The following is a 113317-nucleotide window of genomic DNA, read 5'->3' as shown; positions in this document are numbered from 1 at the left end:
TCTGCCTGGCCGCCGGCCTCGCCTTCGGCCTGGCCGGCCTGTGGTGGATCGAGGCCCTGGCCCGCGGCGTGGACCGCGCCCCGTGACCGGCGTCCTGCTCTCGGCCGGGCTCGCCGCGGCGGCGGCCGCGGTCCGCTGGGCCGTGCCCGCCGCGGCGTCCGTCGCCCCGCTCGTGTCGACCGGGCGGCCGCTGCCGCCGCCGCCGAGCGTGCCGGTTGCCGCCGACGTCCGCCGCTCCGCTCGTGTCGACCGGGCGGCCGCTGCCGCCACCGCCGCGCGTGCCGGTCGTCGCCGCCCTCGGTGTGGACCGCGCCCCGTGACCGGCGTCCTGCTCTCGGCCGTGCTCGCTGCGGCGGCGGCCGCGGTCCGCTGGGCCGTGCCCGCCGCGGAGTCCGTCGCCCCGCGCGTGTCGACCGGGCGGCGGTTGCCGCCACCGCCGCGCGTGCCGGCCGTCGCCAAGCCCGGCGTGGACCGCACCCCGTGACCGGCGTCGTGCTCTCGGCCGTGCTCGCCGCGGCGACCGCCGCCCTGCTCGTGCCGGCCAGGCTCCGGCTGCCGTCACCTCCACCAGTGGCCGTCGTCGCCGCTCCCGAGCCGGAGCGCGACTGGCTGCGTCGGTGGCGGGTGCTGTGGTCCGCCCTCGCGGCGCTGGCCGCCGCGGTGTTCCTGGGCAGCGCCCTCGGCCTGGTCGCCGCTCCGGTGGCGGCGATCGCGGTCTGGGTCGTCGTCGAGCGCTCCGAGCCCGCGGCGGTGCGCCGCGACCGCGAGCTGGCCCGCCGCGACCTGCCCCACGTGGTGGGCCTCCTGGCCGACGCGCTGCGCTCGGGTCAGGCGCCGGTCGACGCGCTGACGGTCGTGGCCGGCGCGCTGCCCGGGCCGGCCGCGCGGCGCCTCGCCGAGGTCGTCCCCCGCCTCCGGCTGGGCGTCGACCCGCAGCAGGTGTGGACCGACCTCACCGCCGATGCGGCCCTGGCCCCACTCGGTCGTGCGCTCGGCCGGGCCCACCGCACCGGGTCGCCCGTCGTCGCCGCGGTCGAGCGTCTCGCCGAGGAGCTCGCCCGCACCGCCCGCGCCGAGATCGAGGACCGCGCCCGCGCCGTGGGCGTGAAGGCCGCCGTCCCCCTCGGCCTCTGCCTCCTGCCCGCGTTCGTCCTCATCGGCATCGTCCCCGTCGTCGCCGGCCTGCTCACCAGCCTCGGCCTCTGACCGCCACCTGCCCTCCACAACCACCCGCCCCGGCCCACCTCTCCACAGCGGCCGCTCACCCCGCCCCACGCACCGCCCGTTCCCGGCAGCGTCGGCCGTACCCCGGCCGCACCCGCGGCCACCTCACGAAGGAGTCCCATGCACCGTCCGCACACCCTCCTGCCCACTCGGGTGGCCGCCCGCTCCGCCGACGAGCGCGGCATCACCACCGCGGAGTACGCCGTCGGCACCGCCGCCGGCGCCGGCTTGGCCGGGCTGCTCTACAAGATGCTCACCGGCGGCTTCGGCGACAAGCTGCTCAAGCTGCTCTACGACCACGTGCTCGGCCTGCTCGGGATCGGCTGACCGTGGCCTCGTCACCGCGGGCCCGGGTCGTCCGCACCCGGTGCACCGAGCGGGGCGCCGCCACGGCCGAGCTGGCCATGGTGCTCCCGCTCCTCGTGGCCGTCGCGATCGCGCTGGTCTGGCTGCTGTCCGTCGGCACCGCCCAGGTCCGCGCCGTCGACGCCGCCCGCGAGACCGCCCGCGCCCTCGCCCGCGGTGACGACGAGGCCGAGGCCGTCGGCCGCGGCCGCACCGTCGCCCCCGACGGCAGCACCATCGCCGTCACCCGCTCCGACGGCGAGGTCCACGTGACCGTCACCGGCCGCGTCCGCGGCCCCGGCGGCCTCCTGGCCCACGTGCCCTCGCCCCGCCTGCGCGCCGAGGCGGTCGCCGCCGAGGAGGACACCGGCCTGCCCCTCCCCTTCACCACCGGCGACGCCCCGTGACCGCGCCCCGCCCCGCCGACCAGCGCGACCGCGGCTCCGCCACCCTCTTCGCCCTCGCGGTCATCGGCCTGCTCGCCCTCGTCGGCGGTGCCCTCGGCGTGGTCGCCGCCATGGTCCACGCCCACCGCGTCGCCCAGTCCGCGGCCGACCTCGCCGCGCTCGCCGGCGCCCAGGCCCTGGTCCGCGGCGCCGATCCCTGCTCGGCCGCCGCCACCATCGCCACCGCCAACGGCGCCACCCTGGACACCTGCGCCACCACCGCCGCCGACGTCACCGTCCAGGTGAGCGTCCGAGGCCCACACTGGCTGGCCCAGCGCCACGACCTCTCCGCCCAGGCCAGGGCCGGCCCCGCCTGAGGGAGGGGAGGCGCTGCCGGCGCCCGCCGGCCGCGACTTCGCCGCGTGGGCGGTGGCCCCCACCCGGACACGGCCCCCGGCCGGCGCGGGTGGTGCGTCCCTAGAGCGTCGGGCGGTTGCGGTCCTCGTGCTCGTCGACGTCCATGCGGCGCTGGGCGTCGACGGAGTCGAGCTTCTCGGAGAGCTCCTCGAGGCGCTTCTGCTCGCGACGGCGGGCCCACGAGCGCTTGGAGCCGGACTTGAGGAGCCAGAGCCCCCACCAGACGGCGACGGCGGCGGCGACGCCGACCAGGAAGAGGGCGACCGGGCTGAGCTCGATGCCGGCCAGCTTGAGGGTGGTCCCGTCGAGGTCGACGGTGAACAGGCCGAGGACGATCGCCAGCGCGCCCAGCGCGATGAGGACCAAGCCGAGGATGACCATGCCCGGACAGTAGCGGCCGGGGCCGCTGCCGTCACGGACCCAGCAGTACGTCGAGCAGTCGGACCGCACCGGCCTTGTCGAGCGGGTTGTTGCCGTTGCCGCACTTGGGCGACTGCACGCAGGAGGGGCAGCCCTCGAAGCACTCGCAGGCCTCGATGGTCTCGCGGGTGGCGGTGAGCCACGCCCGGGCGGCGGCGTAGCCGCGCTCGGCGAAGCCGGCGCCGCCCGGGTGGCCGTCGTAGACGAACACGGTCAGCTGGCCGGTGTCGGGGTGGTGGGCGGTGGAGACGCCGCCGATGTCCCAGCGGTCGCAGGTGGCGAACAGCGGCAGCAGTCCGATCGAGCAGTGCTCGGCGGCGTGGGCCGCGCCGGGCAGGTCGGCGGCGGCCAGGCCGGCCGCGTCCAGGGCCGGAGCGGGCACCGTCCACCAGACCGCGGTGGTCCGCAGGGTGCGGGGCGGCAGGTCGAGCGGCTCCTCGCCGATGACCTCGCCGGACGGCTGACGACGCAGGAGGAAGGAGACGACCTGGTGGGTCACGTCGACCGACCCCACGGACAGCCGACACGAGCCCCACGCGGACGACGACGTCTCCGACACGATCGCGATGTCGGTGGTCTCACGCGCGGTGGTGGAGTACGCCGGCTCGGCGCGCGCCAGGACCGCGACGTGCTCGTCGAGCGAGAGCGAGGAGACGAGGTAGGTCTCGCCGCGGTGGACGTACACCGCGCCGGCGTGCGCGGTGGAGTGCGCCGAGCCGGCGTCGACGGTGCCGACGACGCGTCCGGTGTCGGCCTCGACCAGCGAGACCGGCGGCCCGCCGGCCGAGCGGATGTCGGCCAGGTCGGAGGCGCGGCGGCCGTCGGTCCAGAACCAGCCCGCACGCCGCGCGCGCAGCAGCCCGGCCCGCACCAGCTGGTCGACGACGCCGCGGGCGGTCGGCCCGAACAGCGGCAGGTCCTCCTCGGTGAGGGGCTGCTCGGCCGCGGCCGCGCACAGGTGCGGGCCGAGGACGTAGGGGTTGGCGGGGTCGAACACCGTCTCCTCGACGGGCTGGCCGAGCAGCGCCTCCGGGTGCGTGACGAGGTAGGTGTCCAGCGGGTCGTCGCGGGCGACGAAGACGCCGAGCGCGGCGCCGCCGGTGCGGCCGGCCCGGCCGACCTGCTGCCAGAACGCCGCGCGCGTGCCCGGGAAGCCGGCCAGCAGCACGGCGTCGAGGCCGGAGACGTCGATGCCCAGCTCGAGGGCGTTGGTGGCGGCGAGGCCGACCAGCTCGCCCGAGCGGAGCGCCCGCTCGAGCTCGCGGCGCTCCTCGGGCAGGTAGCCGCCGCGGTACGCCGCGACGCGGGACGCGAGCGAGGGGTCGACCTCGGAGACCAGCGAGGCCGCGGTGAGGGCCACCTGCTCGGCGCCACGCCGCGAGCGGATGAAGGCGAGCGTGCGGACGTCGGCGCAGACCAGGTCGGCCAGCAGGTCGGCGGCCTCGGAGGAGGCGGCCCGGCGGAGCGGGGCGCCGTTCTCGCCGGCGAAGGAGGTGAGCGCCGGCTGCCACAGGCCGAGCGACACCTCGCCGCGGGGCGAGCCGTCGCCGGTGACCGGGAGGACGTCGAGGCCGGTGAGCCGGGAGGCGTGGTCGGCGGGCGCGGCGACGGTGGCCGAGGCGAGGACGAAGGTGGGTGAGGCTCCGTAGAGCGCGCAGACGCGCCGCAGCCGCCGCAGCACCTGGGCGACGTGCGCGCCGAAGACGCCGCGGTAGTGGTGGCACTCGTCGACCACGACGTAGGCGAGCGAGGCGAAGAACGAGCGCCAGCGCTCGTGGCCGGGCAGCAGCGAGTGGTGGAGCATGTCGGGGTTGGTGAGGACGTACTCCGCGTGCTCGCGCGCCCACTGCCGCTGGTCGCGTCCGCTGTCGCCGTCGTGGGTGGTCACGCGCAGGTCGAGGCCGAGCGCGGCGAGCCCGGCGAGCTGGTCCTGGGCCAGCGCCTTGGTGGGCGCCAGGTAGAGCACGGTGGCGCCCCGAGCACCCCGCGCGGACCGCGAGGACAGGCACCGGGTCAGGGCGGGCAGCTGGTAGGCCAGCGACTTGCCGGAGGCGGTCCCGGTGGCGACGACGACGTGCTGCCCGGCGTGCGCGGCGTCGGCGGCGACGGCCTGGTGCTGCCAGAGGGAGGCGACGCCCCGGGCGGAGTGCGCCGCCACGACGGCCGGGTCGGCCCACCCCGGCCAGGGCGCGGTGACGGCCGGCCGCTCCGGTCGCACCTCGAGGTGGACGAGGCGCCCCTCGCGCCCGGGGACCGCGGCCAGCCGCTCGAGGACCGAGGTCATCGAGTCGGTTCCGGCGGGAGGCGCGGTCATCGCCTGCAGCATGACCCACGGCACCGACGGCGGCCGCAGGCGGACGGGGGAGTGGTCGACCCGGGGGGTCGGGAACCAGCCCGGAACTGGTCGCGTCCTTGTTGTGCGACCTTTGTACGAGTCTCGGGTCGGCGTGGTTTCATTGGACACGCTGAGGTGGCGGGGTCACGTCTCCCCGTCGTGCTCGGCGCCAGAACACAGGGGAGTGGACGTGGACCTGACGCTTGCGACCAACGACGTCGACGGGGCGACGATCATCGCCGTCGGCGGTGAGATCGACGTCTACACCGCCCCCAAGCTGCGCGACAAGATCACCGAGCTCGTCTCCGACGGCGTGTACGACATCATCGTCGACATGGAGGCGGTCGAGTTCCTCGACTCCACCGGCCTCGGCGTCCTGGTCGGCGGCCTGAAGAAGGTGCGCGCCCACGAGGGCTCGCTGCAGCTGATCTGCACCCAGGACCGCCTGCTCAAGATCTTCCGCATCACCGGCCTGGCCAAGGTCTTCGTCATCCACGACTCGGCCGACGGCGCGCTGGCCGCTCGCTGAGCCGAGGCGGACCGCGGAGCCGGGCTGGAGCCCGGCCCGACACGCCCGAGTGCTCCGGGTCACACCCGGTGCTGTGATGGGCGACACCATGCGTAGACTCCCGGACGTTCCGCGCCTCGGGGGCGGGCCCTCGTCCGCGTGCACTGCTGTGCCCGCGCAGGCGGCGCCGCGCCCGCAGACGCAGGCTTTCGACACCTGAGTCTCAGGAAGGACAACGCATGACCGGGTTCAACCCCGCGGTCACGGCGATGGCGGACGTGGAGGTCACCGGGGGCAACCTCGTGCTCGTCGTCATCGTCGCGCTGATCGCCATCGGCGCTCTGGCCATGGCCGTGATGTTCCGCAAGGAGGTGCTCTCCGCCGGTGAGGGCACCGACAACATGAAGAACATCGCGCTCGCCGTCCAGGAGGGCGCCGACGCCTACCTCCAGCGCCAGTTCCGCACGCTGGCCATCTTCGCGGCCATCGCGTTCGTCGCCCTGTTGGCCCTGCCCGTCGGCGACATCGACAGCGCCTGGGTGGTCCGGATCTTCCGGTCGGTCTTCTTCCTGGTCGGCGCCGGGTTCTCGGCGGCGGTCGGCTACCTCGGCATGTCGCTGGCCGTGCGCGCGAACCTCCGGGTCGCCGCGGCCGCCAACACCCAGGGCCGCGAGGTCGCGATGAACATCGGCCTGCGCACCGGCGCCATGGTCGGCATGCTCACCGTCGGCCTGGGCCTGCTGGGCGCCAGCGTCGTGGTCATCATCTTCCAGGACAACGCCCCCAAGGTGCTCGAGGGCTTCGGCTTCGGCGCCGCGCTGCTCGCCATGTTCATGCGCGTCGGCGGCGGCATCTTCACCAAGGCCGCCGACGTCGGCGCGGACCTGGTCGGCAAGGTCGAGCAGAACATCCCCGAGGACGACCCGCGCAACGCGGCGACGATCGCCGACAACGTGGGCGACAACGTCGGCGACTGCGCCGGCATGGCGGCCGACCTGTTCGAGTCGTACGCCGTGACGCTGGTCGCGGCGCTGATCCTCGGCTCGCAGGCCTTCGGCGACAAGGGCCTGGTCTACCCGCTGCTCATCCCCGCCATCGGTGCGCTCACCGCGGTCGGCGGCGTCTACCTGACCCGGCCGCGCCCCGGCGTCAACGGCCTCACCACGATCAACACGGCGTTCTACATCTCCGCGGCCATCGGCGCCGTGGTCAGCGTCATCGTCTCCTTCGTCTACCTGCCGACCTCGTTCGACGACTTCGGCCGGCTCGGCAGCGCGCTGGACGCGATCTCCACCGAGGCCCCCGACGGCAACCCGGCGCTGATCGCCTCGATCGCCGTGGTCATCGGCATCGTCCTGGCCGCGGCCATCCTCAGCCTCACCGGCTACTTCACCGGCACCGAGTACAAGCCGGTCAAGGACGTCGGCAAGACCTCGCTGACCGGTGCCGCGACCGTGATCCTGTCCGGCCTCTCGGTCGGCTTCGAGTCGGCGGTCTACACGACCATCGTCATCGGCGCCGCGGTGTTCGGGGCGTTCCTGCTCGGCACCGGCTCGCTGGCCATCTCGCTGTTCGCGGTGGCCCTGGCCGGCTGCGGGCTGCTGACCACGGTCGGCTCGATCGTGGCCATGGACACCTTCGGCCCGGTCTCGGACAACGCCCAGGGTGTGGCCGAGATGTCCGGTGACGTGAGCCCCGAGGGCGCGCAGATCCTCACCGACCTCGACGCCGTCGGCAACACGACCAAGGCCATCACCAAGGGCATCGCCATCGCCACCGCGGTGCTGGCGGCCACGGCTCTCTTCGGCTCCTACGCGACCACGGTCCTCGAGGAGCTCGGCACCGAGAACGCCGACGAGCTGCTGCACGCGTTCGTCTTCGACCCGTCGGTGCTCGTCGGCGTGCTGCTCGGCTCGGCCGTGGTGTTCCTCTTCTCCGGCCTGGCCATCAACGCCGTCGCCCGCGCCGCCGGCGCGGTCGTCTACGAGGTCCGTCGCCAGTTCCGCGAGATCCCCGGGATCATGGAGGGCACCGGCCGTCCGGAGTACGGCAAGGTCGTCGACATCGTCACCAAGGACTCGCTGCGCGAGCTGATCACGCCCGGCGTGCTCGCGGTCCTCGCGCCGATCGCCGTCGGCTTCGGCCTGGGCTTCACCGCGCTGGCCGGCTTCCTGGCCGGTGCGATCGGCACCGGCACGCTGATGGCGGTCTTCCTGGCCAACGCCGGTGGCGCCTGGGACAACGCGAAGAAGCTCGTCGAGGACGGCAACCACGGCGGCAAGGGCTCGGAGGCCCACGCGGCCACGGTCATCGGCGACACCGTCGGCGACCCGTTCAAGGACACCGCCGGCCCGGCCATCAACCCGCTGCTCAAGGTGATGAACCTGGTCTCGCTGCTGATCGCGAGCGCGGTCGTCTCCATGAGCGTCGGCGACGACCAGCACGACGTGCTGCGCATCCTCATCGCGCTGGTCGCGGCGGCGATCATCGTGGCCGTCATCTACATCTCCAAGCAGCGCGAGACGACGATGGGCGACGACGCCGCCCCGCCCGCCGCCTCCGCACCGACGACCGACCCGGCCGTCACCGCCTGACCCGCTCCACCCGACGACCCGCCCGTGCTCGGCACGGGCGGGTCGTCGGCGTCGTGGGCCATGACCTGCGAGGTCATCGACAGCCCTACCCGCCGCTGCCAGCCTGAGGGCATGGACACCGCACCCAGGCGGTACGACGCCACGCTCCGCGTGGTGATGTGGCTCGACGCGTTCTGGTCGGCGGTCGCCACCCTCGTGGCGATCGGGGGGCTCGCTGCTGGTCGGCCTCCTCGGCCTCCCGCACGCCGCGCACCTGGCCGTGGGCATCAGCGCGCTCGTCGCCGCGGTGTTCCTGGGCGCGTGCGGCGCGGTGACCGGCGTCCTGCTCATGCTGCGGATGAACGCCGGGCACTACACGATGCCGCCGGACCTCCGCGTCCCGCTGCCGCGCGCGATGGTCCCGCCCATCGGCCCGGACGCGTGAGCGGGGCCCCGGCCCCGGCGGTCGGACCGCTGCTGCGGCAGTGGCGCGAGCGCCGCCGGCTGAGCCAGCTCGAGCTGTCGAACCGCGCCGAGGTGAGCACACGTCACCTGAGCTTCGTGGAGACCGGCCGGTCCCGGCCCACGCCGGAGATGATCGAGCGGCTGGCCGGCCACCTCGACGTACCGCTGCGCGAGCGCAACCGCCTGCTGCTCGCGGGCGGGTACGCCCCCGCCCACCCGCAGCACGGCCTCGACGAGCCCGCGCTGGCCGAGGTCCGCGCATCGCTGCGCCAGGTCCTCGCGGCCCACGAGCCGCACCCGGCCCTGCTGCTCGACCGCTGGTGGGAGCTGGTCGACGCCAACACCGCGGTGGCGCCGCTCCTGGAGGGCGTGGACCCGCGCCTGCTGGAGCCGCCGGTCAACGTGCTGCGCCTGTCCCTGCACCCGGACGGCCTCGCGCCACGGATCGTGAACCTCGCCCAGTGGCGCGGCCACCTGCTCCACCAGCTCCACCAGCGCATCGAGCGCACGGCCGACCCGGACCTGGTCGCGCTGGCCGAGGAGCTGGCCGGCTACCCGGGCGGTGTGGCGCCCGCCGGACCGCACGACGTGGTCCTCCCGCTGCGGCTGCGCGCGCCGGACGGCGAGGCGGCGTACGTCACCATCACCGCCCACGTCGGCACCGCCGCCGACGTGACCCTGGAGGAACTCACCGTCGAGGCCTTCTACCGGCTTGCCTAGGGTGGGCGGGTGCGCGAGACCAGCCCCGAGGTGCCGGCCCGGCTGCGGGAGGCGCTGGTGTCCGCGGACTTCACCGTCGACGCGGTGCGCGCGCTCCTGGGCGAGGTGGCCGACGGCGGCCTGCTGCGCAACGAGACCACGCCCGCGCTGCGCCGCACCGCCACCGACGACGGCCCGCTGGCCACGCTGACCCGGCTGTTCCTCCTGCAGACCAAGGTGAGCGCGGACGCGGCCGAGCGGGCGCTGCCCGGTCTCGTCGACCGGCTGGCCGCCGAGGGCGTGCTGGACCGCTCGGTGAGCGAGGTCGCGGCGCGCCTCGACGTCCGTCCGTACGACGCCGACGGCCAGCCGCTCTGGGTGGTCAGCGACCTCACGCCGGGGCTGGACGGGATGCCGCAGCGGGTCGGCGCCGACCACGTCCTCGGCATCAGCCCGGCGTCGACCAGCCTGGCCCAGCTCACCCTGCGCCACGACGTCGGCCGCAGCCTGGACCTCGGCACCGGCTGCGGCGTCCAGGCCCTGCACCTGGCCGCGCACAGCCGCAGGGTCGTGGCCACCGACGTCAACCCGCGTGCGCTCGGCGTCGCGCGCTTCAACGCCGCGCTCAACCAGGTGGCCGACCGCGTCGAGGTCCGCGACGGCTCGTTCTTCGAGCCGGTGGCCGGGGAGCGCTTCGACCTGATCGCCACCAACCCCCCGTTCGTCATCTCGCCCGCGACCGGCGAGCGCCTGGTCTACCGCGACTCCGGCCTGCCGGGTGACCGCGTCGTCGAGGACATCGTCCGCGCCGCGCCCGACCACCTGACCGAGCGCGGCTGGTGCCAGGTCCTGGCCAACTGGGTCGTGGAGCGCGACCGCCCGTGGGACGAGCGGCTGGCCGGCTGGCTGGCCCCCGAGGTCGACGCCCTCGTCGTGCAGCGCGAGACGCTCGACCCGGCGGCGTACGTCGAGCTGTGGCTCAAGGACTCCGGCCACCACCCGAGTACGGGCGGCGACCCGGCGGAGTACCACCGCCGCTACGACACCTGGCTCTCCTGGCTGGAGGAGCACGGCGTCGAGGCCATCGGCTTCGGCTGGGTGAACCTGCGCAACGGCGGCACCGGTCGCCACGACCTCTGGGACTGGCCGTACGACGTGGAGCAGCCCATCGCCCCGGCCATCGGCGCGTGGCACGACGCGGTGGTCACCGAGGTCGGGCCCGAGGCCGTGCTGACGCTCCGCCCCGACGTGCGCCAGGAGACCGTCGGCCCGGCGGGCGCCGAGGACCCCGAGACCCTCGTGCTGCGCCAGCAGCGCGGCTTCCGCCGCGCCCGCCAGGTCGACACCGTCACCGCCGCCCTGGTCGGAGCCTGCGACGGCGAGCTCCCGGTCGGTGCCCTCCTGGACGCCGTCGCCCAGCTCCTCGACGAGGAGCCCGCCGCCCTGCGCGAGGACACGCTGCCGGTGGTGCGCGAGCTGGTGGACGAGGGGTTCCTGGTCGCCGGTCAGCCGTAGCGGCCCCGGGCTGCGAGGTCCGCCCCGACGCCGTCGTGACGGTGGCCACGGGCCGGACGTCGACGCCCGCCGCGAGCCCTTCGGGAATGCGGAGTCGCCTGCACGCGCTACCGTGGCCGACCGTGACCCCGCTGGACAGTGGGGTCGCGGCACGCAAGAGACGAGGAAGTACTACTCAGTGGCACACAAGTTGGTGATCGTCGAGAGCCCGGCGAAGGCCCGCACCATCGGCGGGTACCTCGGCCAGGGCTACGTCGTCGAGTCCTCCATCGGCCACATCCGCGACCTGCCGCAGAGCGCGGCCGAGACTCCGGCCAAGATCAAGGACAAGCCGTGGGGCCGGCTGGCCGTGGACGTCGACAACGGCTTCGAGCCGTACTACGTCGTCCCGCGCGACAAGAAGGCGCACATCTCCAAGCTCAAGACCCTGCTCAAGGACGCCGACGAGCTCTACCTCGCCACCGACGAGGACCGCGAGGGCGAGGCGATCGCCTGGCACCTGCTCGACGAGCTCAAGCCCAAGGGCATCCCGGTGCACCGGATGGTCTTCCACGAGATCACCAAGCAGGCCATCCTCGCCGCGGTCGCGAGCCCGCGTCAGATCAACGACGACCTCGTCGAGGCCCAGGAGGCGCGCCGCATCCTGGACCGCCTCTACGGCTACGAGGTCAGCCCGGTGCTGTGGAAGAAGGTCATGTCCGGCCTCTCCGCGGGCCGCGTGCAGTCCGTCGCCACGCGCCTCGTGGTGGACCGCGAGCGCGAGCGGATGGCCTTCAGGGTCGCCTCCTACTGGGACCTCGAGGGCACCTTCGACGCGGGCGCCCAGAAGGACCCGCGGATGTTCCCGGGCCGGCTCTACGCCATCGACGACGTGCGCGTCGCGGGCGGCTCGGACTTCGCCGACGACGGGACGCTGAAGGACAAGAAGGGCGGGCGCGTCCACCTCGACCGCGCCGGCGCCGAGGGGCTGGTCTCCGCACTCGCGGACACGACGTTCTCGGTGCGCTCGGTCGAGGCCAAGCCCTACCGCCGCCAGCCGTACGCGCCGTTCCGCACCACCACGCTGCAGCAGGAGGCCAGCCGCAAGCTCGGCATGTCCGCCAGCGTGACCATGTCGGTGGCGCAGCGGCTCTACGAGAACGGCTTCATCACCTACATGCGCACCGACTCGACCACGCTGTCGAGCTCGGCGATCGGTGCGGCCCGGACCCAGGTGCGCGACCTGTACGGCGAGGAGTACCTCCCCGACGCGCCGCGCGAGTACGCCTCCAAGGTCAAGAACGCCCAGGAGGCGCACGAGGCGATCCGCCCGGCCGGCGAGTCCTTCCGCACGCCGGCGCAGACCGGGCTGACCGGCGAGCAGTTCCGGCTCTACGAGCTCATCTGGATGCGCACGGTCGCCTCGCAGATGAAGGACGCGGTCGGCCAGTCGGTCTCGGTCCGCCTCGGCGGCGCCGCCTCCGACGGTCGCGACGTGGTGTTCTCCGCCTCCGGTCGCGTCATCACCTTCCACGGCTTCCTCAAGGCCTACGTCGAGGGCACCGAGGGCGGCAAGCGCTCCGACGACGACCAGGTCCCGCTGCCCGAGCTGGCCGAGGGCGACGGGGTCAGCGCCGCGGCCCTCAACGCGCTGGGCCACGAGACCAAGCCGCCGGCCCGCTACACCGAGGCCACCCTGATCAAGGAGCTCGAGGACCGCGAGATCGGCCGGCCCTCGACGTACGCCTCGATCATCGGCACGATCATCAACCGCGGCTACGTCTACAAGAAGGGCACCGCGCTGGTGCCCGCGTGGATCGCGTTCTCGACGATCCGGCTGCTCGAGGAGCACTTCCCGCGGCAGATCTCCTACGAGTTCACCGCCCGCATGGAGGACGTGCTCGACGAGATCGCCAACGGCCAGAAGGACCGGCAGAGCGAGCTCGCGGAGTTCTACTTCGGCTCCGGCGACGTCGAGGGCCTCAAGAAGCTCGTCGACGAGCTGGGCGACATCGACGCGCGCGAGCTGGCGACCTTCCCCATCGGCGGTCCGGACTCGGACATCCACCTGCGCGTGGGTCGCTACGGGCCCTACCTCGAGGGCCCGGACGACGAGGGCAACCCGATCGGCAAGCGGGCCAACGTCCCCGACGACCTCCCGCCCGACGAGCTGACGCTCGAGAAGGCCAAGGAGCTGTTCGCCAACCCCGCCGGCGAGGAGATCCAGCTCGGCGTGCACCCGGACACCGGTCTCGAGGTGGTGGCCAAGAACGGCCGCTACGGGCCCTACGTGACCGAGCTGCTACCTGAGGACTCGCCCAAGAACGCCAAGCCGCGCACCGGCTCGCTGTTCAAGTCGATGTCGCTGGACACGGTCACCCTCGAGGACGCCGTCAAGCTGCTCTCCCTGCCGCGCGTGGTCGGTGAGGACCCGGAGTCCGGCGAGGAGATCACCGCGCAGAACGGCCGCTACGGGCCCTACCTCAAGAAGGGCACCGACTCCCGGTCGCTGACCTCCGAGGACCAGCTGCTCACCATCGGGCTCGACGAGGCGCTCAAGATCTACGCCCAGCCCAAGCAGCGCGGCCGGGCCGCCGCCGCCCCGCCGCTCAAGGAGCTCGGCAACGACCCGGTCTCGGGCCAGCCCGTCGTGGTGAAGTCCGGTCGCTTCGGCGAGTACGTCACCGACGGCGAGTACAACGCGACCCTGCGCAAGGACGACACGGTCGAGGCCATCACCCTCGAGCGGGCCGCCGAGCTGCTGGCCGAGCGCCGCGAACGCGGGCCGGCCAAGAAGGCGGCCAAGAAGGGCACGAAGAAGGCGCCGGCCAAGAAGGCGGCCGCCAAGAAGACCTCGGCCAAGAAGACGGCCAAGAAGACGACCAAGAAGGTGGCGAAGAAGGCGTGAGCGCCTACTGGATCGCGGAGTACGACGAGGTCACCGACGACGCCAAGCTGGCGGCGTACGCCGCCCTGGCGGGTCCGGCCATCCAGGCGGCGGGTGGGCGCTTCCTGGCCCGCGGACTGCCGGAGCAGACCTACGAGGCCGGCCAGACCACCCGCACCGTCCTCATCGAGTTCGACTCGGTGGCGGCCGCCACCGCGGCGCACGACAGCCCGGCCTACCAGGAGGCGCTGGCCGCCCTGGGCGACGGCGCGGTCCGCGACATCCGCATCGTCGAGGGCGTGTGAGCTCAGTCCGCTGAGTGCCAGGCGTCGAGGACCGCGTCCACGACGTCGCCGCCGCGGTCGCCGTCGGTGAGCACGACCAGGCCCACGGCCTTCCCGGGGTCGGCCAGCAGCTCGGCGTGGTAGCCCCGGTTGACGCCCTCGTGGCGCACCGTCGGGAGCTGGTCGAGCTCGAGGCCGAGCCCGTAGTCCCCGCCCGTCGCGGCCTGTGGCGTCCGCATGGCCTCGGCGCGCGGGTCGTCGGAGTCCAGCCAGGCCGCGAAGCGCCCGAGGTCCGCGGCGCTCGAGCACAGGCCGGCGGCCGCCGCCTCGGCGTACGCGTAGCCGTGGCCCTTGGTCGCTGTGGTGCACGCGTAGCCGCTGGACGCCATGCCCAGCGGGTCCAGGACCTCGCGCTGCACGACGGTGGCGAAGGACTCACCGGTCACGTCCTCGACCACCTGCTGCGCGATCGTGTAGCCGCCGCCGGAGTAGCGGTAGTGCCCGGCGTCCTCGGTCTGGTGCACGTCGGCCAGCGACTGCGCGGTCGTCGGCAGCGGCGTGCCGCGGTCGAGGCCCTGGTAGCCCGCCGTGTCGATGCCGGCGGTGTGCGAGAGCAGGGTGCGCAGCGTGACGCCGTCGGGGTCGGGGGAGTCGGCGGGCAGTCGCCAGGAGCGGAGGTACGCCGAGACCGGCGTGTCCAGGTCGAGCCGGCCCGCGTCGACCAGGGCCAGCACGGCCGCCGCGGCGACCGGCTTCGAGATCGACCCGGCCTGGAAGACCGTGTCCTCGGGCACGCCGAAGCCCCGCTGCCAGACGACCCGGCCGTCCTCGACCACGGCGACGGCGACGCCCGGCACGTCGGCGTCGGCCTGGGCGTCCGGCACCGCGTCGGCGATGGCCGAGGTGACGGCGTCCAGGTCCGCCGGCCGGGTCAGTCGGTGCTCCGGGCCGCCGCGGAGCAGGACCCAGGCGACGGTCCCCGCGGCCACCAGGACGAGCGCGGCGAGGACAACGGCCGACCGCCTCGCCCGCCGGCGGTCCGTCACGCGCCGGACGCTACTCCCGCACCCAGGCGTAGCCCCACGGGCCGAGGACCAGCGGGTCGACGACCGTCCCGGTGACCACGTCGACGCCGCGCACGGGCAGCTCGACGGTGTCCCCGGTGACGTTGGTGACGCACAGCAGGTCGGCGCGGCGCAGCGCCACCACGCGGTCGTCGAGGCGCTCGACCCGCTGGGTGCCGAACGGCGAGAACGCCGCGTGCTGCCGGCGTACGTCGAGCAGGTGCCGCAGCCCGGTGAACACCCCGTGCCGGCGCGGGTCGGTGGCCAGCTCGGGGACCAGCCGGTCGGCGTCGAGCACGGCCCGGTTGATGCGCCGGTTGATCCGGCTGGTGACCATGCCCTCGAGGTCGGGCGGCGAGCCGACGAGGGAGTGCAGGTAGACCGCGGGCACCCCCAGGAAGGCCAGCAGCACGCTGTGCGCGGCCAGGGTCTTGGCCACGACGACCGCGGGGTCGCGGGCCTCCTCGACCGTGCACAGCGCGTCGAGGTAGCTGAGGTTGAGCTCGTAGACCGACCGCGACCCGTCCGGCCGCGCGGCCCAGGAGACCGCACCCCCGTGCGACTCCGTCCGCTCGACCAGGTCGGCCCGCTCGGTGTCGTCGAGGATGCCCTCGGTGGCGCGCAGCCCGATGCCGTCGTGGCTGGCCAGGAAGTTGAACCAGGTCGCGGTGTCGCTCACCGGGCCGATGCCCTCGGCCCAGCCGCTGAGCCGCTCGGTCGAGCCGGAGACGAACGAGTGCAGGACCAGCGGCGGCAGCGCGAACTGGTAGACGAGGTGGGCCTCGTCATGGCCGTCGCCGAAGTAGGAGACGTTCTCCTCGTGCGGGACGTTGGTCTCGGTCAGCAACCGTGCGCCGGGCGCGACGTGGTCGACCAGGGCCCGCCACAGCTTGATGACCGCGTGCGTCTGCGGCAGGTGCAGGCAGGTGGTCCCGGACTGCTTCCACAGGAACCCGATCGCGTCCAGGCGGATGGCCGAGGCGCCGTGGCCGAGGTAGCCGAGCAGCACGTCGGTGAGCTCCAGCAGCGTGCCGGGGTGGCGCACGTCGACGTCGACCTGGTCCTCGCCGAACGTCGTCCACACCTCGACCGTGCTGCCGTCCGGGCGCGGGAACGGGTGGAACAGCGGGCTGGTCCGTGGCCGCACCACGTGGCTGGTGTCGAACCCCGCCTCGCGCTCGACGTAGAACCCGTCGTACGCCGGGTCGCGGGCCAGCCAGCCCAGGAACCACGGGCTGCGGCTGGAGGTGTGGTTGGCCACGAAGTCGAACATCACGCTGTGCCGGCGGGCCAGGTCGCCGACATCGGACCAGGTGCCCAGCGCGGGGTTGACCTGCCGGTGGTCGACGACCGCGAAGCCGTCGTCGGAGGTCCACGGGAACATCGGCAGCAGGTGCACGTCGCTGACCACGTCGCCGACGTGGTCGTCGAGGAAGCCGGCCAGCGTGTGCAGCGGCGCCTCGCCGCGCCGGCGCAGCCCGTCGCCGTAGGTGATGAGACAGGCGGTGCGCTCGGTCGGCGGAGGCACCGTGCGACCGGCCAGCTCGGCCGCGTGCCGCTCGGCCAGCGCGAGCAGCGCCCCGGCGACCTCCTCGTCCCGGTCGGGGTAGAGCCGGGCGACCAGCGGCGCGATCCGGTCCGCGAGCGTGGTGCCGCCCGCGCTCACGTGAGCGGCTCCGCGCTGCCGCCGCGGGCGAGCAGCGCGCGCACGGCGTCCAGCCCCCAGGCGTCCAGCTCGCTGACCCGGTCGGAGAAGGACCGGAGGCCGCCGAGCCGGGCCGCGGCCTCGGCCCACTCCTCGCGCAGGGCGTAGGACGGCCGGGCCACCACGCAGTCGGGGTCGTTGACCCACAGCCGGCCCTGCTGCCAGTCCCGCGCCTCCAGCGGCGGCAGGCCGCGCAGCCCGGTCGAGCCGTCCTCGCCGCCCTCGTGGAAGGTGTCCGGCGAGACCCGCATGACGTCGACCAGCCCGACGCTCGGCAGCAGCGGGGCGCCGCAGCCGACCAGCAGCACGTCGGGCCCGGCGGCCTCCCGGATCAGCTCCAGCCCGGAGCGGTACGCCGCCTCCCCGGCCAGCGCGCCGGCGTACAGGAAGTCGAGCTTGAGGTAGTCCACGCCGAGCCCCACCAGCCGCCGCACGTGGTCGGCCAGCAGGTCGCGGACGGCCGGGTGGGTGAGGTCCAGGCCGACGAGGTCCTGGCGCCAGTTGTAGCCGGCCGGGCCGGTGAGCCAGTCGGGGTGCTCGCGGGCCAGCGTGGTCTCGGCGCCGACCAGGAACGGTGCCAGCCACAGCCCGGCCCGTCGGCCCGAGCCGCGCACCTCGTCGACGACCCGCTCCAGCGAGCCGAAGCGCTCGGCCGGGCGCAGGCCCTCGCCGAGCCCGGGGCTCCAGCCGTCGTCGACCAGGACCAGGTCGACGGTCAGGTCGTGCGGGTCGAAGGAGCGCAGCGCCTCGAGCACGTCGTCGGCGGTGACCTCCTCGAAGAAGCGGTACCACGAGCACCACACGGTGGGCGGCGCAGCGAGGGGCACGGCGAGCTGGTCGCCGTACGCCGCGAGCGCGGCCGGCCCGGTCTCGTGCTCACTGACGTCGACCGGCCCGGAGGAGCGGACCACGACGCTCGTCCCATCGAGCGTCGCGTGCAGGGTCGGCACGCCGGTGAGGTCGGAGGTGGCGTAGCGCCGGACCGGCGCACCGTCGCCGGGGTCGAGGACCAGCAGTCCCTCGCCCTGCAGGCCGCGCTCGGCGACCGGCGTGCCGGGCCGGAAGCGCATCAGGTGCTGCCACTCCTGCTCGGGCCGCGGCCCGTCCGCGGTCACCGGGTGCCAGCCGGCGGGGCTCCAGGACTGCCAGCCCTCGGCGTACACCCGGGCGGTGGACACGTCGACCCGGACCTCGTCGACGACCTCGGTCATGCGTCGACCCGCACCAGCGCGCCGCCGGCGTCCGCGGAGTCGCGGGCGGCCAGCACCAGCGCGACCGAGCGGGCGGCGTCGGTGGCGGAGTTCTCGGGCTCGCGGTCCTCGGCCACCGCGCACATGAGCTCGCCCATGGCCGCCGCGAAGCCGTCCACGAACCACGCCCCGGTCAGGGGTACGCCGGTCCGCGTGGTCCCGTCGTCGACCTCGACCCGGTCGGAGTCCAGCAGCACGCTGCCCCGGATGGTCCCGGTCGTGCCGTGCACCCAGAACGGGCAGCCCGGCTCGCTGGCCACGTTGCTGCCGGTGATGCGCAGCGTCGCGGTGGCGCCCGCGCCGGTGCCCAGCGACAGGGTGGCCGACCAGGGGTTGCGGGCCTCGCCGGGCTGGCCCGGGACCCGGGAGTCGAAGGCCTGCACCCAGGTGACCGGCCCGGCGCCGCCGTCGGCCAGCCAGGTGCGGGTGATGTCCACCCAGTGCAGGAGGTAATCGGTGAGCAGCATGTGCGGGACGTCGTCGAACGGGGTCCCGGCCAGCGGCGGGAGCGGCTTGTCGTGCAGGTGGGTGACCCCGGTGACCTCGCCGACCGCGCCGTCGCGCAGCAGCAGCGTCGTGGCCCGCCAGGGCGGCGCCCACCGGCCGTTGTGGTTGACCGCGACCCGCACGCCGGCCGCCTCGGCCCGGGCCAGCACGGCGGGCAGCCGGTCCAGGTCGGCGCGCGCGAGGGTGAGCGGCTTCTGGGCCAGCACGTGCTTGCCGGCCTCGACCGCCTTCTCGATCCACTCCAGGCGGCCCTCCGGCCCGGTCGCGAGGTCGACGAAGCGCACCTCGGGGTCGGCGAGCAGCTCCTCGGCGCTGGCGTAGACCCGGCGGCCGAGCCCCTCCGTGGTGGCGGGCGTGCGGCTCCAGACGCCCACCACGCCCACGCCGTACTGGTCGTAGGCCGGCAGGTGCGCGGTCCGGGCGATGGTGCCGGCGCCGAGGACGGCCACGCCGCCCCGGTCCTCGGGGAAGCGCGGCCCGGTCTCGAGCCTCATGCGTCCACCGGCGCCGCCGGGAAGCGCAGCACGGCCTGCAGGATCTCGGGGTCGCCGGCGTCGAGCCGGGCGAAGACCGCGGCGACGTCCTCGGCCGCGACCACGTCGGTCACCAGGGAGGCGGCGTCGACGTGTCCGCGCCGGACCTGCTCCATGAACGTGCGCACCAGCCGCGGCTGGTCCCAGCGCGGTCCGAGCGCGACCGGCGTGCCGGAGATCTGGCTGGCCACGATGCGCACCCGGTTGTGGTGGAACTCCTCGCCGAGCCGCAGGTGCGCGGCGCCACCCTGGTAGAAGCCGGAGGCCACGACGGTGCCGTCGACGACCACCGACCGGGTCGCCTCGTGCAGGGCCCGGTCGCTGCCGCTGAGCTCGATGGCCACGTCCACGCCGCCGCCCGACCAGTCGCGGATGAGCGCGCCGGCGTCCGGGGCCGCGAAGACCTCGACCGCGCCCATCGCGCGGGCCGCGTCCAGCCGCCGGGCCACGGTGTCCACGGCCACCACGTCGGCGCCGGCCAGCGTGGCCAGCCGGGTGGCCAGCAGCCCGATCACGCCCTGGCCGAACACCGCGACCCGGTCGCCGAGGCGGACCTCGCCGGCCAGCACGGCGTTGAGGGCGATGGAGCCGACGCGCGCGAAGGTGCCGGACAGTGCATCCTGCCCGGTCCAGGTGCGCCAGCGCACCGCCTCGGCCGGGACGACGGCCTCGCTGCGGTGGCCCCAGATGCCGTGCACGACCTCGCCGACCGCGGGCGCGTCGACGCCGTCGGCGACCTCCACGACCTCGCCCACCTCGGAGTAGCCCCAGCCCTCGACCGGGTAGGAGAACGTCGGCGCGCCGTCGACGAAGAGCCGGCGCTCGACGTCCCAGGTGCGCGTGAGGTACGGGTTGGAGCCGCGGTACGCCGTGAGCTCGGTGCCGGCGGAGATCCCGGAGTACCACGTCCGGACCCGCACCGAGCCCGGCACGAGCGGCGCGGGCTCGGCCGGGACCAGCCCGACCTCACCGGGACCGGTGAAGGAGACGACGCTCGGGTCGACGTTGGGCACACTCACCCCTTCTCGGCGCCGGCGGTGAGGCCGCCGGCCAGCCAGCGCTCGCTGAGGAAGAACAGGACGATGATCGGGACGGTGAGGATGACCGAGCCGGCCATCAGCACGGTGGTCGGCACCTCGATGCTCCCCGCCAGCTGGGACAGCCCGAGGGAGACCGTCCAGTTCTGGCGCTTCTCGAGCAGGAAGAGCAGGGCGAAGAGGAACTCGTTCCACGCGATCATGAAGACGAACAGCGCGTTGGACGCGATGGCCGGCAGGGCCAGCGGCAGGCTCACGTGCCACATCGCCTGCAGGCGGCTGCACCCGTCGATCGCGGCCGCCTCCTCCAGGCTGGCCGGGATGGTGTCGAAGTAGTTGCGCAGCATGTAGATCGACACTGCGGCCACCTGGGCGACGTACACGATCAGCAGGCCGGTCAGCGTCCCTCGCTGCTCGATGCGAGTGAAGAACACGAACAGCGGGATGGCCAGCAGGATCGCCGGGAAGAAGTAGACGCCTAGGAAGACCGCGCTGATCTGGCGGCGGCCGAAGAACTCCAGCCGGCTCACGGCGTACGCCCCGGGCACCGCGACCAGCAGGCTCAGCACCACGGTGCCGATGGCCACCAGGAAGCTGTTCTTCATGAAGTTGAGGAAGCCCTGACCGCCGTCGTCGGTGGAGCGCAGCACGTCCTTGTAGGTGTCGATGTTGAACTCGCTGGGGCTGATCCACAGCTGGCCCGGCTCCTGCAGCAGCGACTGCAGGGGGCGGAAGGACAGCACCACCATGTAGTAGAAGGGGAACAGGGTGATGAGCAGCAGGAAGGCGATGAACAGCGGGCGCAGCACGCCCAGCACCCGCCGCTCGACGGCGTCGCGCGACACGGTGCTCACGCCACCTCCTCCGACCGGCCGAACAGCTTGAGGTAGACCGTCACCAGCACCGCCAGGATCGCGGCCAGCACGAGCGCCTGGGCGGCCGCGGCGCCGATGTCGCCGCGGTTGATGAGGTAGTCGTAGACCCGCACCGCGACGACCTGCGTGCCCGAGCCGCCGCCGGTGAGCAGGTAGATGTCGTCGAAGTTGTTGAAGGTCCAGATGAAGCGCAGGACCGTCAGCACCGCGATGGTGGGCAGCAGCTGGGGCAGCACGATGTGGAAGAACTTCTGCGTGGGCGTCGCACCGTCCACGGTGGCCGCCTCCTCCAGCGAGTCCGGGATGGCCTGCAGCCGCGCGGTGAGGAAGAGGAAGGCGAACGGGAACGAGCGCCAGCCCTCGAAGAGCACCACGGTGAGCAGGGACTGGCTCACGTGCAGGTCCAGGCCGAAGACCGTCACCGGCTTGCCCGAGCTGAGGAACGCGATCGGCTGGTCCCAGCCCAGCAGCGTGGTCCCGTAGTGGTTGACCACCCCGAACTGCGGGTTGAGCATCGTCGACCACACGAACGCCGCCGCGACCACCGGGGCGACGTACGGCACGAGCATGCAGGCGCGCACCAGTCCGCGGCCCCGGAACGGCTTGCGCAGGGCCAGCGCGGTGAGCAGCCCGAGCCCGATCGCGCAGGCGGTGCCGCCCACCGAGTAGACGAGCGTGGTGATGAGCGCGTCCACGAACCCCGGCGAGGTGAGGACCTTGTCGAAGTTGTCGAGGCTGTAGTCGCCGATGACGCCCGTACGGCGCAGGTTGAGCAGCCGCACGTCCTGGAAGGCCAGCGAGACCGTCCACAGGATGGGCAGGAGCACCATCGTGAAGACGATGACCGCCGTGGGGGAGATGAGCAGGTAGCCCGTGCGCCGGTCCTGCAGCGCTCGGGCGGACCGCACCCGCCGGCTCCGCCGGCCGTGGTCCCCGGGGTCGGGGGCCGCGACCGTGGCGCCGGCCGGTGCGGTGGGTCCGCTGATGGTCACAGGGAGTCCGCTGCGGACTTGATCGCGTCGGCGGCCTCCTTGACCGCGTCCTCGGCCGAGGTGCCGTTGGCGACCTCGTTGACCGCGTTGGCCACCGGCTGCTCGCCCTGGATCGCGCCGAGCAGGTCGCCCTGGCCCTGCGGGATGGCCCAGCGGCTGAGCGAGTCGGTGCCCGAGGTGAGCGCGTCGATGACCTCGGGGCCGTAGAACTGCGACAGCGGCGCCTTGGTGTCCACGCCGACGTCCATGCCGGCCCACGCGTCGGCGTACTCCGTGGAGCCGGCGTCGGGTCCGGAGCGGACCGGGATCTTGCCCTCGGGGGCGATGGCGATCCAGGGCTCGTAGCCGTCGGTCATCATGTACTCGACGAACTTCTTGGCCGGGTCGGACGACGCCTCGGCCGGGATGGTCCACGAGGTGATCTCGCCGAACGTCGCCGGCTCGTCGCCCGACGGGCCCTGGATCGAGGTGACCACGCCGCTGTTCTTGGCCAGGTAGCTCGGGTCGTCCGCGCACTCCGCACAGGTCGGCAGGGCGTCGTTGCGCAGTCCGGCCAGCTCGTCGAGGATGAAGCTCGACCAGATGAGCATCGCGGCCTGACCGGCGAAGTACGACGCGCGGGTGGTGTCCACGTCCTGGGCGCCGGTGACCGAGTAGTCGGTCTGGAGCTGGCCGTAGAAGTCCATGGCCTCGACGCACTCGTCGCTGTCGAAGGTCACGTCACCGCTGTCGTCGACGAGCTGGCAGCCGTTGCCGAGGCCGATCTCCTCGAAGGTCTGCTCGGTGAAGGCGTCACCGGCCACGTTGGCGCCCACGAAGCCGGCGACGTCGCCGCTGTCGAGGGCTTTCGCCGCGGCCAGCACGTCGTCGTAGGTCTGCGGCGCGGCCAGCCCGGCCTGGTCGAAGAGGTCCTTGCGGTAGAGCAGGAGCTGCACCCACGACTCGCTCGGCACGGCCAGCGCGGTGTCGCCGTCGGCGGTGAGGTCGAGCGCGCTCTCGCTGAAGGTGTCGGTCCCGAGGTCGTCGAGCACGTCGGCCACCGCGTCGGTGTCCAGCAGCTCGTTGGACGACAGGGTGCGGATCTGGCCGAGCGGGATCCCGCCCATCACGTCGGGCAGGTCTCCGGCCGCCGCGTTGGAGGTGAGGATCTGGTTGAACTGGTCCTCGGCCACCGCGGTGAGCTTGACCTCGATCCCGGTCTCCTTGGTGAACTGGTCGACGATCGCCTGGGTCGCGGCGACGCGGTCGGGGAGGTCCTCCTCGATCCAGACGTCGATGCTCTTGGCGTCTCCGCCGCCACCACCGCCGTCGCTGTCGTCGGAGCCGCCGCAGGCGGCGAGGGTGGCCGCCACCGTGGCGGCGGTCGCGAGGAGGGCAGCGGCCCGCGCGCGACGAGTGCGGTGGATGGACATGGGGCCTCCGGGAGAAGAGCGCAGACTTTTGTCCAGACACTGGACCTATGTCACACACCTGTCAAGCAATTGGTGTCCAGTCGTTACACAGACGACTACCATCACCCCGTGCCCACCGGCCCCGGCGACATCCTCGACCTGATCCGCCACGGCCGCGCCACCACACGAGGTGACGTGCTCGAGCAGACCGGCCTGTCGCGGATGACCGTCGCGCAGCGCCTCGACTCCCTGCTCGCTGCCGGGATGATCGTCGAGGGCCAGACCGGCGAGGCCACCGGCGGACGGCGCCGGCGCAGCCTGGTCTTCAACTCCGCGCAGTCCTGGGTGCTGGCCGCCGCCGTGGACACCACCCACACCCGGATCGCGGTGACCGACCTGCACGGCCGGGTGCTCGCGGAGACCGAGCTCGACGTGCCGGTGGAGCGCGGGCCTTCGGAGGTCCTGGACCGGATCGCCACCGCGATGGACACCCTGCTGCGCAAGCACGACCTCACACCCGAGGACCTGTGCGGGGCCGGGTTGAGCCTGCCCGGGCCCGTCGACCCCGAGTCGGGCCGGCCGAGCCAGCCGCCGATCCTGCCGGGCTGGGACGCCTACCCGGTGGCCGAGCACCTCCAGGCCACGCTGCCCGGCGTACCCGTGCTGACCGCGAACGACGCGGACGCCGCCGCGCTCGGCGAGTACGCCGCCGGGGGCAGCGACACCCGGTCCCTGGTGCTGGTCAAGGTCTCCACCGGCATCGGCACCGGGATCGTCATCGACGGGCACTCCTACACCGGCGCCGACGGCGGCGCCGGCGACATCGGCCACGTCCGCGTCTCCCCGCGCTCCGAGGCCCGGTGCCAGTGCGGCATGCAGGGCTGCCTGGCCGCGGTGGCCAGCGGCCGGGCCGTGGCCGCCGAGCTCACCGCCCTCGGCATCCCGGCCGCCTCGGCCCGCGAGGTCCGCGAGCTGCTGCGGGCCGGCAACGCCGACGCCGCGCGGCTGACCCAGCAGGCCGGTCGCCGCATCGGCGAGGTGATGGCCACCGTCGTGTGCCTGCTCAACCCCGAGGTGGTGCTCATCGGCGGCGGCCTGGCCTCCGCGCCGCTGGTCGCCGGCATCCGCGAGACGCTGTACCGGCTGGCCCTGCCCCGGGCCACCCGCCACCTCGACCTGCGGCTCGGGACGCTGGGCGAGGACGCCGCCGTGGTCGGGCTGGCCCGGCTGGTGGTGGACCACGAGTTCGCGCCCGCGGCGGTCAACGCCAAGCTGCGCGGCTGAGGCTGGTCAGCCCCACCAGAACGACGCGGCGATGATCCCGTAGAGCGCGATCAGGCTCGCACCCTCCAGCCACGTCGACTCGCCGTCGAAGGCGATGAACGCGGCCAGCACGACGGCGAGCAGCAGGCTCACGACGAGCATCGGGCTGAGCACCAGCGTGAACGCCGCGAGGCCGAAGACCTGCGAGACGATGACCAGGACCGGGGCCAGGACGAGCGCGATCTGGATCGGGCTGTTGAGCACGATGGAGAAGGCGTACTCGCTGTTGCCGGAGGCCGCGAGCTGGACGCCGACGACGTTCTCCACGGCGTTGCCGGCGATGGCCACGACGACCAGCCCGGCGAAGGCCTGGGAAATGCCGACGGAGTCCATGGTCGGCTCCAGCGCGACGACGAACCAGTCGGAGACGAACGCGGCGGCCGCTCCGGAGACGCCGAGGATCCCGATCGCCAGCCAGACCGGCCAGCGGGGCGGCTCGTGCTGGGGGCCGGCCGACTCCGTGCCGGAGTCGCGGCGCAGGGAGAACGGCAGGGAGAGCGCGAACAGGGCCAGCAGCACGACGGAGACGATGAGCGAGAAGGCCCGCTCGTGGTCGGCGGCCGGCGTGTGCACGAAGTGCGCCAGCGAGGGGATGGTCCAGGCGGCGACCGAGAGCAGCATCAGGACGACGATGGTGCGGGCCCGCTCCGAGCCGAGCTGCTGGGTGCCGTGGCGCAGCCCGCCGACGACGAAGGCCAGGCCGAGGACCAGCAGCAGGTTGGCCAGGATCGAGCCGACCAGGGCGGCGCGGACCACGTCGTCGAGGCCGGCGCGGAGGCTGAAGATGCAGATGAACAGCTCGGGCAGGTTGCCGAGCGCGGACTGCAGCACCCCGGTCGCGCCGGCGCCGAAGGAGTCGCCCAGCTGTTCCACCGAGAGCCCGACCAGGGTGGCGAGCAGGGCGATCGCGCCAGCGGCGACGACGAAGGCGACCACGCTGTTCCAGCCGGCGTAGTGGGCGAGCCCGGCCGCCGCGACCAGGGCCGCGCCACCGCCGAGCCGGATGCTGTCGGAACGGGTGAGCACGTGCTGACGCTACCCAGGTTGGCCCTGTCGGCAGCGCCCCGTAGGTTCGGCGCGTGAGCCTGCCCGCGACGTACGCCGCCACCGGCGTCTTCGTCTGCTTCGAGGGCGGCGAGGGCGGCGGCAAGTCGACCCAGGCCCGGTTGCTGGCGCAGTGGCTGGAGGTGCAGGGGCGTCGGGTGCTGCTGACCTTCGAGCCGGGCGACACCCCGGTCGGCCAGGAGCTGCGGCGGATCGTGCTGAGCCCGGAGACCGGCTCGCTGTCGCCGCGGACCGAGGCCCTGCTCTACGCCGCGGACAAGGCCGAGCACGTCGACACCGTGGTGGCGCCGGCCCTCGAGCGCGGCGACGTGGTGGTGATGGACCGCTACGTCGACTCCACGCTGGCCTACCAGGGTGCGGGCCGCGCATTGGCGGTGGCCGAGGTCGAGCACGTGGCGCGGTGGGCCACGCACGGGCTGCGGCCGCACCTGACCGTGCTGCTCGACCTAGACCCGGCGATCGGCCACGCGCGCTTCGAGGGTCGCGACCGGATCGAGGGCGAGCCGCTCGAGTTCTTCGTCCGGGTGCGGCAGCTGTTCCTCGACCTGGCCGCCGCGGACCCCGAGCACTACCTCGTCCTCGACGCCGCCCGGCCGGTCGACGACCTGGCCGCCGAGGTCCGCGCCCGGGTGGAGGCGCTGCTGTGACGGCCCTTCGAGACGGGCGCAGCACGCCCTCCTCAGGACAGGTGTGGGACGACCTGGTCGGCCAGCACCGGGTCATCGAGGCGCTGCGCGCGGCCGCGTCCGGGCACGGCATGAGCCACGCCTGGCTGTTCACCGGTCCGCCCGGCAGCGGCCGGTCCAACGCCGCGGTGGCGCTGGCCGCGGCGCTCGAGTGCGACCTCGGCCCGGGCCCCGACGCAGGCTGCGGGGTCTGCCACGAGTGCCACACGGTGCTGGCCGGCTCGCACGCCGACGTGACCATGGTCCGCACCGAGAAGCTGTCCATCGGCGTCGACGAGGTCCGCGAGCTGGTCCGCCGCTCGGCCCTGGCGCCGGTCGGCCGGCGTTGGCAGGTGCTCATCGTCGAGGACGCCGACCGGCTCACCGACCAGGCCTGCAACGCGCTGCTCAAGGCCATCGAGGAGCCCACGGACCGCACGGTGTGGATGCTGTGCGCGCCGACGGTCGAGGACGTGCTGCCCACCATCCGCTCACGGTGCCGGCTGGTCACCCTCGCCACGCCGACCACCGAGGACGTCGCGGCGTTCCTGGTCCGCACCGACGGCGTGGCCGAGTCCCTCGCGGCGTACGCCGCCCGCGCCAGCCAGGGCCACATCGGCCGGGCCCGGGCGCTGGCCCGCGACGAGGCGACCCGCAACCGGCGCCGCGAGGTCGTCTCCTACCCCGCCAAGCTGCTCAGCCTCGGCGCCTGCATGACCGCGGCCGCCAACCTGGCCGAGGTCACCAAGGAGGAGGCCGACCAGGTCACCAGCGAGCTCGACGCGCGGGAGAAGACCGACCTCGACACGGCGTACGGCGTGGTCGAGCGCGGGCGCCGCCCACGGGAGTACGCCCCGGCGCTGAGCGCCCTCGAGAAGGGTCAGCGCACCCGGGCCAAGCGGCGCCACCTCGACATGGTGGACCGGGGGCTGATGGACCTGGTCTCGGTCTACCGCGACGCCATCGCGATCGGCACCCGCGCGCCCGGCGTCCTGGTCAACGAGGAGATCCGCGGCGACGTCGAGGAGCTGGCCCGGGTCTCCACGCCCGAGCAGAACCTCCAGCGCATTGCCGCCATCTTCGCCGCACGCGAGCAGATGCTGGAGTTCAATGTCCCGGTGGCCCTCGCCCTGGAGTCGATGATGGTCGCGCTCCGCGTGGGCGACCGGGTGGCCCGGTGAGGGCCCGGTGACGGCCCGGTGAAGGCCACCCGCCTGATCGGTGCCCTCGTCGTCCTGGCCCTGGTCCTCGGCACCGTGTTCGCCGTCGCGGTGACCCTGCGCGACGACGGCTCGGCCGAGCCCGGCCGCGCGACCCTCGCGCCCACCCCGGCGCCCGAGGACGGTTCCAGCGAGCCGCCGGCGCCCGACCTCTCGGCGTTCTACGGCCAGACACTGGACTGGGCGTTCTGCCCGGGCAGCGAGGAGGACGAGTGCGCGACGCTCACCGTCCCCCTGGACTACCAGGACCCCGGCGGCCGCACGCTCGACCTCGCCGTGCTCAAGGTGCCGGCGGAGAAGCCCGACGAGCGGATCGGCTCGATGGTCGTCGACCCCGGTGGCCCGGGTGCGCCCGCCACGACGTACGCCAGCGACGGCGGGTGGGGCGACGCGCTGCGCGAGCACTTCGACATCGTCGGCATGGACCCGCGCGGCGTCGGGCAGTCCGACCCGGTCGACTGCCTGTCCGATGCCGACATGGACGCCTTCCTGGCCGGCGACCCCGACCCGGACACCCCGGCCGAGGAGTTGGCGTACGCCGCGTCGGTGAAGGGGTTCGGCGCCGGCTGCGAGAAGAACTCCGGCGCCCTGGCCGCCCACGTCTCCACCATCGAGGCCGCCCGCGACATGGACGTGCTGCGCTCGGCGCTGGGGGAGAACCACCTGACCTACTTCGGCGCCTCCTACGGCACCGAGCTGGGCGCGACCTACGCCGAGTTCTTCCCTCAGCAGGTCGGCCGGCTCGTCCTCGACGGTGCCGTCGACCCGACCCTCGGGCTGGTGGAGTCGGCCAAGGTCCAGGCCGGCGGCTTCGAGACCGCGCTGCGCTCCTACGTCCAGCACTGCGTCGACGGCGGCGACTGCCCGCTCGGCGACTCCGTGGACGCCGGCGTGACCCGGGTGCAGCAGTTCTTGGCCGACACCGACCAGCAGCCGCTCGGCACCCGGCTCGGTGACCGCAAGCTCACCGAGGGGCTCGCCTACTACGGCATCGGCGCCGCGCTCTACAGCGAGGAGGCGTGGTCGCTGCTCGACCGCGGCTTCAACGACGCGATCGGCGACGGGGACGGCACGGTGCTCGCCCTGCTCGCCGACCTCTACGCCGACCGCAACGTCGACGGCACCTACAAGAGCAACCTGCTCGAGGCCTTCCCGACCATCAGCTGCCTGGACAAGCCAGAGTCGGTCCCGTTCGACCAGGTCGAGAAGTACGTCCCCGAGCTCGAGGCCGTCTCGCCCACGTGGGGCCGCACCTACGCCTGGGGCCTGACCACCTGCGCCGGGTACACCGCCCGCTCCACCGAGACCCCGCGGCCGCTGCGCGGGGCCGGCGCCGCGCCGATCGTCGTCATCGGCACCACGCGCGACCCCGCCACGCCGTTCTCCGAGGCGCAGGCCCTGGCCTCCCAGCTGCAGTCGGCCGTGCTGGTCAGCCGCGACGGCGACGGCCACACGGCGTACTCCTCGGGCAACCAGTGCATCGCCGACGCGGTGGAGGACTACCTCGTCGACGGCACGGTGCCCCAGGACGGGCTGCAGTGCTGAGCGGGCGGGTCAGCTGATCAGCGCGTCGATGTCGACGTAGCCGTCCGAACTGCCCCCGACGACCCGGCTGGTCCGGCCGTCGATCGCGACCGGGACGTCGCCGGCGACGGTGACCCGGCGCACCTCGCGGCGGTGGGTGTCGAAGTCGGCCACGGCGTAGTGCTGCGTCGCGCGGTTGTCCCAGACCGCGACGTCGCCCTCCTGCCAGGACCAGCGCACGGTGTTCTCGAGCTTGGTCACGCGGTTCTGCAGCAGCTGGAAGATCGCCGAGGACTCCGAGGTGTTGAGCCCCACGAAGCGCTTGACGAAGTGGCCCAGCAGCAGCGTCCGCTCGCCGGTCTCGGGGTGCACGCGCACGACCGGGTGCTCGGTCTCGAAGTACGTCGAGCGGAACTCGTCGCGGTTCAGCGCGTCCTGCTCGCCCCGCTCGTCGTAGGACTCGGACTCGCGGGCGTAGTCGAACTCGTTGGTGTGCCGGGCCCAGAGGCCGTCGACCAGCGCCTTGAGCGAGTCCGGCAGCGCGTCGTACGCCGTGGCGGTGTTGGCCCAGTTGGTGGTGCCGCCGTACGGCGGGATGGTGACGCCGCGCAGCACGCTGAAGGCCGGGATGCGGTCCACGAAGGTCACGTCGGTGTGCCAGCTGTTGGCGGCCATGCCCTGGGTCGCGGCCAGGCTCAGCACGTGCGCGCTGCCGGTGTTGACCGTCGGGTGCGCGGTCGTGAGCGGGCCGAGCAGCGAGGCGAACGCGGTCTGGCCGGCGTCGTCGAGGTGGTGCTGGCCGCGGAAGAACACGACCTTGTGGCGCAGGATCGCGGCCCGCACCTCGGCCAGGGTCTCGGCGTCGAGGTCCGGGCCGAGGTGGACGCCGTCGACCACGGCACCGATCCGGCCGCCGAGCTGCTGCACCGCGAGGCGCTGGGTGCGGGGGTCTGCTGTGAGGGTCACGCGAGGCTCCTGTCCGAGTAAGTCAAGTGACTCGACTGACTTTAGAACATTGCGGCCCGCGGGGCGATCAGAGCGGCGTGGCGATGGCCTGGATCCGGGTGGTGGCGAGCTGGATCATCAGCTGGGCCGCGGGGGACAGGGTCGCCCCGCGGCGGTGCACGATCGCGAACATGTCGAACAGCCGCGGGCGCAGCGACACGAACCCCGCCTGCGGTGCCAGCCGCGGCAGCAGCTGCTCGGCCGCGCCGCGCGGGATGACGGTGTCGGCCAGCCCCATCCCGACCAGCTCGACCGCGATCTCGACGTCCTCCACCTCGATCCGGCTCGCCGGGTTGCGGCCCGCCTCGTGCAGCAGCTGGCGCAGCATGATCCGGATCGAGTCCGTCGCGCGCCACGTGGTCTCAGGCATCACCAAGCTGGCCTCGGACAGCCGTTTGGCCGTCACCGGGCTCTCCAGTCGCGCCGGGTCGGCGCTCACGTAGACCAGCTCGTCGCGCGCCACCGGCGTGACCTGCATGCCCTCGCTCTCCACCGAGTGCAGCGCGAGCATCGCCGCCTCGAGCCGCCCCCGGCGCAGCTCCTCGGCCACCTCGCTCGAGTTCTGCCCCACCAGCTCCACCCGCACCCCGGGGTAGCGCTCGAGCACGTCGGCGACGAGCGCCGCACCGGCGTACAGCCGAGCGGTGCCGAACATCCCGAAGCGGATGGTCCCGGTCTCGAACGCCTTGACCGCCTGCGCCGCCCGCCGCGTGTCCTCCGCCGCCCGCAGCGTCCGCTCCGCGTGCGGCCGCAGCGTGTCCGCCACCGTCGTCGGCACCACCCCGCGCCCGACCCGCCGGAACAGCTGCACCCCCAGCGTCTTCTCCAGCGCGCGGATCTGCTCCGACACCGACGGCTGCGCGTAGCCCAGCTCCTCGGCCGCCCGGGTCAGCGACCCGTGCTCGTAGACGCTCAGGAAGCAGGTCAGCTGGTGCAGTGACAACATAGGCACAACCTTGGGCTCGCAACGGAAAGTCAGGCTACCCCTATGCTTACCCGCCGGTCACACTGGTGTGGACACCACCCGTGAGAGACCCGGAGGAGGGCTCCGACATGTTCGACCACCACTGCAGCGCCTGTGACCGTCGCCAGCTCATCTTCCCGAGCATGATCACCGGCATGGCCAACACCGACCAGGGCATCGTCCTCGCCTTCGAGTGCTGGTGCGGCGCCCCGCAGACCGCGCTGACCGGCAAGGCCACCGAGATCGTCTCCGCCGAGCGGACCCGCGAGCCCGTCGCCGCCTGAGTGCACGCGGCGACCGAGACGCGTCTGGCCGACGCGTCCCGAGCCCGGGCCGTGTGACCCCGACACCCCTCCTGGTGTCCCGGTCGCACGGCCCGTTCTCGTCTGCCACCAGGATTTCCAGCCACGGGCGCCGATTCCGTAGACTCCCGCGGGTTGCCCGCGAGGGCACGTGCCGCCTTAGCTCAGTCGGTAGAGCGATTCACTCGTAATGAATAGGTCGTCGGTTCGATTCCGACAGGCGGCTCCACGAACTCATCCAGCTTGACCTGGGCGTTTTCCCTAAGGGGCTCGTCGGGGTGGTGAGCACCTGATAGGTGTGCTGCGGCGTCTCCGCCATGACGTCAAACACGTCGCGGACGAAACTGAGCGGCACCCTGGCGTGGAAGAGGTCGCTCATTGAATTGACGAAGACCACCCTGGGCGATCGCCATTTCTTGGGCTGGCCGAGCGCTCCAGGATGGACGGTCACATCGAAGCCCGGCCCGGAGGTGCGCGGGTCGCCGTCGTTCTGGTACTTCGCGACGCCCGTTGCCTTCAACCGCCTCGCGAGGGCCAACGCGTAGCAGTTGTCGCATCCAGCGGCGACTCGGTCACAACCGGTGACGGGGTTCCACGTGACCTCGGTCCACTCGATCGAGCTGTTCGTGCCCGTCCGCGCACCCTTCCTCACGGACCCAGGGTTCGGACGTCGAGTCGGCTACCGGGAGAAGAACCGGCGTACGCCTGTGGCCACAGCAACCGCTGTGACGGCTGGGGCTCAGAAGCCGTCGTTTCCCGCGCGCCGCGAACTACCACGGGCTGCACGCTGCGCCTGCCGGGCTTGGCGAAGCCGGCGAAGCCTGGAACGAGATGGGGGTCGGCCTCCAGAGCTGCGGGCTGGTCGAGCAGCCAGTTGAGCACCTGGTAGCAGCAGACGCTCGACTTGTCGAACTTCTCGCGGATCGCAGACTCTTTGGCGCCGTTGTACTTCCACCAGTGCCGCTCGAACTCGAGGACCTCGCGGTCCCGGTCTGTGAGCTCGTAGCGAGCGTCGACGTTCTGGACCGCTCTCCCCGTGGTCATGGCGAGGAAGGCTGGACGCGGTCACCGACCGTGCTTGCTGACCTGGCCCGGTCAGGCGCCCGGGCGCCCCGGAATCAGGGGTCGCCCGAGCGCTAGACGGTTCAGAAGGTGAGCGGTGTCGCGAAAGTTCCGTCGCTGGCGTTGGCGGGGGAGACCAACCGTTGCGACGGTGGTGTTCTTCAGCGCCCAACCGTCCTTGGTGCCGGTCGAGGTCCCGCAGTCGGGGTTGTCGATGGTGGCCGAGGTGAACCGGGTCGAGGCGAAGGACCCTGATGCGTTGGTGGTGTTGGGGATGGCGAACGTCTGGGGGGTGCCCAGCCAGACCACGGTGCGGGCGTAGAGCGGCAGGTTGGTGTCGCCGTTGGCGCCCTGGCCGGAGTTGAGGTAGGCGCTGCCGGTGCAGTTCGCGCCGGTGTAGTAGGCCTGGGCGGGGTACATGACGCCGTCCCAGCCGACGTCGACCAGGTAGTTGCCGCTGGTCAAGAAGGTGACTCCGCGGGAGTCGGCCTGGACGATCGTTCCGAGGGTGGTGCCGTTGCCGTCCTTGAGCGTGGCGCCGCCGCCACCGGAGCCAGCGGGACCGGCGGGTCCCTGTGGGCCGGCCGGTCCTTGCGGGCCGGTCTGTCCGGTCGCTCCGGTCTGTCCGGTCGGACCAGCAGGGCCGGCCGGTCCGGTGTTGCCGGTGTCTCCCTTGGGGCCGGCGGGCCCGGCGGGCCCGGCGGCGCCAGCTGCGCCGGTCGCGCCGGTGGGGCCGACAGGCCCGGTGGCGCCCGTGTCGCCCTTGGCTCCGTCGGCGCCCTTGGCGCCGGTGTCTCCCTTGGGTCCGGCGGGCCCTGTGGCGCCAGTCGCCCCGTTCGCACCTGCGGCGCCGGTGTCGCCCTTCTTGTTCCAGGCGATCTCGCGCTCACGCTGCCCACGGGGGCCGGTGGTAACGCACGGGGTCTGCGGCGTCTCGAGCCGCAGCTGCTTGTTCGCGACGTTGACGCAGGCGTTGACCATGCCGTCAACCGCGGCGTCCTTGTCGCCAGAGGTGGCGTAGGCGCCACCGACGACAGCGAGGAGTGTCCCTGTCGCGATGCCAGCTGCGGCCAGGCGCGATCCAGGGCGACGGAGCAAGTTCATGTAGAGGTCCTTCTAGAGGGGGATGGGTGAGGCGGGGCCACGCTCGCACCTGCACCCCGGCCGGCGCCATGGCCTAGACGGGCCGTTCCTCTGACGGAGGCCACTTCGGGCGGAGCCCGCAGCTCGGCATGGTCGGGCGGAGCCGACGTCGGCAGGGTTGAGCGGAGCTCGGTCGTCGCGGCGCGGAAGGGGCGGGAGAGACCCAAGCTGGTCTTCGCCGGGGCCGCCTGAGTACGAGACCCGAGAGGGCAGATCGGCCTCTAGCCTGGGCACGTGCCCGACGTGATCCTCGGACGAGCTGGCAGCACCGTGGTCGTCGATGTCGACGTATGCGTCAAGACCGGCGTCGCTACGAAGCACCGCGTTGTCCTGCGCGGACAAACGACACCGACGTGGGTCAGCGTCCTCCTCCTCTTCACGGTCGTCGGCTACCTCTTCGCCCAGGCGATGACGTCACGTCGCTACCACGTCACCCTGCCTTTCGCCCACGCGGTCCACGACCGCTGGCGAAGGAACCGCCGTCTCTGTTGGGCCGCCGGCCTGGCTGGAACTGGCGCAGTTGTCATGGCTGCGACCGTCGGCCATGGCTACGCCGGCCTGTGGGCCGGCGCCGGCCTCACGTTGATAGCGGGCGGCGTTGTCCTCGGCGCCGCCAATGCGCTCGTGAACAACGTAGGTGTCCGCATGACCCGAGCCGACGAACTCGTACTTACCCGAGCGCACCCTTTCTTCGTCCGGGCAGTACGTCGAGCCTCCGTCGAGCCACTGTCCCGCTGAATCCTGTCTTCGGCATGGTCGGGCTCCGGCCGCGCGGCGGCTAAGCGGACGTTGGGCACCATTCTCCGCATGGGAGTCCGGGTCATGCTCCATCGCCGTGACGGCGAACTGGTGCGGGCTCTGCCTGACCCGGGCGGCGGGACCTTCGACGCGGCCTGCGACTTCGACGCACTGATCGGGTCGGCCACTCTGCCCACCATCGGAGGCCTCGATCCACACGGGGACGCAACGCTCGGCGGGCTGACCATGGCCGACCTGATCGCCGACGTGGACAACGCGCTTGAGTCGGCGCGGCCGGGACCCCGACTTCGTGGGCTGCGACGCCTCCGAGCGATGGCGGAGATGGTGCAGGCGGACGAGTCACTGACCCTGCGTGTCGTGGGTGACCAGCAGCCGATCATCGGCATGAATAGGTCGTCGGCTCGATTCTGACAGGCGGCTCCACCAGGTCCCTGACCTTCTCATCGCGTTTGCGAGCCGCCTGCGGTCGGCGGCATCGGAGCACCGACGCACTCGGACGTGGCGCGACGGGTCCCGAGCGTCCCTGCGCTCAGCCGTCGGCGGCCGCGAGGAGGGCGGCGTGGTTGCTGAGCTCGTCGCGGAGCCGGCAGGGCACGGGGACGCCGCGAGGCTTCAGCCAGCCCAGGCAGAGGGCGAGCGACACGTCGACGTCCCACCTGGCGCCGTCAGCGACCCGCGCCATGCGGCGGTCGCGTGACGTCTCAGGGTGGCGGGGCCGGTGGGTGGTGTCAACGTCTCCCGAGCCGGGCCGGCCGGGCGTCGCGCGCAGGCGCGACCGGTCGCGGTACGTTGTGCCATCCCCGACTCCTCGAGCATCGACGCGCTGGATCGGCTTTGCCGACGTGTGGTGGTCGACCTGGACCTGCTGGGCGCGTGCGTGTCGACGGTCGGGGCGGCCGGGCTCGAGGTCCTCGCGGCCTCCGACGGCGACGCACGGCGCCTGGAGGACCTGCAGTTCTCCTTGGGTGAGGGCCCCAGCGGCGAGGCGTTCCGGACGGCCCAGCCCGTCCTGGTCGCCGACGTGGGTGCGGCCGAGACGCGGTGGCTGCAGTTCGCGGCCGCGGTCGGGGCCAGAGGCGTCGGCGGGGTCTACGCCTTCCCGCTCCAGCTCGGTGCGGCTCGGTCGGGAGTGCTCACCGCCTACACCCGCGCAGGGCACCAGCTGAGCATCACGCAGCTGGGGGCAGGAGTGGCGTGGGCGGAGACCGCGCGCGACCTGCTCCTCGGGGCGGTGGACGACGACGCCGACTCGCTCCCGCCGGGCACTTCCGTCCCGCTGCGCTCGGTGGTCTACCAGGCACAGGGCATGTTGATGGTGCGGCTGGGGATCAGCCTGGCCGACGCGCTGGTCCTGCTCCGGGCGATGGCGTACGCCGACGGAGTGGACATCAACGACCTGGCCGCTGCCGTCGTGAGCGGTGTGCGAGCCGCGGATCCTGACGCGGGAGCGGCACAATGAGTGGGGTTGTCCCACGGGAACGAGGAACCGGATGATCACGACCGCGCGACTCATCGAGGCGTTCGTCGACCTCGCCGACACGCTCGTGGCGGACTTCGACCTCGTCGACTTCCTGCAGGAGCTCACCGTCCACGCCGCCGAGGCCAGCGGCGCGGACGCCGTGGGCATCGTCCTGGCCGACCACGACGGCCGCCTGCAGTTCGTGGCGTCCTCCAACGAGTCCGGTCGCGCCCTCGAGCTGTACCAGCTCCAGGCCGAGGAGGGCCCCTGCCTGGACTGCTACCGGACCGCGACCCCGGTCGTCAACGCCGACCTCGCGGAGGCCCAGGAACTGTGGCCACACTTCGCTCCCCGGGCGGCCAGCGCCGGGTACCGGTCCGTGCACGCCTTCCCGATGCGACTGCGGGACGAGGCGATCGGCGCGCTCAACCTCTTCGGGGCCGAGCCGCTGCGCTTCGAGTCCGAGGACATCGGCGTCGTGCAGGCCCTGGCCGATGTCGCCACGATCGCCCTGCTGCAGCAGCGCAGCCTCGCGCGCGCCGAGGCGCTGACCGAGCAGCTGCAGGGCGCCCTCAACAGCCGGATCCTCATCGAGCAGGCGAAGGGGGCGATCGCCGAGCGCGAGGGCATCTCCCCGAGCGAGGCCTTCGAGCTGCTGCGCGCGCAGGCCCGCGCGGAGCGGCGGCCCCTGGTCGAGCTGGCCTCCGAGGTCCTCGCGCGCTAGCCGGCACGCCGTCCGTCGAGGCCCGGTGCTGCGGGACGAGCCGCGCCCCCGGCACAGAATCCCCCCGGAACCCACCGGGGACGCGGCCCGCATCCCACAGAACGGAGGCCGGAGGCAGATCGACCCGGCGCCCACTGCTCTGCCCCGGGCCAGCGCCCGAGGGCGCTGAACCGGTCGACACAGGGACCGGGTGTCTTCGCTGAGGACAGCACACTCCCGCTCGGTTTGCCAAGCCTTGTGCCACCCCCGCGGGCGTCTTGAGTCCACCGAGGGCTACGGGGCGAGACGTTGGCGCATGGACCTGAGTGCACGCGCCATGGCGAGACTGCTCACGGCTCGGCGAGGCTGGGCGGCATGACGACACCTTGCAGCAGCCACCAGGACTCCTCCTCGCAGCGCCTGCCCGCCGTCGCCGTGGTCGGCGGGCACGGCAAGACCGGTCGCCGCATCGCCGCGAAGCTCGAGGCCCTCGGCCACGACGTCCGGGTGCTCGGGCGCCGCGCGACCCCCGCCTTCGACTGGGCCGCGCCCGAGGGCTGGGCGGAGGCACTGGCTGGTGCATCGGCGGCGTACGTCGCGTTCGCGCCCGACCTGGCCGTGCCGGGCGGACCGGACGCGGTCACCGAGCTGACCCGGGTGGCCCTCGGCGTCGGTTGCCAGCGGGTGGTCCTGCTGTCGGGGCGCGGGGAGGCCGAGGCGCAGCGGGCGGAGCGGATGGTGCTCGAGGCGTGCCCAGCGGCGACGGTCGTGCGGTGCGCGTGGTTCGCGCAGAACTTCACCGAGACCGACTTCGCGGAGCTGGTCCGCGGCGGGTCGTTGACCCTGCCGGGCGGGGAGGCGGCGGAGCCGTTCGTCGACGTCGAGGACATCGCCGACGTGGCGGTGGCCGCGCTGACCGACGCCACGCACGCGGGGGAGGTCTACGAGCTCACCGGTCCGGCCGCCCTCACCCTCGGCGAGGTGGCCGCGGTGCTGTCGGCGGTGGGTGGCGCACCCGTCGGCTACGTCCCGATCTCGCTGGCCGACCTCGAGGCGGGCCTGCGCGCAGACGGGGTGCCCGAGGAGGTCGTCGGGCTGATGGGCTTCCTCTTCGGGAGCGTGTTCGGGCGCAACCCGTCGGTCGCGGACGGCGTACGCCGGGCACTCGGCCGCCCGCCGACCGACCTGCGCACGGCGCTGGTCCGCGACCGCGAGCGGGCGGCGGCGTCGATGGTGTGACGCGCGCTTGGCGCGGACCAGCAGACTCGTGAGGTGGCCACCCCGGAGCCGAAGACGTGCGCGTCCTGCGGGCGGCGCATCGAGTGGCGCAAGAAGTGGGAGCGCGACTGGGACGCGGTGCGCTACTGCTCGACGGCGTGCCGGCGGCGCGGGGTGAGCGACACCGACCGGCGGCTGGAGGAGCAGATCCTGGCGCTGCTGGGCCGTGGTCGGAGCACGACGATCGGTCCCGAGGACGCCGCGCGGGCCGTGGGCGGCGCGGACGGTGCGCGCGAGCTCGACGAGCCGGCGCGGCGGGCCGCGCGGCGGCTCGTCGCCAGCGGGGACGTGGTGATGGTGCAGGGCGGGCGCGTGGTCGACCCCTCGACCGCGCGGGGCGCCGTTCGCCTGAGGCGGGCCTGACGCCGCAGGCGCTAGCGGATCGTCCCGGCGCCGGGGATGAGCGGCAGGTCGAGCGGGGTCACCCAGCCGGGGTCGAGGTCGTTGACGGCGGGTACGGCGTTGAGCGCGCGCATGCCGGTGGCCAGGCAACCGGCCACCGCGGGGGCGCGGCCGGAGCCGTCGGTGAAGCGGAAGGCGGTCTCCTGGCTGATCGAGGGCGAGCCGTCGATGTCGACGCGGTAGACGTCGTCGCCGGAGCCTGTCGGCCAGTCGGGGGCGGCGTCGAGGCCGATGCGGTTGACGTGCTCGAGCGTGATGACGTCGCGGCCGTCGAGGACGCCGTTGATGGTGAAGCGGATGGCGGCGACGTCGCCGGCGCGGATCGTGCCCTTGGCCGAGGGGCGGTCGGTGGGGGTGACCCACTTCTCCCAGGTGGTCGTGATGTCGGCGAGCACGACGCCGGCGGCGTGGGCGATCATCGGCACCGTCGCGCCCCAGGCCATGACCAGCAGCTCGGGGATCTCGAGCAGCGCGGTGTACGACGGGGGCCGGCCGATGCCCATCTCGTCCTCGTAGTCGCCCTCGTAGTCGGTGTAGTCGAGCAGCTCCGAGGCGCGAACCGAGCGCACCTCGCCGCACAGGCCCATGAGGGTCATCGGGAACAGGTCGTTGGCGAAGCCCGGGTCGATGCCGGTGGTGAAGCACGACGCCCCGCCCGCGGCGCAGGCCTCGGTGATGGGGTCGACCCAGTGCGCTGGGGTCTGGGCCATCTCCGGCCAGACCCAGGGCGTCATGGCGGTCGAGCAGACGTCGATGCCGGCGCGCAGGAACGCCGAGATGACGCGGATGTTCTCGTCGGCGTGCTGGGCGGTCGGGCCGTAGTGCACGACGGCGTCGGGCCGCAGCGCGACGAGCTCGTCGACCGAGTCGGTGGCCAGGACGCCGGTGCGGGCCTCCAGCCCGGCGATGGTGGCGGCGTCGAGACCGACCTTGTCGGGGTGGGAGACGCCGACGCCGACGAGCTGGAAGTGCGGGTGGCGGACGAGCTCGGCGAGCACGAGCTTGCCGACCACGCCGGTGCCCCAGAGGACGATGCGCTTCACCGGTCGAACGCGTCCCGGACCTGGCGCTCGCTGAGCCCGTAGTCCTTCAGGGAGTAGGAGTGCTTCGGCGCCGCGGAGCCGCTCTTGGCCTCGGTGTCGATGTCGCGGATCGCGGCCTCGACCGAGGGCGTCCAGTCGAGCCCGAACTGCTCGTAGATGCCGCGGGTGACCCCCAGCGGGTCGTCGCGCAGGTCGGCGAAGGCGACGTCGGCGAACTGCGCCTCGTCGTACGCCGGCCGCGCGTCCCAGAAGGCGTGGAACGCACGCGACCACAGCGAGAGCTGGGTGTGGCCGATGACGCCGCCGACGTAGGTCTCGGAGTGCCCGGCCGTGGTCTCGGCCGACAGCGAGCACGACGAGGCGAGGCAGGTGACCGGGTCGCGGTGGGTGTAGACGATGAGCGCGTCCGGGTAGACCGTCATGAGCGCGTCGAGCGCAGTCATGTGCGAGGGGTTCTTGAGGATCCAGCGCCTGTCCTGGTCGTTGAGGCCGACGAGCTGGAGGTTCTGCCGGTGGCGCTCGTAGGCGTCGACCCACGACTGCCGCTGCAGCCACTGCGAGTAGCGCGGCAGGTTGGCCAGCGACTCGTAGGAGTTCGACTTCCCGGTCTGGCGCAGCAGCCGCCAGCACTCCTCGACCGTGGTGGCGTCCATGTAGTGGATCCCCATGAACTCCGGGCTCTCCACGTGGTGCGCGGCGAACCCCGCCTGCATGGTCTGGAAGACCGGGTCGTCCGCCCACGTCTCGCGCGGCGGGCGCGGCTGGGGGTACTGCGTCAGCCACATCTCCAGCCCCTGCGTGGAGGGGTCCGCGTGCAGGTAGCGGTGCAGCGCGGTCGTGCCGGTGCGTGGCAGGCCCATGAGGAAGACCGGCCGCTCGATCGGCACGTCGGCGTACGCCGGGAAGCGGGTGAACGCCGCCTGGGTGAGCAGCACGCCGACCAGCGCCGACTTCACCTCGGCGCGCTGGAAGTAGTTGCCGCGCGGGGTGAGCCCCGCCTCCGGTGAGGCCAGGTCCTCGACGAGGACGCGCAGGCCCTCCTCGTGCAGCCCGGAGCCGAAGTCGTCGAGGCCGGTGGTCCGCACGGCCGCGGCGGCGATGTCCTCGTAGGAGCCGACGTCGGCCCGCTCCCGGGTCATCACGTTCTGGTTCACGGACTCAGTCGTGGAACTCACCGCAATCGACGGTCAGCATCTGGCCGGTGACGGCGGAGGCCAGGTCGGAGGCCAGGAACAGCGCGGCGCGGGCGACCTCCTCGGGCGAGGCCAGCCGCTTGAGGTCGGTCGGCGCGGCCTTCTCGGCGTACACGTCGTCGTGGGTGGTGCCGGCCTCGGAGGCGAGCCAGTCGAAGTAGCCCTTGTTGACGTCCTCGTAGATGTAGGACGGCGCCACCGAGTTGACCCGGATCCCGCGCGGGCCGAGCTCGGTGGCCAGCGAGGAGGCCAGGTGCTCGAGCGCGCCCTTGGACAGCTTGTAGCCGGCGTACTCCGGCTGGGAGCTGAAGACCACGCAGGAGTTGAGCATGATGACCGACCCCCTCGACGCGGCGAGGGCGTCGGCGAAGAGGGTGGTCAGGCGCAGCGGCGCGAAGACGTTGGTCTCGTTGGCCGCGCGCAGCGCGTCGAGGGGGATCGTGGTGAGCGGGTCCATGGGCGGGATGCCGAAGGCGTTGTTGATGAGGCAGTCCACCCGGCCGAAGTGCTCCAGTGTGCGGTCCACCAGCGCCTGGACCTGGGTCTCGTCGGTGATGTCGGTCGGTACGACGAGCGCGCGGCGGCCGTGGCCCTCGACGACCTCGGCCATCTTCTGCAGCCGCCGCTCGGTCCGGCTGACCAGCACCAGGTCGGCACCCATCCGCGCGGCCTCGGCGCCGAGCGCCCGGCCCAGCCCCGGGCCGACCCCCGACAGGACGACGACCTTGTCGCGCAGCAGCGGGACCGGCTCGTAGCGGTCCTCGATCGAGGTGTCGTGGTGGGCGGAGGTGGTGGTCACAGCGGCCCAGACTAGAACGTGTTCCAGTTTCCGTACAGCGCCGGATCGTCCGGATCCCGGCGTACGGTCGCCTCGTGGCCGAGCACGAGATCAAGGCGCTGACCCTGGACACCTGGCCGGACTACGTGGCGCTCAACGAGCGGATGGGCGGGCTCTTCGGCGGCTGCTGGTGCGTCCACTTCCACCACGGCGTCGCCGACGGCCGCGGCGAGGACGAGCCCAACCCCGACTTCAAGCGGCGCATGGTCGAGGCCGGGATCGCCCACGCGGCGCTGGTGTACGACGGCCCGGACGCGGTCGCGTGGGCGACCTTCGGGACGCCGGGGGAGCTGCCCAACATCCACCACCGCAAGCAGTACGACGCGGAGACCGCCGCGCCGCCGGACTGGCGGATCACCTGCATCCGGGTGGCCAAGAGCCACCGCAAGCAGGGCTACGGCCGGGCCGCGCTGCGCGGGGCGGTCGACCTCATCGCGCAGGCCGGCGGCGGGACCGTCGAGGGCTACCCGCACGACATGGCCACCCGCGACCCGGCCAAGAAGATGAGCGACTCGTTCCTCTACAACCTGACCCGCACGGCCTACGAGGACGCGGGGTTCACCTACGTCCGGCCCAAGGGCCAGCAGAACTGCGTGATGACCAGGGACGTCGCGGCCCGCTAGGCCCGCGCACGGTTCTCGCCGGCCCGCCGCTCCAGCACGCTCCGCTCGCCGGCGTTGCGGGAGCGGTCGGCGGCCTCGGCGAACGCCGCGGCGGCCTCGCGGTGCCGGCCGGCGCGCTCGAGGAGGTCGCCGCGGACGCTCGGCACGAGAGGGGAGCCGGCCAGGGCCGCGGGGGCGACCGCATCCAGCACGGCCATCCCGGCGGCCGGCCCGAACGCGCGACCGTGCGCGACCGCCCGGTTGACCTCGACGACCGGGCCCGGCGCGGCGACCGCGAGGGCGTCGTACAGCGCCGCGATCCGGCGCCAGTCCGTCGGCTCTCGGGTGTGCTGGGCGGCGATGGAGGCCTGCAGGAAGTAGCGCCCGACCGGCGTGCCGCCCGCGGCGATCGCCTCGGCCCGGGCCAGGGCCGCGAGGCCGCGGCCGATCAGCGCCCGGTCCCAGAGCGTGCGGTCCTGGTCCTCCAGCAGCACCGGGCGGCCGTCGGGGTCGAGCCGGGCCGGCAGCCGCGAGGCCTGGAGCTCGACCAGCGCCTGCAGCCCGTGCACCTCCGGCTCGGCGGGGGCGAGCTCGGCGAGCATCCGCGCCAGCCGCACGCCCTCGTGCGCCAGCTCGGGCCGGGTCCAGCTGTCGCCGGAGGTGGCGGCGTACCCCTCGTTGAAGACGAGGTAGACCACGGCCATCACGTCGTCGAGCCGCTGCTCACGCTCCGCGCCGGCGGGCAGCTCGAAGGTGGCGCCGGCCTCGCCCAGGGTGCGCTTGGCCCGCGAGATGCGCTGCGCCACCGCAGACTCGGCGGCGAGGAAGCCGCGGGCGATCTCGGCCGTGGTCAGGCCGCAGACCAGCCGCAGCGTGAGCGCGGCGCGGGACTCCGGGCTCAGGGCGGGGTGGCAGGTGAGGAAGACCAGCCGGAGGACGTCGTCCTCGATGTGGTCGACCTGTGCGTCGAGGTCGCTCATGTCCTGCCGCTCGTCGAGGGCCAGGAGGGCCGTCTTGCGGCGGAGGTTCTCCGCACGCCGGAACTGGTCGACGCCGCGGCGCTTCGCCGTGGTCATCAGCCAGGCGCCCGGGTTGGCCGGTACGCCGTCGCCCGGCCACGACTCGAGGGCGGCCACGAGGGCGTCCTGGGCCAGGTCCTCGGCCAGGTCGACGTCGCGGGTCATCCGGGTCAGGGCCGCGACCAGGCGGGCCGACTCGGCCCGCCAGGTCGCGGTGATCGCCTCGGTGGACTCCTGCGCCGGCACGCAGGCCAGCGTAGGAGCCCCGACGACAGGAGGCTCAGGCCTCCGGCGGGCCGTCCGCGATCTGGCGCATGGTGGCGACCATCGAGCACTCCGGCCAGTGCGTCGCGTGCAGCTCGGCGAACTCCTGCTGGCCCGCGACCGCCTCCTCGACGGTGTCGTACTGCATGATCGCCCAGCCTCCGACGACCTCCTTGGCCTCGGCGTACGGGCCGTCGACGCGCGTGACCTCGCCGGCGCGGACCACGAAGTTCACGGCGTCCTCGGTGCCGAAGAGGCCGCCGCCGTCGAGGAAGACCCCCTTGGCGGCCTGCTCGCCGATGTAGACGTCCATCGCGTCCATCAGGGCCTGGGGCGGCATCCCGCCGCCCTCTTCCATCCGGACGAATCCCATGAAGCGCGGCATCTCGATCTCTCTCCCTGCTCGGTGCTGCTCGGTGGTGTTCTCACCTACGCGTCGAACGGCGGCGGGCCGCTTCGACACCGCCTCGGCAGCAATATGTCAGGAGATCCTCCGGCGCGCGGTGGAGCGCGCGGGCGCGGTGCTGCGGCAGGCGGGATTTCTGTCGGGAGGGCTTCCCACCGCCGTGTGACGTGTGCAACACTCGCGCACCGGCCGACCGAGCGATCGCTCGGTCGGGCCGGGGACGGAATGACCAAGCACCGGGACATGGAGGAGCGGGCGTGACGCTGGGGGTGGACTCGTCGCCGAACGACGTGCGCGAGGCGTTCGAGGAGTGGCTCATGCGGTTCGCCCACGGCCTGGCTGCGGCAGACACCGCGGCGGTGCTGGACCTGGTCGACCGCGACTGCTGGTGGCGCGACCTGCTGGCGCTGAGTGGGGACCTCGAGACCTTCCACGGCCCGGAGCGGATCGCTGGACTGCTCGACGCGCACCTGGTGAACGCCGCGATCAGTGACGTCGCTCTGGTCACCGAGTTCGGCCCGCGGTTCGTCCCCGAGGACGGTGGCCCGGGCACGGTGGAGGGGTTCTTCACCTTCGAGACCCCCCGGTCGTGGTGCCGTGGGGTGGCGCGGATCCGGCACGAGGACGGTGCCTGGCGAGCCTGGACCGTGATGACGGGCATGGAGGACCTGAAGGGCCACGAGCGTGCCCTCGGTCCCCGACGGCCGACCGGGCCCCGTCACGAGGTCGGTGCGACCACCCAGCGCAACTGGCGCGACCAACGCGAGGCGTCGCTGGCCTACGCCGACCGAGATCCCGACGTGGTCATCCTCGGCGCCGGGCAGGGCGGTCTGGCGCTCGCCGCCAACCTCCGGCTGATGGGGGTCGACGCGCTGGTCCTCGAGAAGAGTGAGCGGGTCGGCGACGGCTGGCGCAAGCGGTACCACTCCCTGGTCCTCCACGACCCCGTGTGGGCCGACCACCTGCCCTACCTGCCCTTCCCGCAGTCGTGGCCGATCTACTCGGCGAAGGACAAGATCGCCGACTGGTTCGAGTTCTACGCCCAGGCCATGGAGCTCAACGTCTGGTGTGCGGCTGAGATGACGCAGGCGACCTACGACGAGGACGCACACCGCTGGACGCTGACCGTGCACACCCCCGGAGGGGAGCGCACGCTCAGCCCGCGCGACGTCGTCCTGGCGACCGGTGCCGCGGGTGAGCCCAACGTCCCCGACTTCCCCGGTCGGGACCTGTTCCAGGGCACCGTCTACCACTCGAGCCGCCACGGCTCCGGCGGCGACTGGTCGGGGCGCAAGGCGATCGTGGTGGGCGCCTGCAACAGCGGGCACGACATCGCCCAGGACCTCCACGAGGCAGGCGCCCAGGTCACGCTGGTGCAGCGCTCCTCAACCCACATCATCAGCCAGGAGAACGGCATCCCGGCGATCTTCGGTGCCAACTTCACCGAGTCCGGCCCGCCCACGGAGTACTCCGACCTGCTGGCCAGCGCCTATCCCTGGCCGCTCGTGCTCGAGGGCGCGAAGCAGGGGGTCAAGGACACAGCCGAGAAGGACGCCGCCCTGCTGGCCTCGCTGGAGGCGGTCGGCTTCAGGCTCAACGACGGGCCGGACGGCACCGGTCTGATGGGCTTCGCCCTGGCGAAGGGCGGTGGCTACTACATCGACGTCGGCGCCTCAGGGCTCATCGCGAACGGCAGCATCGCGCTCGCCCAGGGGTCCGGGCTCGCGGAGTTCACCGATTCCGGGATCCGGCTCGCCGACGGTCGCGAGCTCGAGGCCGACCTGGTCGTGCTCGCCACCGGCTACTCCAACATGCGTGAGACCGCACGACGCCTCTTCGGGGACCAGGTGGCCGATCGGCTGCCGCTGGTCCTCGGCATCGGCGAGGACGGTGAGATCGGAGGCCTCTACCGCCGGACCGGCCACCCCGGCTTCTGGTACATGGGCGGTCCGCTCGCGTGGGTCCGCGTCTACTCCAAGCACCTGGCGCTGCAGATCGCAGCCGACCAGGCCGGGATCTCACTGACCTGACGCTCGGGCGTCACCACACCACACACGGGTCTTCTCGGGACTCTGCACCCCGGCCGTGAACGGCGCGACCCCGCGCCGTTCGCTCACGGTCATCCGAGGAGGGCTGGCACCAGCGCTCACTCACGCCCGGTCCACCAGGCCCGGGTGCGTCGGCAAAGGAGAGAAGATGCAAGTCAGCACCAAGAGGAAGAGAGCGGGCCTCGGCATCGCGCTCCTCTGCGGGCTCAGCCTGGTGGCGAGCGCATGCGGTGGGGATGGGGACTCGGGCAACGACGCGTCGTCGGGCGGTGGGAAGAAGCTCGTCTACTTCATGGCACCGAACACGACGCCGACCCGTTACATCGAGCAGGACGGGCCGGACTTCGCCAAGGCGCTGGAGTCGCTCGACCCGGACATCGAGGTCAAGTTCGTCAACGGCGGCGGTGACTCCGCGAACCAGCTCTCGCAGGCGAACTCCGCGATCGCGGCGGGGGCCAAGGCCCTGGTCGTCGTGGCCGCCGACCCCAACACGAGCGCCGCCATCCTCCAGGCCGCGGACGGTGCCGGGGTCCCCGTGATCGGCTATGAGAACCCTCCGCTCAACGGGCCGATGTACGCCCAGGTCATCTTCGACCCCTACAAGGTCGGTGTGCAGCAGGGTGAGTACTTCCAGAGCCAGGTCGAGGCCGGCGCCTTCGGCGACGGGCCGGTCGACGTGGCCCGCCAGTACGGCAACAAGGGTGACGTCTACACGACCGAGATGCTGCGCGGTCAGGACGAGGTCCTGCAGCCGATGATCGACGACGGCACCCTCAACGTGGTCTGCGAGGACTACATCAAGGACTGGGCGCCGGACAACGCTCAGCAGGCCGCCGACCAGTGCCTGACCAAGACCCAGGGCGACGTCGACGTCTTCCTCGGCTTCTACGACGGCAACGCCTCCGGCATCATCGCTGCGCTCCGGGCCAAGGACGTTCAGATCCCGGTGTACGGCGGCCAGAACCCCGAGCTCACCGGCCTGCAGTACATGCTCACGGGCGAGCAGCAGGACGATGTGCTCAAGGCGTTCTCGGTCGAGGCCGAGGCCGCCGCGAAGATCACCGTGGCCGCGATCAACGGCGACGACCCGCCGTCGGACCTCGTGGCGGACACCGTGAACAACGGCTCTGACGACATCCCGACGGCCAAGCTCGACACCACTCTCATCCACCTCGAGGAGGGGAAGGACCCGGGCGAGGTCGTGCAGCAGGCCGTCGACCTCGGCATCTTCACGTGGGAGCAGATCTGCGACGGTGGCCCGGCCGCCGACACCCCCACGTGCCAGGAGAAGGCGGGCTGACCCGTCACGGTCCGGGGTGGCCGCCCGACGGCGGCCACCCCGCGCACCGGCTCGACGCACGACTGCCATCCAGCCAGGGGAGGGAACACCCATGCCTGAGGTCATCGCGGACCCCGGTGCCGCACCCACGACCGGCCGTGAGCCGCTGCTCGAGCTGCACGGCATCTCGAAGTACTTCGGCGGCGTCCGGGCGCTCCACGAGGTCGACCTCGAGCTCTTCCGGGGCGAGGTGGTCGGGCTGGTCGGCGACAACGGCGCCGGCAAGTCGACCCTGGTCAAGGTCATCTCGGGGGTGGAGCACCCCGACACCGGCGAGCTGCGGGTGCGAGGCGAGGCGGTCCGTCTCGAGACGCCGCGGGGAGCCCAGGCGGCCGGGATCCACACCGTGTACCAAGACCTCTCGCTCTGCGACAACCTGGACGCGGTCCGCAACCTCTTCCTGGGCCAGGAGCTCGCGGGCAGCGTCCTGCGCGGTCGCCCACTCGACCGGCACCGCATGGAGACGCAGGCCCGGGCGCTGCTCGACAGCCTGTCGGTCAAGGTCCGGTCCCTGAGCGCGCCCGTGGGGGGCTTGTCGGGTGGTCAGCGGCAGGGCATCGCCATCGCCCGCGCTCTGGTCTCCGACCCCAGCCTGGTGCTCCTCGACGAGCCGACGGCCGCGCTCGGCGTGTCCCAACGCGCGGAGGTGCTCGAGTTGATCGTGCGACTGCGGGCGCAGGACAGAGGTGTGCTGGTGATCTCGCACGACCTCAAAGACATCCAGGAGGTCGCCGACCGCGTGGTCGTCATGCGGTTGGGCTCCAAGGTCGCCGAGTTCCGGCGCGGCCACTACGGTTCGGGCGACCTGGTCGCCGCGATCACCGGAGCCGACGAGTCCTCCCCGAACCCCGGAGGGAACCGATGAGCGTCGACCAGTCTCCCGTCACTGCGGCCGCCGCGCCAGGTCAGCCGTCCACGCCGCTGCGCTCGCGCATCGCCGGCGGCTTCAGCGGCCCCTACCGGAGCATCCCCGTCCTGATCGTCCTGGCGCTCATCTGGCTCTACTTCTACTCCCAGAACTCGGCCTACCTGACCTCGGCCAACATCACCAACCTCTCCCTGCAGATCGTCACCACCGCGATCCTCGCGCTGGGCGTCGTCTTCGTGCTGCTGGTGGGTGAGATCGACCTGTCCTCCGCGATGCTCTCCGGCGTGGCTGCGACGGTGACCGCCCAGCTCGCGGTCAAGAGCGAGTGGCCCCTCTGGCTCGCGGTGCTCGGTGGCGTGGTCGTGGGGCTGCTCTTCGTCTTCGTCGAGGCGCTGGTCATCGTCTTCGGGGTCCCGTCCCTGATCGTCACGCTCGGCGGCATGGTGGTGCTGCAGGGACTGCTGCTGGTGGTGCTCCCACCCGAGTTCACCATCAACGTCGGTGGGACCGACTTCGCCGAGATCGCCTCCACCCGCATCCCGGCCGGCTGGAGCCTCGCGCTCGCCGCCGCCGGGTGGCTGGTGTTCTGTGCGGTCCGCCTCTCCCGGCACCGGGCGCGTGGCACCGCGGCGGCCCCGACCGCGCTGGTCTCGGTCGGTGTGTCGGCCCTGGTCAGCGGGGTCGTCATCTTCGGCGTGGTGGTCGTCCTGACCCAGGACCGAGGCCTCCCGCTACCCGTGCTGATCCTCGTCAGCATGCTCCTCGTCGGGTCCTACTTCACCACCCAGACCCGGTACGGCAGCCACCTCTACGCCGTGGGCGGGAACCGCGAGGCCGCGCAGCGTGCGGGCATCCCTGTCGCGCGCATGGTCGTCTACTCGTTCCTGGTGCTCGGCGCGTGCTCCGCCGTGGCCGGCGTGGTGGAAGCCTCGCGGCTCCTGGCCGTGTCCAACTCCTCGGGCGGAGGTCCGCTGATGCTCAACGCGATCGCGGCGGCCGTCGTGGGCGGCGCCAGTCTCTTCGGTGGCCGCGGGACGGTGTGGGCGGCGCTGCTCGGTGCGCTGGTGATCGGCTCGATCAACAACGGCGTGCAACTGCTGGGCATGTCGACCGAGGTGCAGAGCTTCGCGACCGGCGGAGTCCTTATCCTGGCCGTGGCGATCGATGTCGTGATCACCCGCGGATCGTTGCTGCCCAACCGCCGATGACCTCTGAGACGACGTCCCGCGTGAGTGAACGGGGAGGTACGGACATGACCGTCGAGGCCGGATGGGTGCCGACAGCGGCGCAGATCGACGGCTCCCGGGTGGTGGACTTCGCTCGTTGGCTCGGGACGCAGGGCATCGTCACCCTCGACGACCCGCGCGACTACCGCGAGCTGCACGCTTGGTCGGCCGCCGAGCCCGCACAGTTCTGGGAGGCGGTCGCGCACTACTTCGGCGTCGACTTCGGCGCCGGTGCGACCGAGGTCCTCTCCGGGCGCGAGATGCCAGGAGCGCGCTGGTTCCACGGCGCGTCGATGAACTTCGCACGGGAGATGCTCAAGCACGGTGCGGCGGAGCGGGATGCGATCGTCCTCGTGCGCGACGACGGCCACCGCGAGTCGATCACCTTCGGTCAGCTCCGGGAGCAGGTCGCCTGCGTCGCGGGTGCGCTCGCCGACCGCGGTGTCGGCCAGGGCGACCGGGTCGTCGCCTACCTGCCGAACTGCATCGAGGGGGTGGTGGCCTTCCTCGCGGCGGCCACCCTGGGTGCCGTGTGGTCCCAGGCGGGCATGGACTACGCGCCGGCGGCAGCGATGGACCGGTTGGGTCAGCTCGATCCGACCGTCCTCATCGCCGGCACCGGTTACCTCTACAAGGGGGTGCGGCACGACCGTCGTGAGGCGATGGCGGAGCTGCGCAGCCTGCTGCCGGTCGACGCACTGGTCGTGTCCATCGAGACGGGTGGGGTCGCGCGCAGCGAGGCGACGCCCTACGACCTGACCTGGGAGCAGGTGCAGCACTTCAGTCGACCGGTCACCGCCCCGGTCGAGGTGCCGTTCGACCACCCGCTGTGGGTGCTCTTCACCTCAGGCACCACCGGACGCCCGAAGGGCATCGTGCACGGCCACGGCGGGGCCCTCCTCGAGCAGCTCGTCTCGCCGGGCTTCCACATGGACCTGGGCGAGGGCGACGTCTTCTTCTGGTTCACCACCCCCAACTGGATGATGTGGAACGCCGAGGTCTGCGGGCTGCTGCACGGGGCGACCATCGTGCTCTTCGACGGCAGTCCCACCTACCCGGACACCGGGCAGCTGTGGCGAGTGGTCGAGGAGCTGGGGGTCACCGTCTTCGGGACCAGCCCGGGCTACCTCCAGGCGTGCGCGCGAGACGGCGTCGAACCGGGGCGCGACCACGACCTGTCGGGGCTCGAGCTCATCGGTGTCACGGGCTCGGTCCTGCCCGCCAGCAGCAACCAGTGGGTCCGGGAGCACGTACGGGCCGATCTGCAGCTCGGTTCGATGAGTGGAGGGACCGACATCGTCGGCATCTTCGTCGCGAGCGCTCCCAACCTGCCGGTCTACGACGGAGAGATCAGCGGGCCGGCGCTCGGTGTCGCCCTGGAGGCCTGGGACGAGGAGGGCAACCGTCTCCCACCCGGCGGCACGGGCGAGATGGTCATCACCCGTCCGATGCCGTCGATGCCGATCGCCTTCTGGGACGACCCCGAGGGGGAGCGCTACCGGGACGCCTACTTCGACGTCTTCCCGGGTGTGTGGCGCCACGGCGACTCGATCACCATCACCGAGCGCGGCACGGTCATCATCCACGGGCGCACCGACTCCACGCTCAACCGCAACGGCGTACGGCTCGGCAGCGCCGAGATCTACGAGGCAGTCGAGTCCCTGCCCGAGGTCTCCGACAGCCTCGTCGTCGGGGTGGAGCTGGCGGAGGGCGGCTACTGGATGCCGCTGTTCGTCGTCGCCGACACCGACGGCGACGAGGAGCTGCTGCGGGCCCGGATCGTCGAGACCATCGCTGGCCGCACCTCGCCGCGGCACGTGCCCGACGAGGTCATCGTGGTCCCGAGCCTGCCGCACACCCGGACCGGGAAGCGGCTCGAGGTCCCGGTGAAGCGCATCCTGCAGGGCGCCGCGCCCCAGCGGGTCGCCAGCATGGGCGCGGTCGACGACGTCGATGCGCTGAAGTGGCTCATCGACTTCGCCCACGAGCGCAACGGTGGCGCGGACGCGTCCGCCACGGTCGCGTCGTCGGGCACCTACCAGGACTGGCGGATCTACCACGAGCAGGAGCTGCCACGAGTGCTGAGCGCGGCCCTCGACGTCTTCGCGGAGAAGGGCTACCACGGGACGACGACGCGCCAGCTCGCGGACCGCTCGGGCCTCTCGGTCCCGGGGATCTACCACCACTACAAGTCGAAGCAGGACATCCTGCTGGACCTGATGATGGTCGTCGTCGACGAGCTGATCGAGCGCAGCCGCGTCGCGGTGGCCGAGGCCGACGACGAGCCGCGCGCACAGTTCGACGCTCTCGTCTCGTCGATGCTGCTGTTCCACGTCTACCGCCGCAAGGGCGCGATCGTCTCCACGAGCGAGCTGCGCAGCCTCGACCCCGGCAACCGGCGCAAGTACGTCGAGCGTCGCGACGAGCTGCAGGCGATGCTGGACGACGTCATCGAGCGCGGGGTGGCGACCGGTGTCTTCGACACCCCCTACCCCCGTGACGCCGGGCGGGCCATCGCCTCGCTGTGCGCGGGCGTGGCCACGTGGTACCGCCCCGAGGCACCCCTCAGCTTCGACCCTCTGCTCGACCGCTACCTGTCCATCGCTGAGGCCATCGTGGGAGTGCGCTGACTCCTGACCGGCGCGCTGGGCCCGCGTGCTGGTCACGGCGCTGCGGCCTCCGGGTCGCGCCGGGCGTCAGGAGATCATCCGGCGCGCGACCGAGCGCTGGCGTGCGGCGATGCGGGCGGCGTACTCCTCGGGCGTGATCGGCACGTGGTGCGGCAGCGCGTCGAGGACGGAGTCGAACGGGACGACCTCCACGGTCGGGCCGTCGGCGGCGGTGAGGTCGCGCTCGAGGCGCTGCCAGCGCAGCATGAGGGCGCCGGTGCGGTGCCCGGTCGTCTCCAGCCAGTTGGCGGTGCCCGGGTCCTGGGCGGAGACCACGAAGCGCATGACGCCGTCGGGGTCGGTGACGGCCTGGGCCTTGGTCAGCGAGGTCTGGTGGGTCTCGTAGTCGGTGGAGGCGTACCAGTCCGAGCCGACCTGCACGGCCTGGTAGGCGCAGTCGTCGCAGCGCGGCACCGAGATGACCATGGCGTGGTCGTCGGCCAGCTCGTAGTGGCCGATGCTCGAGCGCTGCGACGCCAGGCCGCCGGGGGTCGACCGCGGCGCGGTGAGGGTGTTGACCGGCTCCTTGTACTGGAAGAAGTGGGGGAAGGCGAACCAGGTCTGGATCGAGCCGACCAGGGAACGGGCGGCCACCTCGTACTGCTTGGCCAGCCGCTCCCGAGAGTACGGCGCGGCCGGGCGGCCGAGCGTGTCGGGGCGCTCGATGGTGAGCGTGCCGCGCTCCTCGGTGTCCCAGTCGTTGAAGACCTCGCGCACGATCATGGTCTTGGCGCCGGGCTCGGCGACGTAGGAGAACTCGAAGCGGCCGTCGGGGCCGACCTCGAGCTCGCGGTCGTCGAAGGCCATCAGCGAGGTGGCCGCGGAGTCGGCGGAGTAGGTGCCGCCCATGACCTGGAAGGACAGGTCGGCCGTGGTGCCTCGGCGTCCGCGCACGACGTACTCCACGCCCTCGCGCAGGAATGCGTTGAAGTAGATCGCGTCGGGGTTGTCGAGCCCCTGGCGGCTGAACTGGTGGGTCGGGTTCACGAACAGGGGGTGGTCGAGGTCGTAGTCGAAGGCCATCTGCACCGCCATCCGGATCCGGCCGGCGAGGTAGTCGTAGCCCTCCAGCCGGTCGGCCTCGGTCGCGATGAAGGGCGCGTTGGCGATCAGCTCCTCGGCCTCGGCGATGGCGTCCTGGAGGGGCTTGGTCAGGTTCAGCGACTGGCTCATGACACCTTCGCGATGATGTTCTCGGCGTACTGCTCGAGGTGCTTGACCTTGATCTCGAGCGGCTCGGTGTCCGGACCCTTGATGTAGGGCACCCGGAAGCCGACGATGCAGTCGGTCACGCCCCTGTCCTCGAGCCGCTTGATCCCGTCGAGGTCGTAGGCGTCGTAGGAGATGACGTGCACCTCGAAGTCGTCGCGGGTGTCGCCCTCCTCCCGGCGGATCTCCGCGAGCCGGGTCAGCAGCCGGTCGAGCTCCTCGCCGTCGCCGCCGGCGTGCATCCAGCCGTCGCCCTTGCGCACCGCGCGCCGCAGCGCCGCGTCGACGTGCCCGCCCACCAGTAGCGGGATCGGCTCGCTCGGCGCCGGACACTGCTTGAGCGGCTCGATCTCGTAGAACTCGCCGGAGTAGCCGAAGAAGTCGCCCGACGTCAGGCCGCGCACGATGTCCATGCACTCGTCCATCCGCTTGCCGCGCCTCTCCCACGGCACGCCCAGGGCGTCGAAGTCCTCCGGCCACGGCGAGATGCCGACGCCGAGGCCGAGCCGGTTGCCCGAGAGGTGGGCCAGCGACGAGGCCTGCTTGGCCACCAGGACCGGCGGGCGCACCGGCAGCTTGAGCACGAACGGCGTGAGCCGCAGCGTGCTCGTCACCGCGAACAGGTGCGCGCAGAGCACCATCGTCTCGATGAACTCCTTGCCGTCGAGGAACTCGCGGTCCCCGGTGTCGGTGTAGGGGTACTTCGAGTCCGACTCCCGCGGGTAGATCAGGCTGTCGGCGACGGTCATGCTCGTGTAGCCGGCCGCCTCGGCCGCCTGGGCCAGGGGTGCGTAGTACGTCGCCTGCGTCATCGCCTCGGCGTAGGTGAACCGCATGGGCGCCAGACTAGAACGTGTTCCAGTTCGATGCCACGGCCGCAACCAGCCAGGCCCCTCGGAGCGTCTAGGAGGTGTGCGCCGCCTCCTCCCCCCTCCTCGCCCTGCTCCTGCTCCCCGCGCTCGTCCCGGCGCCCGCCCGCGCCGCCGACCCGCCGACGCTGGGCTCGGCCCAGCACCTGGCCCCGATCGGTGCCGGGTGGGGAGAGGTCGAGCCCGCCCGCATCTCCAACGGGGGTGACCCGGCCGGCGAGGTGGACCGGCTGCGCTGGGAGCGGTGGGGACACGGGAAGGCCCGGGGCTACGGGGTGACCTGGCTGCTGCGCCCGGAGGGCGGGTACTACGCCCGGCCCGGCCGGATCGTGCTGCGGGCCTCGCGGCTCGGCACCTGCCCCGACGGCACGGTGGCCTACACCCGACTCGACGTCCGCGTCGCCCCGCGGCCCGGTGAGCCCGCCGCGAGGCGCTGGCACCGGTGGGGCAGCGGCGGCGACCTCTGCGCGCGAGGCCTCGACTAGAACAGGTTCCACTTCTGTGCCATCCTCCGGCGGGTGGACCTCCAGGAGCTGAGCGACCGCGCGGAGATCACCGACGTGCTGGTCCGCTACACCCGCGCCATCGACACCGGCGCGTGGGACCGGCTGGACACGGTCTTCACGCCGGACGCGCGCATCGACTACACCGCCTCGGGCGGCATCGACGCGACGTACCCGGAGATCAAGGCGTGGCTCGCCGAGGTGCTGCCCGCGTTCTTCCCGCTGCGCATGCACACGCTGGGCCAGGTCGAGATCGCCCTCGACGGCGACGGCGCCGAGGTGGCGGCGTACTTCCACAACCCCATGCCGATGGACGACGGCCAGGGCGGCACGAAGCTGGTGGAGTTCGGCGGGCTCTACCACCACACGATGACGCGTACGCCGGACGGCTGGCGCTCGGTGCGGCTGCGCGAAGAGGTGGTCTGGAAGCAGAACCTCTGAGCCCTCAGGCCGGTCGGGTCGGCAACGGGGCGCAGTGGGTGAAGAGCTGGCCGTAGAGGGTGGCCACGGCCATGTCCTGCTTCAGCACGGCCGTCCAGTGCGCGGTCGCGGTGTCGTGGTCCGCCCGGGTGTGCCCCAGCGCCCGCAGGACCCGTTCGACCAGGGCCTCGTCGGAGGTGGCCCAGCCGACGGCTCGCGCCGCCATGGCCCAGCTGACCAGCGGCATGCCGACGGCGGCGAGCCGGGGGTCGGTGGGCGCGAAGCCGCCCTCGGGGTACTCGGCGCTCAGGGCCAGCTGCTGCACGCGCTGGGCCTCGGCGGCGTCGGCGGCGGGGTCGGCGCTGGGCGGCGGCGTGGGGTGGGCCTGGGCGGCAGCGGTGATGGCGGCGAGGTCGTCGGGGCCGAAGCCGAGCCCGCGGGCGGCGAGGTCGGCGCGGTACTGCGCGACCCACGCCGAGGCCTGCGCCATGACCGCCTGCACCGCGCGGGCCGTGGCCATCGGGTCCTGGGGCACGACCGCACCGTAGTGCCGGCGGTGCGATTGGGTCGACCGCGCAACCTGCCGGAGAATGGCGGCGTCCCAGGGACGACCCCAAGCGGAAGGAGCCGTCGTGTCCGACGAGGAGGGCCACCCGGTCATCTCGGGTCTCGCCGCGCTCATCGGGGTCGGCGTGGTGGTCGGCCTGCTGGTCAGCGTCGGCGCACTGGGCGCGACCCGGGTGCTGGGGCTCGGTGGCGAGGACGACGGCGGTACGGCGTCCAGCCAGCAGTCGATGTACCTCCCGCGCCCGTCGGAGACCGAATCCGAGAGCGGCCCGCAGATCACGCTGGCGCCCGGGGAGCCGACGCCGGTGGAGAGCACGTCCGCGGCGCCGGAGTTCGCGATCTCGCTGTCCTCGTCGGTGACCGAGGTGGGGCCGATGGAGGAGATCTACCTGACCGGCGTCTACCCTGGCGGTGAGGGTGCGGTGCTGCAGGTGCAGCGCTTCGAGAACGGCAAGTGGCAGGACTTCCCGGTCGACGTGCCGGTGAGCGGCGGGACGTTCTCGACCTACGTCCAGACCGCGTCCTCGGGGGTCAACACCTTCCGGGTGCGCGACACCAGCGGACCGGAGACCTCCAACGAGGTGAAGGTCACCGTCCGCTAGCGCCGCCAGCCGGTGGTCCGGGTCAGTCCGGGATGTAGTCGAACGTGTCGGGGTTGGGGCCGGTGCGGCCGTCCTCACCCTTGTCCAGGCCGCTGATCGAGGCCATCTCGTCGTCGGTGAGCTCGAAGTCGAAGATCGCGAAGTTCTCCTCCATGCGCTCGCGGTGCATCGACTTGGGGAACACGATGTCGCCGCGCTGCACGTGCCAGCGCAGGGTGACCTGCGACGGCGTCTTGTCGTGGGCCGCGGCCACCTGGGTGATGACCTCGTCGTCGAGCACCGCGCCCTGGGCGATTGGCGACCAGGCCTCGACCAGGATCCCGTGCCGGTGGCTGGCCTCGCGGGCCTCGTCGTTGAGGAAGTAGGGGTGCGCCTCGATCTGGTTGACCACCGGGACGATGCCGGTCTCGGCTACGATCCGGTCCAGGTGGGCCGGCTGGAAGTTGGAGACGCCGACGGAGCGGGCGCGGCCGTCCTGGACGAACTCGGTGAGGGTCTTCCAGGTCGAGACGTAGTCGCCGTCGTACAGCGTGGGCAGCGGCCAGTGGATGAGGAACAGGTCGATCTGGTCGAGACCGAGCTTGCTCAGGGTCTCGTCGAAGGCGCGGCGGGCGTCGTCGGGCTTGTGGAAGCCGTTGTTGAGCTTGCTGGTGATCCACAGCTCCTCGCGCGGGACGTCGGTGGCCTTGAGGGCCTCGCCGACCTCCTGCTCGTTCTGGTACATCTCGGCGGTGTCGATGTGGCGGTAGCCGACCTGCAGGGCCTGGCTGACCACGTCCGCGGTCTGCTCGGGCGGCACCTGGAAGACGCCGAAGCCGAGCTGCGGGATCTCGGTCTGGTTGTTCAGGGTCAGGGTCGGGACGGTCATGTCCTCCCGTAACCGCCCGGCGCCCCGCCCAATCGGGCTCCGGCACCTGCAAGGCTGTGGCGCGTGACGCAGGACCAGGGCCTCCACCACACCGAGTACGACACCCGGCTCGCGGCGTACGCCGTGGTGGTCGACGACTCCGACCGGATCCTGCTGGCGCTGTGGAACGAAGCCGACCAGCCGCTGTGGACGCTGCCCGGCGGCGGCGTCGAGCTGCTCGAGAGCCTCGAGGACGGCGCGGTGCGCGAGGTCCGCGAGGAGACCGGGTACGACGTCGCGCTGGTGCGGCTGCTCGGCGTGGACACGCTCGTGGTCTCCCCCGAGGAGCGCACCGTGGACCGCGGCCGGTGGTTCCGGGGCGTGCGGGTGGTCTACGAGGCGCGGATCACGGGCGGCAGCCTGCAGGACGAGGTGGACGGCACCACCGACGAGGCGCGCTGGATCCCGCTGGCCGACGTGCCGGACCTGCCGCGCGTCGAGCTGGTCGACGTCGGGCTGCGGTTGCTGCGCAGCGCGTCGTGAGGACTATCCGCGCGGCTCCGGCGTGGGCACCCACCGGCTGAGCTTGGCCGCGACGTCCGCGCGGCTGATGGGCTTGGTCAGGTAGTCGTCCATGCCGGCGGCCAGGCAGCGCTCGCGCTCCTCCGTGCTGGCGCTCGCGGTCATGGCGATCACCGGCGTGCGGCGGGTGGCGCCCTCGAGCTCACGGATGCGCCGGGTGGCGGCGTACCCGTCGAGCACCGGCATCTGCACGTCCATCAGCACCGCGTCGTAGGTGCGCTCGGCCACCAGCCGGACCGCCTGCTCGCCGTCGTGGGCCGCGTCGGCGGCGTACCCCAGGTGCTGGAGGATGCCGGCCGCGACGAGCTGGTTGACCTCGCCGTCGTCGACGACCAGCACGCGGCGGGAGAGCGCCGCCGGCGGCTCGGGTCGCGGCTCGGCCGGTGGCGTGACCCCGGTGGGGCCGACCTCCTCGAGCACCGCGCGCAGGCGGGACATCAGCACGGGCTTCTGCAGGGCCACGGCGACGTCGCAGGCCTCGGCCTCGGAGACCTGGGTCCCCGACGTCATGAGGACCAGCCGGGTCGGGGCGAGCGCCGGCTCGGCCGCGATCCGCCGGGCCAGCTCCAGGCCGTCCATGCCAGGCATGCAGAGGTCGAGCACGCCCAGGTCGTAGGGCCGCCCCTCGCGGACCGCGCCCCGGAACCGGTCGAGCCCGGCCTGCGCACCGTCGGCCACGTCGACGTCCAGCCCCCAGTGCTGGAGCTGGTCGTGGAGGATCAGCCGGTTGGTGGCGTTGTCGTCGACGACCAGCGCGCGGCGACCGGCCAGCGCGACCGAGGTCGCGGCCGCGGTGGCCGCGTCCGGGTCGGCGGCCTCGGCGAGCGGCAGGGTGAACCAGAAGACGCTGCCCTCGCCGAGCGCGCTGTCCACGCCGATCCGACCGCCCATGGCCTCGACGAGCTCACGGGAGATCGCCAGCCCGAGGCCGGTGCCCCCGAAGCGGCGGGTCGTGGAGGAGTCGGCCTGGGAGAAGGCGTCGAAGAGCCGGTCGGCGTCGGTGGGGTCCAGGCCGATGCCGGTGTCGGAGACCTCGAAGCGCACGACCAGGTGACCGTCGTCGAGCCGCTCGTCGAGCCAGGCGCGGACCACCACCTCGCCCGCGGCGGTGAACTTCACCGCGTTGCCGGCCAGGTTGAGCAGCACCTGCCGGATCCGGGCCGGGTCGCCGCGCAGCGCCGCGGGCAGGTCGGGGGAGCAGTAGGCCAGGAGCTCGAGGTCCTTGCTGCGGCTGGACTCGGCCACGAGCTCGGCCACGCCCTCGACCAGCTCGCCCAGGTCGAAGTCGACCTCCTCGAGCTCCAGGTGCCCGGCCTCGATCTTGGAGAAGTCGAGGATCTCGTTGATCACGCCGAGCAGGCCGTGGCCCGCGCCGCGCACGCCCTCGGCGTACTGCCGCTGGCGGACGCTGAGGTCGGTGGCGAGCAGCAGCTCGTTCAGGCCGATGACGCCGTTCATCGGCGTGCGGATCTCGTGGCTCATGGTGGCCAGGAACTGCGACTTGGCGCGGGAGGCCTCCAGGGCGGCGTCGCGGGCCTCGGCCAGCTCGACGCGCGTGCGGGCCTCGGCGCGCAGCAGGCGGGCGGTGCGCAAGAAGACCAGGACGAGCAGCGCGAGCAGCGCCACCACGCCCTCGAGCGGGCGGACCTCCTCGCCGCGGACCGCGGCGACGACCAGCACGACGGGCGGTACGACGAACGGGCCGACCGCGAGCCCGAGCCGGCCCAGCGCGACCCGGCCGGGGTCCTCCGCCTCGGCCTCGGTCGTCGCCGGGGGCGTGCGCCAGGTGGAGGCGGCCATGAGCGCACCGCCCAGCATCCAACCGGCGTCGAGGCTCGCCGAGCCCACGCCCGAGACGTCCAGCAGCAGGTAGCCGAGATCGGCCAGCAGCCAGCAGCACACGCCGGCCGCGAACCGGACGCCGAGCACGCTCCGGTAGCGGCGCACCGACAGGGTCCGCAGCGCCAAGGCCAGCAGCACCGCGTCGAGCACCGGGTAGCCCGCGCCCACGACCCGGGTCAGCAGCGGCACGGTGTGGTCGACGGCGATGTCGCGGATCGAGACGCTCCACAGCACGATCACGCTGACCACCACGACGGTGAGCGCGTCGATGGCCGCGTCCACGTCCACCCGGCGGGTGTCGGCGTGGCGGACCAGGATGATCACCATCGCCGCGCCGAGCCCGAGGTAGCTGGCGTAGTAGGGCACGTCGGCGATCGAGACGTCGGGCTCGCGCCCCGACCACGCGATGACCTGCCAGAGCAGGTCGCCGAGGGCGGTGGCGGCGAGCCCGGTGGCGATGAGCGCCGGCACCAGCCGCTCGCCGTCGGGACGGCGGGCCACGCCGAGCCAGGCGACGACGGCGGCACCGACCACGACGACGAGGTAGCTCACGTCGGCCGCCCGACCCGCGGGCTGCGCGAGGTGGACCGCGACGACGACCAGCGTCGCCGCCCACAGGGCCGCGGCCGGCCCGGTCCACCGTGCCACCACGCCGACCTCCCTGCGCTCAGTGTCGGGCGCGACGGCGCGGCTGGGGCGCGATTGGCAAGATCGGGGGATGGTGGCGCGGCGGCTCGTGGTGGCCGTCCTCGCGGTGCTGGCCCTGGCCGCGTGCGACGACGAGCCGGCCTCGGCGCCGCCGCCCGCGGACCGGCCGGCCGGGCCGACGCCCTCGTCCGCTCTCCCGGCGCCGGGATCGCCGGGATCGCCGTCGACCGCGCCCACCCCGTCCCCGGTGACCCTGGCCTTCGCGGGCGACGTGCACTTCGAGGGCGTGCTGGGGGACCGGCTCGCGGCCGACCCGGCCACGGCCCTGGCGCCTGCCACTCGAGCGCTCGCCGCCGCCGACCTGGGCGTGGTCAACCTGGAGACCGCGGTGGGCACGGGCGGGGCACCGGCGCCGGGCAAGCAGTTCACCTTCCAGGCGCCGCCGTCCGCGCTGGACGCGCTGGCCGCCGCCGGCGTCGACGTGGTCACGCTGGCCAACAACCATGTGCTCGACTACGGCCTGGACGGCCTCGACCTGGACGCGCTCGACGCCGCGGACGTCGACGTGGTCGGCGTGGGCCGGGACGCCCGTGCGGCGTACGCCCCGGCCGTCGTCGACATCCGCGGGACGCGGGTCGAGGTGCTCGGCGCGACCGCCGCGGCGCTCGACCCCACCGCCGACCCGACCGGGCAGTGGGCGGCCACGCCGACGCGGGCCGGCACGGCCGACGCGGTCGATCCCCGCCGGCTGCTGCGCGCCGTCGCCCGCGCGGACGCCTCGGCCGACGTGGTCGTGGTCTACGTGCACTGGGGCGTGCAGGGCGACACCTGCCCCAGTCCGGACCAGCGGTCGCTGGCCGGCGCGCTGGTCGGGGCCGGCGCGGACGTGGTCGTGGGCAGCCACGCCCACGTGCTGCAGGGCGACGGGCGGCTGGGGGACGGCTACGTCGCCTACGGGCTGGGCAACTTCGCCTGGTACGCCCCCGGCGCCACCACCGGCACCCTCACGCTCACCGTCCAGCCCGGCGCCGAGCCCGGTACCGCCCGGGCCACCGTGACCGACGCGTCGTGGGCCCCGGGCCGGATCGGGACCGACGGCCTGGCCGGGCCGCTGCCCGGCCCGGACGCGCTCGCCTTCCTGGCCGACCGCCGCGACCTCCAGGCCTGCGCCGGGCTCAGCGGAGCCAGCTGAGCACGACCCGGGCGGTCCGGGCCAGCTGGGCCGGCTGCACCACGTCGACGGTGTCGCCGGCCGAGTGGTAGCCGGCGTAGGCCGTGCTGCCCAGCCGCACCCCCGGCAGCCCCACCTCCGTGAACGACGCGTGGTCGCTGGAGCGCTCGCCGCTGCTGGTCACCACGGGTACGCCGGCCCGCCGCGCCGCCCGCTGCACCTCCTCGCGGAGCGGGTCGCCGGCCTCGACGCTGCCCAGCGGCACGACCTCACCCACGCCGACCCGGTCGAGCGCCACCGCACCGCGCAGCGACCGGCGCTCCGCGCGGTCCAGCGCCGCGACGTAGGCCCGCGAGCCGTAGTGGTGGTCGGCGTCGCTGGGACCGCGCGGCTCCTCGGAGCCGAAGGCCACCAGCACCACCGGCAGCCGGCTGCGCGTGCCGGCGAGCGCCTCGGCCACGGCCAGCAGCACGCCGACGCCCGAGGCGTTGTCCTCGGCGCCCGGCGCCTGCGGGACGGTGTCGAGGTGGGCGCCGACCAGCAGCCACGGCTCGCCCGGGACCACGTCCCCGCGCGTCGCCACCAGGTTGGTCCCGGTCCCGCCGCGCACCGGCACGCCCCACGAGACCCCGGCCGGCGTCGGGAACTCCTGCCGCTCCACCCGCCAGCCCAGCCGGGTCAGCTGCTCCTCGACCCACCCCGCCGCCCGTGCGTACGCCGGTGAGGTGCCCGGTCGCGGTCCCACCCGCCCGGCCAGGTGCCGGACCGCCGCGACGGCCGTGGCCGTGCGGACGTCGTCGGGGAGACCCGGGGCACCGGCGCTGGCGCCGGCGCCGGTGTCCCGGTCGCCGGGGGCGTGCTCGTCGCGGGTGCCACGGCGCTCGGCGGCGCGGGGCGCTCCGGCTCCGGCCGGCCCTCGTCGGTCGAGCAGCCGGCCACCAGGGCCAGTCCCGCGACCGCGAGCGCGCCTCTCACCCGCTCCACGGTACGGGCCGAGATTCCCGCCCCGTGTGGGAACACTTCGCCGCTTGGGTAGCGTTGAGCCCAGTGAGCAAAGTTGAGCCCCTGAGACTCAACCCCACGAACCCCGAATCAACAAGGAGCAACCACCATGGCACGTGCGGTCGGCATCGACCTCGGCACGACGAACAGCGTCGTCGCCGTCCTGGAGGGTGGCGAACCCACCGTCATCGCGAACGCCGAGGGCGCCCGGACCACTCCGTCGGTCGTCGCCTTCGCCAAGAACGGCGAGGTGCTGGTCGGCGAGGTCGCCAAGCGCCAGGCGGTCACCAACGTCGACCGGACCATCCGGTCGGTCAAGCGCCACATGGGCACCGACTGGTCGGTCAAGATCGACGACAAGTCGTTCACGCCGCAGCAGATCAGCGCCTTCGTCCTGCAGAAGCTCAAGCGCGACGCCGAGGCCTACCTCGGCGAGACCGTCACCGACGCGGTGATCACCGTGCCGGCGTACTTCTCCGACGCGCAGCGCCAGGCGACCAAGGAGGCCGGCGAGATCGCTGGTCTGAACGTCAGCCGCATCGTCAACGAGCCGACCGCGGCCGCGCTGGCCTACGGCCTCGACAAGGGCGACGGCGACCAGACCATCCTGGTCTTCGACCTCGGTGGCGGCACCTTCGACGTCTCCCTGCTCGAGGTGGGCAAGGACGACGACGGCTTCTCCACGATCGAGGTCAAGGCGACCTCCGGTGACAACCACCTCGGTGGTGACGACTGGGACAGCCGGATCGTCGAGTGGATGGTCAAGAAGTTCAAGGACGGCAACGGCGTCGACCTGTCGCAGGACAAGATCGCCAAGCAGCGCCTCCAGGAGGCCGCGGAGAAGGCGAAGATCGAGCTGTCCGCCTCCAGCGAGACCACGGTGCACCTGCCCTACATCACCCACGGTGAGTCCGGCCCGCTGCACTTCGAGGAGAAGCTCAGCCGTTCGGAGTTCCAGAAGATGACCTCCGACCTGCTCGACCGCACCCGCGAGCCCTTCAAGGCCGTTCTCAAGGACGGCGGGGTCGCGATCAACGACATCGACCACGTGGTCCTGGTCGGCGGCTCGACCCGCATGCCCGCGGTGACCGAGGTCGTCAAGGAGCTGCTCGGCGGCAAGGAGCCCAACAAGGGCGTCAACCCCGACGAGGTCGTCGCGGTCGGTGCCTCGCTCCAGGCCGGCGTGCTCAAGGGCGAGGTCAAGGACGTCCTCCTGCTCGACGTGACCCCGCTGTCGCTGGGCATCGAGACCAAGGGCGGCGTGATGACCACGCTCATCGAGCGCAACACCACGATCCCGGCCAAGCGCTCGGAGATCTTCACCACCGCCGACGACAACCAGCCGTCGGTGGAGATCAAGGTGGCGCAGGGCGAGCGGCCGATGTGGTCGCAGAACCAGCCCCTCGGCAACTTCGAGCTGACCGGCCTCCCGCCGGCCCCGCGCGGCGTGCCGAAGATCGAGGTCACCTTCGACATCGACGCCAACGGCATCGTCCAGGTCCACGCCAAGGACCAGGCCTCCGGCAAGGAGCAGTCGATGACGATCACCGGCGGCTCGGCGCTCGGCAAGGACGAGATCGACCGCATGGTCAAGGAGGCCGAGCAGTACGCCTCTGACGACGCCAAGCGGCGCGAGGCGATCGAGGCGCGCAACCAGGCCGACCAGCTCGTCTACACGACCGAGAAGTTCCTGGCCGACAACGGCGACAAGATCCCCGAGGAGGTCAAGACCGAGGTGCAGACCGACGTCGACGCCCTCAAGGCGACGCTGGAGAACTCCGAGGCCAGCGCCGAGGAGCTCCAGGCCGGAGTCACCAAGCTCGGTGAGTCCAGCCAGAAGATGGGTGCGGCGATGTACGCCGCGGCCGAGGCCGACTCCGCGGCCGCCGGCGGCACCACCGGGGCGACCGGCGAGGCCGACGACGACGTGGTCGACGCCGAGATCGTGGACGAGCCCGCCGACGACAGCCAGGCGGCTGACGGCGGCACCGAGGGCGAGACCAAGTGACCGAGGCCCCACGGCCCGACGCTCCCGTCGGCGGGGAGGAGCCCTTCGCGGGCCCCTCCCCGACCGACGAGGCGGCGCTGGGCGACGAGACCGTGGCCGACGTGGCCGCCGCGGGGTCCGGGCGCATCGACGAGCTCGAGGCGCAGCTGGCCGACCGCACGGCCGACCTGCAGCGGCTCCAGGCGGAGTACGTCAACTACAAGCGCCGGGTCGAGCGCGACCGGGAGCTGGTGAAGCAGAACGCGACGTTCGCCGCGCTGGCCCCGATCACCGAGGTCATCGACACCATCGACCGGGCCCGCGAGCACGGCGAGGTGGAGGGCGGCTTCAAGGCCGTCGCCGACCAGCTGGAGCGGATCCTGGCCAGCGTCGGGCTGGAGAAGTTCGGCACGCCGGGCGACCCGTTCGACCCGACGCTGCACGAGGCGCTCAGCCACCTCGGCGAGGACCCCGACGTCACGGTGACCACCTGCAAGGTGATCGCCAAGGCCGGCTACCGCATCGGCGACCGCGTCGTGCGCGCGGCGCAGGTGTTGGTGGTCGACCCCGTCGCCGGCGGCGCCGACCCGCACCACGCGTCGTCCGACGTGCAGCCGGAGGACCCCGAGACCGTCGACACTGACACCAGCAACGAGGACCAGCAGTAGGAGGGAGGTGCGCGCATGGCCACCACCGAGGGATTCCGGGCCGACTGGGCCCAGAAGGACTTCTACGCCGAGCTCGGCGTGAAGAAGGACGCGACCACCGCGGAGATCAAGAAGGCCTACCGCAAGCTGGCGCGCACCAACCACCCCGACTCCAACCCCGACGACACCGCCAAGCACGAGAAGTTCAAGGCGGTCGCCGAGGCCTACGACGTCGTGGGTGACCCCGAGAAGCGCAAGAAGTACGACGAGATGCGCGAGCTCTACGGCTCGGGCGGCGGCTTCCGCGGCGGCTTCGGAGGTGGCGCGGGCGGGGGCGGGGGCTTCAACCTCGACGACCTGCTGCGCGACCGCGGGGGCGCCGGCGGCGCCGGCGGGGCCGGCGGCGTGGGCGACCTGTTCGGCGACCTGTTCGGCGGCTTCGGCCGCGGGCGCCAGCAGACCCAGCCGCGCCCGCAGAAGGGCTCGGACGCCGAGACCACCGCGACGATCAGCTTCGACGACGCCATCGAGGGCGTGACCATCTCGCTTCGGCTGACCTCGGACGCCCCCTGCCCCGACTGCCAAGGCACCGGCGGCAAGCCCGGCACCAAGCCCCGGATCTGCCCCGAGTGCGAGGGCGCCGGCTACACCGTCAACACCATGGGCGGCGGCTTCTCGGTCAACGAGACCTGCCCCCGCTGCGGCGGCCGGCAGCTCATCTACGACGAGGCCTGCCCGACCTGCCACGGCTCCGGCCACGGCCTGTCGTCGCGCTCCATCCAGGCCCGCATCCCCGCGGGCGTCAAGGACGGTCAGCGCATCCGCCTCAAGGGCAAGGGCTCGGCCGGCGTCAACGGCGGGCCCGCCGGCGACCTCTACGTCACCGTCAAGGTCACCCCCCACCGGCTGTTCGGCCGCAGGGGCGACAACCTGACCCTCGACGTGCCGATCAGCTTCGACGAGGCCGCGCTCGGCGCCGACGTGCGGATCCCGACCCTCGGCGGCGGCCCGGTCACCGTCAAGGTGCCCGCCGGCACCCCCAACGGCCGCACCTTCCGCGTCCGCGGCAAGGGCAGCCGCAAGAAGGACGGCACCATGGGCGACCTGCTCGCCACCGTGGTCGTCCACACCCCCGGCACGCTCAACGCCGAGGCCCGCGCGGCCGTCGAGGCCTACCGCGCCGCCGGCAACGAGCCCCACCTGCGCGCCAATCTGTTCAGCGAGGCGGCCGGGTCGTGAGCGCGTCATGAGCACGAACGACCGGTTCTTCGGCGCCCCCTCGCCGGACGCCGCCGTCTTCGTGATCAGCGTCGCCGCCGAGCTGACCGGCCTGCACCCCCAGACGCTCCGCACCTACGAGCGCATGGGGCTGATCACCCCCGGGCGCACCGGCGGCGGCGGCCGGAGGTACTCCGCCCGCGACATCGACCGGCTCCGCGAGATCTCCGACCTCACCGCCTCCGGCATCGGCATCGAGGGCGTGCGCCGCATCCTCGAGCTGGAGAACCGGATCACCGCCCTGGCCCAGCGCAACGAGGAGCTCCAGGACGAGCTCGACGCCACCCGGGAGGCCCTGCGGCAGGCCATGACGGTCCCCCGCACGCCCGGGAAGCTCCCCGCTGTGCGGCAGCCGGCGCCCAGTGCGCAGGTCGTCGTGTGGAGGCGTGGACGGTAGGTCCGTGGGCTGGGTGCTGCGTCTCGTGGTGCGGGCTCTCGGATTCCGGCCGCCTGTGGACTGACCCGGCCTCCGCCGGATCCGGTGTTCACCGCCGAAGGCAACCGACGCCGTGTTGCACGCGACTGCTTCCAGCCCTCTTGTGTTGGGTGTACGTGCCCCACGCCGCGGATTCAGCCTTCGACGGCGAACCCCGGCCCGGCGGGGGCCGGGTCAGCCCACAGGCGGCCTGGTCGGCGGCACCGTCTCGTCTCCGCCTTCACGTGGGTGGGGTGGGGTGGGGGCGGGTCGCCGCGGCTGGCGCCGCCGAGAGCTTGTAACGCTCAGTTATCGGATCTTCCGACCCGTTGCAGCGGGTCGGAAGATCCGATAACTGAGCGTTACAAGTGCGTGGCGGCGGACCGCAAGCGTGGCCGCCAGAGGCGGCCGCGCATTGCGGGCGGGGCTTGCCCCGCCCTTGAGCGCGTCTTACCGCCCCGACCGGGTCCCGCTGTCAAGGACGAACTCCCGACGGCTGAAGGCCCCCGCAGTTCGCCGCTTGCGGCGCCGAAGGCGTCCTTGACAGCGGGAGTCGGGGTGGTGAGCGCGCGGCCGCTACGCAATTGATCCCCGTGCGAGCAAGAACCGTCGCGGGCAACCAGAAACCGAGGACGGTGCCTGCGCTACACCGCCGGTAGCGACAGCGTGAAGCAGGCTCCGCCTGAGGCGGCGGTGGAGTACGACGCGACGCCGCCCATCGCCTCGGTGAGGGAGCGCACGACGTACAGCCCGAGGCCGGTGCCCGTCGCGACCGAGCCTCCGGCTCGGGTGAACTCCGAGAAGAGGCTCTCGCGGAACTCCTCGGGGACGCCGTCGCCGGAGTCGGTGACGTCGATGGCGACCAGGTCGGGGTCGTCGAGGTCGGGGCGGACGCTGACGACGAAGGGGGCGCGGCCGTACTTGAGCGCGTTGCCGAGCAGGTTGCCCAGCATCTGCTCGAGGCGCAGGGGGTCGGCGAGGACCTGGCGGTCGTCGTCGACGACGGCGTTGACGGTGACGATGAAGCGGTCGTCGAGGACGGCGTCGATGACGTCGAGCGGGAGGACGGGCTGGGTGTCCAGGCGCAGGGCGCCGCGCTGGAGCTCGGCGGCGGTGAGGAGGTCAGCGGTGATGCTGTCGAGGACGCGGGCCTGGCGGGTGACCGAGGACATCAGGCGGCCCAGCTGCTGCTCGCTCATCTCGTCGCCCTCGGCGACGATCGACTCGGCGATGCCGCAGAGGACGGCGACGGGGCCGCGGATCTCGTGGGCGGTGGTGGCGATGGCGCGGCGCAGGACGCCGATGTCCTCGGCGGTGGAGTCGAGGTAGACCAGCAGCGAGCGCTCGGCGCGGCGCAGCTCGGCGTGCACGCCGACGCCGTTGACGTCGGCGACGAAGGACGCCTCGCCGTCGAGGCGGTTGAAGGCCACCAGGTTGGCCAGCAGCGGCGCGATGGTGCCGAGGGCGACGCCGTTGCGGGCGCGGTTCTCGAGCAGGCGCTGGGCCGCGGGGTTGGCGTGGATGATCCGGAACAGCGGCTCGTCGGCCACCTCGAGCACGCCGTACGGCGAGAGCGCGAGCGCCTCCCAGGCCGACACGTCCGGCCGGGTCGAGGAGCGGCGGTCGATGTTCGGACGCGGCTCGGTGGGGGCGGTGCCTTCGCCGCTGGCGAACGCGGCCGCGGCCGAGGCCTGAGTGGCCGGCGCGGGGTCGGCCGGCGGGGGCGGCACCAGGGTGAGCGAGGGCGGGGGGACCGCCGGCGTGGGGACGCTCGGGGCGGCGGGCGCGTCGCCGACGATCGTCTGGACGTACTCCAGGATCCGCTTGAGCGACATGCCCTTCTGCAGGTAGCCGTCCGCGCCGGTGGCCAGGGCGCGCTCGGACATCTGGGTGGCGCCGAAGCCGGAGAGCACGATGATCTTGGCCGTCGGGACCAGGCGCCGGATCGAGGGCAGCGCCTCGAGGCCGTCCATGACCGGCATGGAGAGGTCGAGGAGCACGACGTCGGGTCGCTCGGTGCGGACGGCCTCGATGCCGGCCAGGCCGTCGCCGGCCTCGCCGACGACCTCCATACCGCCGCGGGTGAGCGCGAGCCGGAGCAGCTCGCGCAGGTCGAAGGTGTCGTCGACGATGACCACGCGCACGGGGCGCGTGCGGGCCGCGGGTGCGTTCATGAGGGGTTCCTCTCGAGCTCGACGCGCGGGGTCGCGGCGACGGGGTCCAGCGCGGGGGTGCCGACGGCGGCCGGCACGCTGCGCAGGAGGTCCAGCGAGTGGTGCTGACTGCCGAGCAGCTCGGTGATGATGCGGCTGGCCGAGGCGATCGAGGACGTGAGCGCCTCGTTGGCCTTGCCCGGCTGGTCGAGGTCGAGGGCCATCTTGGCCACCACGAGCCCCTGGAGCACGGTGTCGTTGAGCTCGAGCGCCTGCTGCTCGCGCTGGCGCAGGTCCTGGAAGAGCTGGGCGCCCTGCATGAGCGAGCCGTAGGTGCGCCGCAGCGTCCAGTAGTAGAGGGCCACGACCGCGCCGATCACGTCCCACGTCGCCAGCGGCCAGCCCCACGCCGTGCGCATCGCGAGCCCCTGGGGGTCGTCGAAGCCCAGCGAGGGCAGCAGCAGGTGCGCGGCCTGCGACCCGTGGTGGACCGCGCAGGTGAAGAAGATGGCGGCCGTAGCGGCGCCGAGCGGGTTGCTGCGCAGCTGGTGGCTGCGGGCGAGCGGCACCACGATCGCCAGGCAGATGCCCAGGTAGGCGACCAGCATCACGGCGTTGGCGCTCAGCGCCACCGGCCAGGAGTCCACGTTCACGCGCCGGCTCCGCTCGAGCCCAGGGCGAGCAGCAGCACCGCCGAGCCCGCGACGTACGCCGGGAGCAGGGCGTGCCAGTGCCGCCAGTCACCCAGCCGGGCGGGCAGCGGCCGGCGCAGCAGGGCCACGGCGGCGACGGCGACCGCGATCTCCCACGCCGCGCAGGCCACGTCCCAGGGGCCGACGGCCTCCGGCTCGGGCAGCAGCCCGAACGGCAGCCCGAGGGTGCGGGTCACCAGCCACAGCGCGACGACGGCCAGGTTGCCGACCACGCCGGCGAGCAGCAGCGGCCGCGAGACGTGCACGGCGACCGCGCCGGCCCACAGCAGCTGGAGCAGCGCGCAGACGGTGAAGAAGGCGCCGAAGACCAGCGCCTCGCGGAAGTGGTCGGGCGCCACCGCGGCGTGCACCCCGGCCGCGGCGCCCGAGCTGACGACCGCCAGCGGCAGCCAGACCTGCTGGGCCACGCCGGGCGCGAGCACCGGTCGGGGCGGCGCCGGCCGGGCCGGGCCGCGGCGTTCGTGCGGGTCGCTGGACGACACGGGCTGCGCGAGGAGGCGCGGCGTCAGCAGGGCGACCAGACCGACCACCCCACCGCCGACGACGAGGGAGTGCATCCCGTGCGCACCCAGGCCGAAGCCGAGGTGCGTGTGCAGCGCGAGCATGGCGATCCCTCCTCCCCGAACCTCCCGTGGACCGGGCCCCGACGGGCCGGTCCGGCTCACGACAGTAAGGACGCGCCGTCCAGACCACTGGCGAACGCCGGACTGTTGGCGAATTGTGGAAAATCGTCGACGGGATCGAAGTTGAGTGGAATGCACTCAACTTTCCCTTCGTTGGACACAATGAGCGCTCGAGCGGGCGCTCCCGAGACCCACACCGCAGGAGAACCACCACATGAGCCAGTTCGGCGCCGAGAAGTTCACGACCCGCAGCCGCGAGGCGATCGAGGCCGCGCAGCTCGCCGCGACGACGGCGGGCAACACCACGACCGAGCCGATCCACCTGCTGGTCACGCTGCTGCGCGACCAGGAGGGCACGGCGGGCACGCTGGTCGGCAAGGCCGGCGTGGACGCGCGCACCCTGCTGGCCCAGGCCGAGACGGTGATGACCGCGCTGCCGCGCGCCACCGGCACGACCGTCCAGCAGCCCGGCGCCTCCGCGCCGCTGACCCGCGTGCTGGCCGCCGCCCTCGACCTGGCCCAGTCGATGAAGGACGACTACGTCGCCTCCGAGCACCTGCTCATCGCGCTGGCCGGCGTGGAGAGCTCGGCCAAGAAGGTGCTCACCGACGCGGGCCTGAGCGAGAAGGGGCTGCGCGAGCAGCTCACCGCGGTCCGCGGCAACCGCCGGGTGACCAGCCAGGACGCCGAGTCGACGTACGAGGCGCTGGAAAAGTACAGCGTCGACCTCACTCGTGCCGCGGAGGAGGGCAAGCTCGACCCGGTCATCGGGCGCGACTCCGAGATCCGCCGCGTCATCCAGGTGCTGTCGCGGCGCACCAAGAACAACCCCGTGCTCATCGGCGAGCCCGGCGTCGGCAAGACCGCCGTCGTCGAGGGCCTGGCCCAGCGCGTGGTCGCGGGCGACGTCCCCGACTCCCTCAAGGGCCGCCGGGTGCTGAGCCTGGACCTGGCCGCGATGGTGGCCGGCGCGAAGTACCGCGGTGAGTTCGAGGAGCGGCTCAAGGCCGTGCTCGAGGAGATCAAGGACTCCGGCGGGCAGGTCATCACCTTCATCGACGAGCTCCACACCGTGGTCGGCGCGGGCGCCGGCGGCGACTCCGCGATGGACGCCGGCAACATGCTCAAGCCCATGCTGGCCCGCGGCGAGCTGCACATGATCGGCGCGACGACCCTCGACGAGTACCGCGAGCGCATCGAGAAGGACCCCGCGCTGGAGCGCCGCTTCCAGCAGGTCTTCGTCGGCGAGCCCAGCGTCGAGGACACCATCCAGATCCTGCGCGGCATCCAGGAGAAGTACGAGGCGCACCACGGCGTGCGCATCACCGACGCCGCCCTGGTCGCGGCCGCGACGCTCTCCGACCGCTACATCACCGGTCGTCAGCTGCCCGACAAGGCCATCGACCTCGTCGACGAGGCGGCCTCGCGGCTACGCATGGAGATCGAGTCCTCGCCCGAGGAGATCGACCAGCTCCGCCGCCAGGTCGACCGGCTCAAGATGGAGGAGTTCGCGCTCGAGAAGGAGCACGACGACGCCTCGCGCGAGCGGCTCGAGGCGCTGCGCCAGGACCTCGCCGACAAGGAGGAGGAGCTCCGCGCGCTCGAGGCCCGCTGGGAGAAGGAGAAGTCCTCCCTCGAGGACGAGGGTGAGCTGCGCCGCCGCCTCGACGCGGTGAAGATCCAGGCCGACAAGCTGATGCGCGAGGGCAGGCTCGACGAGGCCAGCGAGCTCCTCTACGGCAAGATCCCCGAGCTCGAGAAGTCCCTGCGCGACGCGGCCGAGGCCGAGGTGTCCGCCGTCGAGCCGCTGGTCGGCGAGGAGGTCGGCGCCGAGCAGGTCGCCGACGTCGTCGAGGCCTGGACCGGCATCCCGACCGGTCGGCTGCTCGAGGGGGAGACGGCCAAGCTGCTGAGGATGGAGGACGTGATCGGCCAGCGGCTGATCGGCCAGCACGAGGCGGTCCGCGCGGTCTCCGACGCGGTGCGGCGCTCGCGGGCCGGCATCGCCGACCCCAACCGGCCGACCGGGTCGTTCCTGTTCCTCGGCCCCACCGGCACGGGCAAGACCGAGCTGGCCAAGTCGCTGGCGGACTTCCTGTTCGACGACGAGCGGGCGATCATCCGCATCGACATGAGCGAGTACTCCGAGAAGCACTCGGTGGCCCGCCTGGTCGGCGCCCCTCCCGGCTACGTCGGGTACGACGAGGGCGGCCAGCTCACCGAGGCCGTGCGCCGGCGTCCCTACAGCGTGGTGCTGCTCGACGAGGTGGAGAAGGCGCACCCGGAGGTCTTCGACATCCTGCTCCAGGTGCTCGACGACGGCCGCCTGACCGACGGCCAGGGCCGCACGGTCGACTTCCGCAACACGCTCCTGGTGCTGACCAGCAACCTCGGCTCGGCGTACCTCGTCGACCCGACGCTGGACCCGGAGAAGAAGAAGGAGTCGGTGCTGGCCGCCGTGCGCGGCTCCTTCAAGCCGGAGTTCCTCAACCGGCTCGACGAGATCGTCATCTTCGAGGCGCTCACCCCGGGCGAGCTGACCCACATCGTGGACCTGCAGCTGGCCCTGCTCGAGAAGCGGCTGGCCGCGCGCCGGATCACCATCACCGTCAGCGACGACGCCCGGCGGTGGCTGGCCGAGACCGGCTACGACCCGGCGTACGGCGCCCGCCCGCTGCGCCGGCTCATCCAGCAGGCCATCGGCGACCCGCTCTCGCGGATGCTCATCGGTGGCGAGGTCACCGACGGCGGCGCGGTCGCGGTGGACCGGGCCGTGGACGGCGACGGGCTGGTCCTGACCGCCGCCTGACCGCCGCCTGACCGCGGCAACCGGCGACCGGGACAATGGCTGCGTGAGCGACAGCAAGCCGACCCGTCCGCCACAGGTCACCCTCGCCGGGTGGCTGGTGGTGGGCGGGTCGGTGCTCGTCGTGCTCCTGGCCTTCTCGCGGGTGCAGCAGGTTGGGTCGATGGAGACCCAGGACACCCTGCGCGACGCGCTCTCCCGCTGGCCCGGCGACCAGCTCGGCCTCACCGTCTCCGGCGCCCAGCGGCTGCTCCAGATCACGCTGATGATCGCCGCCGCCACCGCCGCGACCACCGCGATCCTCGGCTGGCAGGCGCTGCAGCGCTCCAAGCCGGCGCGCCTGGCCCTCAGCGCCCTGGCCGTGCCGCTCTTCGTCACCGGGGTCTACGGCGGGGGCTTCGCGCCCGGCGTCGTCAGCGCGGCCATCCTGATGCTGTGGTTCCAGCCGGCCCGCGACTGGTTCGACGGCCGCAGCCGCCCGGCGCCGCCCGCCGCCGCGACCCGCACCCAGGCTCCGGCCCCCCGCGCGCTGGTGCCTCCGGGCGGCCGCGACCCGCTGCTCGACCTGCCGCCGCCGACCGCGGCGCCGCTGCACCCGGTCACCCCGGCCGCCGCGGCCCCGGTCGTGCGTCCGCCCGCGGTGGCCTGGGCCTGCGGCATCACCTGGGGCTGCTCGGTCGTGGTCGCGCTGCTCTTCGGCTCCGCCCTCCTGCAGCTGCTCCTCACGCCCGACACGTGGCTCGACGAGGTGCGCCGGCAGAACCCGGAGCTGGACTACAGCGACGCCGACCTCACCCGGCTCCTGGTCGTGGTCTTCGTCGTGTTCGTGGTGTGGGCGCTGGTCGCGGCCGGGCTCGGTCTGCTGGTGTGGCGCCGCAAGGCCTGGGCCGCGGTGCTGCTCGGAGTCTCGGCCGGACTGGCCTGCCTGACCCTGTTCCCGGCCATCGCCTGCATCGCCACCGGCATCCTGCTGATGCGCCCGGAGTCGCGGGCCTGGCTGACCGCGGTCAGGCGCTGAGGTCAGCCTTGCCCAACCGGGCCACGCCCTCGTCGAGCACGCCGCGCGCCTTGCAGAACGCGAACCGCACCAGGTCGCGCCCGCCGGCGCCGTCGGCCTGGTCGTCGTAGAACACCTGGCTCGGGATCGCCACCACCCCCGCCCGCTCCGGCAGCGCCCGGCAGAACGCCATCCCGTCGGCCCAGCCCAGCTCGCGCACCGAGGCGGTGGCGAAGTAGGTCCCCTGCGGCACGTACGCCGCCAGCCCGGCCGCGTGGAGCCCGTCCAGCAGCAGGTCGCGCCGCTCGCGCAGGCTCGCGCACAGCCGGGCCGGGAAGTCCGGCTCCTCGTCCAGGGCCACGGCCACCGCCGGCTGCAGCGGCGAGCCGGAGGTGAAGGTGAGCCACTGCTTGGCCGCGAGCACCGCGGCGACCAGCTCGGCCGGTCCGGTGGCCCAGCCGACCTTCCAGCCGGTGAACGAGTAGGACTTGCCGGCGCTGGACAGCGTCAGGGTCCGCTCCGCCATCCCCGGCAGGGTCGCGATCGGCACGTGCTCGACGTCGTAGGTCAGGTGCTCGTAGACCTCGTCGGTGATGACGACCAGGTCGTGCTCGACGGCGAGGTCGGCGACCGCCTGCAGCTCGGTCCGCGTCAGGACCGTGCCGGTCGGGTTGTGCGGGGTGTTGAGCAGCACGAACCGGGTCCGCGGCGTCACCGCCGCGCGCAGCTCGTCCACGTCGAGGCGGAAGTCCGGTGCCCGCAGGGTGACCGGGCGGCGCACGCCCCCGGCCATCTGGATCATCGCCACGTAGGAGTCGTAGTAGGGCTCGAGGACCACGACCTCGTCGCCCGGGTCGACCAGCCCGAGCAGGGCGGACGCCACCGCCTCGGTGCAGCCGGTGGTGACCACGACCTGGCGGTCCGGGTCCACCTCGATGCCGTAGTGCCGCTGCTGGTGGCGGGCCACCGCGTGCCGCAGGGCGGGGACGCCCGGGCCGGGGGCGTACTGGTTGGCACCGTGCTCGAGGGCCCGCACCGCCTCGGCGATCACCGCCGGCGGGCCGTCCTCGTCGGGGAACCCCTGGCCGAGGTTGACCGAGCCGGTCCGCACCGCCAGCGCGGACATCTCGCTGAAGATCGTGGGGGCGATGCCCTGGAGCCGGGTGGCCAGCCGCGGAGAGCTCACCCGCCTGACGCTAGCGTGCTGCCGTGACCGCCGACCCCACCCTGGCCGCAGAGATCGACGCCGCGTGCCGCCTGACCGGCACCTTCACGCTCCGTTCGGGGCAGGTGTCGCACGAGTACTTCGACAAGTACCTCTTCGAGACCTCGCCGGTCCTGCTCGGCAAGGTCGCCGACGCGATGGTCGACCTGGTGCCCGAGGGCACCGAGCTGCTCGGCGGGCTGGAGATGGGCGGGATCCCGATCGTCACCGCGCTGAGCGCGCGGACCGGGCTGCCGGCGCTGTTCGTGCGCAAGAACGCCAAGGAGTACGGCACGGCCAAGCTGGCCGAAGGCCCCGACGTGGCCGGCCGTCGGGTGACGCTCATCGAGGACGTGATCACCACCGGCGGGGCGGTTCGCGACGCGACCAACGCGCTGCGCGCGGCCGGCGCCGTGGTCGAGGTCGTGGTCTGCGCGATCGACCGCAGTCCGGGCGAGGACAACCCGCTGGCCGACGTGCGCCTCGAGGTGCGCCCGGTCCTCACCAAGGCCGAGCTGGACGCCGCCCGCGCCGTGGCCGAGGGCGCCACCGGGGTCTAGGGCGTGTCGATCAGGTCAGCGCGGCGCCAGCGCCGCCCAGGCGGCACGCTGACGACCCCGACAGCCGACTCGACGGGCCTGGCCGCCAGCCTTCGCGTCTGCGGCGCCGTCATCGCACCACCTGGACGACGCTGGCATCCACGCTGACCTCATCCACACACCCAGCTCAGGCGTCGGCGACGGACGGGTTGGCGTCCTTGTCGTCGTCCTCGTCGTGGTCACCGCGGTGCTTGATCCACTCCCAGGCGATCGGGACGACGGTGAAGGCCAGGATCGCGACGGTGACGTAGTCGATGTTCTCGCCCAACCAGGGGAAGGCCGCGCCGAGGAAGTAGCCGAGCAGGGTGATCGAGACGACCCACAGCACGGCGCCGACGGCGCTCCACGCGAAGAACCGGCGCCGGTCCATCTGGGTGATGCCGGCGACCAGGGTGATGTAGGTCCGCACGAACGGCACGAAGCGGCCCAGGACCAACGCCTTGTTGCCGTGGCGGTCGAAGAACGCGCTGGTGTTGTCGAGGTACTTGCGCTTGATGATCTTGCCGTCGCGCTCGTAGAGCGGCGGCCCTACCCGCCTGCCGATCTCGTAGCCGGCGACGTTCCCGGCGAACGCCGCGACGGTCAGCAGGACCACCGCGATCACGAGCTCGACCGGCTCGTTGCTGATCCCGATGACCGAGTAGCCGGTCGCGTTGCTGCCCGCGATGAACAGCCCGAGCGCGAAGAGCAGGGTGTCGCCGGGCAGGAACGGGAAGAACAGCCCGCACTCGACGAAGACGATCAGGACGGCGATCCAGATGAACGCCGAGCCGTACTCGTGCTGCAGCCACTCGGGGTCGAGCCACTTGATGCCGAGGATCAACGGTTGCACGACCGAGCCCAGGTCCGGGAGCACCGTCACGGCACCACGCTACCTTCCGCACCCGGCGGCCGACTGTGCGGTACCCGTGACACGCCCTAGCCTGCCCCGGGTGGACGAGCGTGCGCCGTACGACCCGATGCCGCACGGCCCGGCCGAGGTCGGCGTCGGGCCGTGGGTGGGGCCGTGGCCGACCGGCGAGCAGTACGACGCGCGGCTGCTCGCCGAGGGCGACCGGCGCAACGTCGTGGACCGCTACCGCTACTGGAGCCTCGAGGCGATCGTGGCCGACCTGGACACCCGCCGCCACGACTTCCACGTGGCCATCGAGAACTGGCAGCACGACTTCAACATCGGCACCGTCGTCCGCACCGCCAACGCCTTCCTCGCCGCCAGGGTCCACATCGTCGGCAACCGCCGCTGGAACCGCCGCGGCGCCATGGTGACCGACCGCTACCAGCACCTGCGCCACCACCCGGACGTGCCCACGCTGGCCGGCCACCTGCGCGAGCAGGGCGTCGCCCTGTGGGGCGTCGACAACCTCCCCGGCTCGCTGCCCCTGGAGACCACCGACGTGCCGCGGCGGGTCTGCTTCCTGTTCGGCCAGGAGGGCCCGGGCCTCTCCGCCGCGGCCCGCGAGGCCTGCGACGCGACGTTCTCGATCGCGCAGTTCGGCTCCACCCGCTCCATCAACGCCTCGGCCGCCGCCGCCATCGCCATGCACGCCTGGGTGCGCACCCACGCCGACCTGTCCGGCGACGGCGCCTGGCGGGGCTGAGCCCCGGCCGGGCCCAGGCCGGGCCCAGGACGGGCCCAGGCCGGGCTCAGGTCCGGGCCAGCACCCGCTGCAGCGCGGCCAGCCCGCGCGAGGTGTGGCTCTTGACCGTGCCCTCCCCGATGCCGAGCTCGACCGCGGTCTCCGCGACCGACAGCCCGAGCCAGTGCCGCAGCAGCACGGACTTGCGCTGCATGTGCGGCAGCGCCTGGAGCGCGGTGAAGAGCTCGTCGCGCTCGCCCACGTCCAGCCCGGCCGGCGCCGTCGCCTCGACCGGCGCACCGGGCTGCTCGCGCCGCCACGGCCGGCGGCTCTCGTCGATGCCGGCGCGCACGATGATCCGGCGCGCGTAGGCCTCCTCCCGTCCGTCGCGCCGGACCCGCGGCCACGCGACGTACAGCTTGACCAGCGCGGTCTGCACCAGGTCGTCGGCCCGGTGCCAGTCGCCGCAGCAGCCGTAGGCGATCCGGCGCAGGTGGGTCCGACGGGCGTGCACGAACGCCGAGAACTCCGCGTCGCGCCCGGCGTCCCTCACAGCAGCCCCGAGCCGCCGGCGTACTGCTCGCGGGCGAAGGCGAGGAACGCGTCGAGGTCGGGCAGGTCCGGGGTGGCCGCGACCTCGATGTACTGCGCGTCCCGCTCGGGCGCGCCGGCGGGCCGGCGGGCCAGGACGTAGAACACCGCGCCGCTGCGCACCCGCACCTGCGCCGCCGCCGTGTCGTCGGCCGCGGAGGCGAAGTCGGGGCCGACGTCCACGCCCTCGCGGTGGTCGAGGACGACCACGCCCGCCCGGGGCACGAGCAGCTCGCCGTCGGGCGAGGCGAAGCCGACCAGGTCGCTCGGCGTGCCCGGGACGTCCTGGGTCACGACGCCGGGGTCCTGCTCCTCCAGCCACTGCGCGAGCGGCTGTCCGGTGCTCGAGGCGGGCGCGGCGGCCATGCTCGTCCCGCCGCCGCCCCAGGTCAGCATCCAGTAGTAGTGGCTGCCCCGGAAGGCCAGCTCGAGCCCGACCGAGCCCTGTCCGCGCGGCAGGTCGTAGGGGTCGTCGACGCGCTGCAGCGCGGTCGTGCCGGGGTGCAGCACGACCTGTCGGGCCTGCTCGTCGTAGGTCGCCAGGTCGAAGCGGGGCGGCAGGTCGGCCCGGCCGTCCGGCGCCGGCACGGTCGGTGGGGCCGCCGTGGGGAGGGCGGTGGGCACGGTGTCGCCGGCCGTTGGCTCGGTCGCGAACGGGGCCGGGCCGGCCCGGTCCGGCGTGCCGCCGGAGGCCAACGAGGCGCCCCCGACGACCACGACGACGGCCGCGACCGCACCGCCGACCACGCCGGCCCGTCGCCGCCGGACCGCGCGGCGCCCCTCCCGGACCAGCCCCGGCAGGGGGTCCGGGTCCTCCGGCACCGGTCCGAGGCTGGCGTCGAGCCGGGCGGCGAGATCGGTGTCCACGCCTGGAGTACGGAACGAGCGGCCGGTCGGTTGTCAGGCCGCGGCGGTGATCTCGGACAGCAGCGCACGGTGGGTGAGCTCGGCGACGACCTCGCGGGCAGGGAGGTCGACCAGCATGTAGAGCTGGCCGACGAGGCCGTCGGGCTCGAAGGTGACGTCCTGGCGGACCGTGCAGCGGCCGGGTCCGCCCGGCTCGACGGTGGTCTCGAGCGTGACCCGGCCGGGGGAGCGGACGTCGGCGACCAGCTCGAGGGCGCGCCGGTGGGCGCGGGTGACGCGCCAGAAGCCGGCGGTGTCGCCCTCGCGGAGCTCCTCGTGCTCGGGCACCGGCCAGCGGCGGCCGGCACCGCCCACGACGCGGTCGATGGCGCCGCGGACGACGAAGGGCGGCGCGTCGACGTACCAGTGCGGGCCGCGGCCCGCGCGCGCCACGACCGACCACACCTCGTCGGCGTCCCGCTCCAGCGTCGTCGCCCGGCTGGATCGGTGGATCTTCACGGCTCGGTCCACGCACCGAGCCTAGGCAGGTGCGCACTAGGGTCTTGCCATGCCGATCGCCACGCACGAGAAGTACGCCGAGATGCTGGACGCCGCGCAGAAGGGCAACTACGCCTTCCCGGCCATCAACGTCTCCTCCTCGCAGACCCTCAACGCCGCCCTCCAGGGCTTCGCGGAGGCCGGCTCGGACGGGATCGTGCAGGTCTCGACCGGCGGCGCGGAGTACCTCTCCGGCCCGACGGTGAAGAACATGGTCGCGGGCTCGCTGGCCTTCGCGGCGTACGCCCACGAGGTGGCCAAGAACTACCCCGTCAACATCGCGCTGCACACCGACCACTGCCCCAAGGACAAGCTGGACGGCTTCGTGCGCCCGCTGCTCGACGTCTCGATCGAGCGGGTGGCGCGGGGCGAGCAGCCGCTGTTCCAGTCCCACATGTGGGACGGCTCGGCCGTGCCGCTGGAGGAGAACCTCCAGATCGCCGAGGAGCTGCTGGAGAAGTGCAAGCAGGCCAACATCGTCCTGGAGATCGAGGTCGGCGTGGTCGGCGGCGAGGAGGACGGCGTCGAGGGCGCCATCGACGACAAGCTCTACAGCACGCCCGAGGACGCCATCGCCACCGTCAAGGCGCTCGGCACCGGCGAGAAGGGCCGCTACCTGACCGCGCTCACCTTCGGCAACGTGCACGGCGTCTACAAGCCCGGCAACGTCAAGCTGCGCCCGGAGATCCTCAAGAACGCCCAGGACGCGGTCATCAAGGAGCTGGGCCTGCCCGAGGGCTCGCGCCCGTTCGACCTGGTCTTCCACGGCGGCTCCGGCTCGACCGCGGAGGAGATCAGCGCGGCGGTCGACTTCGGTGTGGTCAAGATGAACGTCGACACCGACACCCAGTACGCCTTCACCCGGCCGGTCGCGGCCCACATGTTCAGCAACTACGACGGCGTGCTGAAGGTGGACGGCGAGGTCGGCAACAAGAAGGTCTACGACCCCCGCGCCTGGGGCAAGGCGGCCGAGGCCGGCATGGCCGCGCGCGTCGTCGAGGCCTGCCAGCACCTGCGTTCCGCCGGTCACGCGCTCGGCTGACCGACCCCTCCCGGAGCAGGCTGACACCGTGTCGCGTTAATACCCGTGGGGGTATGTCTAGAACTGTGCCTGAGCAGTTCTCGCAAAAGCCTGCGCGATGGTCTGGACGGGTGTCAGCATCCTCCCGTGGAGGCCCTCCGCCGCCACACCATCTCGGGGGCCGCTGCCGCATGCGTTCTCGGTGCGACCGTGTGGCTCGGGTTGGTGCCGGCGACACAACCAGCGGCGGCCACGGACGCGACGTTCGTGGCCTCCGACGCGTGCCCGGTCTCCTGGCCCGCGCTGCACGCGGGCGCGCCCGAGGCCGCCGACGGCGCGGCCTCGGTGCTGGTCGGCGGGGACCTGGTCGCGACCGGCTCAGCCGACGGAGCCGAGGGCGTGGTGGTCGTGCGGGGCAACGCGACCTTCGCCCTGGACGCGCCGGGCGGCTACCGGGTCGGCACCACCGGCACCGGCAGCCAGGTCACGCCGTACGCCGGGAGCGACGTGCTCACGGTCGGCGCCTCGCTGGCCGTCGCCGGGGGCACCACGCTCGACGTGGGTGCCGGGCTCGGCGCTGACGGCGGCGACGTGGTCGTGGGCGAGCAGGTCGCCCGCGACAGCGCCACCGACCTGCACGGCGGCCGCGTCTACGTCGGCTTCCCCGACGCGGTCGACCCCTACCGCCCGCTGCTGGCCGACCTGGCCGCGCGGTCCACGGCCTACGCCTCGACGCCGGACACCGGGCAGGCCGAGGTCACCGACACCGCGATCACCCTCACCGGCGACGGGACCTCCGACCCGCAGGTCTTCACCGTGGACGGCGCGAGCCTCGGCCCGGTGCAGGGCGCCGGCCGCTCGCTGCAGCTGCTCGGCGTCCCCGCCGGGGCGAGCGTGGTCGTCAACCTGGCCGGCCCGGAGGTCGCCCTCACGGTGGACAGCCTCCTGGCCGCCGACGGGACGCCGATCGACCCGACCAGCGGCTCGGCGTTCCCCGACCTGGCCACCCACCTGCTGTGGAACGCCCCCGGCGCAGGCACCGTCGACCTCAGCGGCCAGGCGCCGCTGCCCGGCTCGCTGCTCGTGCCGGCCGCCGACGGCACCACGACCATCGCCGGCGGCGGGACCAACGGCCGCGTCCTGGTCGGCGGCGACCTGGTCCACACCGGACCCGGCGCGATGCACAGCTACCCCTTCCCCGCGGACGGGCTGCGCTGCGGCCCGGCGCTGGAGCACCGGAGCTCGCTCAGCCTCGACGTCGAGCTCCAGGACCCCGACGGGGTGGTCGACCCCGACCGGTTCTTCCAGGGCACGCTGACCTGCGACCTGGACGGTCGCGACGTCACCCCCGGCGACGGCACCTGGCGCCAGCGCGCCGGCAAGGACGCGCGGCTCGTGGCCGGCGACCTCCCGGTCGGCGCGCTCTGCACGGTGACCGAGCAGCTCCAGGTCGGGCCGGGCAAGGGCTACGAGTGGGCCGACCCGGCCCCCGAGCCGGCCAAGGTCCGCATCGCCAAGCGCGACCCCAAGACCGTGGTGGTCAGCAACCGGGTCAAGGCGCTGCCCGCCCCGCCGTCGCCGCCGGTCACGCTGACCGCCGACCCGACGCCGGAGCCGGTCGTGCTGACCAACGAGCCGACCCCGACGCCCACCTCGCAGCCGACGGACACGCCGGACCCGACCCTGTCGGTCGGGCCGACCACGCTGCCCGAGCCGACCAACCGGCCGACGCCGTCCGGCACCCCGACGGTCTCCACGGCGCCGGAGCCCACGCCGTCGGACCTGCCGACCGCGGACGCCTCGGTGCCCGGCTCGGACGCCCCGCGCGCGGAGCGGCCGTCGGCGCCGCTCACCTCCGCGCCGTTCACGCTGCGCGGCTCCTTCGTCTGGGCGCCGCTGCTCCTGCTCAGTGTGCTGACGCTGCTGCTGAAGACCCGGCGTCGCCCGAAGCGGCTGCACTAGCCGCCGAGCCGGCCGTCGGGGCGCCGGCGTACCCGGCGTGCTTCGGCCGCTCGAAGGCCAGCGAGGCCACCAGGCCGAGCACCAGCACCGCCGCCGGCAGCAGCATCGAGGTGGCCATCGCGTCGCTGAAGCCGTCCACGAACCGGCCCGGCAGGCTGCCCCCGGCCTCGGCGCTGCCGGTGAACGCCGGGAGGCCCTCGGCCGCCAGGCGGGCGTCGATGAGCACCGCGATCGCGGCCGAGCCGAGCACCGCACCGACCTGACGCGTCGCGTTGTAGACGCCGGAGCCGGCGCCGGCCTGGTGCAGCGGCAGGTTGCGGGTGGCGGTGGCCGAGTTGGGCGCCCAGATGCAGGCGTTGCCGATGCCCAGCAGGACCATCGGGGGCACCAGGGCCCAGATGGTGACGTCCGGCGTCATCTCGGCGGCCAGCCACAGCAGGGACACGATGGTGCCGGTGAAGCCGACGCCGGTGATGAGCCGCGGGTGGATCCGGTCGGTCAGGCCGCCGACGGGCCGGGCCAGCAGGATGGTCATGACCGCCATGGGCACCAGCAGCAGCGCGGAGCGGGTGGGGCTGAGCCCCCGCACGACCTGGGCCCACAGCATGATCGGGATGGCCATCGCGGTGATGGAGAAGCCCATGACCGAGATGGCCAGGCTGGCCAGGGAGAAGTTGCGGTCTCGGAACAGCCCGAGCGGGACCAGCGGCTCGCGGGTGTTGCGGGCCTGCCAGGCCACGAACAACCCGAACACGACCAGCCCGGCGGCGATCATCGCCCAGATCGAGGCGGACCAGTCGTACTGGTGGCCCTCCTGGATCCCGAAGACCAGCAGGAACATGCCGGTGCCGCTCAGCGTCACCCCGAGCCAGTCGAAGGCGTGGCTGCGGGTCTCGAGGGTCGGCACCAGCCGGGCCGCGAGGAACAGGCCCAGGACGCCGACCGGGACGTTGATGAAGAAGATCCACTCCCAGCCCAGCGCGTCGACCAGGACGCCGCCGAGGATCGGGCCGACGAGCGTGGCCACGCCCGCGGTCGCGCCCCACAGCGCCATGGCCTGGCCCCGGCGGGCGGCCGGGAAGATCCGGGTGATGATCGCCATGGTCTGCGGCGTGATCATCGAGGCGCCCAGACCCTGGGCCACGCGGGCCACGATGAGCATCTCCACCGAGCGGGTCAGCCCGCACCACAGGCTGGCGAGCGTGAAGAGCGCCAGCCCCGCCACGTAGAGCCGCTTGGGGCCGAACCGGTCACCGAGCCGGCCGGTGATCAGCACGGGCACGGCGTAGGCCAGCAGGTAGGCGCTGGTCACCCAGACCACGTCGTTCACGTCGGCCTGGAGGTCGCCGATGATCGCGGGCGTCGCGACCGACACGATCGTGGAGTCGACCAGGATCATGAAGAAGCCCAGGCACAGGGCGAACAGCGCCGGCCAGGGGTCCTTCTCCTCGGCCGCGGCGGGAGCAGTCTGGGAGGTCACGGCGTCACTCAACACCCGACCGGGGACAATGTCCTCCGTGAGCCCCGACCTGCACCAGGACCTGATGGCCGGACCGCCGCCCACCCACCTCCCGGTGGACCCCGCCCAGGCGGAGATCGAGGCCGGCGACACCCCCATCGACGTCGTCCGCCGTCACCCCGAGTCACCCGCGGCCTGGGCTGCCTTGGCCGCCGCCGTCCACGACGACGCCGACGCGGTGACGGTCTACGCCTACGCCCGGGTCGGCTACCACCGCAGCCTGGACATGCTGCGCCGCAACGGCTGGAAGGGCCACGGCCCGGTGCCGTGGGAGCACGTGCCCAACCGCGGCTTCCTCAGCTGCCTGGGCCTGCTGGCCCTGGCCGCGAAGTCGATCGGCGAGACCGCGGAGTGGGAGCGCTGCCGCGACTTCCTGCGCGACTCCAGCCCGACCGGCTACGACGTGCTGTTCGCCGGCATCGACGCCGACTAGGACCGCAGCGGCTCAGCCCCGCGCCTCCGGGCGCACGTGCGGGAACAGGATCGTCTCGCGGATGCCGGTGCCGGTCAGCAGCATGACCAGCCGGTCGATGCCGAGGCCGGTGCCGCCCATCGGCGGGGCGCCGTACTCCAGCGCGCGCAGGAAGTCCTCGTCCAGCTGCATCGCCTCGGGGTCGCCGCCGGCGGCCAGCAGCGACTGCGCCTCGAGCCGCTCGCGCTGCACGACCGGGTCGACCAGCTCGGAGTAGCTCGGGGCCAGCTCGACGCCGCCGATGATGAGGTCCCAGGCCTCGACCAGGCCCGGCTCGGAGCGGTGCTCGCGGGCCAGCGGGCGCACCGAGGCGGGGTAGTCGCAGACGAAGGTCGGCTGGACCAGCGTCTCCTCGACCAGCTGCTCGAACAGCTCGAGGATGATCTCGCCGGCGCCCCAGCCGGGCTTGAGCGAGATGTCGCGGGCGTCGGCCACGGCGCGCAGCCGGGCGACGTTCTCCGGAGTCTCGTCGGTGCCGATCTCCTCGCCGGTCGCCTCGGCGACGGCCTCGGCGATCGGCAGCCAGCGCCACTCGCCGGAGAGGTCGACCTCGCGGCCGTGGTAGTCGGTGACGACCGGCCCGACCCCGACCGCCTCGGCGGCGTTGAGCACGATGGCGCGCGTGCGCTCGGCGGCGCTGAACTGGTCGCCGTACGCCTCGTAGAACTCCAGCATCGTGAACTCGGGGGAGTGGGTGGAGTCCGAGCCCTCGTTGCGGAAGATCCGCCCGATCTCGTAGACCCGGTCCACGCCGCCGACGACCGCGCGCTTGAGGTAGAGCTCGAGCGCGATGCGCAGGGTCACGTCGACGTCGAAGGCGTTCATGTGCGTGGTGAACGGCCGGGCCGCGGCGCCGCCGTGCACCAGCTGGAGCATCGGGGTCTCGACCTCGACGAAGTCGAAGGAGTCGAGCGTGGCGCGCACCGACTTGAGCACCGCGGCGCGGGTGCGGACCATGTCGCGCGCCTCCTGGCGCACGATGAGGTCGGCGTAGCGCTGGCGGACCCGCGACTCCTCGCTGAGGTCCTTGTGGAGCACCGGCAGCGGGCGGATGGCCTTGGACACCATCGACCACGACGTCGCCAGCACGGACAGCTCACCGCGCTTGGAGCTGATGACGCGGCCCTCGACGAAGACGTGGTCGCCCAGGTCGACGGTGCGCTTCCACTCCTCCAGCGCCTCCTCGCCGACCTCGGCCAGCGAGAGCATCACCTGCAGGCGGGTGCCGATGCCCTCCTGGAGGGTGGCGAAGCAGAGCTTGCCGGTGTTGCGGACGAAGATGACCCGCCCCGCGACCCCGACGACGTCCTGGGTCTCCTCGCCGGTCTCGAGGTGGCCCCACTGCTCGCGCACCTGCGCGAGGGTGTGGGTGCGGGGGACGGTGACCGGGTAGGGCTGCTTGCCCTCCGCCAGCAGCCGCGCGCGCTTCTCGCGCCGGACCTCCTCCTGGGAGAGCCGGTCGTCGGCGTGCTCGGGCGCGCTGGTCATGCAGGGCAGGCTAGTTGGCGCCGCCCCGCCGGGGCACATCGGTTCAGCCGGGCTGGGAGGCCGGCACGACCAGGGAGTACGCCGCGCGCTGCAGCCGCCAGGAGCGGTGCCGCTCGGGGCCGTAGATCTCGCCGTCGGCGCTGACCCAGAACTCCTCGCCCGAGACCGTCACGCTGGTGCCGCGCAGGTAGATCACGTCGTCGCGCTCGGGGTGGCGACCGACGACCAGCTTGGCGCCGTAGCCGAACCGGGCCAGCGGGCCGATCGCGTAGGAAACCATCACGTCGATCTTGCCGTCGCCCGGGTCGGCGTACGGCACGAGCTCGGTGCCGCCCCCGACCTTGGGGCCGTTGCCGACGGCCATCATCAGGATCGGGTGGTCGAGGTCGGTGACGACCTCGCCGTCGACCTCGACGCGCACCCGGATGAAGGGCGGCTTGACCCAGGCCGACAGCGCGCCGATCGGGTAGCCGAGCTTGCCGAGGTTGACCTTGCCCACGCCGACGGCGTGCAGGCGGGTCTTCCACTTGGCGCCGCGCTTGCTGGCCACCGCGCCGGCGCCGACGTGCACGTTGTTGACCACGATCTCGCCGACCTCGTCGACGAGGAGGTCCATCGGTCGGGGGTGGCCATCGCAGATGACCTGCGCGGCCTCCTCGATGTCGAGCGGGATCTCGTTGGCCCGGGCGAAGTCGTTGCCGGTGCCGAGCGGCAGCAGGCCCAGGACGGCGCCCTCGAGGTCGTGGCGCTTGTGCAGGGCCGCCACGACCGCGTGCATGCTGCCGTCGCCGCCCGCGACCACGATCCGGCGGCTGCCGGCGCGGTGCAGTGCGGAGTCGAGCTCGCCGGGGTCCGAGGTGGCCTGCACCTCCACCGAGCAGTGGGCGCGCAGCACCTTGAGCGCGGCGGCCAGGGACTCCTCGTCCGCTGTCCCGGCGTCGCTGTTGCTGATCACGAGGAGGGGATCCATCGTCGGTGACCCTATCCTCCTGTCACGTGCCAGCGATCGCGATCATCGGAGCCCAGTGGGGTGACGAGGGCAAGGGCAAGGCGACCGACGTCCTCGGGAGCCGCGTCGACTACGTGGTGAAGTTCAACGGCGGCAACAACGCCGGCCACACGGTGGTGATCGGCGACCAGAAGTACGCCCTGCACCTGCTGCCCAGCGGGATCCTCACCCCGGGGGTCGTCCCGGTCATCGGCAACGGCGTGGTCGTGGACCTCGCGGTGCTGTTCGAGGAGATCGAGGGCCTGGAGAAGCGCGGCGTCGACACCTCGCTGCTCAAGCTCTCGGCCAACGCCCACGTCATCGCCTCCTACAACCGGACGCTCGACAAGGTGACCGAGCGCTTCCTGGGCTCCCGGCGGCTCGGCACGACCGGGCGCGGCATCGGCCCGACGTACGCCGACAAGATGAACCGCATCGGCATCCGCGTCCAGGACCTCTTCGACGACACCATCCTGCGGGCCAAGGTCGAGGGCGTGCTCGACCTCAAGGGGCAGGTCCTCACCAAGATCTACAACCGCCGCGCGCCCGGCGTGGACGAGATCGTCGAGGAGCTCGCGGCGTACGCCGAGCGCGTGGCGCCGTACGTCTGCGACAGCGGGCTGCTGCTCAACCAGGCGCTGGACCGCGGCGAGACCGTGCTGCTCGAGGCCGGCCAGGCCACGCTGCTGGACGTCGACCACGGCACCTACCCGTTCGTGACCTCGTCCTCGGCCACTGCCGGCGGTGCGTGCACCGGCTCCGGCATCCCGCCGACCCGGCTGGATCGCGTCATCGGCATCGTCAAGGCCTACACCACCCGCGTCGGCGAGGGGCCGTTCCCGACCGAGCTGGACGACGAGTTCGGCGAGCACCTGCGCAAGACCGGTCAGGAGTACGGCACCACCACCGGCCGGCCCCGCCGCTGCGGCTGGTACGACACCGTCATCGCCCGCTACGCCGCCCGCGTCAACGGCGTCACCGACTTCACGCTGACCAAGCTCGACGTGCTCACCGGCCTCGAGCAGGTCCCGGTCTGCGTGGCCTACGACGTCGACGGCGTGCGCCACGACGAGATGCCGGTCAACCAGTCCGACTTCCACCACGCGGTGCCGATCTACGAGTACCTCCCCGGCTGGTGGGAGGACATCAGCGAGGCCCGCACGCTCGAGGACCTCCCGGCCAACGCCCGCGCCTACGTCACCCGCGTCGAGGAGCTCTCCGGCGCCCGCATCTCCGCCATCGGCGTCGGCCCCGAGCGCGACGCCACGATCGTCGTGCACGACCTCGTCTGATGCGCGTCCTCGTCGTCGGCACCGGTGGCCGCGAGCACGCGCTGGCCCTCGGGCTGGCCCGCGACCCGTCGGTCACCGAGGTCCACTCCGCCCCTGGCAACCCGGGCACGGCCGAGGTCGGCCCGGTCCACGCCGTCGACCCGCTGGACGGGCGCGCGGTGGCCGAGCTGGCCACCTCCCTCGGCGCCGGCCTGGTGGTCGTCGGCCCGGAGGCGCCGCTGGTCGCCGGCGTCGCCGACGAGGTCCGGGTCGCCGGGATCCCGGTCTTCGGGCCCTCCGGCCTCGCGGCCCGGCTCGAGGGCTCCAAGGCCTTCGCCAAGGACGTGATGACGGACGCCGGCGTACCGACCGCCCGGGCGCTGGTCTGCGCGAGCCCCGAGGAGGTCTCGGCCGCGCTGGACGACCTCGGCGCGCCGTACGTCGTGAAGGACGACGGCCTGGCCGCCGGCAAGGGCGTGGTGGTGACCGAGGACCGCGCGGCCGCGCTCGCACACGGCATCGCCTGCACCGCCGACGGCGGTCGTGTGGTGGTCGAGGAGTACCTCGACGGTCCCGAGGTCTCGCTGTTCGCGATCACCGACGGCACCACGGTCCTCCCCCTCCAGCCCGCGCAGGACTTCAAGCGCATCGGCGACGGCGACGAAGGCCCGAACACCGGCGGCATGGGCGCCTACACCCCGCTGCCCTGGGCGCCGGCCGGCCTGGTCGACGAGGTGCGCGCCACCGTCCTCCAGCCCACCATCGACGAGCTGGCCCGCCGCGGGACGCCGTTCTCCGGCCTGCTGTACGCCGGTCTCGCGCTCACCTCGGGCGGCGTGCGTGTGGTGGAGTTCAACGTCCGCTGGGGCGACCCCGAGACCCAGGCCCTGCTGGCCCTGCTCGAGTCCCCCCTGGCCGAGCTCCTGCTGGCCTCGGCCACCGGCACCCTCGCCGACGTCGCGCCGCCGCGCTTCGCCGCGGGCGCCGCCGTCGCCGTCGTGATGGCCTCGGGCGGCTACCCCGAGTCCTCGTCCTCCGGCGACGTCATCGCCGGTGTGGCCGACGCCGCCGCGCTCCCGGGCGTGACCGTCGTGCACGCCGGCACCGCCCTGCGCGACGGTGAGCTGGTCACCGCCGGCGGGCGCGTGCTCGCGGTCGTCGGCACCGGTCCCGACGTCGCGGCCGCCCGCGCCACGGCGTACTCCGGCGTCGAGCGGATCACCTTCGACGGCGCGCAGCACCGCACGGACATCGCGCTGACCGCCTCGTCGTGAGCGACGAGGTCGTCTCCGACAGCGGCGGGACGATGCGGCGGCTCAGCGGACCGCCGCGGCCGGTGGCGCCGGACCTCGCCGCCCTGCCGCCGCTGCCCTCGACCGACGGCCTGCGCCCGGCCGGCCCCGCGCCGCACCTCGAGGCGGGCGCCGTCGTCACGTGGCACTACCGGGGCTTCGTGGACGTGCTGCGGGTTGTCCGCGACGACGAGCGCGGACTGGTCGCCTGGCTCCCCGCCGGCTCCGAGCGCCTGGCGGCCACGCCGCGGGACGGCCGAGGGCTGCGTGAGCGCAGCCTGGCCGAGCGGGCGGCTCTGCTCGTCGCCGGCGACTACGACGTGACGGTCACGCAGTGGCGGGGTGACGGCGTCTTGCGCGTCGCGCCCACCGGTCGGCCGTGGTCGGTGTGGTTCTTCGGCGACGGCGAGTACGTCAACCTCGAGGTGCCGCACCAGCGACCCGTGGACGGCGCGGCCCGGACCCACAGCCGCGACCTCACCCTCGACCTGTGGGTCGCCGACGGGGAGACCTGGCTCAAGGACGAGGACGAGCTGGCGGCCGGGGTCGACGCCGGTTGGTACTCCCCGACCCAGGGCGCGCTGATCCGCGACCTCGCCGACCTCGCCCGCGCCGAGCTGGTCGCACCGACGGCCTGGCCGCTCGACGAAGGGTGGTCGGGGTGGCGCCCGCCGCCGGAGTGGGACGAGCCCCTGCGGCTGCCGGAGGCGCTGCGAGCCTAGGGCAGCGCGTGGGCGCGGGGTCGTCCGGCGGCCGGCTGGTCGCAGCCGCCCTGGCCGAGCCGTCTCAGCCCGGCCCAGTCACCGGCACCCCAGTCGGCCGGCTTGCGGGTGGCGGTGGGGTACATGACCTGCGTCCGCTCCCGCGCGTGCCCGAGCCCGAGCGCGTGGCCGAGCTCGTGCATGACCACCTGGCCGCGGGTGCCCTGGATGCCGTAGCGCGGGCCCTGGCCGAAGCCGTCCGCCATCCGCGCGAGCACGGCGCCGTTGAGCACGATCTTGCCGTCGAACAGCCGGCTGCCGTCCGTGGCCGCGCCGCCCTCGCCGGCCACACCGGGCCCGCCGAGCATGTCGGTCTGGCCGGGGACGAGGAAGGCGACCACGAGGTCGGTGCCGTCGGGGTTGGTGCCGCCGTGGGTCGGCTTGGCGGTGGTCGTCCCGAGGTAACGGAAGCGCAGGCCGGTCGCCTGGTGGGCCTTGCGGACCGCGGTGCGGACCAGCGGCTTCCACGCGCGCGGCGCCTTGCTGGGGTTCACGCGGTAGGTCAGCGCGCCGCAGCTCGGCCAGGCGACGGGGTCCTGGAACAGGAACGTGTGGTCGCCCGACCGGCCCGGGCGCTCGGAGTACGGCGCGGGGCGGGCGTCGGCGGGAGTCGCGAGCGCGAGGAGCGCGAGCACCACGGGGACCACGGGGACCACGGGGACCACGAGGAGCCGCACGGGACGCGCCATGGCCACGGAGGGTACCTAGAATCCTCTCGTGCCCGTCCCCAACGTCCTCGCGACGCGCTACGCCAGCGCGGAGCTGGCGCAGACCTGGTCGCCCGAGCACAAGATCGTCCTCGAGCGGCGGCTGTGGATCGCGGTGCTCAAGGCCCAGCGCGACCTCGGGGTCGAGGTTCCCGACGGCGCGGTGGAGGCCTACGAGGACGTCGTCGACAAGGTCGACCTCGACTCCATCGCGGCGCGGGAGCGGGTGACCCGCCACGACGTCAAGGCGCGCATCGAGGAGTTCAGCGCCCTGGCCGGCCACGAGCAGATCCACAAGGGCATGACCAGCCGCGACCTCACCGAGAACGTCGAGCAGCTGCAGGTCCGCCAGTCCCTCGCGCTGCTGCGCGACCGGGCGGTGGCGGCGTTGGCGCGACTGGGCCGGCTCGCCGCCGAGCACGAGGGCCTGGTCATGGCCGGTCGCAGCCACAACGTCGCGGCGCAGGCCACGACGCTCGGCAAGCGGTTCGCCACCGTGGCTGACGAGCTGCTGGTCGGGCTGCAGCGGGTCGAGGAGCTGCTGGCCCGCTACCCGCTGCGCGGCATCAAGGGGCCGATGGGCACCAGCCAGGACATGCTCGACCTGCTCGACGGCGACGCCGCGCGGCTGGAGGAGCTCGAGCGCCGGGTGGCGCACCACCTCGGCTTCGAGCAGGTCCTGACCAGCGTCGGCCAGGTCTACCCGCGCTCGCTGGACTTCGACGTGGTCTCCGCGCTGGTCCAGCTGGTCAGCGCGCCGTCCAACCTGGCCACCACGATCCGGCTGATGGCCGGCCAGGAGCTGGTCACCGAGGGCTTCGCCGAGGGCCAGGTCGGCTCGAGCGCGATGCCGCACAAGATGAACACCCGCTCCTGCGAGCGCGTCAACGGCCTCGCCGTCGTGCTCCGCGGACACCTGTCCATGGTCAGCGAGCTGGCCGGCGACCAGTGGAACGAGGGCGACGTCTCCGACTCGGTCGTGCGCCGGGTGGCGCTGCCGGACGCGTTCTTCGCCGCCGACGGGCTCTTCGAGACCTTTCTGACCGTGCTGGACGAGTTCGGCGCCTTCCCGGCCGTGGTGCAGCGCGAGCTGGACCGCTACCTGCCGTTCCTGGCCACCACCAAGGTGCTGATGGCCGCGGTCCGCAACGGCGTGGGCCGCGAGGCCGCGCACGAGGCGATCAAGGAGGCCGCCGTCGACACCGCCCTCGAGCTGCGCCGCGGCCAGGCCGAGAACGACGTCTTCGACCGCCTCGCCGCCGACCCGCGCCTCGGGCTGACGGCCGACCAGCTGGCCACGCTCGTGGCCGAGCCGATCACCTTCACCGGTGCCGCGGTGGCCCAGACCCAGGAGGTCGTGCGCCGCATCGCGGAGGTCACCGCCCGCCACCCCGAGGCCGCGGCGTACGCCCCCGGCGCGATCCTCTAGTCCGCGACCGGCCGGCCCCAGGTCACCAGCGCGGCGACCTCGGGCGGGGCCAGGGTGCCGAGCTCGGCGTCGGGCTGGGCGCCGAGCGCGGCGTTCACCGTCGAGAACGCCGCGCGCAGGGCCACGAAGACCGTGGCCCGGGCGACCTCCTCGTCGCTGAACCCGGCGTCGCGGAGCTCCTGGACGTCGGCGGCCGTGGTGCGGTCGGCCGAGCCGGCGACCCGGCGCGCCCAGGTGGCCAGGGCGGCCTCGCGTGGCGAGAGGTCGGCGTCGGTGCCGGACAGCACGCCGCTCGCGGCGTCTCCGGAGCCGGACTCGGCCAGCTTCCAGCCCCAGGCCAGGGAGCAGTAGGAGTCGCCGATGGTCGACGCCGCGCCGGTGATGAGGATGCCGCGCTCGCGGAAGGAGAACGCCGAGCCGACCTCGGCCAGCAGCTCGAAGAGCCGCGTGTGTGCTCCGGGCACGTGCGCCCACACGTGGGAGAGGTTCATGACGAACCCGTAGGCGTCCAGGTCGGCGTCGTACCGCGCCTGCACCGCGGGGGACGGTGCCGGCTCGTTCAGGAAGCTCATGCCCCCTGATCCTGGACCCGCAGGGCCCGCACCGCCATCACCAGCGCCAGGCTCAGCAGGACCAGCCCCGTGCCGAGGGCCAGCCGGAGCCCCACGACGGGCGTGGAGCCGAGCCCGTACGCCGTGACGAGCAGCGCCGCGCCGATGGAGGAGCCGATGCGCTGGCCGGTCTGCAGCGCGCCTCCCGCGGCACCACCCATCCGCGGAGGCACGTCGGCCAGGGTGAGCGTGATGTTGGGCGAGATGACCGCTCCGCCGCCGAGCCCGGCCAGCAGCAGGGTCGGGACCGCCCAGGCCCAGAGCGGGTCCCGGCCCGGCGCCAGCAGCAGGAACAGCAGGGTGCCGGTCATGACCACGACCAGCGCCCCGACGGTGAGCCGGCGGCCGACGTCGGACACGTAGCGCCCGGCCAGGGGCGCGCTGACCGCCGAGCCGACGGCGAAGGGGATGATGAGCAGCCCGGCCTCGAGCGGCGAGTAGTGCAGCGCCTCCTGGAGGTAGACGGAGATGACCAGGATGAGACCGGTGTAGCCGGTGAAGTACAACGTCCCCACGGTGAGCCCGTTGACGTAGCCGGGCAGCCCCCGCAGCAGCTCGACGTCGAGCAGCGGTGGCCGTTCGTGGCGCCGCAGGTGCAGCTCCCAGCGGGCGAAGGCGAAGGCCAGGACCGGCACCAGGACGAGCAGGAGCAGCGGGAGCCGGGCGCCGCTCTCGACGCTGACCACGGGGTAGAGGAGCGCGAGCACGGTCAGCCCGAGCAGCACGGCGCCGACCACGTCGATCCGCGCGCCGTGCTCGACCCGGTCCGGGGGGCGCCGGGGCACCAGCGTGGCGACGGCGACCAGGGCGGCGGCGCCGATGGGCACGTTGATGAGGAACAACCAGCGCCAGCCGTCCGCCTCCCCGGCGGCCGCGATGATGAGACCCCCGAGCACCGGCCCGATGGCCGCCGCGGTGGACACGGTGAAGCCGAACATCCCGAACGCCCGGGCCCGCTCAGGGCCGCGGAACAGCTGCTGGATGAGCCCCGAGCTCTGCGGCGTCAGCAAGCCGGCCGTCGCGCCCTGCAGGAGGCGGGCGGCGATGACCAGCCCGACGCTGGGCGCGAGGCCGACGGCCGCCGAGGACAGCACGAAGCCGGTGAGGCCGATGAGCATCATCCGGCGCCGGCCGTAGGCGTCCCCGAGCCGGCCGCCGGCCACCAGCGTCAGCCCGAAGGCCAGGGCGTAGCCGGACACGACCCACTGGATCGTGGCCGAGGACGTGTGCAGCCCTTCGCGCATCGAGGGGATCGCCACGTTGACGATCGACACGTCGAGCAGCGACATGAAGCCGACCGTCAGGGTCACGCCGAGGATGCGCCACCGGCGCGGGTCCGGCGCTTCCGCACGGTCGTCGTGCTCCCGCTCCGGGGGTACGTCGACCGCGTGCTCGCTCACCACTCGCTCACCCGCACCCGGTGCCCACTCGACGCGTAGGTTGGCACCCATGAGCAACGCCTTCCGCGCCGACGGCACCGACGGGGGCGGACGGGCCGAGATGGTCGACTGGGACCTCGCCGTGCGCATCGGCAGCCGCATCGCCGGCGAGGGGCCGAGCGTGCCCCGCGACGAGGCGCGGCGCGTGGTCGCCGAGCTCCGCGCCGGCGCGGACCGCTCGACCGGGCTGGTCCGGGACTACACCGGGCTGGTCGCGCAGGACCACACCGCGCCGGTGCTCGTGGTCGACCGCGCCGGGTGGGTGCAGGCCAACGCCGACGCCTTCGCGACCCTGCTCGCCCCGATCGTGGACAAGCTCACCGAGAAGAAGCCGCCGACCGGCCTGACCGCGGCCGTCGGCTCGCGCATCACCGGTGCCGAGGTCGGCAGCGTGCTGGGCTTCCTGGCCTCCAAGGTGCTCGGCCAGTTCGACCCGTTCTCCCCGCCCGACGGCCGGCTGCTGCTCATCGCCCCCAACATCGTCCACGTCGAGCAGGAGCTCGAGGTCGACCCGCACGACTTCCGGCTCTGGGTCTGCCTGCACGAGGAGACCCACCGGGTGCAGTTCACCGCCGTGCCGTGGATGCGCCAGCACATGTTCGACCAGATCAGCGCGTTCGCCGACACCATGGAGCCGGCCGGCTTCCTCGAGGACGGCCTGACCCGCATCGTCGAGGGCATCAAGAACGTCCGTTCCGGCGGCGGGCAGACCGGCAGCATCCTCGACGTGGTCGGCACCCCCGAGCAGAAGCAGCTGCTCGACGGCCTCACGGGCGTGATGTCGCTGCTCGAGGGCCACGCCGACGTGGTGATGGACGGTGTCGGGCCGACCGTGATCCCGTCGGTCGACCGGATCCGCGCCCGCTTCAACGAGCGCCGCAAGGGCGTCGGCGTGCTGGACAAGCTGCTGCGCCGGCTGCTCGGCCTGGACGCCAAGATGGCGCAGTACCGCGACGGCGCGAAGTTCGTCCGCGGCGTCGTCGACAAGGCCGGGATGTCGGGCTTCAACGTCGTCTGGGAGTCGCCCGAGCACCTCCCCACGCGCGCGGAGATAGGCGACCCCGACGCCTGGATGGCCCGCGTCCTGCGCACGTGAGCCTGCACCCGTCGGTGGCCGCGGTCCGGGTCGCCGTGCGCCGGACGCTGGCCGACCTCGCGCCGGCCGGGTCCGGGACCACCGTGCTCGTGGCCTGCTCCGGCGGCGCCGACTCGCTGGCGCTGCTGGCGGCCACGGTCTTCGAGGCGCCCAGGCTCGGCTTCCGGGTCGTCGGTGCCACCGTCGACCACGGCCTCCAGGAGGGCTCGGGCGAGCACGCCGCCCACGTCGTCGAGCAGATGGCCGGCCTCGGCGCCGACGAGACCGCGTCCGCGCGCGTGCACGTCGAGGCCGACTCCGGTCGCGGACCCGAGGCGGCCGCGCGCGAGGCCCGCTACGCCGTGCTGGAGCAGATGGCCGAGCACTTCGGCGCCGCCGCCGTCCTCCTCGGCCACACCCTCGACGACCAGGCCGAGACCGTCCTGCTCGGGCTGGCCCGCGGCTCGGGCGGCCGCTCGCTGGCCGGCATGCGGCGCGCCTTCGACCGCTACCGGCGCCCGCTGCTCGACGTGACCCGCACCGACACCGTCACCGCCTGCCAGGTCGAGGGCATCGAGTACTGGAACGACCCGCACAACCTCGACCCCGCCTACGCCCGGGTCCGCGTGCGTCGCAAGGTCCTGCCCGTGCTCGAGGACGAGCTCGGCCCCGGCGTCGCCGCCGCCCTGGCCCGCACCGCCGACCAGCTCCGCGCCGACAGCGAGCTGCTGGACGAGCTCGCCGCGGCGGCGTACGCCGAGGTGGCCGGCGCCGAGCCCGACCTCCCGGTCGCCGAGCTCACCGCGCTGGCGCCGGCCCTGCGGACCCGGGTGCTCCGGTCGGCCGCCCTGGACGCCGGCGCGACCGGCGCCGAGCTGTTCCACGTCCACGTCGTCGCCCTGGACCGGCTGGTCGCCTCGCGCGTCGGCGGCCAGGAGGCCCAGCTGCCCGGTCACGTGACGGCCTACCTCACCTCCGGCGGCCCCGACGGCCGCCTGCGGTTCCGGCGCACCGCTGTGCAAGGCTGACCCCCGTGGACGCAGCCGACGTCGAGTCCGATCTGGTCGAGGTCCTCTTCACCGAGGCGCAGATCCAGGAGCGGCTGGCCGGCCTGGCCCAGCAGATCGAGGGCGACTACCCCGTCACCGACGGCGAGCCCGACCTGCTCATCGTCGGCATCCTGCGCGGTGCGGTCATGGTCATGGCCGACATGGCGCGGGCCTTCTCGCGCCACATCGAGATGGACTGGATGGCGGTCTCCTCCTACGGCTCGGGCACCAAGTCGTCCGGCGTCGTGCGCATCCTCAAGGACCTCGACACCGACATCTCCGGGCGTCACGTGGTCATCGTCGACGAGATCATCGACACCGGCCTGACCCTGTCGTGGCTGACGTCCAACCTCAGCTCCCGCAACCCCGCCAGCGTCGAGATCTGCACGCTGCTGCGCAAGCCGGAGGCGCTGACCATGCCCGTCGACGTGAAGTACGTCGGCTGGGACATCCCGAACGAATTCGTGGTCGGCTACGGCCTGGACTACCGCGAGCGCTACCGCAACCTGCGCGACATCGGGACCCTCGCGCCCCACGTGTACTCCTGAAAGCGCGCTGAGGATCCTTCCTCTGACAGCGAACGAGCGCCGTTCGGCTCGCCGGATCTGGGGCCACCTGAGAGACTGGACGTTGCCGCTGGTCTGTACCGTCGGCTCTCCTTCCCGCCCTGTCACTGAGAGAAGTCCGTGAAGCGCATCTTCAAGGGTCCCTTGATCTGGATCATCGTCGCGGTGGTCGGCGTGCTGATCGCCATGCAGTTCCTGATCAGCTCCGGCGGCGGCGACGAGATCAGCGCGTCGCAGATGAGCGAGTACATCGCCAACGGCGAGGTCAAGGACATCACCTTCGTCGACGGCGACCAGGTCATCAAGGCGACCCTCGACGACAGCGTGGACCGCGAGGGCGGCAAGGAGGTCACGACCAAGTACCTCACCGGCACCCAGGCCGAGCTCTTCCGCGCGGCGCAGCGCCAGGCCAAGGCCGGCGAGATCGACAAGGTCAGCGTCGAGGTGTCGCGCCCGGGCATCCTCAGCTCGTTCATCTTCAGCTTCCTGCCGATCATCCTGCTCGTGGTGCTGTTCCTGTGGCTGATGAACTCCATGCAGGGCGGCGGCGGCCGCGGCGTGATGCAGTTCGCCAAGTCCAAGGCCAAGCTGATCTCCAAGGACATGCCGAAGACGACGTTCGCCGACGTCGCCGGCTGCGACGAGGCCATCGAGGAGCTCGGCGAGATCAAGGAGTTCCTCCAGGAGCCGGCCAAGTTCCAGGCCGTGGGGGCCAAGATCCCCAAGGGCGTGCTGCTGTACGGCGCGCCGGGCACCGGCAAGACCCTGCTGGCCCGCGCGGTCGCCGGTGAGGCCGGGGTGCCGTTCTACTCGATCTCGGGCTCGGACTTCGTCGAGATGTTCGTCGGCGTCGGCGCCTCGCGGGTGCGCGACCTGTTCGAGCAGGCGAAGGAGAACGCGCCGGCCATCGTCTTCATCGACGAGATCGACGCCGTCGGTCGCCACCGCGGCACCGGCATGGGCGGCGGTCACGACGAGCGCGAGCAGACCCTCAACCAGCTGCTGGTCGAGATGGACGGCTTCGACGTGCGCGGCGGCGTCATCCTCATCGCCGCGACCAACCGTCCCGACGTGCTCGACCCCGCGCTGCTGCGCCCGGGCCGCTTCGACCGCCAGATCCAGGTCGACGCTCCCGACCTGGCCGGCCGCGAGCAGATCCTCAAGGTCCACTCCCGCGGCAAGCCGCTGGCCGCGGACGTCAACCTGACCGCGGTCGCGCGCCGTACGCCGGGCTTCAGCGGCGCCGACCTGGCCAACGTGCTCAACGAGGCCGCGCTGCTCACCGCCCGCACCAACCAGAAGATGATCACGATGGAGACCCTCGACGAGGCCATCGACCGCGTGATCGCCGGACCGCAGCGGCGCACCCGCCTGATGAGCGAGAAGGAGAAGCTCATCACCGCCTACCACGAGGGCGGCCACGCCCTCGTCGCGGCGGCGCTCCCGGGCAACGACCCGGTGCACAAGGTGACGATCCTGCCGCGCGGGCGCGCGCTGGGCTACACGATGGTGCTGCCCGACAGCGACAAGTACTCCCAGCCGCGCTCGCAGATGCTCGACCAGCTGGCCTACATGCTGGGCGGCCGGGCCGCGGAGGAGCTGATCTTCCACGACCCGACGACCGGCGCCGGCAACGACATCGAGAAGGCCACGTCGGTGGCCCGCGCGATGGTCACCCAGTTCGGCATGACCGAGCGCCTGGGCGCGATCAAGCTCGGCAGCTCCAACTCCGAGCCGTTCCTGGGCCGCGACCTCGGCCACTCGCGCGACTACTCCGAGGAGGTGGCCGGGATCGTCGACGAGGAGACCAAGAAGCTCCTCGCCACCGCCCACCAGGAGGCCTTCGACATCCTCGAGGAGAACCGCGACGTCCTCGACTCGCTGGTCCTGGAGCTGCTCGACAAGGAGACGCTCGACAAGGAGCAGATCGCCCGGGTCTTCGAGCCGCTGCGCCGCCGCCCCGAGCGCCCGGCCTGGACGGGCTCGCCCGATCGCCGGCCCTCCACCATCCCGGCCGTCGAGATCCCCGAGGAGGTCCGCGCCCGCGCGGCCGCCGGCCTCAACGGCTACGGCCTCAACGGCCACGGCACCAACGGCACCGGCCCCGAGGAGGGCGGCGTCGTCGTGACCCCGCCCGGGGCCGGCGGCGACGTGCACGGCGGCCCGCCGCTGCCCGGCGGCGACCAGCCCACCCCGCCCTCGCCCGGCTCCGGCGGTGTGGGTCCGACGTGACCCGGGACGACCTGCGGTCGCCCGACGAGGTGCCGCCGTTCGACCACGCGCGCGCCGAGGCCGCCGTCCGCGAGCTGCTCTTCGCCATCGGTGAGGACCCCGACCGCGAGGGCCTGAAGAGCACCCCGGCCCGCGTCGCCCGCGCGTACGCCGAGCTCACCGCCGGCCTGCACCAGAGCCCCGAGGACGTCCTGACCACCGTCTTCGACCTCGGTCACGACGAGATGGTCCTGGTCCGCGACATCGAGCTGTGGTCGATGTGCGAGCACCACCTGGTGCCGTTCACCGGCGTCGCGCACGTCGGCTACATCCCGGCCGAGACCGGCAAGATCACCGGCCTGTCCAAGCTGGCCCGGCTGGTCGACGTCTACGCCAAGCGGCCCCAGGTCCAGGAGCGGCTCACGACCCAGGTCGCCGACGCCCTCATGGAGATCCTCGAGGCCCGGGGCGTCATCGTGGTCGTCGAGGCCGAGCACCTCTGCATGACCATGCGCGGGGTCAAGAAGGCCGGCGCGCGCACGATCACCTCGGCGGTGCGCGGCTCCTTCCGCTCCAACGCCACCACCCGCGCCGAGGCCATGGCGTTCATCAACCGGCCCGCCGCGCACTGACTCCTCGAGGGTCCTTCCCGTCCGTCCAAGACGATCGGGGTCCCGGGCGGCCATGATGGGGGCCATGAGCACGCTCTACGAGGCCATCGGCGGCGACGACGGGGCGCTGAGGCTCGCGCACGCCTGGCACGAGCGGGTGCTGGCGGACCCGGTGGTCAGCCACGCCTTCGAGCACGGCTACCGGGCCGACCACACCGAGCGGCTCGCGGCGTACTGGGCCGAGGCGCTGGGCGGCCCGCCGACGTTCAGCGAGACGATGGGCAGCGAGTCCGAGGTCGTGCGCCTGCACAGCGGCAACGGCGAGCACGACGAGATGGACCGGCGAGCGGTGCAGGCCTTCGCGGACTCCCTGGCCGACACCGGGGTGCCCGAGGAGCACCGCGAGCGGCTCGTGACGTGGTTCCGCGAGGCCAACCAGCACGTCAACCACCACTACGCCGCACCGGACGACGTGCCGGACGGGCTCGACGTCCCCGTCGTTCAGAACGAGTAGCCGAGCTCGCGGATCGGGTCGGCGAACAGCTCGGCCACCCGGTCGCGGGAGGCCTGGTCGTAGTAGGAGCGGTACGACGGCCGGGTGCGCTCGGCGACCCGGGGGAGCTCGGGCGTGCCGGGCAGGTCGAGGTGACGCCACACGTCGGCCAGGTCGGCGGCCAGGGACTCGTAGCGCAGCACCCGGTCCACGGCGACCCGGCCACGCAGGCGGTAGGCGCGGTGGTTGCGCGCGGCGAAGGCGACGACCGCGTCGGAGGCGACGTACTCGGCGAAGTCCTCGGGCTCGGTGTCGCGGTAGCGGCGGTGGTAGAGCGCCACGACCGCGTCCCACGGGTTGCGGTCCACGGCGAAGCAGAAGCGCCGCTCCAGCTCGTCCGGGCCGAGCATCCGGTGCACCGCGCTCAGCGGCATGTGCAGGGCGGCGCGGCGCCCGAGGTGGGGCGGGTCGAGGAAGTGCTGGGGTCCGCGGCCGCCCGCGGCGCGACGGAGCACCTCGTCGCGCTCGGGCAGCGGGGTGATGACGTCGTCGGGGCCGCAGACGCGAGACAGGGCGATCTCCACCGCGGGGGCGGCGGTCATCCGGGTCGCCACGAACACGAAGCCGCGCTCGTGGGAGCTGATCACGCCCCGAACCGTAAGGTGCGGAGCGATGGCAGAGCACACCGTGGTCCTCGTGACCGGCTCGATGCGCAGCGGCACCAGCTCCGTGGCGGGCAGCCTCAAGCTGCTCGGCTGGCACGTGCCGCAGCCCGAGGTCCCCGCCTCCGAGCGCAACGCCAAGGGCCACTTCGAGCCGCGCTGGGTCATCGAGTTCCACAAGCGCCTGATGCGGGGCGCGCTGGTCCGGCCCAGCGACGGCAGCCCGCGGGCGCTCGAGCGCGTCCAGCAGCACGCCGCGCAGCACGACCTCGAGGGTGAGCTCGCCGCCTGGCTGACCGAGCAGGCCGAGCCCCGGATCGTGGTCAAGGACCCGCACGCCGCCTGGCTGTTGCCGACCTGGCGGGCCGCCGCGGAGCGCACCGGCCGCGACCTGCGGATCCTGACCGCGCTGCGCCACCCCGCCGAGGTGGTCGGCTCCCAGGACCGGACGTGGGGCGAGGGCCGGCGCACCGAGGCCGAGCGCAAGGTCAAGGAGACCTCCAACACCGCCGCCTGGCTCAACGTCGCCCTGGTCACCGAGGCCGGCAGCCGGGGCACGCGGCGGGCCTTCCTGCGCTACCACGACCTGCTCGACGACTGGCGCGCGGCGCTGACGCACGTGAGCGACCAGCTCGGGCTGGACCTGCCGGTCGCCGAGGAGCGCGGTCTGGACGAGTTCCTGGACCCGGGCATGCGCCGCTCCCAGCTGACCTGGGCCGACCTCGACGTGCCCGACTGGCTGCGCGAGCAGGCCGAGGACACCTGGCAGCAGCTCGGGGCCCTGGTCGACGATCCGACCGCCAGCACGGCGCTGGACGCCACCCGCGCGGCGTACGACGCGCGCTACGCCGAGGCCGTCGCGGTCAGCCTGGACGAGGCCCGGCACCGCGAGCGCCGCGGCACCGCGACGGGCGCGGCCAAGATCCGGGGCCGCCTCCGCGAGGAGCGCGCCCGGCGCCGGCGCGCCGAGGCCCTGCTCTCAGAGCCGGAGGAGCCTCAGAGCACGAAGCGGCTGCTCGGCCAGATCGTGCGCAGGTCGCGGTCGGGGAAGCGCGCGGCCACCGACTCGTAGGTCGCCCGGAAGTGCTCGGCCACCGCGCGCACGGTGGCCTCGGGCAGCGCGGCGGTGCGCGGGGAGACGTTGAACGACGCGTCCAGGTCGGGGGCGTGGGGCTCGATCCCGAGCAGCGCGCTCAGCCGGCCCAGCTCGGGCCCGGACCGCGCCGGGTCGAACAGCTCCTCGTAGAACCCGACGTAGGCCTCGGCGAAGGACGCGTCCAGGGCGGTCAGGGTGTGCTCGTAGCGCGTGCGGTCGGCGTAGGAGGCGTCGGCGAAGCGCTGCGCGACCAGCTCCTCGGCGGGCTCGGGGTTCTGCGCCGGTCGGCGCCGCTTCTGCATCCGCACCTGCGACCAGATCCGCTCCACCGGGTCGCGGAGAAGGAACGCGGCCACCGCACGCACCCCGCGCCGCTCGAACTCCGCGCGCACCGTGGCCAGCCGCTGCGCGGACAGCAGGGCGTAGGCCGGGGTGATGTCCATCGTGAGCCGGGTCCGCGGGTCGCGGGCGAACAGCGCGGTGAAGTGGTCGTAGTAGAGCTGCTCGTCGGCCACCATCGCCGTCTGGAGCAGGAACGTCGGGTCGGTCGGGCGCCCCTCGGCCACCACGTCCAGCGACGCCCGCGCCCGGTCCACGACCCGGCCGAGCATGAAGCGCTCCTGCTCGAGGTCGAGGCTGTCGAAGACGTGGTACTCCTTGCGGACCCCGGGATCGCACTGCGGCGAGGCGGCCAGGTGGTCGTGGAGCCAGGTCGTCCCCGCCTTCATGGCGCCCACGCCGAGCAGGAAGGTCCGTTCCACAGGGCCGACCGTAGTCGTTAGGGTCCGGTGGGTGATCGTCTCCCACCCGGCGCGCGTGCTGTTCGTGCACGTGCAGAAGACCGGTGGGAGCAGCGTCCAGTCGGTGCTGCTGGAGCGGCTGCCCGGTGCGGAGAAGCTGGCCGGCCTGCCCGGCGCCAAGCACGCGCACCTGACCGACGCCCTCGCCCACGACCCGGGCCTCGCGACGTACTGGACCTTCGGCTTCGTCCGCAACCCGTGGGCCCGGCTGTGGTCGTGGTGGTCGATGATCAGCCGCCGCGAGGACCAGCGCGCCGGGGGCAACGCGTGGGCCGACCGGCGCATCGCCAACAACGCGTTCTGGCGCGGGACGCTGGAGCTGGAGACGTTCGAGCGGTTCGTCCTCGAGGGTCCGGACCGGTTCGCGCGCCTGCGCACGCCCCAGCGCGACTACCTGCGGGCGGGGGAGCGCGAGGCCGACTTCACCGGCCGCACCGAGAGCTTCGGCGCCGACTTCCGCACGGCGTGCGAGCACCTCGGCATCGAGGCGCCGCCGGAGGAGCCCCGCCGCAACGCGGACCCGGGCGCGGCGCAGCGCCCGCCCTACCGCGAGCAGTACACCCCCGCCATGCGCGACCGGGTGGCCGAGCTGTTCGCCGCCGACCTCGACGCCTACGGGTACGACTTCTGATGGCCCTCCCGCTGGTGATGGGCGTGGTCAACGTCACCCCCGACTCCTTCAGCGACGGCGGCCAGCACGCCGACGAGGCCTCGGCGATCGCCCACGGTCGGCGCCTGCTGGCCGAGGGCGCCGACATCCTCGACGTGGGCGGTGAGTCGACCCGGCCGGGGGCGACCCGGCCGCTGGTCGAGGAGGAGCTCGGACGGGTGGTGCCGGTCATCAGCGCGCTGGCCGGGGACGGGGCCGTGGTCTCGGTCGACACCATGCGCCACGAGGTCGCCGCGGCGGCGCTGGCGGCGGGGGCGACGATCGTCAACGACGTCTCCGGCGGGCTGGCCGACCCCGGGATCCTGCGCGTCGCGGCCGACGCCGGCGCGACGTACGTCGCCATGCACTGGCGCGCGCACGCCGACCACATGGCCGACTTCGCGACGTACGACGGTCCGGGCGGCGTGGTGGCGGCCGTGCGCGACGAGCTGGCCCAGCGGGTCGAGGCCGCGCTGGCCGCGGGGATCGCCCCGGAGCGGCTGGTGCTGGACCCCGGGCTGGGCTTCGCCAAGCGCGGCCGGCACAACTGGGAGCTGCTGGCCGACCTGGGGCCGCTGCAGGCGTTGGGCCACCCGCTGCTGGTGGGGGCCAGCCGCAAGTCCTTCCTCGGGCGGCTCCTGGCCGACGCCGACGGCACCCCGCGGGCCGTCGACGAGCGCGAGGACGCCACCACCGCGCTGAGCGTCGTCCTGGCCCAGGCGGGCGTCTGGGGCGTCCGCGTCCACCACGTACGCTCCACCCGCGACGCGCTGCGGGTCCTGGCGGCGCTGGAGACGGCTCGGGAAGGGCGCGCGGATGGTTGACGAGCTGGCCCTGACCGGGCTGGAGTGCTGGGGTCACCACGGCGTCTTCGAGCACGAGCGGCGCGACGGCCAGAAGTTCGTCGTCGACCTCGTCCTGGGCGTCGACACCCGTCCCGCGGCCGCCTCCGACGACTTGTCAGCGACCGTGGACTACGGAAGTCTCGCCATGTCGGTGAAAGCCGCCGTCGAGACCGATCCGGTCGACCTGATCGAGACGCTGGCCCAGCGGATCGCGGACGTCTGCCTCTTGGACTCCCGTGTTGAATGGGTGCGCGTCACGGTCCACAAACCGGATGCACCCATCACCGCGACGTTCTGGGACGTCGCGCTGACCATCGCCCGCAGCAGGGGCGAGGAAGGCAGCCCGTGACCGAGACGCCGAACCCGAACATCATCGACGCCGACACCCTCACGGGGGAGATGCGGCCGATCCGGCGGGCGGTCCTGGCACTCGGCTCCAACCTGGGCGAGCGGATCGACTACCTCCAGGGCGCCGTGCGCGCGCTGGCCGACACCCCCGACGTGTGGGTCACCGGCGTCTCGCCGGTCTACGAGACCGACCCGGTGGACGCGCCGGAGGGCTCCGAGCAGTACCTCAACGCGATCGTGCTGGCCGACACCACGCTGGCCGCCAACCGGCTGCTGGACCGCGCCCTGGCCATCGAGGACGCCTTCGACCGCGAGCGCAGCGAGGTCAAGAACGCCCCGCGCACCCTCGACGTCGACCTGATCGTGGTGGGCGACCGCCGCGCCGACGACGAGCACCTGCGGCTGCCGCACCCGCGCGCCACCGAGCGCGCCTTCGTGCTGCGGCCCTGGCTCGACCTGGACCCGCAGGCGGAGTTCCCCGACCGCGGTCCCGTGGCCGACCTGCTGGCCGCCGTCGGCGAGGACGGCATCAAGCGCCGCGACGACCTCGTCCTCGAGCTCGAGTAGTGACCCGGGACGTCGATCCCCACCTCGGGCCCGGCCCCGACGACGACCAGGACGAGCCGGATCCGCAGGGGCGGCTCCAGCCGACGTCGTACGCCGTGGTCACGGCCTGGGCGCTCGGCGGGCTCGTGCTCGGCTGGCTGTGGAAGCGCATTGCCGAGAGCGTCAACGGCACCGCCCCCGTCGTGTCCTGGGCCCAGCCGGCCGCGCTGTGGCTGGTCGCCGCCGTGCTGCTCATGACCTGGTGGCAGACCTACCGCGCCGTCCAGGTGCGCCGCGAGCGCCTCGAGCCGCACCGCGCCGTCAACAGGCTGGTCCTGGCCCGGGCCGGGGCACTGGTCGGAGCCCTGGTGGCCGGCGGGTACGCCGGCTACGCCGTGGCCTGGATCGGCGACCCGGCCGAGCTGGCCGGGCAGCGCATCCTGCGCTCGGTCGTCGCGGTGCTGGCCGGCGTCGGCATGGTCGTCGGCGCGCTGCTGCTCGAGCGGGCCTGCCGCGTGCGGTCCGACCGCGACCAGCGCTGAGCCCGCGCGGGCCGCAGCCTGAGCCTGGGCGGCCCCCGCGTGCGTGTCGCGCCGGCGCGCGCGTCGCGGGGCCCTAGCCTGCGACCATGGCTTCCCCATCTGCAACACGAGTCACACGAAGGCGTCAGCGGTCCGTCCGCGTGACGACCGCCGTGGGCTTGGTCGTGCTGGCCGCACTGGTCGTCGCCGGTGCCGCCTTCAGCGGGTCGTGGCTCGTGGTCACGGTCGCTGCCGGGCTCGGTGTGCTCCTCGGCGCCGCGGCCACCCGCATCACCCACACCGAGCTGGTCGCGTCACGGGTCGAGGCGGCCCGCGACCGTGCCACCCAGGCGGCGGCGTACAACGTCCTGGCCGACGAGCGCTCGGCCGAGCACGCGACGCACCTGGCCGACGTGCAGGCCCGGATCGCCGAGAAGGAGCACGCGCTCGACGAGCTCGAGCTCGCCCTGTCGCTGTCGCAGCGCCGTGCCGCGACGTCCACCCGCAAGCGCAACGCCGAGGGCCGTCGGGCCGCGGGCCTGCAGGCCCGTGTCGGCGAGGCCGAGGAGCGCGCCGCCGCGGCCCAGCTGCGCGTCGTCGAGCTCGAGCAGGAGGTGCTGGCCCTGCGCGCGGAGCTGGACACCGTCACCGCCGCCTGGCACGCCGCGGAGCACCAGCGCCGCCACGCCTGAGGGCGACACGCACCACACGGACCGACCCGCCCGAGGCCTCCCGGGCGGGTCGGCTGCGTCCGGCGCGGCATGATGGCGGGTCGTGATCCCCGAGGAGAGCCGCTTCGAGCCGGACCCCGACGAGCTGGTCGACGCCCAGGGCCGGCTGCCGGACGGCTGGACGGTCGGGACGCCCGACCCCGACGACCTCGACGACGTGCGCCGGCTGACCGAGCTGCTGCGCGCCCACGAGCGCGAGGGCCGCGGGTGGGCCGGAGCCGGCAAGCAGGACGTCCTGGTCGAGGTCTCCGACCACGGGCTGCGCACCCGCGAGAACGTCGTGGTCCGCGACGACGCCGGGACCATCCGCGCCTGGGGCAGCGTGCACGACCGCGCCAGCGGCCGGATGCTGTTCGTGCACGTCGTGGACCGCACCCTCGACGAGACGCCCGCCCGCTGCTGCTCCGACGTGCTGGTCGCCTGGGCCGTCGGCCAGGCCCGCGAGGTCGGCTCCGCGCGCGGGCTGACCACCCAGCAGATCGACACCGGCGCCTACGCCGACGACGAGCGGCAGCAGCGGTGGCTGGCGGCGAGCGGCTTCCGCCGGGTCCGCACCTGGTGGCAGATGACGCGGCCGGTCACCCCCGACGAGCGCACCCTGGTCGACGACCCCGCCCGCTGGGAGCGCGACGGCGTCGTCGTGCGCCTGGTCGATGGTGAGGACGACCTGCGCGCGGTCCACGACGTCCTGGAGACGGCGTTCACCGACCACTTCAACTCCAAGCCGGAGACCTTCGACGAGTTCCTCTTCCGGCTCCGCGAGGACCCGGGCCACCGCTGGGACCACTGGTGGATCGCCACGGTCGACGGCGAGCCCGCCGGCGCGCTGGTCGGCACCGAGTCCGGCTCCTCGTCGTACGTCGCCTACGTCGGCGTCGTCGAGCGCGCCCGCGGGCGCGGCGTGGCCAAGGGGCTGCTGCGCACGGTCATCGCCGACGCGGCGGCCCGCGGCCGCGACGCCGTCGGCCTCGAGGTCGATGCGGACAGCCCGACCGGCGCGGACCGGCTCTACCGATCGATGGGCTGGGAGACGTCGTACGTCACCCAGTCGTGGCACCGCGACGTGCCCGTCCCGGGCCGAGCACCCACCGGGCCGTAGCCTGTCCGCGCGCGGCCCGGGGCGGCCGTACGGGGAACGGGGAGATCGATGAGCTCGGTGCAGGCGCCTGCGGTCACGGTGGAGGGTGGCGCCCTCCGCTCGGTCGAGATGGGCGCGACCTTCCTCACCGGCGTCGAGGTCGACGTCGCGACGTCCCTGCTGGACCCGACCGACGAGGGACCGGGCGGTCGGCTGGCCCGGTCGTCGACGGTCCCGATGCGCTCGAGCCACGCCGCCGCGCAGACCGGCGGCGGTTTGTTCTACGCGGTGAGCGGCTCCGAGCACGGGACCGAGGTGGTCCCGCGCACCCTGGCGACGGTCGACCCCGGCTGGCTCCTGGACCAGGCGGACCCGAGCGCGAGCCCGGAGGGCTGGACCCTGCGCTCGGTCGAGTGCGACGTCCACGACTACGGCGTCGGGATGCTCGTGCTCCGCTGGGAGCCGCACGTCGACGCGGCGGTGGCCGTCCCCGCCCTCGACGCGGTCCTCGCCGCCCTCACGACGGCGAGCACGGTCGCAGTCGCCGAGCTCGCCCCGCTCGTGGCCCACGCGTGCGCCGACGCGCTGCACGACGACCCGGCCCGGCTCGACCTCTCCCACGGTCTGGACCTCGAGTCGGTCGCGGTCCTGCCACCCGTGGGTGAGGTGCTCTGGCTGTGGCACGTGCTGACCCTGACCGGGGCGGACCACCCGGCGCTGGCCCGGTCGGTCGCCGCCGTCGTGTGCCCCAACGACGCCGAGGTGCTGGAGCTGCGGGACCACACCCTGGCCGCCGGGGTGCACGCCTCCGTCGTCTGCTCGACGCCGGAGCGGTGGGCGGACGGGGACTTCCTGGCGCGGGCGCCTCGCCGCCAGGACTCCTGGTGGACCCTGTTCTGGCGACTGGACCGCGTCCTGCTGGCCCTCCAGCTGAGGCTGGAGGCCAACCTCGAGACCCAGGCCCTGGCCGAGCTCCAGACCCGTGCGGAGGTCCTGCACGACGTGTCGACGCGGGTCAGCCTGCTGAGGTCGCGCCTCGACTCCCTCAACGTCGCCTCGGGCGCCCGCGACCTGCGGGCCTGGCACGCCCTCGCGGCGGCGTGGGACCTGCCCTACCGGATCGCGGCGGTCGACCAGAAGCTGACGGTGCTCACCCGCGCGTACGCCGAGGTGCTCTCGCAGATCTCCAACGGACGCGCGGCCCGGGTCAACTTCATGATCTACGTCTTCACGGCGTTCAGCCTGGTCGCCAGCGTGGTCGCGGTGGCGCAGTTCGCCCAGGGCTCGGCCGACACCGGTGCCGTGGTCAGGCTGGTCACCATCGTGGGCTCGGTCCTGGGCGCCCTGTTCGCGGTGCTGCTGTCGGTCCGCACGACGCGGGCGATCCGCCGACGCCGCGAACCGGCCTCCTAGCCTGGACCCCGTGAGCGAGGGGGCGGTGCGACGCAGCAGTCGCCCGGTCGCGCGCCAGACGCGCATCGGCCTGTCGCTGCTCGGGTCGTGGCGGCCGTCGTGGGCGTGGCTGCGCGGGGTGGTGCGCTCGTTCCTGACCTCGTTCGTCGCGCTCACCGTCAGCCTCCAGCTGCTGCCCGGCACCCAGGTCACCGAGGGCGCCTACTCGGTGGCCAACCTGGCCCTCTTCGTGCTGGGCATCGGCGCGCTGCTGCGCCCGCTCATCACCCGGCTCACCGTCATCACCGGCGTGGTCGGGCTGCTGTTCTTCGGCCTCCTGGCCCAGGCCGTGGTGCTGGGCCTGGCCCTGTCCGCGGTGCCGACGGTCGAGCCGTTCTCGCTCGGCGAGGTGGTGCTGGCCAGCTGGGCGGCGGCGGTGGCCGCGGCCGTCTTCAACTGGCTGGTCGACACCTCCAGCGACCAGGTCTTCCTCGGCCAGGTCCTGGGCCGCGCGGTGCGGGCCACCCCGCAGGCCGGGGCGGACGGCCCCGGGCTGCTCGTGGTCCAGCTCGACGGCGTCAGCGAGCCGCTGCTGCGCCAGGCCATCACGTCCGGGGCCGTGCCGACGGTCTCGCGCTGGGTCCGCCAGGGCTCGCACCGGCTGCGGCGCTGGCACACCGGCATCCCCGCGACCACGCCCGCGGGCCAGGCCGTGCTGCTGCACGGCAACGACACCGCGGTGCCCGGCTTCCGGTGGTACGACAAGGAGCGCGGGCGGCTGCTGGCGGCCAGCCGACCCGCGGACGCGGCCGAGATCGAGAAGGAGCTCTCGGACGGCCACGGCCTGCTGGCCCACGGCGGCGCGAGCGTCAGCAACCTGTTCTCCGGCGACGCCCCGGATCGGGTGCTCACGGTCAGTCACGCCAAGCTCCCCGGCACCGACCCCGGCTCGGCGTCGTTCGCGTCGCTGCGCTTCGGCTTCCTGCGCTCCGTGGCCCTCTTCGTCGGTCAGGTGGTCATCGAGTGGTACCAGGCCCGCCGCCAGCGCATCCGCGGCGTCGTCCCGCGGATCCGCCGCGGCGGGGCCTTCCTGTTCCTGCGCGGGCTGACCACCGTCGTGCTCCGCGACCTGAACGTCGCCGTGGTGGCCGAGCAGCTGACCCGCGGCGCGCCGGTGGTCTACGTCGACTTCGTGGACTACGACGAGGTGGCCCACCACGCCGGGCCGTCGCGACCGGAGTCGCTGCGCACGCTGGAGAACATGGACCGCGTCCTGGGCGTGCTCGACCAGCTGGCCCGCGAGGTCGGGCGCCGCTACGAGATCGTCGTCGTCTCCGACCACGGCCAGGCCCAGGGCTCGACCTTCCTCCAGCTCACCGGCCGCACCCTGCGCGACGTGGTCGCCGACCTGTCCGCGACGCCGACCACGGCCTCCGCCCCGGCCGAGCCCGAGCGCGAGCCGCACGACGAGGCCTGGGTGCCGGTGCAGCTGCTGCTGAGCGCGCTCACCGGACCCGCCCGGATGGTGGTGCGGGGCGTGCGCCGGCTGGCCGCGGGCCGCACCGAGGAGCCGGCGCCGCAGACGCCGCGCGAGGCCGGGCTGGTCGTGGCCGTCTCCGGCAGCCTGGCCCACGTCTACTGCCCCGACGAGCCCGGGCGGATGAGTCGGGAGCGCCTCGACGCCCTGCACCCGCGCCTGGTCCGCGGCCTGGCCGAGCAGGAGCACGTCGGGCTGGTGCTCACCCGTCGCGCCGACGGGTGCCTGGTCCTCGACGCCGCCGGCGGCTGGCGGGCCTACCGCGGGCCGGACCGCGTCGGCGGCGACGGCGACGACCCGCTCGCGGCGCACGGCCCGGAGGTGCTCGGCGACCTGCTCGCCCTGGACGGCAAGGACCACGTCGGGGACCTGGTGGCCTTCGGGCGCTACGACCCGAGCCTGGGCGAGGTGGTGGCCTTCGAGGAGCTGGTCGGCTCCCACGGCGGGATCGGTGGCTGGCAGGCCGACGCGTTCGTGCTCCACCCGGTCGGCTGGTCCGCGCTGCCCACCGGCGACCTCTCGGGCCGGCAGGTGCACGCGGCGCTGGTCGGCCGGCTCGAGGAGCTGGGGCTGCGGTGAGCCTCGACGTCACGTGGTGGGGGCACGCCTCGGCCACGGTGGGCCGGGTCGCCGTCGACCCGCTGCTCACCGACCGGCTCTTCCACCTGGTCCGCCACACCGCCTCCCCGCCGGCGGCCGCGGTCGACGCCGACCTGGTCCTCGTCTCGCACCTGCACCACGACCACTGCCACCTGCCCTCGCTGGCCCGCTTCGGGGACGCGGTGCCGATCGTGGTGCCGCGCGGCGGGGAGCGGTACGTCGCGGGGCTGGGTCGGGACCGGGTGGTGCCGGTCGGGCCCGGCGACGTGGTCGAGCGCGCCGGCGTGCGCGTGGAGGTCCTGGCCGCGTCCCACGACGGCCGGCGGCACCCGCTCGCCCGGGACGCACCGCCCGCGCTGGGCTTCCGCGTCTCTGCCGCGGGCGGCACGTGGTGGTACCCCGGCGACACCGAGCTGCGCGGCGACATGCACGACGTGGACCCGGTGGACCTGGCCCTGGTCCCGGTCGGTGGCTGGGGGCCGACCCTCGGCGACGGGCACATGGACCCGACCCAGGCCGCCGAGGCGGTCGCCCGGGTCGGGGCGAGCTGGGCGGTCCCGGTGCACTGGGGGACGTTCTGGCCGGTCGGGCTGCAGCGCGTGGCGCGGGCCAACCACCACCGGCTGTTCACCACGCCGGGGTCGCGGTTCGCCACGGCCCTCGAGGGCTCGGGCACCGAGGCGGTCGTCGCCGTACCGGGGGAGCGGGTGGAGCGGTGATCGACGACATCACGCCGGCCACGCTGCTGGTGCTCTGGGGGATCGTGGCCTTCGGCTCGATCATCCCCGTGGTCCCGACCGGCGCCGCGGTGTCCGGCGCCGCCGTCCTCGCCGGCCTGGAGGAGCCGCTGGAGATCGCCCTCGTGGTGCTCATCGGCGCGGCCGGGGCCTACGCCGGCGACCTGGTCACCTACGGCGCGCTCAGCGCCGCCGGGACGCCGCTCGCCCGCCGGCTGGGCTGGCTCCAGGAGGGCGACGAGGAGAACGGGCTGACCCGCCTGCGCGAGGGCATCGAGTCCCACGAGCTGCGCACCCTCGTCGTCTCGCGGCTGGTGCCGGCGGGGCGGATCCCGGTGCTGCTCGTGGCCTCGCTGACCGGCTACCCGTGGCTGAAGTTCGTGACGGCGGCCATCGCCTCGTGCCTGCTCTGGTCGCTGCTCTACAGCGCCGTCGGCGTCCTCGGCGACTCCGTCTTCGACGACGACACCACCGCGATCGTGGTGGTCATGGTCACCGCCGTCGTGCTCTCGGTCGGCCCCGGGCTGGTGCGCCGGCTGCGGGGCTAGGCGGTCAGCGCGGCCCGCAGGGCCTTGTGGATGCCGTTCGGGGTGAGGACGCCGACGAACTGCGCGCCGTCGCGGACCCCGACCATGCCCTTGTCGCTGCGCAGGATCACCGCGAGCGCCTCCTCCAGGGTGGCGTCGAGGCCGATGGTGTCGCCGAGGTCGCCGGTGGCGACACCGTCGACCGGCTCGAGGTGGCTGCGGTCGATCTGGGTGACGGTGAGCCGGCGCAGGCCCTTGGTCGCGCCCACGAAGTCCTCGACGAACGCGTCGGCGGGGTGCGCGAGCAGCTCGGCGGGCGTGCCGAACTGCGCCAGCCGGCCACCGACGGCGAAGACCGCGACCCGGTCGCCCATCCGCACGGCCTCGTCGATGTCGTGGGTGACCATCACGACGGTCTTGCCCAGCTCGCGCTGCAACCGCAGGAACTCGTCCTGCAGCCGCACCCGCACCACCGGGTCGACGGCGCCGAACGGCTCGTCCATCAGCAGCACCGGCGGGTTGGCGGCCAGGGCGCGGGCCACGCCGACGCGCTGCTGCTGGCCGCCGGAGAGCTGGTGCGGGTAGCGGTCGCCGTACGTCTCGTGGTCCAGGCCCACGGTGTCGAGCAGCTCGAGGGCGCGCTGGCGGGCGGTGGCCTTCGACTCGCCGTACAGCAGGGGCACGGTCATCACGTTGGTGACGATCTTCTGGTGCGGGAACAGCCCGATCTGCTGGATGACGTAGCCGATACCGCGCCGCAGCTTGACCGGGTCCTCGCCGGTCACGTCGCGCCCGTCGATCTCGATCGTGCCGGTCGTCGGCTCGATGAGCCGGTTGATCATCTTGAGCGTGGTGGACTTGCCGCAGCCGGAGGGACCGACCAGGACGACGAGCTCGCCGGCGCTGACGTCGAGGTCCAGCTCCTGCACCGCGACGGTGCCGTCGTCGTAGGTCTTGCCGACACCGGAGAGCCGGATCATGGTTTGTCCGGTAGTCCGATCGGTATTGTCCATGCGGTGACCCTACCTTCAGGGGCGGTGCTCGGAGCCTCTGCTGACGGCCCGACGTGCTACAGCCGACTGACGAACGAGTGGATCTGTGGACAGTACGTCACGGACCGCCGCGAGGAGCTGCAGCACGCGACGCTCGAGCACCTCGAGATCACCGCGCTGGCCGTCCTCCTCGGCATCCTCATCGCCTTCCCGCTCGCTCTCGCGGCCCGCCGGTTCCACCCTCTGGAGTCGACC

Annotated in this window: 114 protein-coding genes and 1 tRNA gene (2 of these 115 only partly in view); 70 read left to right on the top strand and 45 right to left on the bottom strand. The window is 73.2% G+C overall.

What is annotated here, in order from left to right; translation table 11 throughout:
* From G5V58_RS20855 to G5V58_RS20830, 6 genes are all read left to right on the top strand, one after another.
* Positions 1-86, top strand: the final stretch of a protein-coding gene (locus G5V58_RS20855) for a type II secretion system F family protein (protein WP_165236901.1). It extends 694 nt beyond the left edge of the window; the window shows 86 of its 780 coding nt (coding positions 695-780); its start codon lies beyond the left edge, outside the window; its stop codon occupies positions 84-86.
* Positions 83-484 carry a hypothetical protein gene (locus G5V58_RS20850; protein WP_165236899.1) on the top strand — a complete coding sequence of 134 codons (402 nt, stop codon included), beginning with the start codon at positions 83-85 and terminating at the stop codon, positions 482-484. The genes G5V58_RS20855 and G5V58_RS20850 overlap by 4 nt, the downstream gene beginning before the upstream one ends.
* Entirely contained in the window at positions 481-1206 is a 726-nt protein-coding gene (locus G5V58_RS20845) for a type II secretion system F family protein (RefSeq protein ID WP_165236897.1), read from the top strand. The genes G5V58_RS20850 and G5V58_RS20845 overlap by 4 nt, the downstream gene beginning before the upstream one ends.
* A 138-nt stretch (positions 1207-1344) precedes the next feature.
* Entirely contained in the window at positions 1345-1551 is a 207-nt protein-coding gene (locus G5V58_RS20840) for a DUF4244 domain-containing protein (protein WP_196240531.1), read from the top strand.
* A 2-nt stretch (positions 1552-1553) separates the two neighbouring features.
* Positions 1554-1976 carry a TadE family protein gene (locus G5V58_RS20835; protein WP_230486808.1) on the top strand — a complete coding sequence of 141 codons (423 nt, stop codon included), beginning with the start codon at positions 1554-1556 and terminating at the stop codon, positions 1974-1976.
* On the top strand, positions 1973-2332 hold the full coding sequence (locus tag G5V58_RS20830; protein WP_165236895.1) for an Rv3654c family TadE-like protein: 360 nt from the start codon (positions 1973-1975) through the stop codon (positions 2330-2332). Before G5V58_RS20835 ends, G5V58_RS20830 begins: the two co-directional genes overlap by 4 nt.
* Positions 2333-2432: 100 nt before the next feature.
* Here the strand turns inward: G5V58_RS20830 and G5V58_RS20825 are convergent, their stop codons facing one another.
* A complete protein-coding gene (locus tag G5V58_RS20825) occupies positions 2433-2753 on the bottom strand; it encodes a hypothetical protein (protein ID WP_165236893.1) in 321 nt (106 codons plus the stop codon).
* A 31-nt stretch (positions 2754-2784) separates the two neighbouring features.
* A complete protein-coding gene (locus G5V58_RS20820; RefSeq protein ID WP_230486807.1) occupies positions 2785-5106 on the bottom strand; it encodes a DEAD/DEAH box helicase in 2322 nt (773 codons plus the stop codon).
* A gap of 211 nt (positions 5107-5317) precedes the next feature.
* Between G5V58_RS20820 and G5V58_RS20815 the strand changes: the two genes are divergently transcribed.
* The 7 genes from G5V58_RS20815 (at position 5318) to G5V58_RS20790 (ending at position 14058) form a co-directional block, all read left to right on the top strand.
* Positions 5318-5656, top strand: coding sequence for an anti-sigma factor antagonist (locus G5V58_RS20815; RefSeq protein WP_165236891.1), 339 nt, complete (start codon positions 5318-5320; stop codon positions 5654-5656).
* A 218-nt stretch (positions 5657-5874) separates the two neighbouring features.
* On the top strand, positions 5875-8229 hold the full coding sequence (locus G5V58_RS20810; protein WP_165236881.1) for a sodium-translocating pyrophosphatase: 2355 nt from the start codon (positions 5875-5877) through the stop codon (positions 8227-8229).
* Between the two features lie 259 nt (positions 8230-8488).
* Positions 8489-8653: a hypothetical protein gene (locus G5V58_RS26165; protein WP_230486806.1), complete on the top strand. Its 165-nt coding sequence runs from the start codon at positions 8489-8491 to the stop codon at positions 8651-8653.
* Entirely contained in the window at positions 8650-9393 is a 744-nt protein-coding gene (locus tag G5V58_RS20805) for a helix-turn-helix domain-containing protein (protein WP_230486805.1), read from the top strand. The genes G5V58_RS26165 and G5V58_RS20805 overlap by 4 nt, the downstream gene beginning before the upstream one ends.
* Positions 9394-9402: 9 nt before the next feature.
* Entirely contained in the window at positions 9403-10887 is a 1485-nt protein-coding gene (locus G5V58_RS20800) for a DUF7059 domain-containing protein (RefSeq protein ID WP_165236880.1), read from the top strand.
* Positions 10888-11065: 178 nt separating this feature from the next.
* Positions 11066-13774 (top strand): type I DNA topoisomerase, encoded by a 2709-nt coding sequence (gene topA / locus G5V58_RS20795; RefSeq protein WP_165236879.1) that lies wholly within the window; start codon positions 11066-11068, stop codon positions 13772-13774.
* Positions 13771-14058: a DUF1330 domain-containing protein gene (locus G5V58_RS20790; RefSeq protein ID WP_165236878.1), complete on the top strand. Its 288-nt coding sequence runs from the start codon at positions 13771-13773 to the stop codon at positions 14056-14058. The genes topA and G5V58_RS20790 overlap by 4 nt, the downstream gene beginning before the upstream one ends.
* 2 nt (positions 14059-14060) lie before the next feature.
* On the opposite strand, the gene G5V58_RS20785 is transcribed toward G5V58_RS20790, so the two are convergent.
* Genes G5V58_RS20785 through G5V58_RS20750 form a run of 8 tightly spaced genes read right to left on the bottom strand, consistent with a single transcriptional unit; the run spans position 14061 to position 23412 of the window.
* Positions 14061-15083 (bottom strand): serine hydrolase domain-containing protein, encoded by a 1023-nt coding sequence (locus G5V58_RS20785; RefSeq protein ID WP_165236876.1) that lies wholly within the window; start codon positions 15081-15083, stop codon positions 14061-14063.
* Positions 15084-15093: 10 nt separating this feature from the next.
* Positions 15094-16767: a sugar phosphorylase gene (locus G5V58_RS20780; RefSeq protein ID WP_165236874.1), complete on the bottom strand. Its 1674-nt coding sequence runs from the start codon at positions 16765-16767 to the stop codon at positions 15094-15096.
* Positions 16764-18017, bottom strand: a complete 1254-nt coding sequence (locus tag G5V58_RS20775) for a glycoside hydrolase family 36 protein (protein ID WP_165236872.1) — start codon at positions 18015-18017, stop codon at positions 16764-16766. The genes G5V58_RS20780 and G5V58_RS20775 overlap by 4 nt, the downstream gene beginning before the upstream one ends.
* Positions 18014-19057: a Gfo/Idh/MocA family protein gene (locus tag G5V58_RS20770; protein WP_165236870.1), complete on the bottom strand. Its 1044-nt coding sequence runs from the start codon at positions 19055-19057 to the stop codon at positions 18014-18016. The genes G5V58_RS20775 and G5V58_RS20770 overlap by 4 nt, the downstream gene beginning before the upstream one ends.
* Positions 19054-20109: a zinc-dependent alcohol dehydrogenase gene (locus G5V58_RS20765; RefSeq protein ID WP_165236868.1), complete on the bottom strand. Its 1056-nt coding sequence runs from the start codon at positions 20107-20109 to the stop codon at positions 19054-19056. Before G5V58_RS20765 ends, G5V58_RS20770 begins: the two co-directional genes overlap by 4 nt.
* A gap of 2 nt (positions 20110-20111) precedes the next feature.
* The gene (locus G5V58_RS20760) at positions 20112-20987 is read right to left on the bottom strand and encodes a carbohydrate ABC transporter permease (RefSeq protein WP_230486804.1); all 876 of its coding nucleotides are present in this window, start codon (positions 20985-20987) and stop codon (positions 20112-20114) included.
* Positions 20984-22000 (bottom strand): carbohydrate ABC transporter permease, encoded by a 1017-nt coding sequence (locus tag G5V58_RS20755; RefSeq protein ID WP_230486803.1) that lies wholly within the window; start codon positions 21998-22000, stop codon positions 20984-20986. The genes G5V58_RS20760 and G5V58_RS20755 overlap by 4 nt, the downstream gene beginning before the upstream one ends.
* A complete protein-coding gene (locus tag G5V58_RS20750) occupies positions 21997-23412 on the bottom strand; it encodes an ABC transporter substrate-binding protein (protein ID WP_165236866.1) in 1416 nt (471 codons plus the stop codon). The genes G5V58_RS20755 and G5V58_RS20750 overlap by 4 nt, the downstream gene beginning before the upstream one ends.
* 108 nt (positions 23413-23520) lie before the next feature.
* On the opposite strand from G5V58_RS20750, the gene G5V58_RS20745 reads away from it, so the two are divergent.
* On the top strand, positions 23521-24675 hold the full coding sequence (locus G5V58_RS20745; protein WP_230486802.1) for an ROK family transcriptional regulator: 1155 nt from the start codon (positions 23521-23523) through the stop codon (positions 24673-24675).
* A gap of 6 nt (positions 24676-24681) precedes the next feature.
* Here G5V58_RS20745 and cax read toward each other — a convergent pair whose 3' ends face one another.
* Positions 24682-25740 carry a calcium/proton exchanger gene (cax, locus tag G5V58_RS20740; protein WP_165236864.1) on the bottom strand — a complete coding sequence of 353 codons (1059 nt, stop codon included), beginning with the start codon at positions 25738-25740 and terminating at the stop codon, positions 24682-24684.
* A 53-nt stretch (positions 25741-25793) separates the two neighbouring features.
* Here cax and tmk point away from each other — a divergent pair, with 53 nt between their 5' ends.
* From tmk to G5V58_RS20725, 3 genes are read left to right on the top strand one after another with little or no spacing between them, the layout of a single operon-like run.
* Positions 25794-26426 (top strand): dTMP kinase, encoded by a 633-nt coding sequence (gene tmk, locus G5V58_RS20735; protein ID WP_165236862.1) that lies wholly within the window; start codon positions 25794-25796, stop codon positions 26424-26426.
* Positions 26423-27625, top strand: coding sequence for a DNA polymerase III subunit delta' (locus tag G5V58_RS20730; RefSeq protein ID WP_230486801.1), 1203 nt, complete (start codon positions 26423-26425; stop codon positions 27623-27625). Before tmk ends, G5V58_RS20730 begins: the two co-directional genes overlap by 4 nt.
* Positions 27626-27643: 18 nt before the next feature.
* Positions 27644-29209 carry an alpha/beta hydrolase gene (locus G5V58_RS20725; RefSeq protein WP_165236860.1) on the top strand — a complete coding sequence of 522 codons (1566 nt, stop codon included), beginning with the start codon at positions 27644-27646 and terminating at the stop codon, positions 29207-29209.
* A gap of 9 nt (positions 29210-29218) precedes the next feature.
* On the opposite strand, the gene G5V58_RS20720 is transcribed toward G5V58_RS20725, so the two are convergent.
* Both G5V58_RS20720 and G5V58_RS20715 read right to left on the bottom strand, forming a co-directional pair.
* A complete protein-coding gene (locus G5V58_RS20720; RefSeq protein WP_165236858.1) occupies positions 29219-30154 on the bottom strand; it encodes a TauD/TfdA dioxygenase family protein in 936 nt (311 codons plus the stop codon).
* Positions 30155-30221: 67 nt separating this feature from the next.
* Positions 30222-31139, bottom strand: a complete 918-nt coding sequence (locus G5V58_RS20715; protein WP_165236856.1) for a LysR family transcriptional regulator — start codon at positions 31137-31139, stop codon at positions 30222-30224.
* An 80-nt stretch (positions 31140-31219) separates the two neighbouring features.
* Between G5V58_RS20715 and G5V58_RS20710 the strand changes: the two genes are divergently transcribed.
* Both G5V58_RS20710 and G5V58_RS20705 read left to right on the top strand, forming a co-directional pair.
* Positions 31220-31441: a hypothetical protein gene (locus G5V58_RS20710; RefSeq protein WP_165236854.1), complete on the top strand. Its 222-nt coding sequence runs from the start codon at positions 31220-31222 to the stop codon at positions 31439-31441.
* 171 nt (positions 31442-31612) lie between these two features.
* A tRNA-Thr gene (locus G5V58_RS20705) sits at positions 31613-31688 on the top strand.
* Here the strand turns inward: G5V58_RS20705 and G5V58_RS20700 are convergent.
* The 3 genes from G5V58_RS20700 to G5V58_RS26600 are packed head-to-tail and all read right to left on the bottom strand — an operon-like array spanning position 31641 to position 33625.
* Positions 31641-32111, bottom strand: a complete 471-nt coding sequence (locus G5V58_RS20700) for a DUF5131 family protein (RefSeq protein WP_230487389.1) — start codon at positions 32109-32111, stop codon at positions 31641-31643. The two genes, G5V58_RS20705 and G5V58_RS20700, sit on opposite strands and share 48 nt — an antisense overlap.
* Positions 32108-32503, bottom strand: a complete 396-nt coding sequence (locus tag G5V58_RS20695; RefSeq protein WP_329957537.1) for a DUF3263 domain-containing protein — start codon at positions 32501-32503, stop codon at positions 32108-32110. Before G5V58_RS20695 ends, G5V58_RS20700 begins: the two co-directional genes overlap by 4 nt.
* A gap of 51 nt (positions 32504-32554) precedes the next feature.
* Positions 32555-33625, bottom strand: a complete 1071-nt coding sequence (locus G5V58_RS26600; RefSeq protein ID WP_196240530.1) for a collagen-like protein — start codon at positions 33623-33625, stop codon at positions 32555-32557.
* A gap of 273 nt (positions 33626-33898) precedes the next feature.
* On the opposite strand from G5V58_RS26600, the gene G5V58_RS20685 reads away from it, so the two are divergent.
* Together G5V58_RS20685 and G5V58_RS20680 are read left to right on the top strand one after the other, a co-directional pair.
* Positions 33899-34402 (top strand): hypothetical protein, encoded by a 504-nt coding sequence (locus G5V58_RS20685; RefSeq protein ID WP_165236853.1) that lies wholly within the window; start codon positions 33899-33901, stop codon positions 34400-34402.
* Positions 34403-34471: 69 nt separating this feature from the next.
* Complete coding sequence (locus tag G5V58_RS20680; protein WP_165236851.1) at positions 34472-34834, top strand: hypothetical protein; 363 nt, start codon at positions 34472-34474, stop codon at positions 34832-34834.
* A 118-nt stretch (positions 34835-34952) separates the two neighbouring features.
* Here the strand turns inward: G5V58_RS20680 and G5V58_RS20675 are convergent, their stop codons facing one another.
* On the bottom strand, positions 34953-35105 hold the full coding sequence (locus tag G5V58_RS20675) for a hypothetical protein (RefSeq protein ID WP_165236849.1): 153 nt from the start codon (positions 35103-35105) through the stop codon (positions 34953-34955).
* Between the two features lie 165 nt (positions 35106-35270).
* Here G5V58_RS20675 and G5V58_RS20670 point away from each other — a divergent pair, with 165 nt between their 5' ends.
* The 4 genes from G5V58_RS20670 to G5V58_RS20655 all read left to right on the top strand — a co-directional run bounded on the left by G5V58_RS20670 (position 35271) and on the right by G5V58_RS20655 (position 38226).
* Positions 35271-35882, top strand: a complete 612-nt coding sequence (locus G5V58_RS20670; protein WP_165236847.1) for a GAF and ANTAR domain-containing protein — start codon at positions 35271-35273, stop codon at positions 35880-35882.
* A 31-nt stretch (positions 35883-35913) separates the two neighbouring features.
* Complete coding sequence (locus G5V58_RS20665) at positions 35914-36606, top strand: GAF and ANTAR domain-containing protein (RefSeq protein ID WP_165236845.1); 693 nt, start codon at positions 35914-35916, stop codon at positions 36604-36606.
* A 354-nt stretch (positions 36607-36960) separates the two neighbouring features.
* Positions 36961-37824 carry a Rossmann-fold NAD(P)-binding domain-containing protein gene (locus G5V58_RS20660; protein ID WP_165236843.1) on the top strand — a complete coding sequence of 288 codons (864 nt, stop codon included), beginning with the start codon at positions 36961-36963 and terminating at the stop codon, positions 37822-37824.
* A gap of 33 nt (positions 37825-37857) precedes the next feature.
* A complete protein-coding gene (locus tag G5V58_RS20655; RefSeq protein ID WP_165236841.1) occupies positions 37858-38226 on the top strand; it encodes a DUF2256 and DUF3253 domain-containing protein in 369 nt (122 codons plus the stop codon).
* An 11-nt stretch (positions 38227-38237) separates the two neighbouring features.
* Here the strand turns inward: G5V58_RS20655 and G5V58_RS20650 are convergent, their stop codons facing one another.
* Genes G5V58_RS20650 through G5V58_RS20640 form a run of 3 tightly spaced genes read right to left on the bottom strand, consistent with a single transcriptional unit; the run spans position 38238 to position 41300 of the window.
* The gene (locus tag G5V58_RS20650) at positions 38238-39308 is read right to left on the bottom strand and encodes an NAD(P)H-dependent amine dehydrogenase family protein (RefSeq protein ID WP_165236839.1); all 1071 of its coding nucleotides are present in this window, start codon (positions 39306-39308) and stop codon (positions 38238-38240) included.
* On the bottom strand, positions 39305-40462 hold the full coding sequence (locus tag G5V58_RS20645; RefSeq protein ID WP_230486800.1) for a sulfotransferase family protein: 1158 nt from the start codon (positions 40460-40462) through the stop codon (positions 39305-39307). The genes G5V58_RS20650 and G5V58_RS20645 overlap by 4 nt, the downstream gene beginning before the upstream one ends.
* A 4-nt stretch (positions 40463-40466) precedes the next feature.
* Positions 40467-41300, bottom strand: coding sequence for an SDR family oxidoreductase (locus tag G5V58_RS20640; RefSeq protein WP_230486799.1), 834 nt, complete (start codon positions 41298-41300; stop codon positions 40467-40469).
* A gap of 74 nt (positions 41301-41374) precedes the next feature.
* Here G5V58_RS20640 and G5V58_RS20635 point away from each other — a divergent pair, with 74 nt between their 5' ends.
* Positions 41375-41962 (top strand): GNAT family N-acetyltransferase, encoded by a 588-nt coding sequence (locus G5V58_RS20635; RefSeq protein WP_165236837.1) that lies wholly within the window; start codon positions 41375-41377, stop codon positions 41960-41962.
* Here G5V58_RS20635 and G5V58_RS20630 read toward each other — a convergent pair.
* A complete protein-coding gene (locus G5V58_RS20630) occupies positions 41959-43206 on the bottom strand; it encodes an RNA polymerase sigma factor (protein ID WP_165236835.1) in 1248 nt (415 codons plus the stop codon). The genes G5V58_RS20635 and G5V58_RS20630 overlap by 4 nt on opposite strands.
* Positions 43207-43240: 34 nt before the next feature.
* The gene (locus G5V58_RS20625; RefSeq protein WP_165236833.1) at positions 43241-43609 is read right to left on the bottom strand and encodes a YciI family protein; all 369 of its coding nucleotides are present in this window, start codon (positions 43607-43609) and stop codon (positions 43241-43243) included.
* 278 nt (positions 43610-43887) lie between these two features.
* On the opposite strand from G5V58_RS20625, the gene G5V58_RS20620 reads away from it, so the two are divergent.
* From G5V58_RS20620 to G5V58_RS20600, 5 genes are all read left to right on the top strand, one after another.
* Positions 43888-45660: a flavin-containing monooxygenase gene (locus tag G5V58_RS20620; protein WP_165236831.1), complete on the top strand. Its 1773-nt coding sequence runs from the start codon at positions 43888-43890 to the stop codon at positions 45658-45660.
* A 166-nt stretch (positions 45661-45826) separates the two neighbouring features.
* On the top strand, positions 45827-46978 hold the full coding sequence (locus G5V58_RS20615) for an ABC transporter substrate-binding protein (RefSeq protein WP_165236829.1): 1152 nt from the start codon (positions 45827-45829) through the stop codon (positions 46976-46978).
* Between the two features lie 91 nt (positions 46979-47069).
* Positions 47070-47882, top strand: coding sequence for an ATP-binding cassette domain-containing protein (locus G5V58_RS20610; RefSeq protein ID WP_165236827.1), 813 nt, complete (start codon positions 47070-47072; stop codon positions 47880-47882).
* The gene (locus G5V58_RS20605; RefSeq protein WP_165236825.1) at positions 47879-49093 is read left to right on the top strand and encodes an ABC transporter permease subunit; all 1215 of its coding nucleotides are present in this window, start codon (positions 47879-47881) and stop codon (positions 49091-49093) included. Before G5V58_RS20610 ends, G5V58_RS20605 begins: the two co-directional genes overlap by 4 nt.
* 44 nt (positions 49094-49137) lie before the next feature.
* The gene (locus G5V58_RS20600; RefSeq protein ID WP_165236823.1) at positions 49138-51741 is read left to right on the top strand and encodes an acetoacetate--CoA ligase; all 2604 of its coding nucleotides are present in this window, start codon (positions 49138-49140) and stop codon (positions 51739-51741) included.
* Positions 51742-51807: 66 nt separating this feature from the next.
* On the opposite strand, the gene G5V58_RS20595 is transcribed toward G5V58_RS20600, so the two are convergent.
* The gene (locus G5V58_RS20595) at positions 51808-52953 is read right to left on the bottom strand and encodes a hypothetical protein (protein WP_165236821.1); all 1146 of its coding nucleotides are present in this window, start codon (positions 52951-52953) and stop codon (positions 51808-51810) included.
* The gene (locus G5V58_RS20590) at positions 52950-53825 is read right to left on the bottom strand and encodes a TIGR03619 family F420-dependent LLM class oxidoreductase (protein WP_165236819.1); all 876 of its coding nucleotides are present in this window, start codon (positions 53823-53825) and stop codon (positions 52950-52952) included. The genes G5V58_RS20595 and G5V58_RS20590 overlap by 4 nt, the downstream gene beginning before the upstream one ends.
* 74 nt (positions 53826-53899) lie before the next feature.
* Between G5V58_RS20590 and G5V58_RS20585 the strand changes: the two genes are divergently transcribed.
* Both G5V58_RS20585 and G5V58_RS20580 read left to right on the top strand, forming a co-directional pair.
* Positions 53900-54343 (top strand): hypothetical protein, encoded by a 444-nt coding sequence (locus tag G5V58_RS20585; protein ID WP_165236817.1) that lies wholly within the window; start codon positions 53900-53902, stop codon positions 54341-54343.
* 33 nt (positions 54344-54376) lie between these two features.
* The gene (locus G5V58_RS20580) at positions 54377-54802 is read left to right on the top strand and encodes a nuclear transport factor 2 family protein (RefSeq protein WP_165236815.1); all 426 of its coding nucleotides are present in this window, start codon (positions 54377-54379) and stop codon (positions 54800-54802) included.
* A 4-nt stretch (positions 54803-54806) separates the two neighbouring features.
* On the opposite strand, the gene G5V58_RS20575 is transcribed toward G5V58_RS20580, so the two are convergent.
* A complete protein-coding gene (locus G5V58_RS20575) occupies positions 54807-55316 on the bottom strand; it encodes a hypothetical protein (RefSeq protein WP_165236813.1) in 510 nt (169 codons plus the stop codon).
* Between the two features lie 97 nt (positions 55317-55413).
* On the opposite strand from G5V58_RS20575, the gene G5V58_RS20570 reads away from it, so the two are divergent.
* Positions 55414-55950 (top strand): hypothetical protein, encoded by a 537-nt coding sequence (locus G5V58_RS20570; protein ID WP_165236811.1) that lies wholly within the window; start codon positions 55414-55416, stop codon positions 55948-55950.
* A 22-nt stretch (positions 55951-55972) separates the two neighbouring features.
* Here G5V58_RS20570 and G5V58_RS20565 read toward each other — a convergent pair whose 3' ends face one another.
* Positions 55973-56818 carry an aldo/keto reductase gene (locus tag G5V58_RS20565; protein ID WP_165236809.1) on the bottom strand — a complete coding sequence of 282 codons (846 nt, stop codon included), beginning with the start codon at positions 56816-56818 and terminating at the stop codon, positions 55973-55975.
* A 63-nt stretch (positions 56819-56881) separates the two neighbouring features.
* Here G5V58_RS20565 and G5V58_RS20560 point away from each other — a divergent pair, with 63 nt between their 5' ends.
* Positions 56882-57340: an NUDIX hydrolase gene (locus tag G5V58_RS20560; RefSeq protein ID WP_165236807.1), complete on the top strand. Its 459-nt coding sequence runs from the start codon at positions 56882-56884 to the stop codon at positions 57338-57340.
* 3 nt (positions 57341-57343) lie between these two features.
* On the opposite strand, the gene G5V58_RS20555 is transcribed toward G5V58_RS20560, so the two are convergent.
* Complete coding sequence (locus tag G5V58_RS20555) at positions 57344-59869, bottom strand: hybrid sensor histidine kinase/response regulator (protein WP_165236805.1); 2526 nt, start codon at positions 59867-59869, stop codon at positions 57344-57346.
* A gap of 70 nt (positions 59870-59939) precedes the next feature.
* On the opposite strand from G5V58_RS20555, the gene G5V58_RS20550 reads away from it, so the two are divergent.
* Positions 59940-61061: a CapA family protein gene (locus G5V58_RS20550; RefSeq protein WP_165236803.1), complete on the top strand. Its 1122-nt coding sequence runs from the start codon at positions 59940-59942 to the stop codon at positions 61059-61061.
* On the opposite strand, the gene G5V58_RS20545 is transcribed toward G5V58_RS20550, so the two are convergent.
* Complete coding sequence (locus G5V58_RS20545) at positions 61045-61785, bottom strand: M28 family metallopeptidase (protein ID WP_165236801.1); 741 nt, start codon at positions 61783-61785, stop codon at positions 61045-61047. The genes G5V58_RS20550 and G5V58_RS20545 overlap by 17 nt on opposite strands.
* A gap of 366 nt (positions 61786-62151) precedes the next feature.
* Here G5V58_RS20545 and dnaK point away from each other — a divergent pair, with 366 nt between their 5' ends.
* From dnaK to G5V58_RS20525, 4 genes are read left to right on the top strand one after another with little or no spacing between them, the layout of a single operon-like run.
* Positions 62152-64050: a molecular chaperone DnaK gene (gene dnaK, locus G5V58_RS20540; RefSeq protein WP_165236799.1), complete on the top strand. Its 1899-nt coding sequence runs from the start codon at positions 62152-62154 to the stop codon at positions 64048-64050.
* Complete coding sequence (gene grpE, locus G5V58_RS20535; RefSeq protein WP_165236797.1) at positions 64047-64697, top strand: nucleotide exchange factor GrpE; 651 nt, start codon at positions 64047-64049, stop codon at positions 64695-64697. The genes dnaK and grpE overlap by 4 nt, the downstream gene beginning before the upstream one ends.
* A gap of 15 nt (positions 64698-64712) precedes the next feature.
* The gene (locus G5V58_RS20530; protein ID WP_165236795.1) at positions 64713-65915 is read left to right on the top strand and encodes a DnaJ C-terminal domain-containing protein; all 1203 of its coding nucleotides are present in this window, start codon (positions 64713-64715) and stop codon (positions 65913-65915) included.
* 7 nt (positions 65916-65922) lie between these two features.
* Complete coding sequence (locus G5V58_RS20525) at positions 65923-66351, top strand: heat shock protein transcriptional repressor HspR (protein ID WP_165236793.1); 429 nt, start codon at positions 65923-65925, stop codon at positions 66349-66351.
* A gap of 662 nt (positions 66352-67013) precedes the next feature.
* Here the strand turns inward: G5V58_RS20525 and G5V58_RS20520 are convergent.
* Genes G5V58_RS20520 through G5V58_RS20510 form a run of 3 tightly spaced genes read right to left on the bottom strand, consistent with a single transcriptional unit; the run spans position 67014 to position 69840 of the window.
* Positions 67014-68543 carry an ATP-binding response regulator gene (locus tag G5V58_RS20520; protein WP_165236791.1) on the bottom strand — a complete coding sequence of 510 codons (1530 nt, stop codon included), beginning with the start codon at positions 68541-68543 and terminating at the stop codon, positions 67014-67016.
* Positions 68540-69175 carry a hypothetical protein gene (locus tag G5V58_RS20515; protein WP_165236789.1) on the bottom strand — a complete coding sequence of 212 codons (636 nt, stop codon included), beginning with the start codon at positions 69173-69175 and terminating at the stop codon, positions 68540-68542. The genes G5V58_RS20520 and G5V58_RS20515 overlap by 4 nt, the downstream gene beginning before the upstream one ends.
* Complete coding sequence (locus G5V58_RS20510; protein ID WP_165236787.1) at positions 69172-69840, bottom strand: hypothetical protein; 669 nt, start codon at positions 69838-69840, stop codon at positions 69172-69174. Before G5V58_RS20510 ends, G5V58_RS20515 begins: the two co-directional genes overlap by 4 nt.
* A gap of 232 nt (positions 69841-70072) precedes the next feature.
* On the opposite strand from G5V58_RS20510, the gene clpB reads away from it, so the two are divergent.
* Together clpB and G5V58_RS20500 are read left to right on the top strand one after the other, a co-directional pair.
* Positions 70073-72667 carry an ATP-dependent chaperone ClpB gene (gene clpB / locus G5V58_RS20505; protein WP_165236785.1) on the top strand — a complete coding sequence of 865 codons (2595 nt, stop codon included), beginning with the start codon at positions 70073-70075 and terminating at the stop codon, positions 72665-72667.
* 43 nt (positions 72668-72710) lie between these two features.
* The gene (locus G5V58_RS20500) at positions 72711-73682 is read left to right on the top strand and encodes a hypothetical protein (RefSeq protein ID WP_165236783.1); all 972 of its coding nucleotides are present in this window, start codon (positions 72711-72713) and stop codon (positions 73680-73682) included.
* Here the strand turns inward: G5V58_RS20500 and G5V58_RS20495 are convergent.
* A complete protein-coding gene (locus G5V58_RS20495) occupies positions 73672-74787 on the bottom strand; it encodes a pyridoxal phosphate-dependent aminotransferase (RefSeq protein ID WP_230487387.1) in 1116 nt (371 codons plus the stop codon). The genes G5V58_RS20500 and G5V58_RS20495 overlap by 11 nt on opposite strands.
* Before the next feature lie 83 nt (positions 74788-74870).
* On the opposite strand from G5V58_RS20495, the gene pyrE reads away from it, so the two are divergent.
* Positions 74871-75425 (top strand): orotate phosphoribosyltransferase, encoded by a 555-nt coding sequence (gene pyrE / locus G5V58_RS20490; RefSeq protein ID WP_165236779.1) that lies wholly within the window; start codon positions 74871-74873, stop codon positions 75423-75425.
* 166 nt (positions 75426-75591) lie between these two features.
* Here the strand turns inward: pyrE and G5V58_RS20485 are convergent, their stop codons facing one another.
* Positions 75592-76326 carry a DedA family protein gene (locus G5V58_RS20485; RefSeq protein ID WP_230486798.1) on the bottom strand — a complete coding sequence of 245 codons (735 nt, stop codon included), beginning with the start codon at positions 76324-76326 and terminating at the stop codon, positions 75592-75594.
* 97 nt (positions 76327-76423) lie between these two features.
* Here G5V58_RS20485 and G5V58_RS20480 point away from each other — a divergent pair, with 97 nt between their 5' ends.
* Entirely contained in the window at positions 76424-77062 is a 639-nt protein-coding gene (locus G5V58_RS20480; protein WP_165239394.1) for an RNA methyltransferase, read from the top strand.
* A gap of 46 nt (positions 77063-77108) precedes the next feature.
* Here the strand turns inward: G5V58_RS20480 and G5V58_RS20475 are convergent, their stop codons facing one another.
* The 3 genes from G5V58_RS20475 to G5V58_RS20465 are packed head-to-tail and all read right to left on the bottom strand — an operon-like array spanning position 77109 to position 79009.
* Entirely contained in the window at positions 77109-77594 is a 486-nt protein-coding gene (locus tag G5V58_RS20475; protein ID WP_165236777.1) for a SigE family RNA polymerase sigma factor, read from the bottom strand.
* On the bottom strand, positions 77591-78499 hold the full coding sequence (locus G5V58_RS20470; protein WP_165236775.1) for a hypothetical protein: 909 nt from the start codon (positions 78497-78499) through the stop codon (positions 77591-77593). The genes G5V58_RS20475 and G5V58_RS20470 overlap by 4 nt, the downstream gene beginning before the upstream one ends.
* A gap of 33 nt (positions 78500-78532) precedes the next feature.
* Positions 78533-79009 (bottom strand): DUF2867 domain-containing protein, encoded by a 477-nt coding sequence (locus G5V58_RS20465; protein ID WP_165236773.1) that lies wholly within the window; start codon positions 79007-79009, stop codon positions 78533-78535.
* 37 nt (positions 79010-79046) lie between these two features.
* On the opposite strand from G5V58_RS20465, the gene fbaA reads away from it, so the two are divergent.
* Positions 79047-80078 (top strand): class II fructose-bisphosphate aldolase, encoded by a 1032-nt coding sequence (gene fbaA, locus G5V58_RS20460; protein WP_165236771.1) that lies wholly within the window; start codon positions 79047-79049, stop codon positions 80076-80078.
* A gap of 246 nt (positions 80079-80324) precedes the next feature.
* Positions 80325-82019: a choice-of-anchor A family protein gene (locus G5V58_RS20455; RefSeq protein ID WP_165236769.1), complete on the top strand. Its 1695-nt coding sequence runs from the start codon at positions 80325-80327 to the stop codon at positions 82017-82019.
* Here G5V58_RS20455 and G5V58_RS20450 read toward each other — a convergent pair.
* A complete protein-coding gene (locus tag G5V58_RS20450) occupies positions 81964-83499 on the bottom strand; it encodes a DHA2 family efflux MFS transporter permease subunit (RefSeq protein WP_329957536.1) in 1536 nt (511 codons plus the stop codon). The two genes, G5V58_RS20455 and G5V58_RS20450, sit on opposite strands and share 56 nt — an antisense overlap.
* Before the next feature lie 28 nt (positions 83500-83527).
* On the opposite strand from G5V58_RS20450, the gene G5V58_RS20445 reads away from it, so the two are divergent.
* Positions 83528-83971: a DUF3151 domain-containing protein gene (locus G5V58_RS20445; protein WP_165236765.1), complete on the top strand. Its 444-nt coding sequence runs from the start codon at positions 83528-83530 to the stop codon at positions 83969-83971.
* Between the two features lie 12 nt (positions 83972-83983).
* On the opposite strand, the gene lysS is transcribed toward G5V58_RS20445, so the two are convergent.
* Both lysS and G5V58_RS20435 read right to left on the bottom strand, forming a co-directional pair.
* On the bottom strand, positions 83984-85498 hold the full coding sequence (lysS, locus tag G5V58_RS20440; RefSeq protein ID WP_165236763.1) for a lysine--tRNA ligase: 1515 nt from the start codon (positions 85496-85498) through the stop codon (positions 83984-83986).
* Between the two features lie 43 nt (positions 85499-85541).
* Entirely contained in the window at positions 85542-86468 is a 927-nt protein-coding gene (locus G5V58_RS20435; RefSeq protein ID WP_230486797.1) for a diacylglycerol/lipid kinase family protein, read from the bottom strand.
* Positions 86469-86494: 26 nt separating this feature from the next.
* On the opposite strand from G5V58_RS20435, the gene G5V58_RS20430 reads away from it, so the two are divergent.
* The 3 genes from G5V58_RS20430 to G5V58_RS20420 are packed head-to-tail and all read left to right on the top strand — an operon-like array spanning position 86495 to position 89771.
* Positions 86495-87778 carry an adenylosuccinate synthase gene (locus G5V58_RS20430; RefSeq protein WP_165236761.1) on the top strand — a complete coding sequence of 428 codons (1284 nt, stop codon included), beginning with the start codon at positions 86495-86497 and terminating at the stop codon, positions 87776-87778.
* Positions 87778-89031, top strand: a complete 1254-nt coding sequence (gene purD, locus G5V58_RS20425; RefSeq protein WP_165236759.1) for a phosphoribosylamine--glycine ligase — start codon at positions 87778-87780, stop codon at positions 89029-89031. The genes G5V58_RS20430 and purD overlap by 1 nt, the downstream gene beginning before the upstream one ends.
* Positions 89028-89771 (top strand): DUF402 domain-containing protein, encoded by a 744-nt coding sequence (locus G5V58_RS20420; RefSeq protein ID WP_165236757.1) that lies wholly within the window; start codon positions 89028-89030, stop codon positions 89769-89771. The genes purD and G5V58_RS20420 overlap by 4 nt, the downstream gene beginning before the upstream one ends.
* Here the strand turns inward: G5V58_RS20420 and G5V58_RS20415 are convergent.
* The gene (locus G5V58_RS20415; RefSeq protein WP_165236755.1) at positions 89768-90499 is read right to left on the bottom strand and encodes a matrixin family metalloprotease; all 732 of its coding nucleotides are present in this window, start codon (positions 90497-90499) and stop codon (positions 89768-89770) included. The two genes, G5V58_RS20420 and G5V58_RS20415, sit on opposite strands and share 4 nt — an antisense overlap.
* A 28-nt stretch (positions 90500-90527) precedes the next feature.
* On the opposite strand from G5V58_RS20415, the gene purB reads away from it, so the two are divergent.
* Positions 90528-91946: an adenylosuccinate lyase gene (gene purB, locus G5V58_RS20410; RefSeq protein ID WP_165236753.1), complete on the top strand. Its 1419-nt coding sequence runs from the start codon at positions 90528-90530 to the stop codon at positions 91944-91946.
* On the opposite strand, the gene G5V58_RS20405 is transcribed toward purB, so the two are convergent.
* Positions 91943-92518 carry a carboxymuconolactone decarboxylase family protein gene (locus G5V58_RS20405; RefSeq protein WP_165236751.1) on the bottom strand — a complete coding sequence of 192 codons (576 nt, stop codon included), beginning with the start codon at positions 92516-92518 and terminating at the stop codon, positions 91943-91945. The two genes, purB and G5V58_RS20405, sit on opposite strands and share 4 nt — an antisense overlap.
* Entirely contained in the window at positions 92515-93957 is a 1443-nt protein-coding gene (locus tag G5V58_RS20400) for an MFS transporter (protein ID WP_230486796.1), read from the bottom strand. Before G5V58_RS20400 ends, G5V58_RS20405 begins: the two co-directional genes overlap by 4 nt.
* 49 nt (positions 93958-94006) lie before the next feature.
* On the opposite strand from G5V58_RS20400, the gene G5V58_RS20395 reads away from it, so the two are divergent.
* The 6 genes from G5V58_RS20395 to G5V58_RS20370 all read left to right on the top strand — a co-directional run bounded on the left by G5V58_RS20395 (position 94007) and on the right by G5V58_RS20370 (position 100022).
* Complete coding sequence (locus G5V58_RS20395) at positions 94007-95092, top strand: zinc-dependent metalloprotease (protein ID WP_230486795.1); 1086 nt, start codon at positions 94007-94009, stop codon at positions 95090-95092.
* Positions 95089-96099: a tRNA lysidine(34) synthetase TilS gene (tilS, locus tag G5V58_RS20390; RefSeq protein ID WP_165236747.1), complete on the top strand. Its 1011-nt coding sequence runs from the start codon at positions 95089-95091 to the stop codon at positions 96097-96099. The genes G5V58_RS20395 and tilS overlap by 4 nt, the downstream gene beginning before the upstream one ends.
* A gap of 5 nt (positions 96100-96104) precedes the next feature.
* The gene (gene hpt / locus G5V58_RS20385; RefSeq protein WP_165236745.1) at positions 96105-96668 is read left to right on the top strand and encodes a hypoxanthine phosphoribosyltransferase; all 564 of its coding nucleotides are present in this window, start codon (positions 96105-96107) and stop codon (positions 96666-96668) included.
* A 138-nt stretch (positions 96669-96806) separates the two neighbouring features.
* Positions 96807-98918 (top strand): ATP-dependent zinc metalloprotease FtsH, encoded by a 2112-nt coding sequence (gene ftsH, locus G5V58_RS20380; RefSeq protein ID WP_165236743.1) that lies wholly within the window; start codon positions 96807-96809, stop codon positions 98916-98918.
* Positions 98919-98947: 29 nt separating this feature from the next.
* Positions 98948-99529, top strand: a complete 582-nt coding sequence (gene folE, locus G5V58_RS20375) for a GTP cyclohydrolase I FolE (protein WP_268991278.1) — start codon at positions 98948-98950, stop codon at positions 99527-99529.
* Between the two features lie 64 nt (positions 99530-99593).
* Positions 99594-100022, top strand: a complete 429-nt coding sequence (locus G5V58_RS20370) for a globin domain-containing protein (RefSeq protein WP_165236739.1) — start codon at positions 99594-99596, stop codon at positions 100020-100022.
* Here G5V58_RS20370 and G5V58_RS20365 read toward each other — a convergent pair.
* Positions 100010-100648, bottom strand: a complete 639-nt coding sequence (locus G5V58_RS20365) for a hypothetical protein (protein ID WP_165236737.1) — start codon at positions 100646-100648, stop codon at positions 100010-100012. The genes G5V58_RS20370 and G5V58_RS20365 overlap by 13 nt on opposite strands.
* A 25-nt stretch (positions 100649-100673) precedes the next feature.
* Here G5V58_RS20365 and G5V58_RS20360 point away from each other — a divergent pair, with 25 nt between their 5' ends.
* Entirely contained in the window at positions 100674-101735 is a 1062-nt protein-coding gene (locus tag G5V58_RS20360; protein ID WP_165236735.1) for a sulfotransferase family protein, read from the top strand.
* Here G5V58_RS20360 and G5V58_RS20355 read toward each other — a convergent pair.
* Positions 101660-102520 carry a sulfotransferase gene (locus tag G5V58_RS20355; protein ID WP_165236733.1) on the bottom strand — a complete coding sequence of 287 codons (861 nt, stop codon included), beginning with the start codon at positions 102518-102520 and terminating at the stop codon, positions 101660-101662. The genes G5V58_RS20360 and G5V58_RS20355 overlap by 76 nt on opposite strands.
* 31 nt (positions 102521-102551) lie before the next feature.
* On the opposite strand from G5V58_RS20355, the gene G5V58_RS20350 reads away from it, so the two are divergent.
* The 11 genes from G5V58_RS20350 (at position 102552) to G5V58_RS20300 (ending at position 112091) form a co-directional block, all read left to right on the top strand.
* Positions 102552-103190, top strand: coding sequence for a sulfotransferase family 2 domain-containing protein (locus G5V58_RS20350; RefSeq protein ID WP_165236731.1), 639 nt, complete (start codon positions 102552-102554; stop codon positions 103188-103190).
* Positions 103190-104032: a dihydropteroate synthase gene (gene folP, locus G5V58_RS20345; protein WP_230486794.1), complete on the top strand. Its 843-nt coding sequence runs from the start codon at positions 103190-103192 to the stop codon at positions 104030-104032. The genes G5V58_RS20350 and folP overlap by 1 nt, the downstream gene beginning before the upstream one ends.
* Positions 104025-104402, top strand: a complete 378-nt coding sequence (gene folB, locus G5V58_RS20340) for a dihydroneopterin aldolase (protein WP_165236729.1) — start codon at positions 104025-104027, stop codon at positions 104400-104402. The genes folP and folB overlap by 8 nt, the downstream gene beginning before the upstream one ends.
* Positions 104399-104968 (top strand): 2-amino-4-hydroxy-6-hydroxymethyldihydropteridine diphosphokinase, encoded by a 570-nt coding sequence (gene folK / locus G5V58_RS20335; RefSeq protein ID WP_165236727.1) that lies wholly within the window; start codon positions 104399-104401, stop codon positions 104966-104968. Before folB ends, folK begins: the two co-directional genes overlap by 4 nt.
* Positions 104968-105489 carry a DUF3180 domain-containing protein gene (locus G5V58_RS20330; protein WP_165236725.1) on the top strand — a complete coding sequence of 174 codons (522 nt, stop codon included), beginning with the start codon at positions 104968-104970 and terminating at the stop codon, positions 105487-105489. Before folK ends, G5V58_RS20330 begins: the two co-directional genes overlap by 1 nt.
* Positions 105490-105629: 140 nt before the next feature.
* The gene (locus G5V58_RS20325) at positions 105630-106160 is read left to right on the top strand and encodes a hypothetical protein (protein WP_230486793.1); all 531 of its coding nucleotides are present in this window, start codon (positions 105630-105632) and stop codon (positions 106158-106160) included.
* Positions 106161-106242: 82 nt separating this feature from the next.
* Positions 106243-107298, top strand: coding sequence for a GNAT family N-acetyltransferase (locus G5V58_RS20320; protein ID WP_230486792.1), 1056 nt, complete (start codon positions 106243-106245; stop codon positions 107296-107298).
* Between the two features lie 48 nt (positions 107299-107346).
* Positions 107347-108690 (top strand): hypothetical protein, encoded by a 1344-nt coding sequence (locus G5V58_RS20315; protein ID WP_165236721.1) that lies wholly within the window; start codon positions 107347-107349, stop codon positions 108688-108690.
* A 10-nt stretch (positions 108691-108700) separates the two neighbouring features.
* Positions 108701-110785, top strand: a complete 2085-nt coding sequence (locus G5V58_RS26455; protein WP_165236719.1) for a phage holin family protein — start codon at positions 108701-108703, stop codon at positions 110783-110785.
* On the top strand, positions 110782-111525 hold the full coding sequence (locus G5V58_RS20305) for an MBL fold metallo-hydrolase (RefSeq protein WP_165236717.1): 744 nt from the start codon (positions 110782-110784) through the stop codon (positions 111523-111525). The genes G5V58_RS26455 and G5V58_RS20305 overlap by 4 nt, the downstream gene beginning before the upstream one ends.
* On the top strand, positions 111522-112091 hold the full coding sequence (locus G5V58_RS20300) for a DedA family protein (RefSeq protein WP_165236715.1): 570 nt from the start codon (positions 111522-111524) through the stop codon (positions 112089-112091). Before G5V58_RS20305 ends, G5V58_RS20300 begins: the two co-directional genes overlap by 4 nt.
* On the opposite strand, the gene G5V58_RS20295 is transcribed toward G5V58_RS20300, so the two are convergent.
* The gene (locus G5V58_RS20295) at positions 112088-113050 is read right to left on the bottom strand and encodes an ABC transporter ATP-binding protein (protein WP_165236713.1); all 963 of its coding nucleotides are present in this window, start codon (positions 113048-113050) and stop codon (positions 112088-112090) included. The genes G5V58_RS20300 and G5V58_RS20295 overlap by 4 nt on opposite strands.
* 57 nt (positions 113051-113107) lie before the next feature.
* Between G5V58_RS20295 and G5V58_RS20290 the strand changes: the two genes are divergently transcribed.
* Positions 113108-113317, top strand: partial view of an ABC transporter permease gene (locus G5V58_RS20290; protein ID WP_165236711.1) — the 5' end (the start) only. Its footprint extends 486 nt past the window's final position; 210 of the gene's 696 nt are visible here — the first part of the coding sequence; its start codon is at positions 113108-113110; the stop codon falls past the right edge of the window.

Origin of the sequence: Nocardioides anomalus (genome assembly GCF_011046535.1) — a bacterium.
Taxonomy (GTDB): domain Bacteria; phylum Actinomycetota; class Actinomycetes; order Propionibacteriales; family Nocardioidaceae; genus Nocardioides; species Nocardioides anomalus.
This window is presented reverse-complemented; position numbering and strand designations above follow the sequence as displayed.

Excerpts from the sequence above, each read along its gene's own strand:
- G5V58_RS20600 (WP_165236823.1), top strand. The coding sequence starts at position 49,138 with ATGACCGTCGAGGCCGGATGGGTGCCGACAGCGGCGCAGATCGACGGC.
- clpB (WP_165236785.1), top strand. The coding sequence starts at position 70,073 with ATGAGCCAGTTCGGCGCCGAGAAGTTCACGACCCGCAGCCGCGAGGCG.
- folP (WP_230486794.1), top strand. The coding sequence starts at position 103,190 with ATGGCCCTCCCGCTGGTGATGGGCGTGGTCAACGTCACCCCCGACTCC.
- G5V58_RS20840 (WP_196240531.1), top strand. The coding sequence starts at position 1,345 with ATGCACCGTCCGCACACCCTCCTGCCCACTCGGGTGGCCGCCCGCTCC.
- G5V58_RS20605 (WP_165236825.1), top strand. The coding sequence starts at position 47,879 with ATGAGCGTCGACCAGTCTCCCGTCACTGCGGCCGCCGCGCCAGGTCAG.
- G5V58_RS20715 (WP_165236856.1), bottom strand. The coding sequence starts at position 31,139 with ATGTTGTCACTGCACCAGCTGACCTGCTTCCTGAGCGTCTACGAGCAC.
- G5V58_RS20510 (WP_165236787.1), bottom strand. The coding sequence starts at position 69,840 with ATGCTCGCGCTGCACACGCACCTCGGCTTCGGCCTGGGTGCGCACGGG.
- G5V58_RS20610 (WP_165236827.1), top strand. The coding sequence starts at position 47,070 with ATGCCTGAGGTCATCGCGGACCCCGGTGCCGCACCCACGACCGGCCGT.
- G5V58_RS20770 (WP_165236870.1), bottom strand. The coding sequence starts at position 19,057 with ATGAGGCTCGAGACCGGGCCGCGCTTCCCCGAGGACCGGGGCGGCGTG.
- folB (WP_165236729.1), top strand. The coding sequence starts at position 104,025 with ATGGTTGACGAGCTGGCCCTGACCGGGCTGGAGTGCTGGGGTCACCAC.
- G5V58_RS20810 (WP_165236881.1), top strand. The coding sequence starts at position 5,875 with ATGACCGGGTTCAACCCCGCGGTCACGGCGATGGCGGACGTGGAGGTC.
- G5V58_RS20360 (WP_165236735.1), top strand. The coding sequence starts at position 100,674 with ATGGCAGAGCACACCGTGGTCCTCGTGACCGGCTCGATGCGCAGCGGC.
- G5V58_RS20675 (WP_165236849.1), bottom strand. The coding sequence starts at position 35,105 with ATGGCGCGGGTCGCTGACGGCGCCAGGTGGGACGTCGACGTGTCGCTC.
- G5V58_RS20550 (WP_165236803.1), top strand. The coding sequence starts at position 59,940 with ATGGTGGCGCGGCGGCTCGTGGTGGCCGTCCTCGCGGTGCTGGCCCTG.
- G5V58_RS20415 (WP_165236755.1), bottom strand. The coding sequence starts at position 90,499 with ATGGCGCGTCCCGTGCGGCTCCTCGTGGTCCCCGTGGTCCCCGTGGTC.
- dnaK (WP_165236799.1), top strand. The coding sequence starts at position 62,152 with ATGGCACGTGCGGTCGGCATCGACCTCGGCACGACGAACAGCGTCGTC.
- G5V58_RS20530 (WP_165236795.1), top strand. The coding sequence starts at position 64,713 with ATGGCCACCACCGAGGGATTCCGGGCCGACTGGGCCCAGAAGGACTTC.
- G5V58_RS20595 (WP_165236821.1), bottom strand. The coding sequence starts at position 52,953 with ATGAGCCAGTCGCTGAACCTGACCAAGCCCCTCCAGGACGCCATCGCC.
- G5V58_RS20405 (WP_165236751.1), bottom strand. The coding sequence starts at position 92,518 with ATGAGCTTCCTGAACGAGCCGGCACCGTCCCCCGCGGTGCAGGCGCGG.
- G5V58_RS20395 (WP_230486795.1), top strand. The coding sequence starts at position 94,007 with ATGAGCAACGCCTTCCGCGCCGACGGCACCGACGGGGGCGGACGGGCC.
- G5V58_RS20820 (WP_230486807.1), bottom strand. The coding sequence starts at position 5,106 with ATGACCGCGCCTCCCGCCGGAACCGACTCGATGACCTCGGTCCTCGAG.
- G5V58_RS20750 (WP_165236866.1), bottom strand. The coding sequence starts at position 23,412 with ATGTCCATCCACCGCACTCGTCGCGCGCGGGCCGCTGCCCTCCTCGCG.
- G5V58_RS20590 (WP_165236819.1), bottom strand. The coding sequence starts at position 53,825 with ATGCGGTTCACCTACGCCGAGGCGATGACGCAGGCGACGTACTACGCA.
- G5V58_RS20435 (WP_230486797.1), bottom strand. The coding sequence starts at position 86,468 with ATGGATCCCCTCCTCGTGATCAGCAACAGCGACGCCGGGACAGCGGAC.
- G5V58_RS20695 (WP_329957537.1), bottom strand. The coding sequence starts at position 32,503 with ATGACCACGGGGAGAGCGGTCCAGAACGTCGACGCTCGCTACGAGCTC.
- G5V58_RS20370 (WP_165236739.1), top strand. The coding sequence starts at position 99,594 with ATGAGCACGCTCTACGAGGCCATCGGCGGCGACGACGGGGCGCTGAGG.
- fbaA (WP_165236771.1), top strand. The coding sequence starts at position 79,047 with ATGCCGATCGCCACGCACGAGAAGTACGCCGAGATGCTGGACGCCGCG.
- G5V58_RS20665 (WP_165236845.1), top strand. The coding sequence starts at position 35,914 with ATGATCACGACCGCGCGACTCATCGAGGCGTTCGTCGACCTCGCCGAC.
- G5V58_RS20615 (WP_165236829.1), top strand. The coding sequence starts at position 45,827 with ATGCAAGTCAGCACCAAGAGGAAGAGAGCGGGCCTCGGCATCGCGCTC.
- G5V58_RS26600 (WP_196240530.1), bottom strand. The coding sequence starts at position 33,625 with ATGAACTTGCTCCGTCGCCCTGGATCGCGCCTGGCCGCAGCTGGCATC.
- G5V58_RS20495 (WP_230487387.1), bottom strand. The coding sequence starts at position 74,787 with ATGTCCGCGCTGGCGGTGCGGACCGGCTCGGTCAACCTCGGCCAGGGG.
- G5V58_RS20680 (WP_165236851.1), top strand. The coding sequence starts at position 34,472 with ATGGGAGTCCGGGTCATGCTCCATCGCCGTGACGGCGAACTGGTGCGG.
- G5V58_RS20520 (WP_165236791.1), bottom strand. The coding sequence starts at position 68,543 with ATGAACGCACCCGCGGCCCGCACGCGCCCCGTGCGCGTGGTCATCGTC.
- G5V58_RS20660 (WP_165236843.1), top strand. The coding sequence starts at position 36,961 with ATGACGACACCTTGCAGCAGCCACCAGGACTCCTCCTCGCAGCGCCTG.
- purD (WP_165236759.1), top strand. The coding sequence starts at position 87,778 with ATGCGCGTCCTCGTCGTCGGCACCGGTGGCCGCGAGCACGCGCTGGCC.
- G5V58_RS20825 (WP_165236893.1), bottom strand. The coding sequence starts at position 2,753 with ATGGTCATCCTCGGCTTGGTCCTCATCGCGCTGGGCGCGCTGGCGATC.
- G5V58_RS20445 (WP_165236765.1), top strand. The coding sequence starts at position 83,528 with ATGTCCTCCGTGAGCCCCGACCTGCACCAGGACCTGATGGCCGGACCG.
- G5V58_RS20295 (WP_165236713.1), bottom strand. The coding sequence starts at position 113,050 with ATGATCCGGCTCTCCGGTGTCGGCAAGACCTACGACGACGGCACCGTC.
- G5V58_RS20315 (WP_165236721.1), top strand. The coding sequence starts at position 107,347 with ATGAGCTCGGTGCAGGCGCCTGCGGTCACGGTGGAGGGTGGCGCCCTC.
- G5V58_RS20480 (WP_165239394.1), top strand. The coding sequence starts at position 76,424 with ATGCCGCACGGCCCGGCCGAGGTCGGCGTCGGGCCGTGGGTGGGGCCG.
- G5V58_RS20775 (WP_165236872.1), bottom strand. The coding sequence starts at position 18,017 with ATGACCGAGGTCGTCGACGAGGTCCGGGTCGACGTGTCCACCGCCCGG.
- lysS (WP_165236763.1), bottom strand. The coding sequence starts at position 85,498 with ATGACCAGCGCGCCCGAGCACGCCGACGACCGGCTCTCCCAGGAGGAG.
- G5V58_RS20565 (WP_165236809.1), bottom strand. The coding sequence starts at position 56,818 with ATGACCGTCCCGACCCTGACCCTGAACAACCAGACCGAGATCCCGCAG.
- G5V58_RS20625 (WP_165236833.1), bottom strand. The coding sequence starts at position 43,609 with ATGCCGCGCTTCATGGGATTCGTCCGGATGGAAGAGGGCGGCGGGATG.
- G5V58_RS20525 (WP_165236793.1), top strand. The coding sequence starts at position 65,923 with ATGAGCACGAACGACCGGTTCTTCGGCGCCCCCTCGCCGGACGCCGCC.